The following is a 115,343-nucleotide window of genomic DNA, read 5'->3' on the forward strand; positions in this document are numbered from 1 at the left end:
CAATAACAAGGGAAGACTCACTCGTGGCTGCAACCCTGCTTACTCAAAATCTATTCACACATGGTTACGTTTTGGGGAAATTATGAGGGGATCTCTCAGAGCTTTGTATTTCCTCTATCGATTAGCATAAGAGTGCCAACATGTATTTTAACAGAAAAAATATAGGTTATATTATCTCACTCATTATGTGTGGTGGATATACGAACGCTGAAACTTTTAATATCAACGCCCTTAATTTATCTGTAGACGATAATATTGACCTAAGCTATTTTGAAAAAAATAGTTTAAGTGAAGGTTTATATGAGTCGGATATCATTTTAAATGATAAAAAAATCATCCGCGGCGAAAAAATTAAATTTATTAATAATGGTGGAATAATTGAGCCGTGTATTACGGCGCAGTTAATAAAACGTTTCCCATTAAATGAAGAGGCGAAAGAAATATTACTTTCCTCTCAAGAAAACGATTGTATTAATTTACTCTCTCTCGATCAAAACGTGGCTATCGATTTTAATGATAGCGAACAAGTTCTGAGTATTTCGATACCTCAGAAATATATGGAATCGACTTATTCTTCGTGGGTAACCCCTGAAATGCGCGATTACGGTATTGCTGGGTTAATTTTAGATTATACGATTAGCGATAATCATTTAACCCGTAAAAACGAAGAAACACGTAACCAGTTATATGCCTTCGGAAATGTGGGCGCTAACTTCGCGCAATGGCGTTTACGGGCAAATTACCAATATGAAAATAAATTGGTTGGCGAAGATGGACAGAGTAGCAAGAAACGCAACTTAGATTGGGACCAAGTCTACGCTTTTAGGGATATTACCAGCTTATCGGCGAAGTTGTTTGCCGGGGAAATTTTTATTAAATCAGATTTGTTTGATAGCGTGCGTTTCAAAGGCGTGAGCATGTTCACCGATGAAAGCATGATGCCACCGAATCTCAGGGGGTATGCGCCTCAAATTACCGGGGTTGCAGCCTCAAATGCAACGGTGACCTTATCACAAAATGGCCGTATCATCAGCCAAGTGAAAGTGCCGGCGGGTCCTTTTGTGATTAAGGACTTAAGTCAATCCATCATGGGAACCATCGATGTAACCGTAGCAGAGGATAACGGTAAAGAAACGAAATTTCAGTTTACCACAACCAATATTCCGTTTTTAACCCGTAAAGGACAAGCGCGCTACACCTTGAATTTAGGTCAACTATCCCCGAAAAATGGTACCCATGCTAACGACAATTTTATGACTGTCGAAAGCTCTGTTGGGGTGTTTAACAATACCTCTGTTTTTGGGGGAATAGTGGCGACAGCGGGAAATAAATATAAAGCTATTAACCTCGGTATTGGTCAAAATATCGGCTTTTTAGGGGCTTTTTCGGTGGATATCACCCAATCTTACGCCGATACCTTACTGGGGCATGAGAAAGGCAAAAGCTACCGTATCAACTATGCCAAAGATTTACCGAGTTTTAATGGGCAGTTGACATTAACCGGGTACCGTTTTGCCGACAGAACCTTTAACTCTTTATCTAATTTTGTTGAGCAAAACTTTGTCGACAGACAAAATATCGATACCAATAAAGATAAACATGTTTTTTCATTGTCTTACGCTCAGCAATTACCTGGGATTAATGCGAGTGCGAATATCACCGCATCCCGTAAAACCTATTGGAATGGTAAGCAAAATAACTATTTCAGTGTGGGGCTAAATAAATTCTTCGATGAAGGTATCATGAAAGGTGGGAACATATCCCTGTCTTTAAACCAAGTTCGTGGAGCTAATAATAAAACAGATAACCAGGTTTATTTATCAGTCAGCAAACCGTTAAACTCTGAAAACCATAATGCATCCATATCGTATTTCGCCTCTTATAGTGACAACAACAAGCGCTATGCGAATAATGTGAATTACAGTCGTCATATTGATAGCAATACGAACTATAATTTAACTGCATCAACCCAAGATGGGTTATCGGAAGGGATGGTGAGCACATATGTATCACACAGTGCGGATGCTGGCCAAGTGCAAGTCACAGGGTCATTATCGGACTCAATGACGTCGCTGGGTATGACAGTGAGTGGCTCGGTCACCGCGACACAACACGGTATTTCAGCGCACCGTTTAACGTATCGTGACCAATCTCGCTTAGTGGTTGATGTGCCAAATGCGAAAGGCGTGATTATTGAAAATGGCAATGCGACGACGAATAGTCGTGGGTTAGCTACTATCAGTAACGTTCCGACCTACTATAATATGGAGTATAAGGTGGATGTGAACAACTTACCAGACACCGTAAACATTGATGATAATGTTTTAGCGTCTACACTCACTGATGGTGCAATCGGTTATGCTAAAATGGATGCGGATATTGGTAAATCGCTGATAACACGAATTAAGCTAGCTAATGGTCAATACCCACCATTAGGCTCAGTGGTGAAAAATAACGTAACGGGTAAAGTTTCAGGCATTATTGCTGAATCTGGCATCGTCTACTTAACCGGGTTGAACATGGGCGATCAGCTTAGCGTCAACTGGGGAGATGCACAAGCATGCACGTTCTTAGCTGACAGCCTCCTGGCTAAAAGTAGCGATTCAATTACTTGTCGTCACTAATGTGATTTCAATGGGTGAAAAAATGACATTATTTAAAAAAGTATTTTCCGTTGTTTTACTATCAAGCGTCATGAGCCAAGCGTATGCCGTCCTTGGGTTAGATAGAACCCGTATTATTTTTAATGAAGCCGATGGCGGAACCAGTGTCGTTGTTGAAAACCAAGATACCGCTTCTTCATTTTTAGCGCAGACATGGATAGAAAACCAGAAAGGTGAAAAGCTGACTAACTCACTAGTGGCGTTACCTTTTTTACAAAAAATCGGCCCTAAACAGAAAAAACAGATCAAAATTGCCTATATGGATGGACAAAATACCTTACCAACGGACAGGGAGAGTCTTTTGTATTTCAATGTATTAGGTATTCCACCGCAAGGTAAAGAAGCGAATGCGGTTCAGTTTACTATTCAATCACGCTTAAAACTGTTTTATCGCCCAAAAGGTATTGACTACAAAGTCTCTGCCGAGAAAGATTTTCAGCGCGATTTAAAAGTCACAAAACAAGGTGGACAGATTACGTTATCGAATCCAACCCCGTTTAATATTGTGATCACCAATATCAATGTTGACCAAAGTAAGGATAAAGATTTTCCTGAAGTGCTTGTCGCCCCGTTTAGTGATTCGACCGTGACATTGAAAAACCCAGCATGGAATAGTTTTGAAGTCGCTTATATTGATGACTTTGGTGGCCTGAAATTTAATAAATACCAGTGTGCCACAGCACAGCCGTGCCAATTACTACCACAGCCGAAAAACAAATGAAAGTAACAGAAAACAATCAATAAAAGCACTACAAGTTATATTAGGGATAATGCTTCTAGCCGTTGGTCAAGATCCAATTGAGCAGCTTCAAGCTTGAATCCAGCACTGAACAGTCGTCTTATACGCTTTGCCATAATGGGTGACCAAATTAACTATGCCACTACAGTCAAAGTAACAAATAGATTAGCTTGAACGAAGAGAAAGCAGCGTCATTTAGGCGCGGTCGGTAATAAGCCCTTATAGGGCTAGAGCAAACCACCCGCATAGCGGGTGGTTATAATTTGTGGAGATTTTTTATTGAGCACAGACTTGCCATTGAATTATCTCACTCATTAAATACACCTGTTGATAAATAACGGTCTCCTCGGTCGCAAATGACTGCCACAATGACCGCTCCTGGGTTAGCCTTCGCCACTTTTAATGCACCGGCAACCGCCCCACCCGAGCTCACCCCACAAAAGATACCTTCAACTTTAGCTAAAGCTCTCATGGTCTCTTCCGCTTCTTGCTGGTTTATATCCAGCACGCTGTCGACTAACGAGTCATCGAAGATACCGGGCAAATAGCCAGGAGACCAACGACGAATACCGGGGATCTGGCTCTTTTCCGCAGGCTGTAAACCAACAACATGTACATCTGAAGATTGTGATTTTAAATAATGGCTTACCCCTGTGATTGTCCCTGTCGTCCCCATACTGGACACAAAGTGGGTAATGCTACCGTTAGTTTGCTGCCATATTTCAGGACCTGTGGTTTTAAAATGGGCCAACGGGTTATCAGGGTTATTAAATTGGTCTAAAACTTTCCCCTCGCCTCTTTGTTCCATTTCCTTAGCCAAATCGCGGGCACCTTCCATACCAACAGCCGTACTCACTAAGATGAGTTCTGCACCATAGGCTTGCATTGAAGCTTGTCGCTCTTTACTCATGTTATCAGGCATGAGTAATTTCAGTTTGTAGCCTTTTACCGCAGCAATCATCGCGAGTGCGATACCTGTATTTCCACTAGTTGCTTCAATTAGCGTATCACCTGGTTTAATTTCACCCCGTAATTGCGCTTCATTAATCATTGAAAATGCCGCGCGATCTTTCACTGAACCTGCGGGGTTATTACCTTCAAGTTTCACCCAAATTTCAGTTTCAATCCCTTGTGTTAAACGCTGAAGTTTTACTAATGGGGTATTACCGATAAATTGTTCCAGAGCCGACACGTTACCATCCTTATAATTTTTATATATAAATAAGAAACAATAGAGATAAGATATTACCCCAATATTGGTACGTGAAAGTTGAAATCTCTTCACATTAATATTAGAAAAATAGATTATCTTAATGACCATTTCTGATATAGCTAATTGATATATTATATTACAATAAGCTTATAGAATTACCAGTTATATTTCACATAAAAATACAATAATTAACCCTATTTTATCAATGAGTTAGATGGATTTTGAACATAAAAGGAATTAGGCTGCATATTTTTATATACAAAGCCTAAATATCGCTAATATATGAAGAAAATAATAGAAAATATAACACCAATAATATATTTATCAGTGTTATAAATTATTGAATTTTATATTCATGCACTTTTAGCTAACTGTGGGAAAATTAATTCCTGATCCCCTTGATAAATCTTCGCCTGTTGGCTGCCTAAAAAGTAACGCTCACCTCGAGTTGGTATCGTTTTAGCAGATTGCCAAATCACTGACAACGGTTCTTTACCCCAACCTAAAGGCTGAACGGTTAATTGCCAAAAATGCCCTCTTGGCCCCGATTCGGTGACCCTAACGGGTAAACGGTGCTGCTCATCCACTTCCGCTTGTAATGAAATATCCCAAGGCCGTAAGAATACATCGACTTCACCTTGCTGAGCACCAGTATGCTTTAGTGGGAACGCATATCCATCGATATTCAATGTGGAACCTTTGATATGGGCAGAGATTTGGTTGATTTCCCCCATAAATTCAAGGACAAAACGTGTCTCTGGACGTTGCCAAATATCGCTCGGTGTACCCACTTGTTCAATATGACCTTGGCTCATCACCACCACTCTGTCCGCCACTTCCATGGCTTCTTCTTGGTCGTGGGTGACAAAAACACTGGTAAATTTTAATTCATCATGTAATTGGCGTAGCCAACGGCGTAACTCAATACGCACTTGTGCGTCGAGCGCACCAAAAGGCTCGTCCAATAATAAAATTTGCGGGTCAACCGCGAGAGCCCTTGCTAATGCCACACGCTGTTTTTGCCCCCCTGAAAGTTGTGCGGGGTAACGTGAAGCCAAATGGCCAAGTTGAACCATTTCTAGCAATTTGGTTACTTTATCTTTAATAACTTGAGCTGATGGCCGCTGTTTTCTGGGTAAAACAGTTAAACCAAATGCCACATTATCAAATACTGTCATGTGCCGAAATAGCGCATAGTGTTGAAATACAAAGCCAACATGCCTATCTTTGGCGTGAATTTTACTGACATCATGGCCATGAAAACGTAATAACCCCTGACTTTGCTGTTCAAGCCCTGCAATGATACGCAATAAGGTTGTTTTTCCTGAACCAGAAGGCCCTAATAGGGCAACCATTTCACCCGATGCGATATCCAGTGAAATATCGTTGAGTACTTGGGTTTTACCAAATAACTTACCGATTTTTTCAATTTCAATACTCATGATTAATGGACTCCTGATTCAGATTGCTGTCGACTTAAATGCCACTGCAATGCACTTTTAAGAATTAAGGTGATAATCGCCATGACTGCGAGGATCCCTGCGGCCGTAAACGCCCCTACCGTATTATAATCTTGATGCAATAATTCAACCTGCAACGGTAAGGTGTATGTTTCCCCACGAATAGCCCCTGAAACTACCGAAACCGCACCAAATTCACCGATTGCCCGGGCGTTAGTTAAAACGACCCCATACAGTAGTGCCCAGCGGATATTGGGTAATGTCACACGCCAAAACATCTTCCATCCTGACGCTCCCAGTAACACCGCAGCTTCATCTTCTTGGCTACCTTGGCTTAACATCAAGGGCACGAGCTCACGCACGACAAATGGACACGTCACAAAAATGGTCACTAACGCCATACCTGGCCATGAAAACATGAGCTGGATATCAAAACCTTCAAGCCACCCACCAAACCAGCTGTTCGAGCCATAAAAAAGTAAGTACAGCAAACCCGCAACAACAGGTGAAACCGCAAATGGGATATCCACCAAGGTGAGTAATAATTGGCGGCCGGGAAACTGAAATCGCGTTACTAACCAGGCCATCATAGTGCCAAAGACTAAATTTACCGGAACAGTAATTAAAGCGATTAATACTGTTAAACCAATGGCATGTAACATGTCTGGGTCTGCCAGATTTAATAAAACGGTATCTAACCCTTTTTGAAAAGCCGTAATAAATATCCAAACAATTGGAATGACTAACAGTAAAAATGAAAACAATAAACCTATTGCAATTAGTAGCCATTTTCCCCAGTTAATTTGAGTACGGCTAGCGGTGTGAATTGGTGTAATTTGCGCCATTACTTGCCCCCTAACCGTTTACCAAAGCGGCTTTGTACTAAATTGACACTAAATAGAAGTAACAATGAAACCGCTAAAATAACCGAGGCCACAGCACTGGCTGCCGGGTAGTCAAATTGCTGTAGCTGACTAAAAATCATTAATGAAACAACTTCGGTTTGCCACGCAATATTACCCGCAATAAATATAATGGCACCAAACTCGCCTAAACTCCGTGTAAAGGACAAAACCGTTCCGGCTAATAAGGCCGGTGAAAGCTCTGGCAGTACCACTCGACGAAAGGTTTGCCAACGGCTCGCACCTAGGGTTTGAGCAGCTTCTTCGTACTCAGGGCCGAGCTCTTCCAATACAGGTTGAACTGTACGCACAACAAACGGAATACTAGTAAAAGCCATCGCAACCGCAATTCCCAGCCAAGTATTCACGACTTTAATATCAAACTGCTGCAGATATTGCCCATACCAGCCCGAGGTTGCAAACAGGGTTGCCAATGTCAGCCCCGCTACCGCAGTAGGTAAGGCAAAAGGTAAATCCACTAAACCATCTAAGAACAAACGCCCAGGAAAACGATAACGCGTTAGGATCCACGCTAATAGCATGCCAAACACCGCATTAAACAAGCTTGCCACTAGCGCTGACAATAACGTCACTTTATACGCGGCAACCACTTGCGGGTAACTAATGACCGCCCAATATTGCTGCCATGTCATTTCTGATAATTGAATTACCAATGCGCTCATGGGTAATAGCAATATCAAACAGGTATAAAATAGACTGCTACCTAGCGTTAGCCCGAAACCCGGCAAGAAACGCTTTCCTGAACGCTCCATTAACGGCGCCCTTCTGCCATTAATTGGTCAAATTCTCCACCTGTAGCAAAATGAACCTCCATCACTTTTGGCCAGCTCTCAAATTGTGACTCAACGGTAAAGAGCTGAGTTTCAGGAAATTTAGCCTTATTTGCATTCATCACCGCTTTGTCATTCACTCGATAATTATACTGAGTGATGATTTCTTGAGCCTGTGGGCTATAGAGATAATTTAAGTAAGCTTTAGCGACGTCTTCCGTGCCATTTTTCTGTACATTTTTGTCGACCCAAGCGACAGGAAACTCCGCTAAGATATCCACTGGCGGTACAATGACTTCGTAGTCTGACTCGCCATACTGAGAGCGAATATTATTCACCTCTGATTCAAAGCTAATGAGGACGTCACCGAGCCCTCGCTCAATAAATGACGTCGTCGCGCCACGCCCACCGGTATCGAATACCTCTACATTTTTCAAAAACTGTTTCATTTGTTCACGGGTTTTTGCTTTATCATCTTTATTTTCCTGATTAAAAGCGCCCCATGCCGCAAGGTAGGTATAACGGCCATTTCCTGATGTTTTTGGATTTGGGAAGATTAGTTTGACATCTTCGCGGACTAAATCATCCCACGTTTTAATTCCTTTAGGGTTTCCTTTACGAACTAAAAATGCCATCGTTGAATAATAAGGCGAGCTATTATTTGGTAAGCGCGCTTGCCAGTCTGCTGGGATCAAATTCCCTTTCTCATGCAAAATTTGCACGTCAGTGACTTGGTTGTAGGTCACGACATCCGCTTTCAAACCTTGTAAAATAGCTAAGGCCTGCTTAGATGAACCTGCGTGTGATTGCTTAATCGTGAGTTTGTCGTCAGGGTGAGCCTCATTCCATTGCTTTTCAAATGATGGATTCAATGCCACAAATAATTCACGGGCAATATCATAAGAGCTATTAAGTAGTTCAGCGGCAACTAATGGCGAGCTCCCAAGTAATGATACCGTTGCCAAACTCGCTAGTGCTGTTTTTTTCAAAAATGATTTTTTCATTCCACACCTGTTCGTAACTAAACCCAAATGGCTAAGATTAAAACCACTGTATCTGTTTTGGTTATAACTGTGTAGCTATCAATCACCTTTTTATATACCAAATTGGAATAACAAAGAAATGAACGTCATAAGCAGGAAAATTAACTGATTTTTTAATTAGTTAGTGATATGAATGCGTTTCATTTTTAAGTTTAGCGAAGCAAAGACACCTTAAACATTTTCCCCCTCTCTCTTTTTTATACACATAATACACACTTTAAATATTGTAAGCACTCTTCAGAGTGTGTATTATGTGTATATCAGTTAACGAAATGGAGGGATCGTGCAAAGTTCGGAACTGATAAACATACTGCAAAAAAACGGTTGGAAACTTGAAAGAATAAAAGGAAGTCACCATCAGTTTTCCCACCCACATTTTTCAATTGTAATTACTGTTCCGCATCCACAAAAAGATTTAAAGATAGGCACACTAAATCACATTTTGAAGGCTGCGAAACTAAAACATTAAATAAGAAAAGCGTTCACGCATGAGCGCTATCTTTAATGGAGATAACCTAATGCTTTATACCGCCTTTATTGAAATTGATAATGATGGCAGCGCAAGTGGCTGGTTTCCTGATATTGAAGGATGTACATTCGCGGGCAGCAATATAGAAGAGGCTTACGCAGAAGCAAAATCAGCAATTGATGCTCATTTTGAATTATTGAGTGAAAAAGGCTTTGAGATCCCATTATCGAAATCTCAGCAAACGCTATTGAACCCAATACAACCTGAATATGCGCATGGGATATGGTTATTTGTGGATGTCGATATGGATAAATACGATGGCCGTACTGAGCGTATTAATATCACCTTGCCGCATCGTTTATTACATCGTATTGATGCTTTAGTGAAGGTTAATCCTGAATATGGTAGCCGTAGTGGTTTTATTGCTGCTGCAGCTCGTAAAGAATTAAAAAAAACCGATTAATACATGGAAAATAATAGATTATATAAATAATTATCAATCGCCGCATCCCTGCGGCAACTTATTGATCAAAGAGACGTCAATGTCTCAATCGACGGAGCATAGTAATAACTCCCCGAAACGGCTTTCGTCATACGTAGCAAATCATCGTATTTGCCGTCTTTTTCGCCGAACATGCTTAATAATTGCTGTTCAATATTGTGTAACCTTGCACAATAAGCGATAAAAAATAAGCCATGTTTGCCGCTTGCTGTACCATATGGCAAGCTGTGACGCATAACTGAAAGCTCTTCGCCCTCTTCTTCTATCACCACGCGTGAGACATGAGAGGTGACATTGCGTGCATCTTCATCTAATTCAACGCTATCTTTTTTCGTACGACCAATCATTTTTTCTTGTTCATGTTCCGAAAAACGATCCCATTTTCTCAAATCGTGTTCATAGCGTTGGACTAAAACATAACTTCCGCCTGTATCTTCACCATCTTCGATTAATGTGACTTCTGCAATTTCTTCCCCTTGCGGGTTCTCTGTTCCATCAATAAAACCGCTTAAATCTCTGTCATCTACCCAACGGAAGCCATGAATTTCTTCCACTACAGAGATAGATTTACCAAATGCTTTTAAAGCTGCCTGCGCTAATGAAAAATTAATATCATGGCGCAGTGATTGAATATGAATAAACATATCCCGTTGAGTGGCAGGAGCAAGCCCTTTACCTAGAGTGCGAAATGGTTTCAATTCAGGGGCAGTATTTGCCTTACCGAGCTGTTTCCAGATGTCAGAACCAAACGCGATAACGGCACCAAGGCGATCATCTGGATATTGCGCTTGTAATTTGGTTAAAGCCTCGACAAAGCTTTTACATCCAGACTTAACTTCATCCAGAGCTCCCTCTTGCACTTGCGCTTCAATAAAAATACCAAAACGGCTATGTTCTTTCAAAATACCACTTTGAGAATGAGACATACGGTAAACCTCGTAAAATGAATATGTTATATAACCTATTTTTTATATAAGCGATTTTAATATTCTATCTTATCGCTATGATGTTCGCCTTGTTTTAACGCAAGGGAATATAGGTTTCCGGTCTATTATAAGAAAGAAAATTTAAGAAAGGGGAAATTTCTTTGAAAACAAGGAAAAAGAAATTTTAGTGGGAAGATATCGCCAGTATGAATAGACCTGGCGATATCATTAACGAAATGAGGTTATTTATGCCAAATAATTTGTGAGACTTGCCATGTTTTCAGGTCATTATCTGAAGGCATTAAATCTTCTGGTCCTTGCCATTTACCTGTAAAACGGTAAACCACTTTACTTGATTGCGGTGAATTACATTCAATGGTAGGAACGTCATTGACTCGCTCACCTAAGCCGCAAATACCAAATGCTTTTTGATAAATTTCGCTAAATTCAGTACCAATCGTAGGCCCCCATTCGGTTGCGATATCAGGGTCATTCACCGTAATTCGCGATACATAGCCGTGCTCTGGACCAACTATTTCTAATTTTACTTCATCATCATCCATTCCTTGGAAAATTGTGACCACATCCCCATTTTCCATTTGCATACCGCTGCGTAATGCATAGTGGTCATCCAGTTGTTTCTTAATGATATCCGCTTGCATTGGTGTAAAACTAGTCACTTGACCAAGGCCTGAGTCAGAAACCGTCAGTGGACCACTAAACCAAGTCGACGGTGAAAAAACCTTCACACCCGCACACCCTGATAACAGGGCTGCTCCACAGAGTAGAGAAGCCTTAAACAACGGCGATAATCCATTATTACTATTCAACTTTGCATGTTGGGACATATCATCCTCTTTTATGAGTCGCATAATGCATATTGTGACAATCTATTTATTAAAACATTCCCATGAATAGTTAAATAAATAGTCAATTAACTTAAAAATCCGTTTCGTGAGTTAATTTTTTCGAATAAATTAAACGTTCAGGTTGTTCTTCTTCATACAACATTTTTTCAAACATACAGATAGCCGCATCAGACTCTTCACTCACTAACAGCTCTATTCTTCCGCAGCCTCTGGCGATCAGTTTTTTTTCTAGTCGGCTCACTAGTGCATTAGCGATACCACGGCCACGGTATTCAGGGTGAACGGCAAGGTAAACAGCAGTACCACGAATGCCATCATATCCTCCCATAATAGTGCCAACGACTTCCCCGGCAACTTCAGCCACTAAAAATAAGTCTGCCCCACACTGTAATTTGCGTTCGATATCGAGCTCAGGATCCCCTGAAAATTCATTGAGAGAACAGCGCTCCCATAGTGTCAGGACATCTTCATAATCACTTTGCCGAAAGACTCGTATTTCCATCTTATTTGCCTGCTTAACCTAATCTTTCTGCCATTATCTCTGCTTTTACGACACAATCAATATTCAATATGCCTTTCTTCGAGCAAAAGGGTATACTTTAACCATTATTTTTTACCTATGGTTCTATTATAAAACAATGAATTACCCAGATATTGATCGTGTAAAAACCTATTTGCAAAGCTTGCAAGAGACCATTTGCAAAAAAATCACTGAGCTAGATGGTAAAGAAACTTTTCTAGAACAAACATGGGAACGCTCTGAAGGTGGTGGAGGTCGCAGCCGGGTACTAACTAAAGGGGCACTATTTGAACAAGCAGGGGTGAATTTCTCTCATATTAAAGGAGAAAAATTACCTGCATCTGCTTCAGCCCATCGCCCTGAACTTGCAGGTCGCAGCTACCAAGCAATGGGCGTCTCTCTCGTTATTCACCCTCTGAATCCTTATATTCCAACAACCCACGCTAATGTCCGTTTCTTTATTGCTGAAAAAGAAGGTTGTGAGCCTGTTTGGTGGTTTGGTGGTGGTTTTGATTTAACCCCTTTCTATGGTTTTCATGAAGATGTTATCCACTGGCACACCATTGCTCGTGATTTATGTCGTCCTTATGGGCATGATGTTTATCCTAAATATAAAAATTGGTGTGATGAATATTTCTTCCTGAAACATAGAAATGAGCCTCGTGGTGTTGGCGGGCTATTTTATGACGACCTTAACCAAGGCGGGTTTGAGTCTTGTTTTAACTTCACTCAAGCCATTGGCAATGGCTTTTTAGATGCCTATGTGCCTATTGTTGAAAAACGTCGAGAGTATTCATGGGGTGAACGAGAACGTCAATTCCAATTATATCGTCGTGGCCGTTACGTAGAATTCAATTTAGTATGGGATAGAGGTACATTATTTGGCTTACAAAGTGGAGGCCGAACAGAATCAATTTTAATGTCAATGCCTCCACTTGTTCGCTGGGAATACGACTATCACCCAGAACCGAATAGCCAAGAGGCCGCTCTCTATACTGAATTTTTAATCTTAAATAAAGAGTGGGTTTTGCCATAATTAATAACATTGGTTTACAAATTAAGGTAGAAAGATAACTGTTCTACCTTCCTAACATAAAATAACAATAATTAACTTTAAAGCTTAGATATCAGGTAGTTACAAAATCATCACGACGAATTATGATTCCATTTCACCCAACTGAATGGAGTTATAATATGAATCAATCTTTAGGCCGTTCGTTACTCTCACCTTGTTTATTGGCCAATTTAGTGACTAAAGCAGGTCATAGTGACTTAAAACCAACGCTCACACATATCAATGATATTATGAGCCGAACCTATTCACATGAAGATGCCTTACTTCATCGCAATAATCTTTCATCTTGCCCTATAGATACAGCTGGAAAGCGTTATAACCGCTTTATTCGTGACGCTCAACTCCCCGTTCCATATAAGCACCACTGGCACTCCGACCTACCAATCTGTGAACGTTCAGGACTTTCTCCAGATAGTCATATGCCACATGATGACTATGCTGTCATTATGTGCGAAGACGACACTCAAGCTCCCTCAAGGCCAGCTGGGCAAGTATTTAATTCAATTGGTGTTATTCGTACCTTTTTTAAGGAAAAATTAAATATTGACCAAATTTTTGGCTGTTCTGCTGATATTAATGCGGTTATTCATTATGGAACAAACTACGCTAACGCATTTTGGAATTCTCAAGCTATTTTCTTTGGTGACGGGGATGGAATCGTTTTTGGTCCATTCTATAACGACATTGATATAATCGCTCACGAACTTGCTCATGGTTTCATTAGTTCAAAAGCTAATTTTAGATACTCTTTCCAGTCAGGAGCACTGAATGAGTCCGTCGCAGACGTACTTGGTATTATGGTGAAACAATATTTGAACAATGAAACAGCGGATACATCTAGTTGGTTGCTCGGGGAAAATTTATTTATCGACCAAATAAATGCGCCAGCACTACGTTCTATGATGGATCCAGGCGACGCTTATTATCTTTCTGACGATATTAGAGATCCACAAGTTGGCCATATGGCGCAATATCAGGATTTACCTATTTTTATTGATAATGGCGGCGTACATATTAATTCAGGCATTCCAAATAAAGCCTTTTACCTATTAGCCAAGAGCCTTGGTGGTTATACATGGGATATTGCAGGTAAAATTTGGCTTGAAGCCGTATCTGACAAACGCGTGACCTCGAAGGCAACCTTCATCGAATTTGCTGATGCAACGATCCGCGCAGCTAAGAAACTGTTTGATAATAATATCGCACAAAAAACACAACAGAGTTGGTTAGATGTTGGGTTAGAAGTCAATCTGTAATCATTAATATCGCTAGATAGCATTAAACTATTTAAGAACCATTTACTGAAAAACTAAAGGCCGATATTAAAGAGCATTCGCTAACTCTTTCATTCAGCCTTATTAATCAAACCTGCACGTTAGCGTTTTTTCTTTTTTCTACCTGGTTGTGTAAATTTTTTACGTGTCGGGTTTTCTGTTTTTGCTTTTGGTTTACTTGGCGACGCTTGCTTTGTATTACCTTTACTCGCAGAAGTGGATTTCTGTGGCTTTTTCAATTTTACGTCTGACTCAGATTTTTCCATCATATCAAATAATTCAATTAGTTCATCATCCGTTAAGTCTCGCCACTCACCGACAGGAATGCCGGTCAACTTAACATTCATAATGCGAACGCGTTCAAGTTTTGTGACTTCAAAACCAAAATGCTCACACATACGACGAATTTGACGGTTTAGCCCTTGCACAAGCGTAATTCTAAAAACAAAAGGCGCTTCCTTCTTAACCTTACATTTTTTAGTCATTGTACCGAGGATCGGGACTCCAGCGCCCATTCCACGAATAAAATCATCTGTAACGGGCTTATTGACAGTAACTAAATACTCTTTCTCATGAGAATTTCCAGCTCGCAAAATTTTATTCACCAAATCCCCATGGTTTGTTAGAAAAATTAACCCTTGAGAGTCTTTATCTAAGCGGCCAATTGGAAAAATTCGGGTGCTGTGATTAACATAATCAACAATATTATCTTTTTCACCACTCTCCGTCGTACTAACAATACCGACTGGCTTATTGAGTGCGATTAACACTAAATCTTCTTCATTACGCGGCTCAATTAATTGCCCATTAACTTTTACCACGTCACCAGAAAAAACTTGGTCGCCAATTCCTGCACGCTTACCATTAATAAATACATTACCCTGCTCAATATAACGGTCAGCTTCACGCCTTGAGCAAATACCACTTTCACTAATATATTTGTTTAAACGTGTAGAAGAACGAGTGTCCATAATTTCCCTCAATCTTTAATTCTTACCCTTCGTCCATCATGATGTATTCTGGTCACGTAAGGGCGATATTCTTTCTTAAAGTATCAATCTAGATAATATTAAAAAGCCGTAACAGAATAATTTTGTTACGGCTTTGTCTGTTCAATAGGGTTAATTAAACCTTCATTAACGCCTTACTGACTAACGCTTTTTCAAATGCTGCATTAAACGCTTACGCTTACGTAGCTGGGTTGCCGTTAACTTATTTTTCTTATCTGCATAAGGGTTTTCACCCTCTTTAAACAGAATTCGAATTGGCGTTCCCATCACTTGTAATGAACGACGGAAGTAATTCATCAAATAACGTTTATAGCTATCTGGTAAATCGGAAACTTGGTTACCGTGGATCACCACAATCGGTGGGTTGTGTCCTCCGGCATGGGCATATTTCATTTTAACACGACGACCACGGATAAGCGGTGGTTGGTGCTCATCTTCTGCCATCTTCATAATGCGTGTTAATAATGCCGTTCCGACTCGACGAGTTGCTGATTCGTAAGCTTCTTGCACTGATTCAAATAGATTCCCCACTCCACTACCATGCAGTGCAGAAATAAAGTGAATACGTGCGAAATCAACAAAGCCAAGACGCAGTTCAAGCATGTCTTTTACGTGTTCGCGGTCTTCTGGCTTCATACCGTCCCATTTATTGACCGCAATCACCAATGAGCGCCCCGCATTGAGGATAAAACCAAGTAAAGATAAATCTTGGTCTGAGATACCTTCACGTGCATCAATGACTAATAATACGACGTTCGCATCTTCAATCGCTTGTAACGTTTTAATTACAGAGAACTTTTCGACTGTTTCAGTGACTTTGCCACGTTTACGAACACCTGCGGTGTCAATCAGGATATATTCACGCTCATCGCGTTCCATTGGAATGTAAATGCTGTCACGGGTTGTCCCGGGCATATCAAACACAATAACCCTATCTTCACCTAATATACGGTTGGTTAATGTGGATTTACCCACATTCGGGCGACCAACAATGGCTAATTTAATCGGTAGTGTTGTTGGGTCAAAGTCATCTTCTTCGTCTTCATCAAGCTCACCTTGAGCTTCTAACTCAGCCCAATAAGCCGCATTTTCTTCTTCTTCAGTCAGCTCAACCTCTTCTTCGTCTTCACCAATAAAAGGTTTTAACGATTGTTCGATTAACTGAGTGACACCACGGCCGTGCGATGCTGCGATAGGATGAATTTCCCCTAAGCCAAGAGAGTAAAAATCCCCGATTGCCGTTGTAACATCGATGCCATCTGTTTTGTTCGCGACTAAATATGTTTTTTTCTTGCGACTACGAAGATGTTTGGCAATACCTTCATCTGCAGGCATTAACCCAGATCTTGCATCAACCATAAACAGAACAATATCGGCCTCTTCAATGGCTTGCAAGGACTGTGCGGCCATGTGCGTTTCTACGCCTTCCTCAGTCCCATCGATACCACCCGTGTCGATAATAATGAATTCATGCCCTTCAACTTCAGCACGACCATATTTGCGATCACGAGTCAGACCGGGAAAGTCCGCTACTAATGCGTCACGGGTACGGGTTAAACGGTTAAATAACGTGGATTTTCCTACGTTTGGACGCCCTACCAGCGCTACGACGGGTATCATTCTTAGATGCCTCACAACTTTTATTAACTTAAGGAATTCTGAGGCTTTAACTCAGAAAACAAAAAAACGAAACGGCTCCTGTCTTCAGGAACCGTTGATTTTATCGATAAATTGGCGGTTTGTCAGAAAATTAACGTGTTAACAGGTAAACTGTTCCGTTTTTTGTCTGAACCATTAGCTTATCACTCGCAACAACTGGGCGACTGTGAATACCTGAGCTGTTTAATTTGTTTTGTGCAACAAACCCACCCGTATTCATGTCTAACCAATGCAGATAACCTTCTTTATCACCGACAACAAGATAGCCATTATACATTTCTGGCGCAGATAACCCACGATTTAACAGGTCTTCCTGCGTCCATAGCGTCACACCATCGCTTTTACGAACAGATAATACGCGGTCACTTTGGTCAACGAGATACAGGTTTTCACCTGACATCACCATGTCATTGATTGAGCCCAGCTCACGTTTCCACAGAATTTGACCTGAGCGCATATCCAGTGCTGCCAATGTGCCATTATAAGCAATCGCATACACTTTACCGTCATCAATAATTGGTGTCATGTCGACATCATTTAAGCGGCCGATTTCTGTCGAACTCGTCACTTGCGAAATACGTTGTTGCCAAATTAATTGACCTTGAGACAACAGCACCGCACTGACACGGCCGTTGTCCCCACCGACAATCGCAGCACCAAAAGCAACCGCAGGCGCAGATTCACCGCGTAATGACAACGATGGGGTATCCATGTTAACGGTCCATTTGATTTCACCGCTATTGACGTCTAAAGCTTGCAGTTGGCCATTACTGGTATGAATAATAACAAAATCATTACTCACTACCGGTTTAGAAAGGGCTTCACCGGCAACTTCGACATCCCAAACGACTTGGCCATCTTCTTTGTTCAGCGCAATAACGGTTCCGCGCTCTGTACCCACAAAGATTTTGTCGCCATCGACGGTTAAACCGCCTGACAATAACGCAGACAAGTTAGCAGAAAGAAAACCTGTTCGTTTAGATAAATCGACTGACCAGAGCTCTTTACCGCTATCGAGTTCAAAAGCTTTAACTAAACCTTTACGGTCTGCTGCATAAACCGCTGAACCATCCCAAACAGGTGATAATTCAGAATAAAATTGTTCAACACCATTTCCGACAGATTTATCCCAAACAATTGATGGGCTGAATTGATTTTCAACCTGTGGAAGTGGCGCCATGATAATAGAATCAGTTTCGCTGGAACAACCGGCAAGTAAAGCTGAAGCGACTAGGCCAACTAAAAGTGTTTTGCGCAACTGCATGTTTGTCGTTTCCTTTCTTCTTATGAATTAGATACGTTGTTCAACTTCAGAGTCAAAATACCTCTAATAGATTGAGAGCCTTCACTTTCTAACCCCTGAGCGTAAGCCGCTTTTGCACCTGCTTTATCGCCCTTGTGGAGTAAAGCATCACCACGGACATCCTGTGCCGTTGCTTGCCATGACTTACTTTTAATATTTGCAACTGATGCTATCGCACCGTCCGCATTACCTTGAGCCAATTGAACTCGCGCTAAACGCAGGTTAATTAAATCTTGCATATCCGCGGTTTTTGCCTTTGCTAGTGCATTGGTCAAAGCAGTTTGTGCGTTAGCCAAATCACCTTTATCCACAGCGATTTGCGCAAGCTCTAAGCCCATCATCGCACTGTATACATCGTCAGTTTCAGCTGCGAATTTTTGCGCTGCAACAATACTTTGTTCTGAACCTGAACGTAACTGAGTGTTTACTGCTTCAAACTTTTGAGCGCTTTCTTGCAGTACATTGGTTTTATGTGATTGCCAGTAGTTCCAACCAAATACACCACCCACACCAATTACGAGGCCAACAACTAATGCCACGCCATTATTCGCAAAGAAGCGTTTAATCGCATCGACTTGATCATTTTCGTTTGTATAGACTTCCACTTGTCTCTCCTTAACCTAATAACTCGGCTATGCGTGACGCCATAAGTTGCTGCGAAATGGTTTCTTGTACGCCTGTGCGTAAATCTTTCAATGTGGCTTGGTTATTTTGAATTTCATCTTCCCCCAAGATCAGGGCAATTTTAGCGCCTTGTTTATCCGCTCTTGCTAACTGTTTCTTGAAGTTACCACCACCGTGGTTAGTCATTAACCGCAGTGTCGGTAGTGCATCACGCACTTTTTCGGCCACTAATATCGCTGCTTGCTGGCTATTTTCGCCAAATGAAGCAAGATAAACATCAGCCACTGAAGCATCCGCTGTAAATTCAGGATTCACTTCTTGGACTAATAACACCATGCGTTCCATACCCATGGCAAAACCCACCGCAGGTGTTGCACGACCGCCTAATTGTTCAACTAAGCCATCATAACGGCCACCCGCGCAAACTGTACCCTGTGAGCCCAACGCCGTTGTTACCCATTCAAAAACAGTGCGGTTATAGTAGTCAAGACCACGAACTAAACGCTGATTAACACGGTATTGAACGCCAGCGGCTTCTAACAGCTTGCATAAGCCATCAAAGTGCTCACGTGATTCGACATCAAGGTAATCAAACAGTTCAGGCGCATCATTCAATAAAGTCTGAACGTCTTGATTTTTGGAGTCCAAAACACGCAGAGGATTTGTGTACATCCGGCGTTTGCAATCTTCATCCAGCTTGTCTTTATGCTGTTCTAAGAAAGCAACTAAGGACTCACGGTAATTAGCACGCGCTTCTAGTGAGCCAATCGAATTCAGCTCTAATGTCACATGCTCACTAATACCTAATGCTTTCCACCAGCGCGCTGTCATTAAGATGACTTCTGCATCAATGTCAGGACCCGCAAGACCAAACACTTCGGCACCTAATTGGTGAAATTGACGGTAACGGCCTTTTTGTGGGCGCTCATAACGGAACATTGGCCCTAAATACCACAAACGCTGTTCCTGATTGTACAGCAAACCATGCTCAATACCGGCACGGACACAACCTGCGGTATTTTCAGGGCGTAATGTCAGACTTTCATCATTACGGTCATTGAAAGTGTACATTTCTTTTTCAACGACATCCGTCACTTCACCTATCGCTCTGCGAAATAGCGGGGTCTGCTCTACAATCGGGGTACGAATTTCACTAAAACCATAACCCTGTAAAATATTTTTTAATGTTGCTTCGATTTTCTGCCATACACGCGTGTCAGCTGGTAAGTAATCATTCATGCCGCGAATGGCTTGGATATTTTTTCCCACTTTATTTCTCTATTTTCAGAATTACATAAGTTTGATTATAAGAGCGAAATATCATCTGGTTCAATCAACAAACACCAATTACTGATACTAATCGGGATTTATCTGTCAATTTGTACGGTGAGCGACCGATTTTAGAAAAAAATGCGGATAATTGATATAGCGTTTGTTCTAAATATGCCAAACGACACTATGAATCGTTTGGCACTAGATTAGACAAAATTAATCTTTTAAATTGACTTCAATCCGCTTGCTTTCATCCATCATCGCTGCTTTGGCTCGAATTTTAGCTTCTAGCTGGTCGATAATGTTGTCATTATCAAAGCGCTCTTTTTGACGTTTACCGTCTTCATAGAAACCACTCTTGGTTTTTGCGCCTGCAACACCTAGCGTGGACACTTCCGCTTCACCGGGACCATTGACCACACAACCAATAATCGACACATCCATTGGTGTAATGATATCTTCTAAGCGCTGTTCTAACTCATTCACCGTGCCTATCACATCAAACTCTTGCCGTGAACAAGTTGGACAAGCAATAAAATTAATGCCACGTGAACGAATACGCAGTGATTTTAAGATATCAAAACCGACTTTAACTTCTTCAACCGGGTCTGCGGCTAAAGAAATACGCAAGGTATCACCAATACCCTCGGACAGTAGCATTCCTAAGCCAATTGCCGATTTTACTGAACCTGCACGTGCACCACCGGCCTCGGTGATCCCTAAATGCAGTGGTTGATCGATTTTATTCGCTAATAAACGGTAGGAGCCGACAGCGAGAAACACATCTGATGCTTTTACACTGACTTTAAACTGGTTGAAATTCAGTCTATCTAAGATATCCACATGGCGCATTGCTGACTCAACTAAGGCTTCAGGTGTCGGTTCGCCATACTTCTCTTGAATATCTTTTTCAAGGGAACCACCATTGACCCCAATGCGAATAGGAATATTGTAATGGCGTGCACAATCAACCACTTGGCGAATTCTTTCTTCGCTACCAATATTACCTGGGTTAATACGCAAGCAATCAACACCGTATTCGGCCACTTTTAATGCAATACGATAGTCAAAATGGATATCAGCCACCAGAGGAACACTAACTTGCTGTTTAATCAACTTAAACGCTTCTGCCGCATCCATCGTAGGAACAGAAACGCGAACAATATCCACACCAACACGCTCAAGTGATTTAATTTGGCGGACAGTAGCTTCGACATCAGTTGTGCGGGTATTGGTCATTGATTGGACAGCGATAGGTGCGCCATCGCCTACTGGTACGCTGCCTACATTAATACGAGTGGATTTACGTCTTTTTATCGGTGATTCATTATGCATTTTTGTTTAATTCTCCGAACGTCCATGTGCTCTTTGTTACCGTGGTACTCTTTGCTACCGAGGTATAGTTTTAACGATTATTTTTATACGCTCAACTATACACAAGAAAGCAAACCATAGCCTATCAAAAAAGATGTTTTCGGATATAGTTTGCTTCTTTTTGTCTTTCTAATTTAGGCTTCAGGTAACTTCAATTTTGCCGGACGTTTCGCTTTGATGAAGCGGCTTAAATCAACGGCATTACCTTGGAACTGTACAGTGACATTTGCTGGTGCACCGATGTTCAGACGATAAGGCTGCGGGCCATCAAGCTCCAGCTTATCGCCATTATTTTTGGTGCCACTGAATAAGATTTTATTATTCGCGTCACGAATTTCTAACCAGCACTGGCCAGTAAAGTTTAAGACCAAAGCTTGGCTGCTAACTGCAACAGGGTCAGTCGTTTCTGTGTTTTGTGTTCTATCTAATGCAACAGAAGATTGCGGTGCATTAGGTAATGGAATGGTTCTGACAGGCTCGGTAATCGGGTCTGTGGTTAATACAGGCTCTTGAACTTGTAATTCAAGCGCATTTTCCTGTGCGGCAGGGGCAGTGTCAGTTGAGACAATTTCTGTTGAAGTCGACAATTCAACCGGCGTTGTGCTGTTATTTTGCTGAGACAAAATCAAATCATTTTGATTTGCAATTGAAACTAGCTCATTTTTCTGTGCGTTATGATCTTGCCACCACCACACACCAACCATTGCAATCAGCACAATCACAATCAACCACGTCAGTTTCATTAGCCAACCTTCACGCTTTTTACGTTTTTTCCCTAAAGAATAGCTTTGCATAGGAGAAACTTTGGCTAATGTGACAGGTTCTTCCGTTTTCAAATACGTTTTTAATTCGTTTTCTGATATGCCGACCATTCGAGCATAAAGGCGAATATAACCACGTAAAAATGTCGGTTCTACACCAGCGGGAGCAATATCTTGTTCTATCTCTTTTACCGTACTGATTTTAAGGCATAATCGTTCTGCAACAATATCTTGGGTTAGCCCCATGCGCTCACGTGCTTGCGTCAATAATTGTCCGACTGTCGTCGTAGTCTGTTCGGTATTATTTTCGATAGTCATTTGCTGGCAACACTATTTCCAAGTTTAAAATATATAAAGCAAACATTGAGCAGCTTTATTCGTCAATAATTTATCATCATGTTGAAACAACAATTAAATTTTTCTTATTGCTTCTACTATTGTAGGTTAACAAGGGCGTTTTGCCTAACTCTAAAACGCCCTAAATCATAACCTAATTCACTAATTCAAACATATTTATAAATCAGACTGTTTTTACCTTAATAGGTTCCCCTGCTAAGCGTTTTTTCAACGTTCGCTTCGTTCTGTCAATCACGTCACCAGCAAGTTGCCCACAGGCAGCGTCAATATCATCACCGCGTGTTTTGCGCACTATCGTGGTAAAACCATAGCCCATCAACACTTTACAGAAGCGGTCGATACGACTATTCGAACTTCTACCGTAAGGGGCCCCTGGGAACGGGTTCCACGGGATTAAGTTAATTTTGCTCGGTGTGTTTTTTAAACATTCTGCTAATTGATGAGCTTGCTCAACACTGTCGTTCACGTGATCTAACATCACATACTCTACAGTTACTCTTCCTGCATTCGCATTCGATTTGGTTAAATAACGATTCACGCTGTTGAGGAAAGTTTCAATATTGTATTTTTTATTAATTGGAACAATATCGTCGCGAATATCGTCTGTTGGTGCATGTAGTGAAATCGCTAATGCAACGTCAATCATATCCCCTAGTTTATCTAATGCAGGTACAACCCCCGAAGTGGAAATCGTGACACGGCGCTTAGATAAACCAAAACCGAAGTCATCTAACATAATCTCCATTGCCGGGACGACATTATTCAAATTCAGTAATGGTTCGCCCATTCCCATCATTACGACGTTAGTAATTGGACGACGTCCGCTGGATTTCAGTGAACCAATAATTTTTGCAGCTCGCCAAACCTGGCCAATGATTTCGGAAACACGTAAGTTACGGTTGAAACCTTGCTGTGCCGTAGAGCAGAATTTACATTCCAGTGCACAACCGACCTGTGAAGAGACACACAGTGTTGCCCGATCTGCTTCTGGGATATAGACGGTTTCAACCAGTTGGTCACCCACTTTGATGGCCCACTTGATGGTGCCATCTGATGAACGTTGTTCATCAGCGACTTCCGGTGCACGGATTTCTGCAACTTCTTTCAGTTTTGCTCTAAGGACTTTATTAATATCGGTCATTTGGTCAAAATCATCATAGCAATAATGATAAATCCATTTCATGACCTGATCAGCGCGGAACGGTTTTTCACCCATTTGAGCAAAAAATTCGCGCATTTGTTTGCGGTTTAAATCGAGTAAATTGGTTTTTTGGTTCGTTTTTTCTGGTGTGACAGAAATAGCGGAAGAAGTTGCACATTGTGCATCTGTCGTCATATCAGACATGGTGTATTGCCTCGTTGTTACACTTTCGGCAGTGCTATTGATGAGTATAGCACGACGTAATTTTTGCAGTCTTAAAAATATAATCGCCCCGCTAATCATAGCAGGGCGTCGCATTGTACAAACTTTATAACAATAATGCTAATGCATTAGTTAAAGAAGTCTTAGCGTGGGCAGATTTCATCCGCAGTGAAGAAATATGCGATTTCACGTGCCGCAGATTCTTCAGAGTCTGAACCGTGAGTTGCGTTTTCAGTGAAGCTGTCCGCGTAGTCTGCGCGTAAAGTACCCGCTAATGCGTTATCTGGGTTAGTTGCGCCCATCAGGTCACGGTGACGTTGGATTGCATTTTCACCTTCTAACACTTGCAGCATGATAGGGCCTGAAGTCATAAATTCAACCAGACCTTCAAAGAAAGGACGGCCTTTGTGTTCAGCGTAGAAGCCTTCAGCTTGCTCACGAGTCAAATGCATCATTTTAGCAGCGATAATAGTGAAACCCGCGCTTTCAAAACGGTTGTAGATTGCACCAATAACGTTTTTCTTCACAGCGTTTGGTTTAATAATAGAAAATGTACGTTGAACAGTCATAAATAACCTCTTAGCGATTCATTAGGCCTTTATTCTTTATTCTTCCCTGTAACTTAGGATGTAAGAACTTAAAATAGGCATGTTGTAGTTTTTTATATTATTTCTAATTCTATTGTTAGACCTTTAGACTTCAAAGGCAACCCTATCTAGGAAAAAGAAAAATAAGGCGATGATTATAGGGGCTCTGATTACAATTTCCTACAGTCACAACAACATTTTGTTAAACTTTTTATAGCAAAAAACACTATTTTTTCGGGTAAGTCACGTTTTTCATCTATTACTTCACTCTAAAGCTTATTGCCGTTACTTGGCCGCTTAAATCTAATACTGAAATTTGGTAGCTTCCACTTTTATCGAGTGTTAGCAAAATAGAACCGTTTTGCTCGGTTGTATTCACTTGTTCTCCGTTTAAAAACCACCATTTCTGCCCTTGCCCACCCTGTGTGACTAAACGCAAGTCTAAGCTAGTTTTACCAGGTAAACGCTGTAATACTTCACCATCACGTATACCAGAAATCAATAATGGCGGCATTTCTAACTTCATAGGAGGACAAACTGAATCCGCTTTAGGTAACCGATTTTCCCGTTTTTCACTGTTTGGTAACCATGACTCCACCGTAATTGGCCATAAATGCACTTCTTTTTCTTGGGCATTCGGGCAATCAGCCGCAACTTGGAGCCCTTTCTCATTGACCCAAATTTTTTGCCTTAATCCTAATAACGACTCTTGGTCTCGCGCCATTAAAGTCGGTGGGATCGTATTATCCAAGATCCAGCTAAGACGCCTTTGGCGGCAATTATTGTCATCTTTCAGCAATGCTGTGCCACCCGGCCAGCAAATCACCGCTTGGCTTACACTGGCAGGTTTCACATCTTTTGGTAACGGCTCATGTGATTGGTAAATTTTGCTCAGTAACATGCCATTTATTTGATTCATAATAGGGATCGCTGTGGCGAAACCTAACTGCCCTGCAACAGGCGTGGCATCAGGCCGCCCAACCCAAACACCGATGGTATAACGTGGATTAACACCAATCGCCCACGCATCACGATAACCATAGCTGGTCCCTGTTTTCCATGCCAAATTTATTTGCCCTGATAAATTAGGATCCGGTACAGGACGAGCTTCCCCACCCATAATTCGGCGCACTATCCATGCTGCGCCCGGTGACATCAGCGCTCTATCACGAATTTCATCGGTGGGTTTAAAGCGCAGCGGTGACACATTACCTTTTCGCGCAAATGCGCTGTAAGCGGAAACCAAATCTTCCATCCGTGTAGCTGTCCCGCCTAAAATTAGCGACAAATTTGGCTCGCTGCCTAACGGAAAGCGCAGTTCAGTCCCAACATTGCGGAGTTGAGCCGTAAATCGTTTACTGCCATACACATCTAACAACTGCACTACGGGTAAATTCAATGAGCGAACTAATGCATCGCTGACACTCACAGGGCCATTAAAACCACTGTCAAAGTTACCGGGACGATAATCATTAAAGCGCCGCGGAACATCTTGTAATAACGATTCCGCGTGGATAAGCCCATCATCCATCGCTAATGCATATAAAAATGGTTTTAACGTTGAGCCGGGGGAGCGCCAAGCGCTTACCATATCGACATGCCCAAAACGGCTATCATCTTGGAAATCAATGGAGCCAATATACGCTTTCACGGCCATATCCGTATGATCGACCACCAAAATCCCCAGTGACGTTTGTTTTGGCAGTTGGTTTTTCCAATTCATTGCCATATCTTCCAGCTGCCTTTGTAAGCTGGCATCGATAGTGGTTTCAATGATGGACTCTTGCGTCCCCTTGGTCACCCGCCTTGCCAGCAAGGGGGCTGAATGTGGATTCTTTCGCGGTGCTAACCAAATCTGTTCTTGTTTAATATCAGTAACTTTTTCAGGGCTCCAGACCTGGTATTCCTCTAACCGGTCTAACACCTTATCACGAGCGGCTTGTGCTCTTTCTGGATAACGGTCTGGCCTTAAGCGGCTAGGGGCTTGGGGTAAAACAGCAAAGAGAGCCGCTTCACTCGCTGTCAATTTTGCCGGTGACTTATTCAAATATACCCAGCTAGCGGCGCCAATCCCTTCAATCGTTCCGCCATACGGAGCGCGGTTTAAATACATCTCTAAAATTTCATCTTTTGAATAGTGGTACTCAAGCTGAGCCGTACGCCAAAGTTGTTTTAGCTTACCACCCAATGTTCTTTCATGGGGGTCAATTAACCGCGCAACTTGCATCGAAATGGTACTACCGCCTGACACAATGCGCCCAGAACTCACAAACTGCCCCGCAGCCCTAACTAGCGAAAACGGGTTTACCCCCGGATGGCGATAAAAATGGCGATCTTCATAGGTTAATAACGCTTCGATAAAATCAGGAGAAACCTCCTCGAGTGTAACCGGAAAGCGCCAAATACCCTCTTTGTCTGCAAAGCGCCACAATGGTGTGCCATCCGCTGCAACCACGGTTCGTGCCATTTCAATTTGCTTAATCGGCAACGGCCAGATTTTATCAGCCGCTAGAAAAGCCAGTGGCAAAATAATGACCAACAGAACCAGTGTAATGCCTGTGCGGCGTAACCATTTTTTCATTGATGGGAGTACCGAAAATAAATTAAAAGAGCCCTTATATCTTGAGTATTAATATAAGGGCTTTAAGAGGAGATTAACGAACGATTTCTAATTGGCCATCAGAATAGCCAGTCGCACGCCAGTCAGGGACATACATTGATTCAACTTGTGGTACTGGAATGCTATACACACCCGGTGTCACTGCCCGCGCTAAGTAGACTAATGTCGTTGGTCGATATTGCTGTACTTCAACGGCAGCCACAAAACGGTCATCACGGTATTCCATATGGCGAATTTGTGATTGTTGCATATCATCAATCAGTTCTTGCAGGTTCGGTGCAGATTCACTCAAATTAGCGCTACTGTTCGCTAAATTTTGGTTTTCTAGTTCTAAGCCCGCAGGCAGCAAGTCAACCACTAGCGCATCTGGCACACTTTGGGATGCCTGAACTTCCAGCTTAACCACCACCATTTCACCGCTTCTTAGTCTATCTAATGAAATGCGATTGCCTTTCATATCATAGTAACTACGAGTGATACCTAATACGTTCGAACTTGGTTTCGGTGAATGTTGCGGATACCCCACTACGTTTAAGCGTGTATACAGGGTATTGGTTCCACTGTTTTCGATGCTATAGCCTGTTTCTAATTGACCTTTGCTCAGGAACTCACTCACAGGTTTATCTGAAACCATCGGAGGTTCTTGGCCATTAATCGTTGCTTTCCATGGAGCTTCACTTTCATTTAAGTAGAAACGGCCCGCTAAGTACAACGCGTTGCTCTCTTGTGTCGAGAAATAACGTTGAGAAGTCAAATTATTAGACAAAGTTTGCAGTTTTTGGTCGCGCGATTTTGGCATTAAATTATATTCATTTAACAGCGCAACAATCATCGCATCGTCACGGATCACTGAGCCGTAATCCCCGACATAACTGTAGCGATTACGCTGTTTTTTCAGCCCGTCAATCACCGCGCTCTCACCACGTGATTTATCCCCCATCAAGTTCAACGCAACGCCTAACTGAACAAGTGGTAAGCCACTCGCGGCATGATCTCTTTGGTTATAAAGTTGACGTAATGCACCTAGAGGTGCTTTTTGCTGTGACGCCAATACTAAGCCTGCATAAGCTTGGGTTGCGAAACGCGCGCCTGCCTGATTTTCCGTATAAGGATAATTGATTTGGTTGCCATCTTGTAAATAGCTCAATAAGCGCGTGTTTGCGTTACTGATAGCTTCTTGGGGAACCGTAAACCCACGTTGATTCGCTTTATTCAAGAAATCCGCTGCATATGCGGTTAACCAATACTCTTCGCGGCCGTTTCTATCCCATAACGAGAAACCGCCATCATTACGTTGCATACTTAACAAATGCGGAATACCAATTTCAATCGCTTTATGGCGGTCTGCATCCGTCTGCGTTTTAATCCCTATCTTATTCAGCTCAGCTTGAGTTGAGAATAATGATGGATATAACCCGCTGATAGTTTGCTCCAAGCAACCATATGGGTAAGCAAATAACTCTCTAATATAACGAGAAACATCTAACGGTGGACGGCTCGTTAATAGCACTTGCCCTTCAATGGTATCTGGTTGTAGGCCCGCAATCTGGTTAATTGGCAGTGCCCATGAGGTACCTGGCTCAATAGCGGTTGCAAACGAAACGGTTTCTGCCGGTTGTGCCGGACGAACGCCAACTTTCCAACTGTTGCTGTAATCTTTATTGGCTTCGCCTTGAATGTTAATGCCATTAATGGTCATCGACACTTCGCCTTCACCAAAGCCGTAGTCTGCTTTGACCGGTAAGTTAATCGTGGTGCGTTTGCCTTTCGGTAACGCTAACTCACGGCTACTGACACCATCAAGTTTTACCATTCCTGATGCCTTGAAGTTGACGGTCACATTCTGCGTGTTATCCGTCATATTGGTCAAATCAAGTGCAAAGTAAGACTTATCACCGCCAGCCATAAATCGTGGCATCGACATTTGTGTCACTAATGGTGCCGCGACAATCACTTTGCTATCTGCATGGCCGAACTCTTTTTCATTCCATGCTTGCGCCATCACGCGGAGTTCGCCATTAAAATCAGGGATAGCAAGGCTAATTTCACCCTCACCGTCTTTATTTAATGTGACAGGCTTAGCCTGCTCAGCAATAATTTGCACTTCAGTGAGTGGCTTCATACCACCACGCTCTAATGCCGCCTCTTCGCTGTCACCACCAAAGCGCAGGTTAGCAACCTTACCTTGGCCTTCAATTAAGTGACCATAAACGTCATATTGGTCAACACTATAGCGCTTACGGCCAAAGAAAGCGTCATACGGGTCTGGGGTTTTGAAATCCGTGATATTCAATACACCAGTATCTACCGCTGATAACAACACATTCACTTTTTCAGGTAATGGTTTTCCGTCTTGTGCGGTCGCTTTAATTTTTACCGTCAAGTCTTGATTAGGACGCATTTTGTCTGGCGTCGTTAGAGCCAACGCTATTTTACGGTTCTCATCTGCAATCGGTAAATGCAAGACACCCACCGCACGTTTCACCGTGGCTTCTTTAGAGTCATCTCCTGGGCGAACCACAACTGCTGAGACGTAGAGGTCATGACGAGCCCACTCTTTATTGACTGGAATTTCAACGTCTAAGCCCTTTTCTGGCACGTCGATTTCTTCCCACCACAGTGGGCCATTACTCGACTCGAGCAATATATATCCTTTACCTGCTTTAGGGGATTCAATGCGAACTTTGGCTTTTTCACCCGGTAAGTACGCAGGTTTATTTAGGCTAAGTTTCACTTGGTCAGGGCGAACTGAACCACTTCCCCCCGTATTATCTTGCCATGAATACCCTGCCCAGAACTGGACACTCGACACGAGCTGATTTTCTGGGTTGACGACTTCTAGGCGGAATGCGCCCCAATCCACAGGGAAAGACACTTTCGCAGTCCCGTCTTTGGCGATGACAATATTTTCATTCGCCATAACGAGGTCTTTTTGGTCATAATTTGAAGACCAGCCACCACTTTCAGACCAACTCCAGTAATAATCACGGCGTTCGTACACTAAGCGCGCTGTTAAGTTTTCTGCCGCCAGTTTATTACCCGCCGCATCTGCCATGACTAATTCAAACTCAGCAAGCGAGTTTTCATCTACATTATGGCGTTTGACATAACGGTCTGTGCGGTAATCATAAATTTCTTTCTTAGCAAATAATGGGCGAATACCGACCAATTTTTCCGCCGGCCAAATGGCTTGCTCAGCACGACGCGTCACTGGACGTCCACCTGCTTCAAGCAAACTTGCTTGTAAAACAGCTGAAATTGGTGAACGTGTTGAACTCCAATTACTGTTTGGAATTGAAATCACCGTTTCACCGTTGCTGTCCAGCGTTAAGTCAAACTCATCCAACTTACGTGGTAAGCCCTCTTCGTTGACAGCACCAAATTCAAAGCCCGGTAATTTTGCTACCGCTTCGCGATTGGCCTTTAACACAATTTGGCCTTGTAACTGGTTATCTGCCGCTGGCGCACCATATAAATAACGCCCTTGAATATCAAAATCCACGGATTGATCAGTTAAACGCGGCACATCGCTACCAACGATTTCTAGCGCCATACGTTCAGGCATGAAATCTTCAACATTAAATTTGTAATAACGCAGTGGCGAGCCATCACCTAAATCAAAGCGCAGTGACCAACCGCCTGTCTCTGCATTTTTAGGGATTTCAAATTGATATTGATATAGCCCATTTTGGTTTTCTTCCGGCTGCCAAACAAAGCTACGAACCACTTGCCCATCCGTTTTTAATACATCAACTTTAACTGGTTGAGTTTTAACCGGATTACCATCACCATCACGCAATAAACCATTGACCAGTAGCAATTCACCCGGACGATATAAATCACGAGGCCCAAAGGTGAAAAATTGTTTTGCGTAGCCTTCCGGCCCTGAAATGTCGAATTCAGATAAATCAAGTGCAGGCTGAGTTAAATCAATCATACTGGTTTGCCCTTCGTGGGTTGCCAGTAATAATTTTCCACCCGCTAATTTATCTAACTGGGCATGACCATCGCCATCTGTCGTGCCTTTTGTCACTAACTGGCCTTTTTCATCCAAAATACGCAGCTCAACACCTTTAATTGCGGAGCCTTTCGCTAAGGATTGAGTGAAAATGTCGACACGGTCTTGGTAACTGTGTAGTGACACACCAATATCACTCAATGTGAAGACGGTCGCAGGGAATTGATAACTATAGCTGCCTGCTTTTTGCATGATGGCCAAATATACGCCATCTTGCTGCAACTCTTTGACATCTTTGAGTGGCAGCAAAATGGTTTGGCGGGTATTTTTATCTGGGTTTAAATCAAAGCGGCCGGTATAAGCCAGCTCCACTTTGTCGAGAAACTCTTCTGAATACCAATACTCATAATTACTGCGATATTGCCACTGCGCTAAAAATTGTGGCAATTGCTTTTCATCTACACGGAAGAAATTGACGTCGACTTTATCAACGTTCAAGGCTATCACAGGTAAGCCTTGGGCGACCTTGCTCGGTAATAAGGAGCCTTTACTTGCAAAGCCAACGGTTGGGATAATTTGCGCTGTGGTCAGTTTTTTCTCAAAACTGTCGGTCGTTGTACGCTCATTAACCGCTTTAATACCTGGGTTAATGGCTAGATTTAACTCTTTAGAGGGTGGAAGGTGACGGAAGCGTAGTTCCATCTGGTTATCAGACAGCTCCCAAGCTCCATCCAATTTTCCTGATTTAACATCAATAAGGTTAATAAACTGGCCGAAGTCTTGGTTGGCTTGCAATGGCACGGAGAATGTCACCACCATGGCACTTGCACCATCAAGTTGTAATTCAGATGCATCCAAAATGGTTAAATCTTTCCCTGCATATTTTTTTACCATTTCTTCAGTGGAAAGTTTCGGTGCTACTTTTTTCTGTTCTGCAACTGGCGCTGTTTTGGTTTGGTTTTCTGGCGCTGTTGTTGAAACATTTGGCTCATTTTTGGTTGTTTCATCTGCATTATCACAACCGGCCAATGCCACGACCGATGCTAACGCAAGTGCTAAATAACGTTTTTTGGTTTTTAGACCCGCCAATGAAGCCCAACTTGATTGTTGTTTCATTACCGCCCGCCCTTTAATTAGTTAAAATGTATTCTATTTTTACGGTTTTAACAGAAGGTTAAAACCACACTATATACGTTTAAATCGTTTAAAATACACACAGATAAATGCTGCTGATAGTGTTTTAATTATCAATATAATTTAACAGAATGTAATAAGAACACCTATCAGACAAAACGGAAAAATGATGGGAGAGAAAAACAGAGAAATGAAATAATATTTTTTAAATAGTAAGCAGAATATATATTTAATTAATGACCAATATGCATTTTATGAGTGAGAAAAGTATTTTCCTCACTCTATACATGAAATTATTAGGTATTTTTTACTGGGATTGTATCTCGTAAGAAGCTACCAAGACGACGCTGATAAAAAGGTTGAACGTGTTGAGTAATAAAGTGGCTAACACCTTGCTCATTTTCATTCACCACACAAAAATCAATAGATTCGTCATCAGCTAAGAACTCACAAGCAAGTGTTCCCGCCTCATGAATAATGGTATCAATATTTTCCGCTCCTGCGGTAAATTCCAATGCTATCATTAAGATAGGCGTTTCTTGCGCGTCATCGTTCTCTATTGCGGAAACCATAAAACCGCGTCTAACCACTTTGTATTGTTTAAAAAATTCAGTCAGCGCCTCAACAATGGCTTGTGGCTGTTCTTCTAACACACTTAATTTAAGTGATGAACCTTTTGGCACGGTTAATTCAGTAAATTGGATCTCAGTTTCTTGGTTGGAACTGTTATTATTCGATTGCTGCGACATTGTCAATCCCCTGCTATTAAAAAGAATCGCTTACTATACTCGCAAATACGTCAAGATAAAAAAATAGGCACGAAAAGTCACCTTTCCGTGCCTGTTATCAATCAAACATTCGCTACTTTGATTTACTGATTAATAAGTTAGCCAATGTTCTTACACCTGTACCGGTTGCGCCCTCAGCCCATAAGCTAACTGCGGATTTACGGTAAGTTGCTGAGCAGTCAATATGTACCCAGTTTTGACGATAATTTTCAACAAAGTGCGATAAAAAGGCAGCCGCTGTACTTGCACCCGCGGTATGAGATGGCGCTGCAATGTTGTTTAAATCGGCAAAGCCTGACGGTAATTGTTGGCGATGGAATTCAGCTAATGGTAAGCGCCAAAATAATTCGAACTCTGCATCTGACGCATTCATTAAGTCAGCGACTAACTTATCATCAAAGCTCAATACTGAATGGTAGTCATTACCCACAGCCATTTTCGCTGCGCCTGTCAAGGTTGCTGCATCGATGATCAACGTTGGTTTTTCTTTGCTCGCATCAATCAGGCCATCGGCTAGTACTAAACGACCTTCCGCATCTGTATTCATAATTTCAACAGACTTACCATTACGGTAACGAATAATATCACCCAGCTTGAATGCATTGCCGCTAACCATATTGTCAGCAATACACAGGAACATTTTCACGCGTTTTTGTAAGCCACGCGAAATCGCCAATGCCAACGAACCCGCTAATGTTGCAGCACCACCCATATCCGCTTTCATTGAATTCATTGAAGAGGAAGGTTTGATGCTATAGCCACCTGAGTCAAAGGTAATACCTTTACCCACTAACGCAGCAAAAACAGGGGCATTTGGGTTCGCACCTGGGTTGTAATCTAACGCTAAAAAGACCGGTGGACGACTTGAACCGCGACCAACCGTATGAATACCGGTATAACCTTGTTCTAATAAATCATCACCTTTAATAATACGGTAACTAATATCTTGTGCGCCCACCGTGCAGAGTAAATCAATGGCGCGTTGTGCGAGTTGCTCTGGCCCTAACTCTTCTGCCGGTGCATTAATGACATCACGTACCCAATCAATGGTACGAATACGGTTTTCTAACTCTTTACGATCCGCTTCTGGCAATACAGGCCATTCAATCGTTCTAGCCCCTTTTGGTGCACGAAAACCTTGCCAAAATGCCCAGCTTTTTTCTAAATCCCAGCCTTCGCCAGCCAAAGCAACATTGCGGATCCCTTGGCCATCTAATTTACGGCCAGCGCTTTGTACTGCACATAATTTACCTGCATGTTTCAGGTGGATTGTCATCCCTTTATCGCTAGAGCTTAACAATGCGCCTTCGCCCCAACAAGGTGCAGCTGGCTCACAAGAAATCATTACTGGCATAATTTGTTTTGTCATCGTTTTTCTCACTTTGTCTATTTTTGCAGACAGCAAAAGCCCATTTATTCTGTCAGCAGATGGCATTACCTTAACTGATAAATGCCAATAGGGATATCATTATAGTGCTGATATAAAATAAAAAACCGAGCACTATTTCTAATAGTCGCTCGGTCTTTAGAATAAATCCCTCGTTATTCGAATTCATCCAGCCAAACTAACAAAATCGCTTCTAGGATTTTTTCATTCGATTTTTGCGGATCATCATCAAATTCGTCTAAATCGCAAATCCACTGGTGCATATCGGTAAAGCGCACCGTTTTTGGATCAACATCGGGAAATGCGTCATACAGTGCCTCTCCGATTTCACGGCTATTTGACCATTTTAAACTCACGACACCCTCTCTTATCTATATCTGTCAGAGACATTTATGTACTTCATACAAGTCATTCAGTGCTCTAATTTTAGTCATGCTCTAAATAGTTTGTGTGTAGCTAGGCGGCAAATTGAGCTAATCCCTAGGAGCATACAAAAGTATGTGACTAGGGCTAGTGAAAGAAGCCAACAACGCTACAGCGTGAAGTATGACAATGCATAACAAGCACTTCGATTTTTTAAATAATTCACGTTGTAGCTAGGCAGCAAATGAGCTAATCCCTAGGAGCATACAAAAGTATGTGACTAGGGTTAGTGAAAGAAGCCAACAACGCTACAGCGTGAAGTATGACAATGCATAACAAGCACTTCGATTTTTTAAATAATTCACGTTGTAGCTAGGCGGCAAATTGAGCTAATCCCTAGGAGCATACACAAGTATGTGACTAGGGTTAGTGAAAGAAGCCAACAACACTACAGCGTGAAGTATGACAATGCATAACAAGCACTTCGATTTTTTAAATAATTCACGTTGTAGCTAGGCGGCAAATTGAGCTAATCCCTAGGAGCATACACAAGTATGTGACTAGGGTTAGTGAAAGAAGCCAACAACACTACAGCGTGAAGTATGACAATGCATAACAAGCACTTCGATTTTTTAAATAATTCACGTTGTAGCTAGGCGGCAAATTGAGCTAATCCCTAGGAGCATACACAAGTATGTGACTAGGGTTAGTGAAAGAAGCCAACAACGCTACAGCGTGAAGTATGACAAAAATCAGTGTTCGCGGGCGTGATTGATAGTATATTTTGGTATCTCTACCACTAAATCCTCATCCGTCACCAGCGCCTGACAACTTAGACGACTTTCTGGCTCTAGTCCCCATGCTTTGTCTAACATGTCATCTTCGAGTTCACTACTTTCTTCCAGTGAGTCAAAACCTTCACGAACGATACAATGACAAGTTGTACAAGCACAGGATTTTTCACAGGCGTGCTCAAGCTCAATACCGCTGCGTAGTGCAACATTTAAAATAGATTCGCCTTCTTGTGCTTCGACAACCGCACCGTCTGGACATAAATCACTATGAGGTAAAAAAACTATTTTAGGCATAATTATATCTCATCCACAGAATGGCCTGACAACGCTTGGCGAATGGAGGTATCCATACGACGCGCGGCAAACTCCTGCGATTGCTTATCCAGTTGTTTAATGGCATTTTCAATTGCGATTGGGTCTGTACCCTCAACCGCTTTAATTAACTCATTGACCGCATTATCAATTCCTGACTCTTCTTCTGGCGTCAGTAAATTGCCATCTTGGGCTAATGCGCTCGTTAAACTTTCAAGCACTCTTGCTGCTTCAACTTTTTGCTCCGCTAGGCGGCGCGCATTTAAGTCATCTTGCGCGTTAGTCATTGAATCTTTAATCATGTTTGAAATTTCATTATCCGTTAACCCATATGATGGCTTAACTTGAATAGAGGCTTCTACACCCGTGGATTTCTCCATAGCGCTAACACTTAATAGCCCATCCGCATCCACTTGGAAAGTCACACGAATATGCGCACCACCAGCTGCCATTGCAGGAATATCACGCAAGGTAAAGCGAGCTAATGAACGACAATCTGCTACCATTTCACGTTCACCTTGCACCACATGAACGCTCATCGCCGTTTGCCCATCTTTAAATGTGGTAAATTCTTGAGCACGAGCAACTGGGATCGTCGTATTACGCGGGATCACTTTTTCAACCAATCCCCCCATGGTCTCTAGACCAAGGGATAACGGGATCACGTCCAATAACAACATTTCGCTGTCGGGTTTGTTCCCTACTAAGATATCCGCTTGAATGGCGGCGCCAATCGCTACGACTTTATCTGGGTCGATGGATGTCAGAGGTGATTTACCGAAAAACTCCCCGACTTTTTGGCGTACTAATGGCACGCGAGTCGAGCCACCGACCATAACAACGTTCAGTACCTCTTGCGCTTCAACACCTGCATCTTTCAATGCACGACGACAAGCCATTAAAGTGCGTTTAACATGAGTTTCAATAAGTGCTTCAAACTGTTCACGTTGAATTTCACCTTGCCAATCACCAAGGGTGATCGTCGCAACTTCAGATGCACTTAAGGCAATTTTCGTTTCTGTCGCCACATTTAATAACTGACGATTTAAATGGTGATCGCCTTGTAATGAAACGCCTGCCTGTTCAGCAATCCACTGTGCCAATACTTGGTCGAAATCATCACCACCAAGTGCTGCGTCGCCCCCCGTCGCCAACACCTCGAAGACTCCACGGCTCAGGCGCAAAATGGACACATCAAAAGTCCCACCGCCTAAATCATATACCGCGATCACCCCTTCTTGCCCTGAATCTAATCCGTAAGCAATCGCGGCGGCAGTCGGTTCATTCAGCAAACGTAATACATGTAAGCCTGCAAGACGAGCCGCATCTTTCGTACCTTGACGCTGAGCATCATCGAAATAAGCAGGAACCGTGATCACTACGCCATCCATTTCCCCCGCTAAGGTTTCTTCTGCACGTTTTGCTAATGTTCTTAGAATGTCAGAAGACACTTGGATTGGATCGACTTGGCCAGCCGCGGTTTGAATAAATGGCAAACCGTTTTCGCTCGCGCTCAGTTGATATGGCAAGTCAGGATAACGTTTTTGAATATCGGTTAGAGAGCGCCCCATCATACGTTTCACAGAAATGATGGTATTAACGGGGTCTTGCTCAGCACGTTGCTTCGCATCCCATCCCACTAATTTGCTTTCGGATTGATAATTAACAATCGATGGTAATAAAAAGCGACCTTGGTTGTCAGGTAAAACCGCGGCTTCACCACTTCTGACGGTGGCAATTAAAGAATGCGTAGTTCCGAGGTCAATCCCTGCTGCTAATTTACGTTGATGCGGAGCTGCGGTCATGCCGGGTTCGCTGATTTGTAGTAACGCCATAATCGTTTTCTCTTAAAATTCATCTAGTAATCGTTCTTCGAGTTGCTCCGCTTGCTGCTGAAGCTTATCGAGAAAACGTAGTTTACGTACTGTATCAGCGGCTTTTTCCCACTCCATGGCATCCAGTTCTGTCACCATCATGGCACTTCGTGCTTGCTGCATTTGTTTAACGTTTTGCATAAATTTAGCCAACAGATCAAGTGCATCATCACTGTTCTCAATATTGTCTAACTCTTCACGTAGCTCAAGCTGCTCCATCAAAAATGCCGTGTCATGCATAGTATGTTGTTCGTTATTAATATCAAAACCATGCAATGAAAGCATATATTCCGCGCGTTTTAGCGGATGACGGAGGGCTTGGTAGGCAGCATTAATATTTGCTGCTTTTTGCAGTGCTTGCATTTTTTCCTGTTCAGAACAGGTAGCAAAACGGTCAGGATGGTATTGACGCTGTAAGTCTTGAAAACGTAACGTCAGTTGTTCGCTATCGATGGCATAAGTGGGGGTCACCCCAAAAAGAGTAAAGTAATCCATAAGTGCTCAGTTTCTCGAACCGGTTACCAATACCACTAATAAGCTAATACTAGTGAGATTGGCCGAAAATTAGGCTTAATTGAACGCATTATACGTGAAAACTTTCACCGCATCCGCATTCACTATTGACGTTAGGGTTATTAAATTTAAACCCTTCGTTTAAGCCTTCTTTAACGAAATCCAGCTCAGTACCATCAAGATAAACAATGCTCTTGCCATCGACGATGACCTTCACGCCTTTATCTTCAAAAACTGTGTCTTCTTCATTGATTATATCGGCGAATTCAAGAACATAAGCCATTCCTGAACAACCTGAAGTTCTTACACCTAAACGCAAGCCTTCGCCTTTTCCACGATTTTGCAGAAAGGATTGAATACGCTGCGCAGCACTTTCTGTAAGAGAAATAGACATTGCAAACCTCACTTTAGAAACAAACAAGGCAGATGCTACTCATGAGTCGCATCCGCCTTCAAATTATTTTATACCCACCCGATTTCTAAACTAAGAAACTCAGCGATGTTTAGCCTAGATGGCATGAGTATTGTTCCAGTTATAGGACGATAACTTGTTGTTATTTATTAATATGGGTTGCCCTATAGACTGATTAAAAACTTATTTGCTTTGGCGTTTGCTTTTGTAATCAGCAATAGCAGCTTTAATTGCGTCTTCCGCTAGAATTGAACAGTGAATTTTCACTGGTGGTAATTCTAACTCTTCTGCAATTGCTGTATTTTTGATTGACTCCGCTTCATCCAAACTTTTGCCTTTCATCCACTCAGTCACCAGTGAACTTGATGCAATTGCTGAACCGCAACCATAAGTTTTAAAACGTGCATCTTCAATAATGCCGTCATCATTTACTTTAATCTGTAATTTCATGACGTCACCACAGGCAGGTGCACCTACCATACCGCTACCGACGCTTGGGTCGCTGTTGTCAAACGAACCAACGTTACGTGGGTTTTCATAATGATCGATAACTTTTTCACTGTAAGCCATTTTTAAACTCCTGAAACCGTCTGATTAATGGTGAGACCATTCGATGCTGTTAAGATCTACGCCGTCTTTGAACATTTCCCATAAAGGAGACAGCTCGCGTAAGTGGCCAATTGCGCCATGAATCATTTTGATTGCATAGTCAATTTCTTCTTCTGTCGTGAAACGACCTAAAGAGAAACGGATTGAGCTATGTGCCAGCTCATCATTCATCCCTAAAGCGCGCAGTACATAAGAAGGTTCTAGGCTTGCAGAAGTACATGCAGAACCTGAAGATACAGCCAAATCTTTTAATGACATCATCAGTGATTCACCTTCAACATAGTTGAAGCTGACGTTCAGAATGTGCGGCGCACCGTGTTCTAAATCACCATTGAGGTAAACTTCTTCGATATCTTTAATGCCGTTCCACAAACGTAACCGTAAACCGCGTAAGCGTTCAGATTCCGCAGCCATTTCTTCTTTGGCAATACGGTAAGCTTCGCCCATACCAACGATTTGGTGTACAGGTAATGTCCCAGAACGCATACCGCGCTCATGACCACCACCGTGCTGTTGTGCTTCAAGGCGAACACGTGGTTTACGGCGGACATACAGTGCCCCAATACCCATTGGGCCATAGAGTTTGTGCGCAGAAAATGACATTAAATCAACTTTTAACGCATTCAGGTCGATGGGCAATTTGCCCACGCTTTGAGTTGCGTCAACGTGGAAAATAATCCCTTTACTACGGCATAATTCACCAATAGCTTCGATATCCTGCACCACACCAATTTCATTATTAACATGCATAATAGAAATTAAAATGGTGTCTTCACGGATAGCGTCTTGTAGGTCTTGCATAGCAATTAAACCGTTGCTTTGCGGTGACAAGTAAGTCACTTCAAAACCTTCACGCTCTAATTGGCGGCAGGTATCTAAAACGGCTTTATGTTCCGTTTTACAGGTAATAATGTGGTTGCCTTTCTTTTTATAGAAATTAGCAGCGCCTTTAATCGCTAAGTTATCAGACTCAGTTGCGCCTGAAGTAAACACGATTTCACGTGGGTCAGCGCCCACTAATTCGGCGATTTGATTGCGAGCAATATCTACCGCTTCTTCCGCTTGCCAGCCGAAACGATGAGAACGGGACGCTGGGTTACCAAAGTTCCCATCCATTGTTAAACATTGCATCATTTTTTCAGCCACACGCGGGTCAACCGGTGTTGTTGCTGAATAATCAAGATAAATTGGTAATTTCATTGCTCACTTACTCCAAAGGACAAGGTAACTTGCCTTTAATTTTTAAAGATACAAATGGCGGAAATTAGCTCTTCGTCTAACAACTCACCGAGGTGTACCGACTGCAATTTTTTTAATATTTTTAAGCACGTACATTGATAATCGATTCAGGTGTAATCCCATTAGGCATGGTTTTACGCTGTTCGTTATCTTGTCTATCAGCAACAACCATGACTTCTTGGTTTTTAACCAGTTCATCAAGGCTAATGCTGCTAAGGAAACTTGTAATTCTATCGCTTAAATCACGCCATAATGCGTGAGTTAAGCAGCGGTCGCCATTTTGGCAACCTTCTTTATTACCCTGACAGCGGGTGGCGTCAACAGATTCATCTACCGCAGCGATTACTTCAGCAACAAAGATTTGGTCTGCGTCTCTACCAAGCAAATAACCACCGCCTGGACCGCGCACACTCGAAACCAACTCGTTTTTACGTAAACGAGAAAAAAGTTGCTCAAGATAAGAGAGGGAAATCCCCTGACGTTCAGAAATATCAGCTAAAGGCACTGGACCTGACTGAGAGTGTAATGCGACATCTAACATCGCAGTTACTGCGTAACGCCCTTTGGAAGTGAGTCTCATAACATATTACTCCATGGTAAATTATGGTCAGATTGTGACATTCCTGAGTAATTTAGTCAACTATTTACCTGACTAATTTACTCAAGTATTATTTGCCTGTTTTTACCGTGGATTTCGCCTCACTTTTTCGCCCATTTTTCCATTGACGTTAAAATACCCCGCAGGATATGTAACTCTTGGGTTTCAATATGTGCACGTGTGAATAACCGACGTAACTTATTCATAATTAAGCCAGGGTGTGCTTTACGAATAAAACCCGATTCATTCAACACGCTTTCAAGGTGAACATAAAAACGCTCAACGTCTTCTGATGGCGGGTATTCTACCTCATCATCTGTTGAAATTACCGTATTTTTTTCATCCATTGAAAGATACGCCATGCGTATCTCATAACTCACCAGTTGAACCGCCATCGCTAAATTCAAAGAGCCGTATTCTGGGTTCGTGGGGATATATAAATGATACTGACATTTTTGTAGTTCTTCGTTGGTCAAACCCACTCGCTCGCGACCAAAAACGATAGCAACGGGAGATTCCTTCGATTGCTCTACAGATTTAACGCCACATTCACGCGGCTCAACCATTGGCCAAGATAAGGTGCGAGAACGAGCACTGGTGCCGATCACTAGCTTACAACCTTCTAAGGCTTCATCGAGGGTTTTAACGATTGTTGCATTACCAATAACATCACTCGCCCCCGCAGATAGCGCAATAGAGTGTGAGTCTGGTTCAACAAGAGGGTTAACAAGATAGAGATTAGAAAGCCCCATGGTTTTCATTGCACGGGCCGTTGAGCCCATATTACCAGTGTGTGAGGTCTCAACAAGAACAATACGGATATTATCTAACATGGTTTATACGTTTCATGAAAAAATTATCGCAATAGCTTAACACAAAATTGCTTATTGTGACGAACATCTATATACTTCGGCACTCAAGTTTTTCGTTCTTTAACATTCCAGTGGAAAAAGCCCATGCATCCGATGCTTAACATCGCCATACGTGCAGCACGTAAGGCCGGTAATCACATAGCTAAAAACTATGAAATGCCTAGCAATATCAAAGTCACTCAGAAAGGCACTAACGATTTCGTTACTAACGTTGACCATGAATCTGAGCAGCTAATTATTGAAATCATCCGCAAGTCATATCCAGACCACACGATTATCACTGAAGAAAGTGGTGAGTTAATTGGTAAAGATGATGATATTCAATGGGTAATCGATCCACTGGATGGCACTACCAACTTCACAAAACGCCTCCCTCATTTTTCTGTCTCTATCGCTGTACGCGTTAAAGGCCGTACAGAGGTTGCTGTTGTTTACGACCCAATGCGTAATGAATTATTTAGCGCAGTACGTGGACAAGGCGCTCAGCTTAACGGTTATCGTATTCGTATCGATGAAAAACGCGACCTTGATGGCGCTATCGTTGCGACAGGTTTCCCTTTCAAACAAAAACAACACGCTGCGGTATATATGAATATCATGACTGCAATGTTCGACAAATGTGCTGATTTCCGTCGTACGGGTTCTGCCGCATTAGACCTATGCTATGTTGCTTCCGGTCGTGTTGATGCATTCTTTGAAATTGGCTTAAAACCTTGGGACTTCTTAGGTGGTGAGCTGATCATGCGTGAAGCTGGCGGTATTATGACTGACTTTATTGGCGGCCATAATTACATCGCATCAGGTAACTTAGTCGCAGGTAGCCCACGCGTTGTTAGAGACATACTGTCTGTCATGAAAAATGAATTATCGGAATCATTAAAACGTTAATCCGGTAACTTATTGAATTTTCACACCCACACAATTCGACTGTTTTGTGTGGGTGTTTTTTACTGATTAAATGGCTTGATGTGTATTAAAATAAGATAACACCTTTAATTAGCTCACGGTTATTAATCACGTCTTGCTCATAACTATCACCAATAGAATTAAAATCAAATTGATGAGTTAGCATCATTTCACTCGCGAGTTTCCCTTCCGCCATCAACCTTGCAACTTTATTAAAATCTTCAAGCGTTGCATTACGACTTCCCATCATTGTTGTTTCTTTCTTATGAAAATCAGGGTCTGGAAACGATAAATTACCTTTAAATAACCCAACAAACACGATCAAACCGCCATGACGAATTAAATTCACTGCAGTGTTCATTGCGTGTTGGTTCCCCGTTGCATCAATGACTTTCTCTGCAAGCATGCCTGAAAAATGGCTTTCAATACTTGATAAGTAGTTTTCAGCCGCTGGGTCACACGTTTTTAAACCTAATACCTTTTCAACATGTTGGCGACGTGCCTCACTGGTATCAGCAACTAATACGTTAGCACCGTCCGCTTTGGCAATCGCAGCGACACCAAGCCCTATCGGACCCGCCCCTACGACTAAAACAGTATCTTGAGGCTTAACTTGTGCACGCCTCACGGCATGAGCACTAATCGAAAAAGGTTCAATTAACGCCCCGTCAATATCAGTAACGGTATCCGCAATGGCTAACACATTGTTTTGTGGGACGTTTAAGAACTCACAAAAACCACCATCCTCATGAACACCAATCACCGAAATTTTTTCACAGCAATTTGTTTTACCACTTTTGCAAGCCCCACACTCATAGCAAGCAACATAAGGCATCACGGCAACACGCTGCCCTACTCTCCATTGAGTGACATCAGAACCAACCTCACAAATAGTTCCAGAAATTTCATGGCCTAATACACGTGGATACTGGAAAAATGGCTGATTTCCTCCCCATGCGTGAATATCAGTTCCACATATTCCAACTGCATGTATTTTTATTTTTACGTGCCCAACTTGAGCTGTAGGTTCAGCGACTTCTTGGTAGACTAATTTTTTAGGTTCCTGGCAAATCAATTGTTTCATGTTTTCCTCCATCAATTTATCTGTCTTTTTTAATTTAAAAAACATAGACTAGATACTTAGCAACCAAATTTTGTGATTAAATGTTTTTAAATCGGTTTTAAATCGGTCTTTAAAGAATAAAAAACAGCTTAAGGGGCATTTAAATGGTAAGGAGTAAAAATATACGTTATGGGTCAATTAACGAATTTTTAGATGCGATTCATAAAAATTTATTAACGTCTCCCTTCCCATCACAATCTTCTTTAGCGGAAATGTTTAATATCAGTCGAACCACCGTTAGACATACCCTTGAATATTTACTAGAAAAGAAAATCATTGAAAAACAAGGGAATGAATACCATGTCATTCGCTATCCCAATAAAACTGATTTTTTCCCAGTTGAGTCAAGCCTTCCAGATCAACAAATCGTCTTATTCGAAAAAGCGTTTTACCAAATGATAAAACGCAAAGAGTTGATGCCTGGAGATACTTTTACTGAGTTACAATTGGCGAAAAAAAGCCATGTGAGCTCTAGCGTTGTCCGAGAGTTTTTAGTGGAGTTTTCTCGTTATGGGTTAATTAAAAACACCCACCGAGGAAATTGGCATATGATGAAGTTTTCACGTGAATATGCAGAAAAACTTTTTGAGTTCAGAGAATTACTGGAAACCAACGCCCTTACTCACTTTTTAAATTTACCCGCAGATGACCATCGTTGGATTTTAGCGAAAGAGCTATTACTCAAGCATAGAACACTGCGCGAAACGGTGACTATCAATTACCGCGACTTTTCCCAACTCGATTATGAGCTACATAGTCTTATTTTATCGGGTGCGAACAACCCATTTTTTAATCAGTCTCTTGAAATCATCACTGTGATATTTCACTTTCAATACCAGTGGGATGAATCTGACTTAAAAGAAAGAAATGTACTGGCAATTGAAGAACATATGACCATTTTAAGTGCTTTAATTAGCCGTAATGACATTGTTGCGATGAATGAACTTCGTCACCATTTAGATACCGCTAAACGAACGATGATCAATTCCATACAGCAAACGTATGAATAAATAGCACCAACATGCTAGGCCAATGGATGGCCAACAACAGCCTTTCATTTTCTCGATAATTATACACATCAAATAAAACCTGAATTTTTTAGTAAAAAAAACAACTTAATTATAAAATTATTATTATTCAAAATTATAACAACAAAAAATATTTGTTATTTTTCAATTAATTAAAATAAATATTTATTAAATACATTTAATCCATCAATAATTCATCTGTTTTTAACTGATAAAAAACACATTAAAAACATCAAAAAGCCATTCATTCCACAAAATTGATTCAATTAATAGCCCATAGAAAAAAATACTTCTAGTCTGAGTCAACACCAGATGATTAATACACATAATAACTAGAGGAATGGTCATGGATTACTTAAATCGACAGTCAATGGCTAACAAGCAATACCCAGAAAGAATTCTACAATTCGGAGAAGGTAATTTTCTACGTGCTTTTATCGACTGGATGGTTGACCAACTGAATGAAAAAACAGACTTCAATAGTGGTATTACTATTGTTAGGCCAATTGACTCATCACATCCCTCAATTAATCAACAAAATGGACTTTATACCGCCATCACCAGGGGAATTAATGAACAAAAACAAAGCGTTTCTAATATAAGAATAATTAATTCCGTTAATCGTGAAATACTTATTTACTCTGAATATGATAAATTTTTAAAGTGTGCAGAAAATCCTGACTTACAATGGGTATTCTCTAACACAACTGAAGCAGGGATCGTATATAAGCACGACGTACGCCTAGAAGATACACCGGCAAGTAGTTTCCCGGCTAAACTTACGCAATTTTTATTTCACCGCTTTCAATATTTTAATGGTGATAACAGTAAAGGGTTAATCATCATCCCATGTGAGTTAATTGACTATAATGGCGACAAGTTACAAGAATTTGTGAATAAACATGCGCAAGACTGGAAACTTCCCGCAGATTTTATTGCTTGGCTAAATGACAGTAATACGTTTTGTTCTACGTTAGTCGATAGAATTGTTACTGGCTATCCAAAAAATGAAATTGAAAAACTAGAAAAAGAATTAGGTTATAAAGACGATTTTCTCGTCACAGCTGAATATTTCTATTTGTTTGTCATTCAAGGACCAAAAGTATTAGAGCAAAAACTAAAACTAAATGAATTACCATTAAATATCAAAGTTGTCGACGATATAAAACCCTATAAAGAGCGTAAAGTGGCAATTTTGAATGGTGCACACACTGCGATGGTCCCCGTTGCTTACTTAGCAGGCATTAGAACTGTTCGTGATGTCACTACCAACCCCATTTTCTTATCTTTCATTAAAGATTTAATTGATAATGAAGTTATTCCTGTTTTATCTCAAAGCCCTTCGGAGCTCGCAGCTTTTGCTTCCGCAGTGATTGACCGTTTTAATAACCCATATATAGAACATGAATTAATCTCAATTTCGCTTAACTCACTAACTAAATTTAAAACTCGCTTATTACCCCAATTAATCTCTTACGTTAATCAATACAATAAAATCCCTTATTGCATTTCATTTTCACTTGCTGCGTTGATTGTTTTCTACCGAGGAGAGCAGGCTGGGAAAATCATTCCTTTAAATGATGATGATTATTTACTGGAACGCTTTAAAGCTTGGAATGAACTCTATGACTCAAATGTAAAACAACTTACTGAAAATGTGCTAGCGATGTCTGATTTATGGGGATTAGACCTCAACGAAATACCGAAATTACAGGATGATGTGAGCCAGAAAGTTACTGAAATTCTGAGTAATGGTACAGAATCAATGCTACGCAAAAAATACGTTTGTTAGAAAGAAATAATAAATACTTAAAACAATAAATCCCCCTACAGGAGATACATTTATGAAACTGAGCACATTAAACGGAAAAACACTTCTTAGCTTAACACTCAGCACAATGCTATTAATGGGCAGCATGACAGGAGCAGCATTTGCAGATGCTAAATATAAGCTAAAAGTTGCTTATGAAAATAACCCCGGAGAGCCATTTGACTTAGCTATCCACGAATGGGCAAAAAAATTCAATGAAAAAACCAATGGTGAAGGTGAATTAATCCCTTATCCAAGTTCGCAATTAGGTTCTAAAAAAGATGTCATCGAACAAATGAAGTTAGGTAGCCCATTAATTACTTTAGCGGATGGTGCCTTCTTCTCTGATTATGTACCTGATTACGGCATTATGTTTGGACCATATTTAGGGCTATCTTATAAAGATATTTTTAAATTGAACGCCTCGCCTTGGTATGGTTCTTTAGAACAACAATTAGATAAAAAAGGCCTTCATGTCGTTTCTAAAGATTGGCTATATGGTTCACGCCATATTTTAGCCAATAAAATGATCCAAACCCCAGATGACCTAAAAGGTTTAAAAATTCGCGTTCCCAATAATAAAATTCAAATTAAAGGTTTAGAGGCAATGGGTGCCACACCCACACCATTACCTTTAGCTGAAGTTTATACTGCACTTAATCTTAAAATTATTGATGGCGCAGAAAACCCAATCCCAGTGCTATATGGGCAAAAACACCATGAAGCAGCTAAGTTCTTGATCCTAACGGGCCATGTAGAGAACGTGACCAACTTAGTCATGGGCAGTAAAACTTATGATAAATTACCCGAAAATATTCAACAGGCTTTAGTTGAATCAGGCAATGAAGCTGGGCAATTCTTAACAGATCTAGTCCTACAACAAGAAAAAGAAATTATTGAAAAAATGAAAAGTGAAGGCGTCACGGTTGTTGAAGTAGATAGAGCGCTCTTCAAAGAAAAATCTAAACCTTTCTATAATGAGTTCCCTGAATGGTCTGCGAACTTATATCAACAAACTCAAGATATTATTAATAATTAACCCTATGACTTGGCGGTACTCACCGCCAATATTTTAACAACACAAACGGTTAACTATTGTTCTCGCAAGGATCTTTTATGTTTAAATTTCTGGGGAAATTAAGTGATATAGTGGCATCACTTGCCGTTGCCGCTATTGTCATTATTACTATTCTTGCTGTATTCATGCGCTGGCTTCTTAATGACCCTTTAATGTGGAGTGAGGAAGTTTTAATCATTTGCTACATTTGGTTGGTGATGATTGGTGCAGCATCCGCTGCGGGTAAAAGAATGCATGTCAGTATTGATGCAATTACCTCTTTATTTCCTGAAAAAGTACAATTAGCTATCGCGGTTATCACTCATATTATGGCCATTATTGCTTTATCAATTTTTGGCTATCTTGGATATGAACTCTCGATTATCGCAGAAGATAAAATAACACCAATTATTGGTGTTTCTTATTACTATATCGACCTTTCTGTTCCTATTGGTGCATCCATCATGGTGTTATTTTCTATTCAACATTTACTGGAAGACATGAGTAAATTAATAAAAGGAGATAAACCATGTCAGTAGTTATCGCCTGTATCGTATTAATATTTTGCTTTTTAATTAATGTTCCTATTTTTTTAAGTGTGCTTATTGCATTGCTCACTTATTTCTTTTCTGTCGGTGATATCTCTCCTCTTATTGCCGTGCAGCGCATTATTGGGGCAGGAGAAAATGTCACATTACTCGCAATCCCTTTTTTCATTCTGTTAGGTAACCTTTTGAATTACACCGGTATCACTAGCCGAATGTTAAAATTTACTGGCACACTGTCTGGTCACTATCCAGGGGGACTTGCCCAATCTAACGTATTATTAAGTACAATGATGGGTGGGCTTTCTGCATCTAACCTTGCTGACTGTGCAATGTTATCTAAAATGCTAGTGCCCGAGATGACCAAATTAGGTTATGGGAAAAGCTTCTCTGCCGCTGTTACCGCTGCAGGGTCATTAATAACACCTATTATTCCACCCGGTATTGCATTAATCATCTATGGATTTGTTGCTGATGTTTCTATTGGCAAAATGTTCATGGCCGCGATCATTCCAGGTTTAATGTGCTGCGTTGCTTTAATGTTTGCCATTTATCTTATTGCAAAAAAACGTGGATACAAACCTGCTAGAGATAAAGCTCCTACATTTGCTGAAGTTTACCAAACAGGTAAAGGGGCGATGTCTGCTTTCCTTTTAGTGCTTGTTATTATTGGTGGAATTCGCTTTGGGATCTTTACACCGACCGAAGCGGGTGCGATAGCTGTACTTTACGTTATTATAATTGGTACTTTCTTTTATCGCGAAATGAAGTTAAAAGACATTGCCGCCTCATTTTTAGAAACAGCGCGTTCTACAGCAAGTATTATGTTGATTATCATGACTTGTTCTGCACTAGCTTGGGTATTGACGAATGAGCAAGTGGCACAAGATGTCGCCAAAATGATGACCAATTTCTCTGACAATCCATATGTTTTCTTAATGATTGTCAATGCTGTGCTCTTAATTTTAGGTATGTTTATTGAAGGTAATGCCGCAATTATTGTTCTTGTTCCATTATTAATGCCTACGGTAAAACTTTTAGGAATTGACCCTATCCATTTTGGTATTGTCATGATCCTTAATTTAGCTATCGGCTGTTTAACACCGCCAATGGGAACAGTCATGTTTGTTGCCACATCGATTACTGGTGTACGTATTTCTGATTTTATTCGTGAAGTTATGCCATTATTCTTAACATTAATTATCGTATTACTCTTAGTTACTTTTATGCCTGTATTTACGACCTTCCTGCCAAGCTTATAAGATAAGATTATATCTCAATGGCAAGTCATTAACTATGACTTGCCATTTTATTATCAATTAATTTTTTATAAATTAAATTTTATTTGATTCCACAAATTAATGTAACTTTTGTTTATTGTTAAGTTAATTTACCTTTATCCTTGTCACAATAACATGCACAACAAAAAATACTCAAAAAGATAAACTACTGATCACTAAAAAACTACACTTATTACGAGTCACATTGAAATAATTAGAAAAACAATATCACATTAAATTCATATATATAAAAAAGACATTAATCTCATTAAATATTTTTTTGACTTTTAATTTGAAAAAAATATATTTTATATCTAGCATAAAATAACACAGCTAATTTACATTTGGCTGTTAATCAAAGTTATATCACTTTATTTTACTTTGACCTTATGGGGTTAATTATGTCTAGATATATACTACCTCTGTCTTTACTTTCGTTATCTGTTATATCAGGTTCAGCACTTGCAATAACTAATAGTGCTGGAGGAATTATTTCAATTTCTGGAGCAATAAGCGATACAACTTGTACTATTAATGGCGGAAATAGTGCCGATATGACTGTTGTTCTTGACCCAATAACCGTAACAGATGCAGGGACCACTGCTGCGACGGTTATTTCTAAAAATCAAAAACAATTTTCTTTAACTTTCTCTGATTGCGCACCTGCGAGCACTCCTGTAAGTAATCTGAAATTACACTTTTATTCATCAAGTAATATTTCCCCTTCCGGTTTGTATTTAGTGAATACTTCCGTCAATGAAAATGATGCTTCCGTTGCTAAAAATGTTGGATTTAGTTTATCTAAAACCAGCACTCCAACAACCGCAATTCCACTCAATGTGGCCTTTGATACTAACCTTACAGGGGCTGACACTGGTGGTGCAACAGGAGCTACACTCAATTTAATTGCCAGTTATTATAAAACTAATGCAACTGCTGCCAAAGTCGGTCTTTTGCAATCAAATGTAATATATACAGTTTCCTATTTATAATTATGACTTAGCCAGGCTTTTATTAGCCTGGCTTTAAATGGATACTATTATGAAAACTCTAGTTTTATTACTCACTATTTTATTTTCGAGCTCAACATTTTCTAATATTATTATTACAGGCACTCGAATTATATATCCTGATGACGCTGATAGTATTACTGTACAATTAACCAATAATAGCAAAACATCGTCTCTTGTTCAGTCATGGATTGATAACGGTGATGAAAATTCCACACCTGAGAATTCTGAAGCGCCTTTTTATTTATCCCCTCCTATTGTTAAAATTGAAGGTTTACAAGGTCAGCAATTAAAAATAAAAAAAATACCCGGAAAACTTCCTGACAATGTTGAAAGTGTATTTTTCTTAAATGTTTTAGATATTCCTAAAACTCCAGAATCTGCTAAAGGCAAGAATGCAATTCAGCTAGCCACACGCTCACGAATTAAAATTTTTTATCGTCCTATTGGGCTAACCGAATCCTCCGATGAAATAATTAATCATGCGAGCTACCAGATTAAAAATAATAACATATTAGTTAAAAATAACTCGCAATACCATTTAACTATTGCAGCTATCACACCATCGGACGATAAAAATAATTCATTAATTGATTCTGCGATGATTGCCCCTATGTCTGAAAAAGAATTACCTATTAAAGGAACAATGAAAAGCCACGATCTTATTTTAATGTATGTGGATGACTATGGTGTTTTCAAATCTAAAAACATTAAACTTTAATAGAAGAAATCATCGTGAAAAAAGAAAACTATCTCTACCTCCTAATCTTAATAGGACTACAAAGTTATCAAAAGAACTCAATAGCGGACGAGTTTGAGACTTCCCTATTGGTAGGTAAATCTGCACAAGGAGATATTTCACGATTCTATACCGACAGTAAAATTCCATCAGGTAAACAATTAGCCGAGCTTTATGTAAATAATAGTTGGAAAGGCCAATTTGAAATTGATATCAATAATGATGGTAAACTGATTAGCCTTGCTGCTGATGATGTGCAGAAATTAAACCTGAATTTATCTTCTGAGGTGATTGAACAAACCAAACAACAGCCATTTATTCCTATTGATGATTTAGTGGCCAATATAAAATATAAATTCAATATCAACGACCTACGACTCGATATTACCGTCCCTCAAGTCGCTCTGAAACAACTCGAAGCTAACTATATTGACCCCAGTCTCTGGAATTATGGCGAACCTGCAATTATTTTTTCTTATAATACAAATTATTATAGTTACAAAGAGAAAAAAAACTCTAAAACCAGCAGTGACAATTTTTTTGCTACCTTAAATTCAGGCGTTAATTTAGGCGCTTGGCAATTTAGAGATGAATCCAGCTATCGACATAGCTCTCATAGTAGCCAAAAATGGAAAAACAATACCCGTTATATTTATCGTCCTCTTAGTGCAATCAAATCCGGGTTGAAATTAGGTGATTTTTATACACCCGCAGCCCTATTTAATAGTATTCGAGTTCGAGGGATTGCATTGGCAACAGAAGCTAGTATGTTGCCAAATTCAAGTCAAAATTTTGTACCTATTATACGCGGTGTCGCTCAAACAAATGCCTTAGTCAGCGTGTACCAAAATAATAATCTGGTTTATCAAGAAAGCGTTCCCCCTGGTGAGTTTGCATTTAATGACCTTCAGCCTAGTGCTGGTGGAGGTGACTTATTCGTCGTTGTCCAAGAAGCTGATGGAAGGCAAGAAACCTTTACTGTGCCCTATTCTGCTGTACCTGACATGCTCAAACAGGGCGTTTATAATTACAGCCTCATTGCTGGGCAAACTAAAATTGACAATACCCATTATCAACCCAAATTTACTCAAGGTGAGTTTCACTATGGGTTAAATAATTTAGTGACGCTTTATGCAGGAATGCTATTTAGCGAAAAATACTATTCTGGCGTTATAGGGAGTGGTTGGAATTTTAGTTTTGGAGCCATTTCAGCTGACATTACGCAAGCAAATACTAAATTGGATTCAGGAAATCACAGTGGGCAAAGCTACCGCCTGACTTATAACAAATATATTAATGCAACATCGACCAATTTAACCTTGGCGTCATATCGTTATTCCACAAGTGGTTACTATAGCTTTATTGATGCCATTTATTCCCAAGATAATTATCGCGCTTGGAAAGCTTATCAAGACCAGTTATCAGAAAAACTCGGCAATAATATTCCACCTGAGCTTTCACTCACTAATTATGACGCTTTACGTGGTTCACGTGCTAAAAATACATTTACGTTGAATTTAAACCAACAATTAGCTGATGGTTATGGTTCGGTATTCATATCGGGTACACACCGTGATTATTGGAATGCAAACGGTAATAGCCGTGAATATCAAGCCGGTTACGCAAACAATTATAACGATATTTCCTATAGTGTGTCTGTTTCACGTGTTCGCAATTACGACAGCGAAGAAGAAACTCGTATTTATGCCAACTTTAGTATTCCTTTTTCTTTATTTGAAAAACGCGCCAATATTAGTATGGGAAGCTATTTCACCGACTCTCGTTATCAACAAACTACGCTGAGTGTCAGTGGTATTGCAGGTAAAAATGACCAAGTCAATTATACGTTAACTGCAACGAACCAAAGCGGTGGTAATAACTTAGTTGGTGGGAACGTCAGCTATCAGCTTCCCTCTAGCACACTTTCAGGATCTTACACAGAGGCCAATAATTACCGCCAAACGGGTTTAGGCGCCAAAGGAACTCTGGTTGCTATTCCTGGACATATTGTTTTTTCAGGAGAAACAGGACAGACCTACACCATCATTGATGCACCAATGGCCAGTGACATGATGGTCAATGCCGATAAAACTACCTTAACTAATCAACAAGGTGTTGTTTTAGTCGCTAACTCCACCCCCTATAGAACCAATACCTATACCTTGACAGATACAGAGAAAACCGCAGGCGCTGAGGTGCTCGGTAATATGGCTAATGTAAGTCCATATCAAGGGGCGGTAAGTTACATCAAACTCGAAACTGATACTCGACAAACTTATATCATCCGTGGCGCTCTTGCTAATGGCGATAGCTTACCTTTTGGAACAGAAATCACAGATGCTAAACAACAGAGTATTGGTTATGTCGGTCAATCTGGCGTGATGTATATCAAAAGTGAGCAATTACCGGTGGCATTGCACATAAAGCTTAAAGGGAAACAGACATGTGTTATCGAGCCGCTACTCAACACGATGGATAAGAACAAAAACCTCTGTCGATAAAGGAAAATATGATGAAAAAAATCACTTTAGCACTGATGCTTTCCAGTATATTGGCTTACAGCCAGTATTCCTCAGCGCATTGTAGACAAACTTCTACCGTGACGGCTCCCGCTCTTACTTTTGATTTATCGACAGAGCTCACTAGTACATCGACTCAAGTTAGTAAAAATAGTAGAACCATCTACCCTGGAACTTTTACCTGTACTGCAAGAGGGATACTTTTTCCTAACTCTATTGGTATCGCATCTCCTTTCCAAGGTAGAACCGCCACTATTGGTTTTAATGGTGGAAAGCAGTTTGTCTCAATTACAGTCACTGCATTAGAAAAAGATAGGGTTATCGGCCTTACGGAAGGTGTACATCAAGGTAGTGAACTCGATACAAATTTTACCGTTCAATTTAATTTGCTTGCGACTAAACCCGGAACCAACTATGTCGAAGTATCAGGAAGCACCGCCACAGTTACCCCTATTGTACTCGCCTCTGATGCATCCAGCTTGGGAATTCTACAGTGGTTATTAGATATTGTAGTCAAATTAGTCACTTTTCTGTTAACGCTACAATGGCCAACCAGTGCCGATGATATCTACTTACAAACAATTACCTTAACTTATAATCCAATCCTCACTACCTGTAATTTTGTTAACCAAGGTTTAGTCGTTTCGCTACCCCCAGTAAGCATCAATGCAGTGAAAACTGCAACCAGAGCGGGCTACACGCCATTCACACTTAATTTTACTTGCCAAGACTTTTTAGCAGGCGGTAATGCTTCTCGTGATGTATCTATTTTTTTATCCAGTAGCAATTTGCTCTCAAATGATAAAGCAACATTGAATAATACCATTAGCCAAGGCGCTAAAGGCGTTGGCTTCCGATTAGTTAGCGCAAGTAATCTCAATACACCGTTAGTGCTTTCAGATAGTGTGGCAGCTAAAAATGGAGCGACAAATATTTTTTCTGTCCTCAAGGGAAATCCAATCTCCCCTTCTTTTTCAGTAAATTTAGGGGCTTATTACCATGCATACAACACAAATAGTGTCACTCAAGGGCAAGTCTCAAGTACGGCAACAATTGTGATGTCATATAATTAACAAGGAAAATACCATGGTGGGATTCATTAAAATTACAGGGTTCGCTACATTACTATTTTTTAGCTTCGAAACAAGTGCAAGTCTTGTTTTACAAGGAACACGAATTATTTTTCCTAGTGATAAAAAGTCCGTCGGAATTCAACTTACTAATTACAGTGAACAAGCCACATTAACTCAAAGCTGGGTGGATGAAGGTAATCCGGACTCGACACCAGAAACGACGAACGCACTATTTATTGTAACGCCCCCCGTCACTAAAATCGCAGCAAATGACGGAGTTCAATTACAAATACGTTTTATTGGTGACAAACTCCCTACGAATAAAGAGTCTGTATTTTATTTAAATGTATTAGACATTGCGCCAAAGCCAAAACAAATAAATAGTGCCAATATGCTACAGTTTGCCATTCAAACACGAATTAAAGTTTTTTATCGCCCTACAAACCTCACAGAAAAGCCAAACAATGTCATCAAAAACATCCAATTTCATTTAGCTAAAGACGGTATTGTCGTCAACAACCCGACCCCTTATTTTTTAAATATTGCCAATATCTATCTGGCTAATAATAAAAGTCGTTCTATTGCAAAAAGCTCGATGGTAGAGCCATTTTCATCACAAACTTACTTTTCAACCGCTGATATTAATCACGGAGAAAATATAACAATGATTTATATTGATGACACTGGAAAACAAATTCAATACCAAACCAAGCTATAAAATAGGTTTAACACCTTTCATAGCTTGATTGGTGATTTTAGGATTGAGCGGTAACTTTAGGCCGAATAAATAATGCAGGAACAGCAAGAAGCGCCATTAAATAAAAAACTACGCCATGATGAGCAGGTACTCGTTCATAAATGTATCCGACAATAATAGTCAGTACAGCTAACCCACCACCAGTTGCAAGTGCAGAGTAAACACCTTGTAATGGGATAATTTCATTTTCTTTTCTTGCACTTATAAAACGCATTGCCGCTAAGTGGCAAACCGTAAAAGTACCACTGTGCAGGATTTGCACCACAATTAACACCGGTAATGCCGTAAACGCGCCCATCAAGCCCCAGCGAATAATTCCACAAAAGGCTGATAACAGCAGTAAATTGCGAGCACTCCAACGCCTAAATAAACGGTGGCTTAACATAAATACAATGACTTCAGCAACGACACCGAGCGACCATAAATTACCAATCACTAAGTCTGAATAGCCAGCTTCTTTCCAAAATAGGGAAGCAAAGCCATAATAAGCCGCGTGAGCCCCTTGCAGTAACGTGACACAGATGAGAAACCTAACGACGTTTTTGTCTGCTATCAATTGTTTAAATGTAACCTTATTACCGCCATCCGCTTTCGCCGCCCCCATTGGCATAATTGCTGGCTTCAGCATTGCGCCTAGTAATAATGCTAAACAGCTTACTATCAAGGCCATCATGATGGCTTTATTACCCCAAACACCAGCTAAATACCCCATCAATGAGGAGCCAATAATGAAGGCTATCGACCCCCAGACGCGAATTTTGCCGTAGTCAAAGGTAAATTGTTTTTGCCATGCCCCCGCCAGAGAGTCTCCCAGTGGAACCATCGGCGCAAAGAATAGGTTAAACCCAATCATCACAAATAATAGCCATGCCCAGTGAGACCCCAGAGCAAAGCCAACAGAGAAAATGAGCGAAAGCCCAGCAAGTAAGCGTAGAGCCGTGATCAACTTCGAGGGCTCTTTAACTAAAGGAGTAATAAACATCGCGCCAAGGAAACGGGCTGCTAGCCCAACCCCTAACAAAACGCCAATCATTTCTGCATCAATTCCCTCACCTTGTAGCCAAACTGACCAAAATGGTAAGAAAATACTGTAGGCAAAAAAGTAGGTAAAATAATCAATAGCTAGCCAACGCGTTGATGGAATGACCATCACTCCTCCGTTTTTTCAATGCAAAAAACCCGCTCATACATGCATGTAGAAGCGGGTTTAGGTAATTAATATTACGTTATGTTATGCGTAAACTGGGTGTTTTTTGCAAATTGCTAATACTTTTTGCTTCACGCTCTCAATGGTCGCTTCGTCATTGAGGTTGTCTAGAATATCACACATCCAGCCAGCTAGCTCACCCGCTTCTGCTTCTTTGAAGCCACGGCGCGTAATCGCAGGAGAACCAATTCGTACACCAGACGTTACAAATGGGCTCTTAGGGTCGTTCGGTACACTGTTTTTGTTAACAGTGATATTCGCACGGCCAAGTGCTGCATCTGCATCTTTACCAGTGATGTCTTTATCAACTAAATCAACTAAGAATAAGTGGTTTTCAGTACCGCCAGATACCACTTTATAGCCACGTTTTTGGAAAACATCGACCATCGCCTTCGCATTCTTAGCAACTTGCTGTTGATAAACTTTAAACTCAGGTTCCATCGCTTCTTTCAGAGCAACCGCTTTACCTGCAATAACATGCATTAAAGGGCCACCTTGAGAACCAGGGAACACTGCTGAATTGATTTTTTTGTATAATTCTTCGTCACCACCTTTAGCTAAAATTAATCCACCACGTGGACCCGCTAAAGTTTTATGTGTCGTTGTCGTCACAACATGTGCGTGAGGCACTGGGTTTGGATAAACACCCGCAGCAATCAAACCTGCAACGTGAGCCATATCAACAAACAGGTAAGCACCAATGCTGTCTGCGATTTCACGCATTTTTGCCCAATCAACCACACCTGAGTACGCAGAGAAACCACCGATAATCATTTTTGGTTTGTGTTTTTCCGCTTGCGCTTTGATATCGTCGTAGTCAATTTTACCGCTTTCATCGATACCATAAGGTACGATGTTATACAGTTTACCAGAGAAGTTAACTGGTGAACCGTGGGTTAAGTGGCCACCATGTGCAAGGTTCATCCCCAGAACGGTGTCGCCTGGTTGTAATAACGCCATATAAACTGCAGCGTTAGCTTGTGAACCTGAGTGTGGTTGTACGTTTGCGTAGTCAGCACCAAATAGCTCTTTTGCACGGTCAATCGCTAATTGCTCGACCACATCAACATGCTCACAACCGCCATAGTAGCGTTTGCCTGGGTAACCTTCTGCATATTTATTGGTTAGCTGAGAACCTTGAGCCTGCATGACTCGTGGACTGGTATAGTTTTCAGAAGCAATTAATTCAATATGTTCTTCTTGACGTTGTACTTCTTGCTCCATTGCTTCCCATAATTTTGGATCGTAGTCAGCAATATTCATTTCACGCTTTAACATTCGCTTCTCCTGCCTCAGCAATTCAATAGGTTGAAAATCGATTCATCGCAATGACACACAGTGTAAACTCTTTTTCACTCTTGAGATAGCCCTAAAGAAAAAATATACGCAAACGATTGCATTAATTTTTTTCACTTCATTTGCTTCTGAAGGCTTCATTATAAAATAGCCCAAATTTTAATTTTTGACGGACAAACCTCCAGATTTGTAATCCCCTTCTCATTATGTGCCTAAATTCACCCTATTTTCCCGGTTTGAGTCTTTACATAAACCCTTAAATATTATAAGTTGTATTTAAAATGCATCTTTATAAATCGCCTTCATGGATCTCAAAAAATAGAGGTTAACTGAGATGAAATAATATTATCTCACTGATGTACAAAGAGATATTTTTGATATTACAAAAAATAGCTTTTTACCTTAACGATAACGAGAACATGAAAATAATTCAGGAGCACCTGTATGCTAGATAGCCAAACCATCGCCATTGTTAAATCCACCATTCCTGCCATTGCTGAAACAGGGCCAAAACTGACCGCACATTTTTATGATAGGATGTTTAAACAGCATCCTGAGTTAAAAGATATTTTTAACATGACTCACCAAATGAATGGGGACCAACGTGAAGCCCTTTTCAATGCTATCTGCGCATATGCTGTGCATATTGAAACTCCTGAAGCTCTCATTTCAGCTGTCGAAAAAATCGCCCAAAAGCATGTAAGCTTAAATATTAAACCTGAGCACTATCCTATTGTCGGGGAAAACTTACTCGCGGCTATTGATGAACTCCTTAACCCAGGCCAAGAGGTGCTTGATGCATGGGGAAGAGCTTACGGTGTTTTAGCCGATATTTTTATTGGTAGAGAAGCTGCGATTTACCAAGAAAATGCAGATAAAAATGGGGGTTGGGAAGGCTTACGTGAATTTAAATTAGCGCAAAAACAGTCACAAAGTGATGTGATCACAAGTTTTGAATTTGTTCCTGTCGATGGGCAACCTGTCGCTGATTACCGCCCAGGCCAATATATCACGATTTATGTCAACAACCCGGGATTTGAAAACCAAGAAATCCGCCAATACTCACTGACTACTGCCCCTAATGGTCGTAGCTACCGTATCGCGGTAAAACGTGAAGACCAAGGCGCCGTTTCTAATTTCTTACATCAACAGTTAAATGAAGGTGACAGCGTGCATCTCGCACCTCCATGTGGGGATTTCTTTATCGATGTTGATAATACAACGCCTGTTACGCTAATTTCGGCAGGGGTTGGCTTAACCCCAATGTTAAGTATGTTAAATCATCTAACAGAACAAGCTCACAGCGCACAAGTAAATTGGTTCCATGCCGCTGAGAATGGTGCAGTTCATGCCTTCAGGCACGAGATTCAACAACTACTAGCAAAACAGCAAATTAGCCAATCTGCGATTTGGTTTAATCAACCAAGAGAGGAAGATCGCCTCGGGTTTGATTACCAATATGAAGGTTTAATGAATTTAGAATTGGTACGTGAATGGATTGAGCAACCGAATATGCAGTTCTATTTCTGTGGCCCTGTTGGTTTTATGCAGCACGTAGGTAAGCAGTTAATTGCAATGGGTGTCGATGCCGATGCGATTCACTATGAATGTTTTGGACCACACAAGGTATTGCCCCTCAATTAATGCACAAAAAAATGCTCTTCTGTTTAGGAGAGCATTCTATGAAACATATTAACTGAAGAAAATTGGTTAAATAGTTAAATGTTCGTAGTTTTCTAATTTAGCGGTAACGGGCTCGCATAATAAATACGCAATTCTAATCCCATTCCTGTGTATTTTCCGTTACCGCATTTTCATATCAACTTAAATTGACTAAATCGCTTCTTCGTCTTGCTCACCAGTACGAATACGGATCACGCGGGCGACATCATAAACAAAGATCTTCCCATCACCGATTTTACCTGTTTGTGCCGTTTGCATAATGGTTTCGACACAGTTTTCAACAATGTCATCAGGGACAACAATTTCAATTTTTACCTTAGGTAAAAAATCGACCATATACTCTGCACCGCGGTAAAGTTCAGTATGCCCTTTTTGACGACCAAAACCTTTCACTTCAGTTACGGTCATTCCTGTAATACCGACTTCTGCCAACGCTTCACGGACATCATCAAGTTTGAATGGCTTTATAATTGCATCAATTTTTTTCATAAATAATTCCTGTTATGACCAGTTTTTACGGCCAAAACCTGAGGTGATCGGATAGCGGCGATCTTTGCCAAAATTACGCATCGTAATACGTGGCCCAACAGGAGCCTGACGACGTTTATATTCATTAATATCGACAAGACGCACAACTTTGCGTACTACGTCTTTATCGAAACCAAGTTTGATTAGGTCATTCACTGACAAGTCTTTTTCCACATAACCTTCTAATAAGGCGTCTAGCACATCATAAGGTGGTAAACTGTCTTGATCTAATTGGCCTGGCGCAAGTTCTGCTGATGGCGGCCTATCAATCACACGTTGTGGGATTGCAGGAGATAATGTATTACGGTATTTAGCCAACTCAAAGACAAGGGTTTTAGGCACATCTTTTAACACATCAAACCCACCCGCCATATCACCATAAAGCGTTGAGTAACCGACTGCTGACTCACTCTTATTACTGGTAGTCAGCACTAAGCGACGGCGTTTATTCGACATCGCCATTAAAATAACCGCTCGGCACCGTGCTTGTAAGTTTTCTTCAGTTGTATCAACCGCAGTCCCTTCAAACATAGGCGTTAACTGCGCCATAAATGCATCAAACATCGGCTCGATAGATACGATATCAAACTCAACACCAAGCAAATCAGCTTGTTCTTTAGCGTCGTGAATACTCATTTCAGAGGTATAACGGAATGGCATCATCACTGCTTGCACATGCTCTTTCCCTATTGCATCAACAGCAATAGCCACTGTCAGCCCTGAGTCAATACCCCCTGATAGCCCTAAAATAGCCCCATTAAAACCATTTTTATTGATGTAGTCACGAGTTGACATGACTAAGGCTTGGTATACCTGTGCAACAGGGTCATTTTCAATAAATACACTACCTTCGCTCACCAGTGCAAGTTCATCAAATTGCACTGTAATAACCTGCTCTTTAAACTCTTCCAATTTAAAGGTTTGCTTGCCTTTGTTTGCAATGATTTTTGAGCCGCCATCAAACACCAATTCATCTTGCCCACCCACTTGGTTGAGATACACAATTGGCATATGAGTGCGTTTACAATGTTCGACTAATAAATCGGTTCGAATATGTTCTTTATTAATGTCATAAGGAGATGCATTGATTGTCAATAATATTTCAGCGCCAGCCCCTTTGGCTGCATCTACCGGCTCGTCATACCAAATATCTTCACAAATCAATAAGCCAAGCTGATAGCCTTTAAATTCAACGACACAGGTTTTTTCATCTGCGGTAAAATAACGAGGCTCATCAAACACACCATAATTGGGTAGCTCTTGTTTAAAATAACGTGCGTGCAGTTTACCTTGGTAGAAAAATGATAATGCATTATAGATATCATCCCCTTCATACCATGGGTGACCAACGATAATCGCTGTCTCTGAGCTTGCTTTTTGTAACCGTTCTAATTGTGCGACGCAACGATCTTCAAAATCGCCACGAAAAATCAAATCTTCTGGTGGGTAGCCTGTCAAAGACAGTTCTGAAAACATGACAATATCTGTGTTTGGTGCTTGTTCACTCACAACTTGCAACATGCGTTCGCAGTTGCCTTCGATGTCACCGACTAACCAATTAAGTTGTGCTAGTGAAATATTAAGCTTACGGCTCATAAGGTGTTTTTTCTCCCGGAGCGTGAATATGAATTGCCTTATTCCACATAATGTAATCGATAACAACCATGTGGTAAATAATTCTTATTTATTCTTTGAAATCATTGGCTTCTAAATCATGGCGGCCAAGTAATTTATAAAATTCTGTACGGTTTCGTCCTGCCATTCGAGCTGCTTGGGTGACATTTCCCTTCGTCATTTGTAATAACTTACGTAAATAATTCAATTCAAATTGATTACGTGCTTCAACGAATGTCGGCAAGGCCGTATTTTCACCTTGCAGGGCTTGGCTAACCAACGCTTCACTGATAACTGGGGACGTAGTTAATGCAACACACTGTTCAATAACATTCACTAATTGGCGGACATTACCCGGCCAGCTCGCTGTTATTAAGCATTTCATTGCATCACTGGAAAAACTGCGTACGAAAGGTTTATGTCGTGATGCAGATTCACGTAATAAGTGATTAGCTAATAAAGGAATATCTTCTGAACGCTCATTTAACGCAGGAATACGTAAATTAACCACATTCAGGCGATAGTAGAGGTCTTCACGAAACTCATTTTTTTCCATCGCTTTAGGAAGATTACGGTGAGTTGCAGACAAAATACGCACGTCAATGTCTAAATCGCGGTTACTGCCTAAAGGACGAACTTTGCGCTCTTGCAATACCCGCAATAATTTAACCTGCAATGGCATTGGCATATCGCCAATTTCATCTAAAAATAACGTACCACCACTGGCTGCAAAGAATAACCCTTCGCGGTTACTGACTGCACCGGTAAAAGCCCCTTTCGCATGGCCAAATAATTCAGACTCTAATAATTGTTCAGGCAGTGCACCGCAGTTAATGGCAATAAATGGCTTACGAGCCCTAGGACTAGCTTTATGAATAGCCTGAGCTAATACCTCTTTACCTGTACCACTTTGCCCATTAATTAATACGCTAACATCAGATTGCGCCACCATATGTGCTTGTTCTAATAGCCGTATCATTAAGGGGCTACGTGTGACAATGCCAGAGCTCCACTCTTCATCGCTAATCGGTGTCGAGGAGAGCGCGAGTGCCTCATCAATCGCTTTATACAACGCGTCTTTATCGACAGGTTTAGTTAAAAAACTAAATACGCCCCGCTGCGTTGCTGCTACTGCATCAGGGATAGAGCCATGTGCCGTTAATATAATGACAGGCATATTTGGATGCGCTTTTTGAATTTCATCAAATAGCGCCATGCCGTCCATTTCGTCCATGCGTAAATCGCTGATCACTAAATCTAACTTTTCTTTTTGTAAGATTTTTAGTGCTTCTGGACCACTTTCTGCTGTAGTGACTTTAAAACCTTCACTACTCAAGCGCATACCTAACAGTTTAAGAAGGCTTGGGTCATCGTCAACTAACAATAAACTTGCTGACTTGCGATTCGTCATTTTTGTTCATTCTCCGATGAATTTTGTTCTACTGGAGAAGATACGCTGTTACCCGGCTTTGGCTCTTCTGAGGAAATAGGTTTATCTCCTTCCCCCCCATTTTCCACGTCTTTTTCGGTTTCGTTCGTGCTTTTTTTGCGAGAAGAAAGCTGACGTTCAATATCCGTTAAATTTTCAAGCTTACGGGAGGTCGTATTCAGCTCGAAAGCCAATTTAGCATTATCTTCCTTTAAACGGTCGAGTTTGCTATCCATTTCTTGCTGTAAGCGTTTATAGCGAGCCCCTGAGTCTGACAAGTTGATAATTTGCACTTGTTGCTCACGCCATAATTGTAATAATGGCCTTACGGCTGTTGGAAAATTCAAACTATACGTATTTATGCTATCAAGCATTTTACGGCGCTCTGCAATGGACGGATCCGCAGAATTCAACAAAATATTATGTTGAAATGCGCTCGACCAGTTTGTTACTTCTATTTTGCTTGCGTCTTCACGTGCTTGACTGGTTTCAGTGCGATCAGCACAGTCCATCATTCGCAACCAAAATAGTGCATTTTCCCGTGCAGTTGGCTGGTCATTATTCCAAATCGTTTCACATGATGTATAACGGTAGTCTGTAACTTTAACTTCTGGCACAACGACTTGGGCCAGAGTTTCGAGTGGTGACTGACCATTCTTGACTACACAACCACTTAAAATTAGGGAAAATAAAACCGCCCCAAAATTGAGCCCCGTACGTCTCATCACATAAGGTACTCTTTGATTATGTTTATTTAACGATGCGTTACGGTAAAGTACCGCCCAAACACCTGTAGACCGATTTACCATTATTCATTCTCTGCGGTTAGAGGCAGTTCAATTCTAAAACAGACATCTGCTGATTTATTGGGAACGAGAGAAAGTTCTCCTCCCATTTGTTTAATACAATCTTGCGCAATACTTAGCCCTAGCCCACTTCCTTTAACAGCACCTTTTCTTTGTAATGAGCCTTGATAGAACGGCTCAAAAATCATGCTTTGCTCAGATTCAGGAATTGGCGTTCCTGTATTCGCAACTTCAATCAGAAGTTTATTACCTATTTGGCGACTAGAGATCCAAATATTACCTGATTCGCCACCATAGTGCACCGCATTGGAATAGATATTATCAATAACTCGCCCAAGAAGTGAGGGTTCAGCTAAACAGCTATCCACTTTTAAACGCACTTCTGTTTTGATGTTCTTAGCCCGTGCAGGTAAGTTATGTGCTTTGACGATATCTTCAATGAGTTTTTGTAAATCAACGATTTGTGCTTCTGGTGGGTCATCTACAAGCTTACGATTATAATCAAGTAATTGCTCAATAAGTTGCTGAAGATGCTTACTGCTGTGATCAAGAATTTCTACAACCTCTTTTTGAGACACGGTTAATGGCCCAGCAACCTCGTCCGCGAGTAACTCCGTCCCTTCACGCATGCTTGCAAGAGGCGTTTTTAATTCATGTGAAATATGGCGGAGAAATTCGTGGCGCTGTGATTCAAGCCATGCTAATCGTTCACTTAACCAAATAATGCGCTGTGCGATTGTCCGTAGCTCCCTAGGGCCTTTAAAGCGCTCAATATTATTGGCTATCGTACGCCCAGTACCGAGACGGTTAATCATTCGCTCGATAGCTTTAACGGGGCCAATAATCATCCGAGTGAATAGTGCCACTAGCAATGCGCTTAATAAGAATAAAATTAAACTTTGCCAACCAAATAGTTGGCCTTTATTCGCAATCGCTTTTTGCAACTGTTCCCCACGGCTAAAAATCACATCTCGAGTTTCTTGCACTAATAAGGCATTCTCAGTAGAAAATTGTTCTAAAGCCCGTGTGATTTTTTCTGTTGGTTCATTGTTTTCACATGTGACCGTCTTAAGCGCATCCAATGTTTTAGTCAACGCGGAAGTATCTGACGAGGCGGGTAAGATAGTACTCTGGCGTTCAAACATTTGCTGGTAGTCAGCAAACTGTTTCTGATATTGGGTTTTCAATGTGGCATCTTGCAAAACACAATATTGACGATAGCTCCGCTCCATTTCTAATGCGAGGCTACTCATCACTTCACTACGCCGTGCGTCAAGTAACGTGGTTTTATTGATATTGGCTGCTTGGTTACTCAGTTGCTCAAGGCTTTGATATGCTTGATAGGCTAATACTAATAAAGGAAGCAGTACAAGCCAAAATGCCATCACAACTAGTTGACGCAAGGAGCGAGGGAAAAAACGCCATTTACTCAATACATTCATCTCATACCCATTAAACGTATTGCAATGGTAGCAGAACTCCCTGTAATGCGAAAAGCACAATCCAAATTCTGTGTCCCATAGCGTTAAAATCAGACTAAGTATAAGAGTGAAATAGCAATGAACGTGCCAAGTTAATTGGTAAAAGACAATAGTTTTCAGGTAGGTATATTCTATAAAGCGAATTGTTTAATATCTGACTCGTCTAAAATATCTTCAGCTATGCCCTAAATAATTCGGATTGCAGCTAGGCGACAAGAGAAGATATCTCTATGAAGCATACAAAAGTATGTGACTAGAGTAGCTGAACGCAGGTAACAACGCTGCGGTTCGAAGTATGACAAGCATTATGATGGGCATAAAACAGGAAGGCGGGATAAAGGACTCACCTTTACCCCGCCAGCGATAACAACTACTCTGATGGTTACTGCTTTATATAATTATGTCTTTACATTAAAGATAATTATATAGGTGGTGCCTCACTCCACGTGTCGCCCTGTGTTTGATAAGGCCCTAAGGCGAATATCTGTGCTGTTGGACGGTAGGCACCTTACTTTGGCGTCATTCTTGGTTTATGTGGTATGTACCCAACTAATTTTGGACCTACATAAGAAGTTGAATGAGCAACTGAATATTATTATGCACAAGCCGTGCCAACTTTTCAATTTATTTTTTAAAACATTAAAAAATAAGACAATTTATTTTTCACAGTCTATTCAGTGATTCTGGATACACTGAAACGGTTTATCTCTTTCTCAATATTGTCGCTAATTTAAGACACCCTAAACACCAATCTTATAAGTCTATATTTATCAATAAGATAAATGTCTCCTTTTGGAGACACCCCTATGGGGGGTTTGTCGCTATTTTTATACATCTTGTTTTTTGGTTATTTATTATTCAATATAAATAAGTTTGCGTGAAAATTTTACCCCAATAAAAAAATTGCTCGTCATTATAGATGAACAGCAGAATTTTACATTCTGCTTCTAGCTTATCTTTTCCTATATTGATATAAGATTTCCCAATACCCTACTCATCAAATTGATAAAAAATATGATAAAAATCGCGTTAGTTGATGACCACATCGTTGTGCGTTCTGGTTTCGCACAACTTTTGACACTTGAACCTGATATTTCGGTTGTCGGGCAATATGCCAATGCTCAAGAGGCTTGGCCTAATTTGCTTAATTTAGATATTGATGTTGCCATCATGGATATTTCGATGCCAGATGAAAACGGTTTACAACTTTTATCACGGTTACGCCAAAAAAAGCCTGATTTTCGCACTATTATCTTGAGCATTTATGATACCCCAGCCTTTGTACAAAGCGCATTGGATGCAGGCGCCAGTGCTTACTTAACAAAACGTTGTGGCCCTGAAGAGCTAGTCCAAGCGGTTCGCTCTGTACACCAAGGCGGTTGCTACCTATGCTCTGATGCTATGCGAGCGCTACGCCATTCACCACAACAGCAAAAAAGCCTACAAGAACTGACGCCCCGAGAACGGGAAGTGTTTGATTTATTAGTGGCTGGCTTGAGTGTCAAAGTGATCGCAGAGCAACTTGAACTAAGCCATAAAACTGTGCATGTGCACCGCGCAAATATTTTAGGCAAACTACAATGTGAAAATACCATCGACCTTGTTCATTACGCGTTAGAACATAACCTAATTTCAAGGTAATTCAGGCATGAATAAAAGCTTACGGTTAACGCTGCAATCCATCTTTTTATTTTTTACCTATTCCCTGTTATGGATTGGGTTGTGGATCATCGGCTTTTATTTAAGTCAAAACAGTTTTCAGGCAACGTTGTTTCTTCCACAAGGCTTGCGCCTAGCATTGATGATTATCCTTTGGCGGCGCTACTGGCCAACACTGCTGCTTAGCGAAGGAATATTGAATTTTTGGTTATCATCGGAGCAACTTCTCTTTCAACCTGTTTTGCTGTTGTCTCCATTATTAAGTCTAGGTGTTGCTTTTGTCATTCAAAACATCTGGTGGCGCTATACGTTATATTGGCAACGATTATTATTATTGCTCGCAGGTGTTGCCGCAAATAGTGTATTACATGCCTTATTATTCAGTGGGTTATCACCCTATTCCATTAGCCAGTTATTTCTAACAACATTCACAGGGGGAATACTCCTTTCTCCTTTTGTTTACCTTATTTATGAGTATCTCCACGAACAGCACTACCAGATGTTACTGGATTATGGAACGCCAGATAAACAATTGCGCACATCCTTAATTGTTTGGTGTTTTCTATTTTGTGTTGTCGGGCTCAGTGTCCAAGTTTTTTTCGCCCCCGAAATCGAACGGTTAATTGTCCTTCTGGTATTTATTCCTAACGTTTTTATGGCCTACCGCTATGGCTGGCAAGGTGGCGTACTTTCTGCATTATTAGGCAGTTTAATTATTACTTTTGCACGGCAATTTCACGGGGCATTTGCCGATTTAGAAGAGTTAGAAATGTTTCTCAGCACCCAGGCCTTAATTGGCATTGGGCTTGGGATAGCAATTAGCCGGCAGAAACAATTAGCCAGTAATTTACAGCGTTATCGCCAACGCCTAGAAGAGGAGTTAAAAGCACGCCGCGACTTAATGCGGCAGCTCGTGCACACAGAGGAGGATATCAAAAAAGCGATTGCCCGTGAGCTGCATGATGAGATTGGGCAAAATATTACTGCCATCCAAATTCAGTCGATGCTAGTGAAAAAAACGGCGCCAGATGATATCAGCCACCAAGCCGCAAGCCAAATAAATGAATTAGCCCAGCAAATTCACCAATCTACGCGGCAAATGTTACGCCAATTACGCCCTCCCGTATTGGATGAAATGTCCCTTGAAAATGCACTTAAGCACTTAATTGCTGAATTTTCTTTCCCACAAAATAATATCCAGTGCCAATTTCATTATGACTTACAAGAAACACCGATCAATGAAACGGTTTTGTTTACACTTTATCGTCTCGTCCAAGAGTTACTAAACAATATCAGTAAACATGCAAAAGCCACACAAATCCACATATCTCTTAAGCAAATAGGTGACTCGATCCAGCTAGTTGTTGATGATAATGGCGTTGGTATTCCATTTAGCAAACGCACGAGTGGCTTTGGTTTGCGCGGTATTGAGGAGAGAGTTCGAGCCTTAGGCGGTGACTGGACACTGACCACCCAAAATGGAACACAAATAAGTGTTAACTTGCCCACATTTTGAGATAAAACCTCACAAAACTAGGAATAATTCCTAGTCCTCTAATACCTTCTCTCATCCTTTTTGTTAAAAACTTGATTACATTCTGCCTAACAAGAGAAACCGCCCTATGACAGGTAAAGACACCTTGAGTCTGGATAACACGTATCGTTTTTGGCGTCGCCGCTTAATGCTATCAATGATTATTGGTTATGCCACTTTTTACCTTACGCGAAAGAGTTTTAACTTCGTGATGCCTGTCATGCAAAACGAGCTGTTTCTCGATAAAAGCGATATTGGCTGGATAGCGACTGCCTTTTATTTAACCTACGGTATTTCTAAGTTTTTATCGGGAATTTTCCACGATATTACCGGATACCGTTGGTTTATGGGCGTCGGTTTAGTGATGACTGGGCTACTGAATATTATTTTTGCCTATTGTTTATCGTTTCCCGCGTTATTAATTGTCTGGACACTAAATGGCTTTTTTCAAGGTTGGGGCTGGCCACCTTGCGCACGTATTCTAACGCACTGGTATTCACGCAGTGAGCGTGGGTTTTGGTGGGGGCTGTGGAATATTTCCATCAACCTAGGTGGAATGTTACTGCCTTTGCTTACAGCACTATTGGCAACCCAGTACAGCTGGCAAATGGCGTTAATTGTCCCCGGGATTATTGGTGTCATCATTGGGTTATGGCTGTGCCGCCAATTACGTGGCACACCACAAGAAGAACAGCTACCAAGCGTGGGGCAATGGCGACAAGATGTTTTGGAGTTACGCCAAGAGCGTTTGTCCCCTCCCATGCCGATGTTAACGATTTTAAAAGATGCCATTATTTTTAACCGAATGATTTGGTTACTAGGCTTCTCCTATATTTTGGTTTATCTGATTCGCATGGCGATAAACGATTGGGGAAATTTATGGTTAACAGAAAAGCATGGCACTAACTTACTCAGTGCAAATGCCACACTGTCGTTATTTGAATTGGGAGGATTATTAGGTGCGCTCTGCTCGGGCTGGGGCTCTGATATCCTATTTCGTGGCCAACGTGCACCTATGATCCTACTGTTTTCATTGGGGCTTTGTGTCTCCGTGAGCGCCTTATGGTTAACACCAATTCATCACTACGCTTTATTGGCTGTATGTTTTTTTGCTATCGGATTTTTTGTTTTTGGGCCCCAAATGTTAATCGGTCTAGCTGCAACAGAATATTGTCATAAAAAAGCAGCTGGAGCGGTAACGGGCTATCTGGGTTTGTATGCCTATTTAGGGGCTGCAATCGCTGGATGGCCACTCTCTCAAGTCATTGCACGCTATGGTTGGTCAGGGATGTTTTCTTTACTAGCCAGTGCCGCGGCTTTGATGGGATTACTGCTAATGCCTCTTTTGATTGCCAATGTCAGCAAACGAGAGCATTTAGCAGGCACTGTTTCACCCTCTGATAATAAAACCTGAATAAAGGACTGAAAATGAAACTGAAAACTCTCTCTACGCTTATCGCTGCTGGTTTATCACTAGCGGCTATTTCTACCACTGTGAATGCGGCAGGCCGTTTAGTTGTTTACTGTAGCGCCACTAACGCCATGTGTGAAACTGAAACGCAAGCTTTTGCTAAGAAATACGATGTCAAAACCACCTTTGTACGTAATGGTTCTGGCAGTACTTTAGCCAAAATTGAAGCAGAAAAACGTAACCCACAAGCTGACGTGTGGTATGGCGGTACATTAGACCCACATTCACAAGCTGGGGAAATGGATTTACTTGAGCCATACAAATCGCCGAATCTGTCTGAAATCATGCCGCAGTTCCAAGACCCAGCAAAACGTAAAGGCAACTACTCTTCCGCTGTTTACATCGGTATTTTAGGTTTCGGTGTCAATAAAGACCGCTTAAAAGAGAAAGGTTTACCAATCCCAACTTGCTGGAAAGATTTAACTAAACCTGAATATAAAGGCGAAATTCAAATTGCAGATCCACAAAGCTCAGGAACTGCTTATACCGCATTAGCCACTTTCGACCAATTATGGGGAAATGAGCAAGCCTTTGATTACCTGAAAAAACTAAACTCAAATATCTCTCAATATACTAAGTCTGGTATTGCCCCGGCACGTAATGCCGCTCGTGGTGAGTCGGCAATTGGTATTGGCTTCTTACATGATTATTCATTAGAAGTGGAAAACGGTGCGCCATTAGAACTTATCGCCCCTTGTGAAGGAACAGGCTATGAAATCGGTGGGATCAGTATCCTGAAAAACGCGCGTAATATGGACAACGCGAAACTGTTTGTCGATTTCGTCTTATCGAAAGAAGCTCAAGAGCTGAGCTGGAAAGAAGGGAAATCTTATCAAATTTTGACCAATACGACGGCTGAATCCTCACCTATCTCATTGAAACTCAATGAGTTGAACCTAATTAATTACGATATGGATAAATACGGCGATGCTGACGTCCGTAAAAACCTTATCAACAAATGGGTTACTGAAGTCAAAATGAGCAAATAGTATTAAGTGCGGCGTTAACTCGCCGCACTGAGCACTTACTTAACTAAAATAAAAAATTAATTTAATTAAGCTTCGAGTTATGAGCGTTGCCACTAGGCGGTAAGTGACGTTATCTCTAAGAACATGCAAAAATATGTGACTAGGGTTAGCGAAATAAGCCAACACCGTGACAATGCAAAATATGACGAGCTTAGGGGGAACTATGTCTCAAACCCTAACCTTATCGACCCCAACCAAAAAAGATAGTATCTTTTTTTGGCTGCTGATTGCTTGGCTAGGTTTCGCATTACTACCTTCTTGGAGCCTAGATTACGGCGTTCTTGACTCAACACAAGACGAAATCATAGCGGCTTACGGTTGGAGTAGCCTAAACATTAGCTGGCTTTGGTATTTATTACCTTCCATTTTATTTATTCGCCCGTTAACACCAGCGGACCGTTATCACAAAACACGCCATTATTTCGATATTGGCGTGGCTGTTGTCACCGCTGCGGTGGTGATCTTAACCTCCTACTTTGAAGGGAAAGGGTTAGGTTACTCCGCTATTGTGCTATTTATCGCCTTGGGAATGGTGATGACATTGGCGTTAACCCGCCTTGAATGGCTCGGTGGAGACCAGTTTGTTATTGGCTCGCTGATCACCGTTGTTGCGTTGATAACACTATTTATTGTGTTCCCAAGTGTTGCCATTTTTATCCCAATGTTTACGGATGGAAATGGCGACTTTGCGCCATTCGCCTTTGTGGCAATTTTGACACAATCTCATATTGTCCAAGTTATTATTAACTCAGTATTTTTATCGTTAGCGGTAGGGGCCGGTTGTACTTTCTTTGGCTTAATTTTAGCCATTTATACCACGCGTATTGCTAAACGCTCTGCCATCATTGGCCGTGTTTTTTCTATTTTGCCTATCGTCACTCCGCCATTTGTCGTCGGACTCGGAGTCACCTTGATGATGGGGCGCTCAGGGTATATTACTGAATTCCTTGCGACCTATATGGGCCTTGAAAATACCAACTGGCTGTATGGCTTTACAGGGATTTGGTTAGCGCAAGTTCTCGCCTTCACACCAATGTCATTCATGATTTTAGATGGTGCAATTAAAACCATTCACCCATCTTTAGAAGAAGCGTCTTATACTTTACGAGCCAACCGTTACCAAACTTTCTTTAATGTATTTATGCCATTACTGAAACCTGCTTTGGCAAACGCATTTTTAATCGTTATTGTGCAATCATTGGCTGACTTTAGTAACCCATTAGTTTTAGGCGGAAATTTCGACGTACTCGCAACACAAATTTACTTCTATATCACCGGGTCACAGCTGGACTATCAAGCCGCCAGTACCTTGGGTGCGTCACTATTAGTGTTCTCACTATTAGTATTCTGCGTTCAGTATATGTGGATAGGCAAGCGCTCCTATGTCACTGTGTCAGGAAAATCTTACCGTGGTGATGTTCAACCATTACCGACATCGTTAATTGCCACCGTAACAACTTTCTTAGCCATTTGGGTTGCATTTAACGTCTTGTTATACGGCAGTATTTTCTACGGCAGTTTCACTGTCAACTGGGGAGTTGATTACACCTTAACTTTTGATAACTTTATTAAATTATTTGGTCAAGGCATGGGCGATGGGGCATGGCCGTCATTGTTGGATACCCTTCTGTACGCAGGTATTGCCGCACCTATTACCGCGATCCTTGGTTTACTGATTGCCTATATCGTGGTTCGCCAAGACTTCCGTGGTAAAAAGACCATCGAATTCACGACGATGTTGTGCTTTGCGGTACCAGGTACCGTGGCAGGTGTGTCATACATTTTAGCCTTTAACGACTCACCGTTTTATTTAACGGGAACGGCTGCCATCGTAATTATTTCAATGACCATGCGTAACGTCCCTGTGGGTATCCGTGCTGGTATTGCAGGTTTAGGGCAAATTGATAAATCATTGGATGAAGCGTCACTCAGCTTACGAGCGGGTTCAATGCGTACCATCTTCTTTATCCTGTTGCCACTGTTGCGCCCTGCCATTCTCTCCGCGTTGATTTATAGCTTTGTCCGCGCGATAACCACTGTCAGTGCGATTGTGTTCTTGGTTACTCCAGATACTCGCGTCGCAACGGCTTATATTTTGAACCGTGTTGAAGACGGTGAATATGGCGTTGCCATTGCCTATGGCTCAATCCTGATTGTCGTAATGTTGGCAATTATTTTCTTATTTGACTATTTGATTGGCGAAGCCCGTGTTTCACGTTCCAAAGCCAAAAATGCACAGTAATCATGGAGTAACTGACATGACACAACATCATTTTGTTGAACTAAAAAATGTGACTAAACGCTTTGGCAACAATACCGTCATCGATGATTTAAGTCTTTCAATCCCTCAAGGTAGCATGGTGACCCTACTCGGCCCATCAGGCTGCGGTAAAACCACCGTATTGCGTTTAGTGGCTGGCTTAGAAAAACCGACTGAAGGCCGTATGTTTATTGACGGTGAAGATGTGACAGACCGTTCCATTCAACAACGCGATATCTGTATGGTTTTCCAATCCTACGCCCTGTTTCCGCATATGTCCTTGGGTGACAACGTCGGTTACGGCTTGAAAATGTTAGGATTATCCAAAGCTGAAATTAAAAAACGGGTTGAGGAAGCATTAGAATTAGTGGATTTAGCCGGTTTTGCTGACCGTTTCGTTGACCAAATATCAGGTGGCCAACAACAGCGCGTGGCCTTGGCTCGTGCATTGATCCTTAAACCAAAAGTCCTGTTATTCGATGAGCCATTAAGTAACTTGGATGCAAATTTACGTCGAAGCATGCGTGAAAAAATTCGTGAGTTACAGCAGCAGTTTAATATCACCTCTTTATATGTCACTCATGACCAAAGCGAGGCCTTTGCGGTATCAGATATGGTTTTAGTGATGAATAAAGGAAAAATCATGCAGCTAGGCTCACCGCAAGAACTCTACCGCCAGCCAGCCTCAAAATTTATGGCGAGCTTTATGGGTGATGCGAATATTTTCCCTGCAACACTCAGTGCGGATTCTGTGGATATTTTCAATTATCGCTTACCACGCCCAGAACAGTTTGTGACTGATAAAACTGCGGTGACTGTGGGGGTTCGTCCTGAAGCCATCACACTGAGTTTACAAGGCGACGATAGCCAACGCTGTACGGTGACTCACGTTGCTTATATGGGGCCTCAATATGAGGTTACTGTTGATTGGCATAGTCAATCAATGTTGCTGCAAATCAATGCCACTCAATTACAACCTTCTGTTGGGGAAAATCTCTATTTGCAGATCCACCCATACGGCATGTTTATCTTAAACGAAAAAGAATAATCTCAAATGTAATAGCTTAAACCGTCACTTCATCGTGGCGGTTTCTTCGTTATTAAGCCCAAATAAAAAACAGAAGAGTTTCCCCTTCTGCTTTTCTTAACAAACCAATTAATTACAAAAATGCTTTATATGGCAATTCAGGTTCATTTTTAAATATATCGTTAAAACCGCGGAAATGTTGATAATGCATACGGTCTTTATCCGTTGGATAAGTGTATTTTCCACCTACTTGCCAGAAGAACGGCGCAAATTTATATTGCAGACGCTCTTTTTTCATATTCCATAAAACTTCAATTTCACGTGGGTCGTTTTGGAAGTTCGCCCAAATATCATGGTGGAATGGAATAACACGTTCGCAATCCAATGACTCTGCTGCACGTAAAATATCTGATGAAGTCATTTTATCGGTCACACCACGCGGGTTCTCGCCATAGGAAAGCAATGCCACATCAATTTGATAACGGTTACCGTGAGCCGCATAATAGTTTGAATAATGTGAATCGCCTGAATGGTAAATCGAGCCACCTGTCGTTTCAATCAGGTAATTCACTGCACGTGAATCCATACCATCTAAAATTTGCTTATCATAGGAAGAAACGCCCTGTGGCAATGTCACTAACGCAGTACGGTCGAATGAATCTAATACACGGATTTTCATATCACCGATATCAATCACATCCCCCACTTTGGCGACCACACAGCGCTCTACGGGTACGCCCCACTTCGTCCATAAATCCACACAGGCTTGAGGGCCAATAAATTTAACGTGGTCACCGCAGTTTTGCATTACCGCAGCAGCAACATTGACATCTATATGGTCAGCATGGTCATGAGACGCTAAAATCGCATCAACCTCTTTAATAGCAAACGGGTCGAGAGGAAAAATTGCAGTACGTAAATTAGGTTGCAGCGCTTCTACCCCCCCCATACGCATCATTTGATGCTGTTTATTCATCAGTGGATTTTTTTGCGTTTTTTTCCCAGTTCCACACCAAAAATCGATACAAATATTGGTATTTCCCTCACTTTTTAACCAAATTCCTGTGCACCCAAGCCACCACATTGAAAAGGTATTGGGTTCAATAACCGTTTTTTCAATTTCTTCATTTAGCCACGTTCCCCACTCAGGAAACGTACTTAAAATCCAAGATTCACGTGTGATTTCATTTACTTTGCTCATAGTAACAATACCTTTTCTAGAATTTTAGATGTAGGGAGCCTGATGCCTTAATCGAGAAATTAAGGCATGGCGGCTGAATTTGTCTATATTAAAAAATCAGGTATTCGACGGAATTAAACCAGTATCACTCGCGTGCCCTGTGCAGCAATCGCTTTGATAACTTCAGAGTTGGCATTCCTCCCAGTGATAAGAACATCTATCTTCTTAGCTGGGCAAAATAACATTCCGGTTCGATGACCCACCTTGGAACTGTCTACAACAACGACTAATTTATCAATTTGGTCAAGCATTTGCTGCTCAGCTACCGCGGTTAGCATGTCAGCTTTGTATAAGCCAGCTTCGGTTAATCCTTTACCTGAAGTGAACATCCAGTTACCTGCGTAACCCATTAACGTGTTCAATGCGGGGTTTAGAAAGATATTCTGAGCCTTATTATACTGCCCACCGATTAAAATAACGTCATCATGGTCTTGGTCAATCAAATAGCTCGCTAATGGAAAATAATTAGTCACAATTTGTACGTTTTTTCCGCACAATTGCTGTCCTAACATAAAAGCTGTTGAACCACAGTTAATGACAGCACTTTCCCCAGGAAGACACAGCTCCGCGGCTTTAATCGCGATTTCTGATTTTTCTTCATAGTGCTCAGTGCTATTGATGTTTAACGGTGACCACTTACGCTTTTTATTTTCAATGCGTTCAGCACCATTACGGACTTTTCGTAATTTACCTTGCCCATCTAACTTTGAAATATCACGACGAGCAGTTGCAGGAGACACACTAAATTGTTCTGTTATATGAGAAACATTGATCACTCGATGTGATTCCAATAACGACAATATTTCATTGTGTCTTTGCACTTCATTCATAATCATCGCCTTATTTGTTAATAATCACCACCATGATGACAAATGATTCAAAATGATTATCTGTGATTAGTTTTGATTCTATTTATCTCATCTAATGTTGTCAACCTTTGCTCATGCAAAAATACAACATTTGACATAAGTAAAAATTAACATATTGATATATATTGATAATTTAAATTTTACGTGATCAAGTCGCCATTTATTCATTTTTTTACTGGTAAAAAAACAGACAAATGCAAACAATCATAAAAGAGCAATTCGTGATTACATATGATCACCTTTGATTTTTGCGAGACTGTTTGACCGCTTTAAATGATTATATCGCAATAACACCAGATACGATCAATATGAATCATCTCTGACCCAGATAAATTACAAATACAATTTGATTAGAGGTAAAAATATGGATTTTTTATACGACGCTTTCTATATTTTTTACAGCCAAGTAATGACAAAAGCGCCTCTATTATTAGGCTTAGTCACATTTATTGGTTATTGGCTATTAAAGCGCGATGGTACGACGATCCTCAAGGGTACAATCAAAACAATTGTTGGGTTTATGCTAGTTGGCGTGGGTGCTAGTACCTTAGTTTCCAGCTTTAAACCCGTCATAGAAAAAATGTCTGAATACCACGGACTGACAGGCTCAGTTATTGACCCTTACACTTCCATGATGGCCACGATGGAAGCGATGGGGGATAACTACTCTTGGGTGGGCTATACCGTCTTATTAGCCCTCGCCCTTAACATTCTTTTAGTCCTTTTTCGCCGCGTGACGGGTATTCGTACCATTATGTTGACGGGGCATATTATGTTTCAACAAGCTGGCTTAATCGCAGTTTTCTATTTTGTTCTCGGCTCAAGCATGTGGGAAACCATTTTATACTCCTCGGTTTTAATGGCGCTGTATTGGGGTATTTCCTCCAATATTATGTTCAAGCCAACACAAGAAGTTACGGGTGGTGCGGGTTTTTCTATCGGCCACCAACAACAGTTTGCTTCATGGATAGCAACCAAAGTTTCCCCGAAATTGGGCGATAAAAATGACAGTGTTGATAATTTAAAACTGCCCAAATGGCTGCATATCTTCCACGACAGTATCTCCGCCACTGCCATTGTAATGACCTTATTCTTTGGTGTGATCTTAATTTCCTTTGGTATCCCCAACCTACAAACCATGGCAGGAACCACCCACTGGACCATTTATATTATTGAAACCGGCCTAAAATTTGCCGTCGCTATCCAAATCATTGTCACTGGCGTGCGAATGTTTGTTGCCGAGCTTTCTGAGGCCTTTAAAGGGATTTCCGAGCGTGTCATTCCTAATGCAGTGCTCGCCATCGATTGTGCGGCAATCTATGCATTCTCCCCTAATGCTATGGTATTTGGTTTTATGTGGGGTGCTATCGGGCAATTTGTTGCCGTTCTGGGTATGTTGGCATTTAATTCGCCAATTATGATTATCCCTGGTTTTATCCCAATGTTTTTCTCCAATGCCACTATTGGTATCTTTGCAAACCATTTTGGCGGCTGGAAAGCGGTCATGAAAGTGTGTTTCGTGATGGGCATCATCGAAGTATTGGGTTCAGCTTGGGCAATCAGCTTAATTAACAACCATGGAACTGAATTCAGTGGTTGGATGGGCATGGCCGACTGGGCACTCGCCTTCCCTGTCATTATGCAAGGTTTGTCGTTCACTAAAATGTTCTTCTTTGTCATTGTCGCCTTAGCCGTTGTCTATATGTATTTTGCGGCAAAGAAATTACGTGCCGAAGAAGATGCACAGAGTACAAGCGAACCCGTCGTTAGTATTAGTGAAGAAGCCGAATCCGCGCCTATTGAACATAGTGGAGCTAAACCTGTACGTATCTTAGCCGTTTGTGGTAATGGGCAAGGCTCGTCCATGATGATGAAAATGAAAATTGGCCAGTATCTTGAGAAAAAGGGGATCCCACACATCATGGATTCCTGCGCAGTATCTGACTATAAATCGAAATTAACAGCGACAGACATTATTGTCTCTTCTAAGCATTTAAGCTCAGAGATGGATCCCGGTGATGGAAAATTTGTGCTTGGCGTACAAAATATGCTCAACCCCAACTCATTCGGTGATGAACTACTCGATATCATACATACCAATTTTATCGTAAATAAATAGCCTAAGTCATAGGAATAGATATCGCTCATGGCGGTATCGATTTCCTTAACATTAAAAAATAGGAACGCAATGATGGGATTTAAACAATCACTAATCGACAATAATTCGATACAGCTTCAAGCATCCGCTGATAACTGGCGTGATGCCATTAAGATAGGTACAGACCTGCTCATCGCTTCAGGTGCAATAAAACCCAGTTATCATGAGGCAATCATCAGCAGCGTCGAAAAACTCGGACCTTATATTTGCATCGCGCCTAGCTTGGCCCTGCCCCATGCTAGACCTGAAGATGGTGTGCTAAAAACTGCCTTTGCTTTAGTCACACTGAAAAAACCGATTATTTTTGAGGGTGAAGATGAACCGGTTGATGTGCTGATCACTTTAGCAGGCAGTTCATCCGATGAACATATGGAGGGCTTGATGGAGGTGACTCGCGTCCTCGATGATGAAGACAGCGAAACCGGTGTCGACCTTGATAAATTACGTCGCTGCCGCACCATTGATGATGTTTATCAGGTTATTGATCAAGCATTATGCTAATTTAATGATAATAAAAGAATCATTAATTAGCGATAGAGGTAATCAACTATGTATAACGTATTAGCGCTTGACTTAGATGGCACAGTTTTAACCCAAGAACACACTATCCATCCCGCTGTCAAACAAGCCATTAACAATGCAGCAAAGCAATGCCATGTCATGATAGTCACAGGGCGCCACCACACCGCAGCCCGTCCCTATTATGATGAACTTGGTTTAACCACGCCAATTATTTGTTGCAATGGTACTTATATCTATGATTACCAAAATGAAAAAGTTCTCACACACAATGCTCTCACCAAAGAGAATGCGCTTACTTTTATTGAATTAGCGCAACAGGACAAACTAAAAATGGTGATGTATATCACCGACGCCATGGTGTATTCAAAAATCGACCCTATCGATTACATGAGCGCGATGGAGCAATGGGCTAACAACCCAACCATGGCACATCCGCCAAAAATTTATCGCATTGATTCATTTGAAGAACAAGTCCAGCACGCTGACTATATTTGGAAATTTGTCGTCGAAGGTGAACCCGCTACGTTAGCGCGTTTCTTAAACTTGCCTTGGATAAAACAAACTTTTAATGCAGAAAAATCATGGTCAAACCGTTTCGATTTTGCTGCTAAAGGCAATAACAAAGGAACGCGTTTAGCTGAGTATCTTAACTCTCTAGGTTATGACTCAAACCAAGTTATTGCTGTTGGTGATAATCACAACGATATCTCCATGATTGAGCTAGCAGGCTTAGGAGTTGCAATGAAAAATGCCGATGACACCGTGAAGTCCCACGCGGATTTTGTTTGTGCGACAGATAACAATGGTGATGGCCTTGCGCGTCTAATACATGAAAATATTTTAGGACAATCACAATGACAAAGCCTTTGATCCAAATTGCTTTAGACCAAACCAACTTACCCTCTGCTCTCGAAGTGGCTGAAAATGTACACACTTTTGTTGATATTATTGAAGTGGGTACCATTTTGGCTTTCGCTGATGGCATGAATGCGGTCTCGACTTTACGTCAAAAGTACCCCAACCACATTCTGGTTTGCGATATGAAAACCACCGACGGGGGAGCCATTTTATCGAGAATGGCATTTGAAGCGGGAGCAGACTGGATCACGGTTTCAGCCGCAGCGCATATTGCCACTATTGCTGCCTGTAAAAAAGTTGCCGATGAGTTTAATCGTGAGATCCAAATTGAAATCTATGGTAATTGGACATTTGAAGATGCCAAAAATTGGGTCGAACTTGGTATTACGCAAGCAATTTACCATCGTTCCCGCGATGCCGAACTTGCTGGTATTGGCTGGACAAATGAAGATATCGAAAAAATGCGTAAACTGTCTGATTTAGGGTTAGAACTCTCGATTACAGGCGGAATAGTCCCTGAAGACCTTCATCTATTTAACGGTATCAAAGCAAAAGCCTTTATTGCTGGCCGTGCATTAGTTGGCGAAAAAGGCAAAAAAACGGCGGAAGCGTTAAGGGAACAAATTGACCGTTTTTGGAAATAATGAGCTTTAATTAAACTGCTATATTCGCTCGAATACAGTCTGTTATAATACAGCTAGCCCTAATACTATCAATAGGTTAGGGCTTCATATTTTATTCGCTCTATAACGTTAAAAATAAATCGCTCATGTACTTAATATTTTTTTGTACTTACCTTTTTGACAAAAAATTATTAACAAGTTGAGCTGGTTGCCAATGGTTATTTATTCTTTCAAAATCATTAATTCCACCGCTATTATATTCATCTTGCAACCGCATTTCTGCTAAAGTATTCACTAAATACTCAAGTTTTTGGGCTGTTGTATACTTTCGAGCCCCTGATAATGAATTATGATGAATAACGATTGGCTCTTGACTATTTTTGTGTTGGATAATCGTGACTTTATAACCAGACTCAGAGCTATAAATATAGTGAACTATTTCATTTTGGTTATCAGGCTCTATTAGTTCAGGTATTCGATTAAAGCTAATTAGGTGTATTTTGTCTTTATCATTATAGTGGTGAATAATACTCTCCCCTCTGAACTCCCCATTAACAATAAATATATTTTCTCCTTCTTGGTCACTTAACAACCCACTATGGCCATTAGCAATTAGTACGTCATTTCCTGCACCACCGTATAAATCAATATTTCCTTCTTCTGCATACAAGACATTATGGCCAGTATTATTGTGTGCCATAGATATACTTCCAGTACCCATATTGGCTTTAAATACTCGTCCGTGTTTACTTTCATCTATTACTTTATGTTGATTACCAGTAAATTGCATAACTAACTGAGAAGGTTTGGAATCCTTTGTAATATGGATCTCCGGTAAAGATAAATCGATTATTGCGTGATTCGAGTTTTCGAAAAAACCTTTAAAAGCAAACATCGGCTGCCATGGTAATAATGGAGATTCTCTTTTCCAATATTGTTTATGTTCTGCCAAGTACCTTACCATATGACTCATACTTTCTTTTACATCATTTGGGATATTATCAGGAAGCCTATCATAATGGTGAATATGATTTTTATTTATTTCATCAGAGGATATTCTTTTTATTTTCACCTCGCGTAACTTTGAATTTGACGTAAAAACTTGATACGTCACCCCATTTTCTTCTATATCTTTATATTTATTATTAAAATGCATTAAATGGATGTTGTTAATTCCATTATTATCATTGATAACTGTTATTCCGCGGCCTATAGAACCATCAACAATATAGTGATCATTACCATCATTGCCATTTAAGGTATCATTACCTAAATCTGATAATAATAAATCCCCTTGCATACTGCCCTCTAAAAAATCATTCCCAGCACCACCATATAAAACATTCATTCCTTCATGTGCAGCGATTCTGTCGTTACCCTTTCCACCATTAACAACCATGCCAAAATAACTATAATTATAAATTTTATCATCTCCATCTAATGCATCAATAATCGCATTTTGATAAATCTCTCCTCTTCTATGGTAAAATTCATCAGATTGATGAGTAAATAAATCGGGTCTTTTTTCAGTAACTATTTCATGTCCATCTACCTTTAGGTTAATCTTAAATAGATTATCATTCGCATCCTTTATATATATATGTTGGAATTCTTTATTTTCATAACCTACGAATTTGATATTCAGTTTTTTATCATTAAACATATTGGAAAAATATATTGACTGACCCTCTGCACGTAACTGCTTTCCATATTCATCAAACAGCTTTATAATAATGCTATTATCGCGACCATCCCTTCCTTTCATATTACTAAGATCAACGGTCAATTCTGACTGTGCAAGATCACCTACTTTTAATTGATAAATATCATTCCCTTTTGTTGCTATAATATAGCTATCTCTATTTACCATAGTTAAGTTATCATCATTATGACTACCTGTGTACGTTAGGTTTTTAACATTCCCATTAGGATTAAAATCCCCCCATGACGGAGATGAATACCCCTGATTATTGATAATAATATTTTTCTTTTCTTGATTGATGATAACTTTGTCATTCTCGGCACGCCTCTTAAGATAATCTTTATCTTGAAAATAGCTAATCTCATAAATCTTATCAAAACTTTCCTTATTTCTATAATTTTTTAGAATAGGTGTTAAACAGAAACCATCATGGGTATAAAGTTGATAATGATGTTTTAATACTTTTCCATCTACTGAATTTTGATACGCATTTTTTAATGTTAAGTTCAACTCTAAAGTATCCGTCGTTTTATAAGGCGACTTTGTCTTAATTGTTAACATCAGGTCATTATCAATGAGTTTTACATTAGTTATCTCATTTAGCGTGTAACCTAAGTTAACTTCACTCTGGCTTTCAGTTTTTTCAACAATTCTCGCATTTAATTTAATTGTTTTTTTATTTTTAACATTCTCCCATTGATAACGGCGTAAATAATAATTATCATCGCCATCTCCACCTCGTGCAACACCCGACCGAAAAATAAGATGATCGTTTCCATCATACCCATTAATCGAAGCTTTCATTTTACCTGCATCTAATACATTGTTTTCTTTATTCCCTTTTATAAATAAATTTGATTTTACCTCCCCTGAAAAAACAACATTTCTAGTATTTTTCAGTTTAACTTCATGCCCTTCCTCCTCATTTAAATTAAGGCCATCTCTCATTAAATTAATGTATATTGATTTCTTATCAATATAATCCAAACCTTCAATTTCCTTATCATAAGACATCATCATTTTTAATTTATTTATAGCATCCATATTAACTCTCTAGAATTTTACCGTGAATATAAATAACTAAGTCATTCACTGCCTTAGCACTATTTAACATTCAACAATTTAGCACTTAATTTATTTTTTAATTAAAAAGTTAATCTGATATATCAATAAATTTATTCATGAAATAAATTAGAAATTAATTAATATTTAAATAATAAAAAAGCACTCTATCACGTTGGCTTTATACCTAGTGATAGAGTGCTTGTATTCAAAATTTGCTTAGAGACTAATTTGCTTAAATGCTAATTAACCTAATTGCTTACGTGCGTTACGGAAAATACGCATCCATGGGCTATCTTCTCCCCAATTTTCAGGGTGCCATGAATTGCTCACGGTACGGAAAACACGCTCTGGGTGCGGCATCATGATCGTTGCTCGGCCATCTTTCGAGGTCACCGAAGTAATACCATTAACTGACCCATTCGGATTAGCTGGATATTGTTCTGTCACTTGGCCGTAGTTATTTACGAAGCGCATTGCCACCAGCCCATTATCTTCTAACTGCTGTAAATGTGCAGCTGCACGGGTTTCCACTTGCCCTTCCCCATGAGAAACCGCTATTGGCATACGAGAGCCCGCCATGTCTTGCAGCAACAACGATGGGCTTTTTGCTATTTCAACTAAGCTAAAACGCGCTTCAAAGCGTTCAGAACGGTTACGCACAAAACGCGGCCAGAACTCTGCACCTGGAATAAGCGTATGTAAATTCGACATCATCTGGCAGCCATTACATACCCCCAGTGATAAGGTGTCTGCACGGTTAAAGAACGCAGCAAATTCATCGCGGACTTTATTGTTGAACAGAATAGATTTTGCCCAACCCTCGCCTGCACCTAATACGTCCCCATAAGAGAAACCGCCGCAAGCCACTAATGTTTGGAACTGTTCCAAAGACAAGTTACCTGCAAGTAAATCACTCATATGCACATCAACTGCGTCGAAACCAGCACGGTCGAAAGCGGCAGCCATTTCCACATGGGAGTTCACGCCTTGTTCACGTAAAACGGCCACTTTAGGACGCACACCAGACAAAATAAACGGGGCTGCAATGTCTTCTTCAATGTCATAAGTCAGTTTCACATTCAAACCAGGGTCTTGGTTATCCTGTTTTAATGCGTGTTCTTCATCTGCGCACACTTCGTTATCGCGCAAACGCTGCATTTGCCAAGTCGTTTCAGCCCACCATTGACGCAGTAAGCTGCGAGACTCACGATAAACAACGGTATCTCGGCTATTGATGATCACGGCATCATCCTTTATTGCAGAACCTAGATGATGAACACAACCTGCAAGCCCTGCTTGCTCAAAGCATTCTGCCACATACGCTCTATCAGCTTCATGAATTTGAATGACCGCACCTAACTCTTCGTTAAATAACGCTGCCAGCGTGTCTTCATCAAAAGAGCTGATATCAACATTAATGCCGCAATGACCCGCAAAGGCCATTTCCACTAACGTGACGAATAAACCACCATCTGAGCGGTCATGGTAGGCTAATAGTTTTTGCTCTGATAATAACTTCTGAATGGTATTAAAGAAGCCGAGCAAGACTTCCGGGCTGCGTACATCAGGGGCTTTATTACCTAATTGACGATATACCTGTGCAAGTGCAGAACCGCCCAGTGCGTTATTGCCTTGTCCAAGGTCAATCAATAACAAGGCGTTATCATGGCCTGTTTTTAGCTCAGGTGTCACTGTTAAGCGGACATCTTCAACACGGCCAAATGCGCTGATCACCAAGGACAGTGGCGATGTCATTTCACGCTCTTCGCCATCTTGCTGCCAACGGGTTTTCATTGACATGGAGTCTTTACCAACTGGGATCGTTAACCCTAACGCAGGGCAAAGTTCTTCCCCAACCGCTTTAACCGCTTCATATAAACCTGCGTCTTCCCCCGGGTGCCCAGCTGCTGCCATCCAGTTTGCAGAAAGTTTTACACGTTTAAGATCTTGCACATAAGAACACGCTAAGTTAGTTAATGCTTCACCTACCGCCATACGCGCTGACGCAGCGAAATCCACTAAAGCCACTGGCGTTCTTTCGCCAATTGACATGGATTCCCCATAGTAGCTATCTAAGCTAGCAGTGGTTACCGCGCAGTCAGCGACAGGAATTTGCCATGGGCCAACCATCTGGTCACGAGCAACCATACCTGTAACTGTGCGGTCGCCAATGGTAATTAAGAATGTTTTTTCAGCTACAGCGGGTAAATGCAGGACACGTTTTACCGCTTCATTTAAATTAATCGCCGTTCTGTCTAATGAATCCGGCTCTGCCTTTAATGTTTTCACGTCACGCAACATTTTTGGCGTTTTGCCTAATAAAACATCCAGTGGCATGTCTATTGGTTGGTTAGCAAAGTGTTCATCATTCAGCGTTAAATGACGCTCTTCAGTGGCTTCCCCAATCACTGCGAACGGAGCACGTTCACGTTCACAAATCGCGGTGAACACAGGAAGTTGCTCGGGTGAAACGGCCATTACATAACGTTCTTGAGATTCATTACACCAAACCTCCAGTGGGCTCATTCCTGGTTCATCATTGAGAATTTTACGTAGCTCAAAGCGCCCACCACGGCCACCATCACTGACCAGTTCAGGCATTGCGTTCGACAAACCACCTGCGCCTACGTCATGGATAAATAAAATTGGGTTATCATCACCCAGTTGCCAGCAGCTATCGATGACTTCTTGGCAACGGCGTTCCATCTCTGCGTTATCACGCTGTACCGAAGCAAAATCGAGGTCTGCATCTGATTGGCCGGATGCCATGGATGAAGCAGCTCCACCACCTAACCCAATATTCATCGAAGGGCCACCCAGTACAATGAGTTTGGCACCAACCGTAATTTCACCTTTTTGTACGTGATCAGCACGGATATTGCCGATGCCACCCGCTAACATGATAGGTTTATGATAACCACGTAACTCTTCACCATTGTGGCTATTGACCTTTTCTTCATAAGTACGGAAATAACCTAATAACGCAGGACGGCCAAATTCATTATTAAATGCCGCGCCGCCTAATGGCCCTTCCATCATAATATCTAAAGCGGTCACAATGCGCTCTGGCTTACCGAAATCCTCTTCCCAAGGCTGTTCAAAGCCGGGAATGCGTAAATTAGAAACAGAAAAACCCACTAAACCGGCTTTTGGCTTAGCACCACGGCCCGTTGCGCCTTCGTCACGAATTTCACCGCCAGAGCCTGTTGCTGCGCCTGGCCAAGGGGAAATCGCTGTTGGGTGGTTATGAGTTTCGACCTTCATTAAGATATGAGCATCTTCTTGATGATAACGATATGTACGCCCTTCAGGCTCAGGGAAGAAACGCCCAACAGATGAACCTTCCATCACCGCAGCATTATCTTTATAAGCAGATAAAACATGGTCAGGTGTTTTTTCAAAGGTGTTTTTAATCATTTTAAACAGCGACTTAGGCTGTTCTTCACCATCAATAACCCAATCTGCATTAAAGATTTTGTGGCGGCAATGTTCTGAGTTTGCTTGAGCAAACATGTAAAGCTCAACATCCGTTGGGTTACGTTCTAACCCAATAAATGCATCTAGCAAGTAATCAATTTCGTCATCAGCTAACGCTAGACCCATTTCCCTATTTGCTGTTTCCAATGCAAGGCGACCGCCCGTAATCACATCTATGGATTTCATTGGTGCCGGCTGCTGCTGCACAAATAATGCGCTCGCTTGTTCAAAAGAAGAGAAAATGCTTTCCATCATGCGATCGTGTAAAGCCGCGATCACTTCATGCCACTGTTCTTGGGTCAGTTCATCACCTTGAATATAATAAGCAATCCCACGCTCAATACGCTTTACTTGGCTAAGGCCACAGTTATGGGCAATATCCGTTGCTTTTGAAGACCATGGAGAGATAGTACCCGGACGAGGGGTGACTAAAATAAGCTTACCGAATGGGTCGTGCTCTGCCAGAGAAGGACCATACTTTAACAAACTGCTTAGTTTGCCTTGCTCGCTATCACTCAACGGCGCTGATAATTCAGCAAAGTGCATATATTCAGCATAGATATCCGTGACAGGAAGCTGTTTTTCTGCAAACAGCGCCAAAAGGCGGGTAATACGAAATGCTGATAGAGCAGGTGAACCACGCAAAATTTCCATCGTCTTAATTTCTCTCTTTTAAACGCCAGCCCTGAACATGAAAGCAGGGAAACCGGAACACATTATAGAGCAATGTTCATCAATACGAAACCGTTTGCGTGATTAAAAATAAAGCGATTAGTTAAATATTATTCTGTGCTAAATACGATAATATAGGTTGCACCGTTCCTAAATGTTGAGCAAAATAGCCGACCACTGGAATTATAACCATTACTTAGCCATACTCTTTTATGGACATACAACACCAGTCAATGCACGAGAAACTATTATTTGAATAACTTAAAAGTTAACTATTTAATTGTCGTGGTCATCGCGCTACTGGCTACTATGGTCATCGGTTTTAACGTCCGTTGGCCCAATACGCAAGATTCACAAATTAATAAAATTATTTCTCAAGGTGAATTACGTATTAGTGCCGTTAGCTCACCACTTATCTATATTGATGAGCAAAAACAGCTGCGTGGGTTTGACTACGAGCTGGCTCAAGGCTTTGCTTCATACCTAGGAGTTAAGCTTAAAATAACCATCCGCCCAACATTCGAGCAAATATTCGATGACCTTGAAAATGGTGATGCTGATATCGCAGTCGCGGGCTTGCTGTATAACAAAGATCGTTTAGCCAAAACGAAAACAGGTCCAAGTTATCTTAATGTCACTCAACAGCTTGTCTATCGCAAAGGGACCAATCGACCTAAAAATTTCAATGAAATTAATGGTAAATTGTTAGTTACAGCGGGTACGGCTCATGCAAGTACACTGAAAGAACTGGCCAAAGAATACCCAAACCTAAAATGGGAAGAAACCTCAAAATACAATACCAATCAAATCCTTGAAATGGTTGCCGATGGTGAGGTTGACTACACATTAGAAGACTCTATCGCTGTTGCGCTACAGCAACGCATTCACCCTCAAATTGCCGTTGCTTTTGATCTCTTGGATGAACATGCTGTCACTTGGTACATGCGTCGTAGCAAAGAAAACAGTTTAGACGCTGCATTGCTTGATTTCTTCAATCTCAGCCATGAAACCGAATTACTCGCACGTCTTAATGAAAAATATTTTAGCCATGTAGAGTCTTTCGATTATTTCGACACAATGGCATTTATAAAAGCAATTGATAGCAAACTCCCTGAATATCAACCACTTTTTGAAAAATACGCTCAAGTCATTGACTGGAAACTGTTAGCGGCTATCGCATGGCAAGAGTCCCATTGGGATCCTTTAGCAACTTCGCCTACAGGGGTACGCGGTTTGATGATGCTAACCAAGCCAACAGCAACAACAATGGGTATTGTGGACAGGTTAGACCCAGAAGAAAGTATCAAGGGTGGGGCCGCGTATATTGCTTATATTATGGAACGTTTACCTGAAACCATCGAAGAGGATGACCGTATCTGGTTCGCCCTCTCTGCCTATAATATGGGATATGGGCATATGCAGGATGTGCGTAAATTAACTGAAATGTTAGGTGGAGACCCTAACAGGTGGTTAGACGTAAAAGCCCGTTTACCCTTATTAACGCAGAAAAAATATTACTCACAACTCACTTATGGCTATGCTCGTGGCCATGAAGCTTATCGTTACGTTGAAAACATTCGTCGTTATCATCAAAGCCTAGTTGGTTACCTACAAAGCCAAGAAAGAAAGCAACATGCGCTTGATATTGCGCAAAAATCACTTATTTATTTAATTTCTCCAGAAGATCTTACCCCAGCAGGGGCTCAAACGATTCAAAACCAGTCCCCTGTTCCTGAAAAAGTGAGTATTTCGCACTTAGAGAAAATGCGCTCTACGACGCAACCTCCTAAAACTCTTGAAGAAAAAAGACTGCCATTAGGAAAATATTTGCTTTCACTGCACCCATCGCAAAATACCGATGTGGCCGATGGTGATACCGCTGTCTCTCCACCAAAAGCACCTGAAAACCCACTATAAGTTGTGTTGAAATAAAAAATAAAAGCGCTAAATTTTATTGTGTTAGCGCTTTTGTTCTTTTTTTTGGGCTCTACGCAGTTTAAAAAAAGCACTCAGCATTGAAGAACACTCTTTTTCTAGAACACCACCAGTAACATCAACATAATGATTTAGCCCAGCTTGCCCCATGATATTTAGGTAAGAACCACAAGCTCCTGTTTTAAAGTCCTTCGCGCCATAAACTACACGGCTAATGCGGCTGTGGATCATTGCACCTGCACACATAATACAAGGCTCTAACGTGACATATAGCGTGGTATCTAATAGCCGATAATTTGATAGCGCTTGCCCTGCATGTTGCAAAGCTATGATCTCAGCATGTGCTGTCGGATTGTGATCAATAATAGAGCGGTTCCAACCCGAAGCAATTAAGTGGTTATCTTTAACTAAAACCGCACCAACAGGAATTTCTCCGAGATCTTGTGCTTTTAGCGCAAGTTCAATGGCTTGTTGCATCCAATATTCATCAATTTCTATTTGCGTCACTCTTACCTCTGGCCAATGCGTTTACACGTAATTATCCTTAAATGTTAGAGTGACCGCAATTAAAATGCTTTTGCCTCTATAATAACAGCCTAATTTTAATTACTAAAAATCGCTAATTTAGCGGCAAAACCCATAAAGAAAGCACCTACCGTACAATTTCCAAGCTTTGCAAGGAGTTGTTTTTCACGTAAAAAACGCGCTATCAAGTAACCACTAAAAATCAATAAGCTTAAGTATAAAAAACTAACTAATTCTAAGATCGTCGCGAGTACAAGGTAGGGCACCCATGCATGAGAGTAATTAAAATCAACAAATTGAATGAAGAAAGAGATATAAAATAAAATAGCTTTCGGGTTTGTTAAGCTAAGTACAAGGGCACGAGTAAAATGTTTTTCTGTTTTAATTGAGATAACGTCAATGCCGTCTTGACTCGATTTTTTACGCATAAAGGTGCTATATAAAATCTTACCGCCTAAATATAGCAGATAAGCCGCACCTAAATAGCGCACTATCATAAATAGCGTTGGAGATGCTTTTATCACTGACGCGACACCGATAAATGATAGGAAAATTAATATCGCATCCCCAGTAAATACCCCTAGAGCAGCCCGATAACCAAACCGTGTGCCGCTCGATGTACTTGTTTTTAATACATATAATGAATTAGGCCCTGGTACGATAATGATTAGTACAAGCCCTGCCAAATAAGTCCAGAAGTTAAGAACGCCAAGATTTTCGAACATATTTTTAACCCTTTATCTTTTTTATTATTTCTATCATAACTTTCAATCTTTGTGAATGTTTATTCTATTAATTAGATATATGAAATGAACTAATAATAAAGATTATTTTAAATCTAACTTATTTATTTATGATAACTAGGCAATCACATTATTATTCATTATTAACATTAGAAGGAATAAATATATGGCTATCATTAGACGATTAGTACAAGATGGTTCATTTGAAGAGTTTTACCCAACAACAATGACGTTCAGTGCTGCAAAGCGTAATTATTTTTTAGGTCACTCAAAAGATAAAACTTACGTTGTATATTCTATGGCTGAAAATGGTAAAATTGACCCAAATGCTCCAGCACAAAAAGGAAAATTAAGATCCTACCTTGGTAACATTCAAGCATTCTATGATACGGTAGAGAATAAACAATATTTATATGGATATAATTTAAGCGAAAAAATTGTCGAGTTATATGAAATCGACGATAAAGCAGGTATAAAACTACTCTATGTTGATGAATTTACTGTTGGAAGTACGATTCAATCAGCAACTCTGTTTATCGCTAATGGGCTTATTCATATATTTAGTCAAGCTGAAAAAGATAAAAGCTGGAGAACTCATAGCTATAGTATCATATAATATCAGCCTTATATTTTATGAAAATTTAAATTAGTTTCCAAGGGGCACTATGCCCCTTATTTAAAATAACTAATTTTAAATTATGTTTTTATAAAAAATAAATAAAAATATTAATCATAACAATATAAATTTATCAGCGTAAAAAACTCTATCATGAGTAATTAATTTAAAATAATAAATTTTATTTCACACATCTAAATTCAATTTTTTAGTACAAGTCTAGTTATATCCTCATCTAAGCTTACATTATTATTATATTCTAATTTACTGATTATTGTAAAATCAGAAGGTAACTATCCAGGTATCACTCAAATAACAGAAAAGACTGCCAACATCTTGATGTAACAAAAATTGAACGCAAAAAACATAAATTTATCGTTTAAATGATATAAAGCATCTACATTATGATTTGTTGTTACTTTTTTCGAACTTTAAAGGTAAAATACACGACATAAAAATATAAAAACCAAACGAAAGTAACGAATAGGTGCAAGGTATAAGTTACTAGTTTTTAACTTAATACAATGTAAATCACTGATATGTCTTTATTAATTACAAAACGCTGTATCAATTGCGATATGTGCGAACCTGAGTGCCCAAATGATGCAATTTTTATGGGCGATGAAATTTATGAAATTGACTCAACTCTATGTACTGAATGTGTAGGCCATTACGACAAACCTACTTGCCAGTCCGTATGCCCAATTACTAATACGATCATCACTGATCCGCAACATATCGAAACTGAAGAACAGCTTTGGGATAAGTTTGTCGCCATTCACCATGCGGATAAAATTTAGGCTTAACTTCACTTTGTTTTCAATTATTCGCCTAGTTACCCCTAAATGCTGCCAGTAACTCTTACTGGCAGCTCAATATGACATCGGTTTAAGAATTACTTTCTATGATAACTGTCGCAGATGCATAGTGCCGCTCATCGGTAATAGAAACATGGCAATGCGTGACTCTTAACCGATTTGCTAGTGCCAATGCTTCTCCTGTTAGGCTTAGTAATGGTTTCCCCAATTTATCATTGCTGACTTCAAATTGGTTAAATGCTAAGCCATTACGGATCCCAGTGCCTAATGCTTTAGCTGCTGCTTCTTTCACTGCAAACCGTTTGGCTAAAAAGCGAGCTGGCTTTGACTGTTGTTGATATTGAACTAACTCAGTCTCCGTTAAGATCCTTTTTGCTAAGCTATCACCCGTTCGTTCAAGAACAGACTCAATACGTGCAATTTCAACAATATCCGTTCCCAATCCAACAATTGCCATTATTTGCGTGCTTCTAATAAGATTTTTTTCATGTCAGCAACGGCTTGAGCCAACCCACTAAATAAAGCTCGACCAATAATTGCATGGCCAATATTAAGCTCATAAATTTCAGGCAACTGCGCAATGCGTTGAACGTTATGGTATGTTAAGCCGTGACCTGCATTGACTTTAATGCCTTTACTTGCTGCGTACACGACGCCATCACGAATACGACGAAATTCTAACTCTTGCTCTTGTTCTGACTTCGCATCAGCATAAGCTCCAGTGTGAATTTCAATAAATGGTGCGCCACACGCTTGAGCAGCATCAATTTGTTGATGATCCGCATCAATGAATAATGAAACAAGAATACCCGCATCAGTTAGACGTTTTACAGCATCAGCCACTTTTTGCTTTTGGCCCGCAACATCTAAACCACCTTCAGTGGTGACTTCTTCACGTTTTTCTGGCACTAAACAGCAAAAAGTCGGTTTGATACGGCATGCAATTTCAACCATTTCCTCAGTTACTGCCATTTCAAGATTCATACGCGTTTGAATAGTTTCATTCAACAAAGCGATGTCTCTATCTGTAATATGGCGACGATCCTCGCGTAAGTGCACTGTAATACCGTCAGCTCCGGCTTGCTCCGCAACAAATGCAGCTTGTACAGGGTCTGGATATTGAGTTCCTCTTGCATTTCTAACCGTTGCAATATGGTCGATATTTACGCCTAACAAAAGCTCTGCCATTTTTTATTCCCCATTAATAAACGCTAATAAACTTATCTACCCACTATCCTACTGTAATTTTCTCTGTTGAGGGAATAAATCTCTCACCATTCGAAGCAAATTCCAATCCGCACGCTCTGTTTCAGTATTTGAACTTTATTTTTGCGAAGCGCTTCGTAAGATTTTATATCGGCAAAAAATTTGCGTTGTCTGATTACGCTAATTCAGCTAAAAAGACACATGAGAAAAGGATGTATGGTAGTAATAACGGCGTGACAAATTAGATAAAAATAAAATTAAAAACAGTTTTAACTCTGTTTGTTATGTTCAACGGGTGAATAAGTAAACTGACGAAATAATTCTCGGCTTTTTAATGGCTTACCACCAAGATAGGGTTTTAATGCCAACCGGGTAAAACGTTTTGCTGCTTTAAGCGTATCTGTGTCAGGGAATTCTCGACTCGCCAATGCTTTCAGTTGTTTCCCCGTAAAACTAAGTTGGTCAACAACTAGACTGCCAATAAACCCCTTTTCTTCTCTATACCGGTAAGTCATTGTGTCAGAAACAGGTTCCCCGCTACCAGCACAATGTAAAAAATCAACACCATAACCAAGGTAAGAAAGCAAAGCTAGTTCAAATCGACGCAATGCAAACTCGGGAGTGTGCTCACTTGCAGCCAGAATTTGTAAGCAGGAGAGGTAATCAAAAAATAGTGCGGAATATGGTGTACCAAACTCTAATACACGCGCGGTTAATTCATTAAGGTATAAACCGCTATATAGAACGGTACCTGTTAAAGGGAGGGCTAAAGATACGGGATCAGCATTAATTAAGGTTTTGATTTCACCTTTGCCACCCCAACGGATAAGCAAAGGTGTAAAGGGCTGTAAACAGCCCCTCAATGGTGAGCGATTACGGCGAGCGCCTTTTGCAAGTAAACGTATTTTTCCTTCACCTTCAGTAAAAAAATCGAGCAGTAAACTCGTTTCACTGTAAGGCCTTGAATGGAGTACAAACGCACGCTGCCAACCACTCACTTTGCCACCTACTATTTTAGGTCGTCAACATAACCTAGGCTGCGTAATGCTCTTTCGTCATCAGCCCAACCAGATTTAACTTTAACCCAAAGCTCAAGGTGAACCTTGTTATCAAACATTCTTTCCATATCGATACGCGCTTCGGTACCAATAGTTTTCAGTTTGCTACCTTTGTTACCAATAACCATTTTCTTTTGGCCTTCACGCTCAACAAGAATTAAGCCATTGATATGGTAAATACCCGCATCTGTTACTTTAAATTGTTCAATTTCAACTGTAACTGAGTATGGCAGTTCGTCACCTAAGAAACGCATGAGCTTTTCTCGGATAATTTCTGATGCCATAAAACGCTGCGAACGGTCAGTAATATAGTCTTCTGGAAAATGGTGCACTGCTTCAGGGATATGCTGTTTTACAATCTTAGCAATGGTATCAACACCTACACCTTTTTCTGCACTGATAGGAACAACATCCAAGAAATTCATTTTCTGGCTGATCATACCAATATGAGGAAGTAAAACCGTTTTATCAGTGACGTTGTCAATCTTATTAATCGCTAAGATCACAGGGCAGCGTAAGCTAGATAGCTTGGTCAGTACCATCTCATCATCAGCGGTCCAATTAGTCCCTTCAACAACAAAAATAACTAACTCAACATCGCCGATTGAACTGGATGCAGCGCGGTTCATTAAACGGTTAATTGCACGTTTTTCTTCAATATGAAGTCCTGGGGTATCAACATAAATAATTTGGTAATTATCTTCTGTATGGATCCCCATAATACGATGGCGAGTCGTCTGTGGCTTTCTCGATGTAATCGAAACTTTTTGCCCCAGTAATTGATTCAATAATGTCGATTTACCGACATTTGGCCGTCCAACTATGGCGACGAAGCCACAGTGGGATTGTAATTCACTCATTCAAGCTCCAAAATTTTCAATGCTTGTTCTGCTGCTGCTTGCTCCGCTTTACGACGGCTTGAGCCAACGCCATTAATCGGTTGGTCAATACCACTGACTTGACAGTGGATCGTAAATTCTTGATCGTGAGCTTCACCCTTAACCTGAACAACCAAATAATTAGGTAGTGGTAAATGGCGCCCTTGCAGATATTCTTGTAACCTTGTTTTCGGGTCTTTTTGTTTATCACCCGGACTGATCTCAACCAGTCTACTTTGATACCAATCTAAAATAATTCTTTCGATCGTTTGGATATCACTATCTAAAAAAATACCACCGATCAGTGCTTCAACAGTATCAGCAAGGATAGATTCGCGACGAAAACCACCGCTTTTTAATTCCCCCGGCCCTAAACGTAAACATTCACCGAGTTCAAATTCACGTGCGATTTCTGCTAATGTATTTCCGCGTACAAGCGTTGCTCGCATGCGACTCATATCCCCCTCGTCTACCTTTGGAAAACGATGGTATAAGTCATTTGCAATCACAAAACTTAAAATCGAGTCACCTAAAAATTCTAGACGCTCATTATGTTTGCTGCTTGCACTTCTATGTGTCAATGCTTGGATTAATAATTCGTTCTGTTTGAATTGATAACCAAGCTTACGCTGTAATCTTTCTAATAAAGAGGGGTTCATGTGCGCCCAACCATTTTTATTTGATAAAAAAGCACACGCAACAGACCTGTAAAATGTCCCATTTTACAAAACTGTTGCGTTTGCACTGACACCTTATTTTCCCACATTTTTTGCAGCTCAGTGGAACTAATTATAAAAAACCATTAGTTACAATAAGTTAAAATAGGTGAGTTAATAATTGAGGAGCCAATAATATTAATTAATTTATATTGTACACTGGGTAAAACAATAATGCTTCGGATAATGCGGATTTTCAAACGAAAACCCGCATTTTCAATATTTAGCTAAACCGACTAATCAAATTATAGTGGACCAATTCGACTAAAGCGTACACCCGTCGGCCATTCGTTTTCTTGCTTATCTAAACTTAACCAAATAAATACCGCACGACCAACTAAATTTTCTTCCGGTACAAAGCCCCACATGCGGCTGTCAGAGCTATTATCTCTGTTATCACCCATCATAAAGTAGTGCTTTTCAGGAACAATCCATTCATTCTTCGGCATGCCTGGTTGCAAATATTTTGCTTCAGTAATCGCTTGGCGAATAATAAGAATTTGATGCTCTACAGTATCTAATTTTTCGCTGCGCTCATACTGACGTAGTGCATTTCTTGGCAATGCTTGATCTAACGGAACTTCATAATTCCCTTTTTGGTTATCAACAACAGAACCGATATCAAGGAACATTGTCCACTCACTCGGGGCTAGAGGGCCATAAACAATTGGCAGTTTCTCTGTGCACTTGTTGTCAGCACAATTAGGGTAAATTGTTAGCTCTTTAGCATCCGGGTTATAAACAATTTTATCTCCCGGTAGACCAATAACACGCTTCACGAAATCCACGTTAGTATCTTTCGGATATTTAAATACCGCGATATCACCACGCTTTGGCTTACCCGTTTCGACTAGTGTCGTTTGGGTAATTGGATCTTTTAGCCCATAAGCAAATTTCTCAACCAACATAAAGTCACCAACTAGCAATGTTGGCATCATTGACCCTGAAGGTATTTGAAATGGCTCATAAATAAATGAGCGCACAATCAATACAATCGCTAACACAGGGAAAATAGACGACCCTGTTTCAAGCCAAGATGGACGGCGGACAGCATTTGCCACATCCGCTTCACTCACTGCGCCATTCGCTGCATCCTGTAACTGCTTGAGTTTTGCTTTACGCGCAGGTGCAAATTTAAACTTGTCTAAACACCATATAATCCCTGTGATTAATGTTGCCAGTGTTAGGATCAAGGCAAAGGTGTTCGCCATTGAGGCTCCTTGTAAACTTAGTCTTTACCAACGTGCAATATAGCAAGGAACGCTTCTTGTGGTAGCTCAACGTTACCAACTTGCTTCATACGTTTCTTACCATCCTTTTGCTTCTGCAACAGTTTTTTCTTACGGCTAACGTCACCACCATAACACTTGGCGAGTACGTTTTTACGCAATTGTTTAACTGTAGAACGAGCAATAATGTGGTTACCAATCGCTGCTTGGATCGCAATATCGAACTGCTGACGCGGGATCAACTCTTTCATTTTTTCAACCAGTTCACGGCCGCGATATTGAGAATTCGCACGGTGAGTGATCAAGGCCAAAGCATCTACACGCTCATTGTTAATAAGAACATCAACACGCACCATGTCTGATGTCTGGAAGCGTTTAAATGCATAATCTAAAGATGCATACCCACGAGATGTTGATTTTAAGCGATCAAAGAAATCCAATACCACTTCTGCCATTGGGATTTCGTAAGTCAGCGATACTTGATTACCATGATAGACCATATTGGTCTGAACGCCACGTTTCTCAATACAAAGTGTAATAACGTTACCTAAATATTCTTTAGGCATCAGCATGTGGCATTCTGCGATTGGTTCGCGTAATTCTTCAATATTGTTCAATGCTGGTAGCTTAGATGGGCTATCAACATACACAATATCACCGTTGGTCTGCTGCACTTCATATACTACAGTCGGTGCAGTGGTAATCAAATCAAGGTCATATTCACGTTCTAAACGCTCTTGAATGATTTCCATGTGCAGTAAGCCAAGGAAACCACAACGGAAACCGAAGCCTAGCGCTGTCGAGGTTTCCGGTTCATAGAATAAAGAGGCGTCATTTAGACTTAACTTACCTAATGCATCACGAAATGATTCATAATCATCAGAACTTACGGGGAATAAACCCGCATAAACCTGTGGTTTAACCTTTTTAAAACCAGGTAATGCTTTATCTGCTGGATTACGAGCGCCAGTTAACGTATCCCCAACTGGGGCGCCGGTGATATCTTTAATCGCACAAACTAACCAGCCCACTTCTCCGCAACTCAAAGCATCACGGTCAATTTGCTTCGGTGTGAAAATACCAAGGCGGTCTGCGTTATACACTTGCCCTGTGCTCATGACTTTAATTTTATCGCCTTTTCTCAATGTTCCGTTCTTAATACGGATCAATGAAACAACGCCTAAATAGTTATCAAACCATGAGTCAATAATCAGTGCTTGTAAAGGTGCATCCACATCCCCAACAGGCGGTGGGATCTCTTTAACGAGGCGCTCAATCACATCTTGAACACCAATACCTGTTTTTGCAGAGCAGCGAACTGCATCATGTGCGTCAAGACCAACAATATCTTCTATCTCATCGGCAACACGCTCAGGATCGGCAGCGGGTAAATCAATTTTATTTAAAACCGGAACAACTTCTAAGTCCATTTCGATAGCGGTATAGCAGTTTGCCAAGGTTTGAGCTTCAACACCTTGCCCTGCATCAACCACCAGCAAAGCACCTTCACAGGCTGCTAATGAACGAGATACTTCATAAGAGAAGTCAACGTGACCCGGTGTATCAATGAAGTTTAATTGGTAAGTTTCACCATCTGAAGCTTTATAATCAAGCGTCACGCTCTGTGCTTTAATGGTGATCCCACGCTCACGCTCTAAGTCCATCGAGTCTAAAACTTGTGCCGCCATTTCGCGGTCGGTTAAACCACCACAAATTTGAATAATGCGGTCTGACAAGGTCGACTTACCGTGGTCGATATGAGCAATGATGGAAAAGTTTCTTATATTATTGATTTTCAAGGTAATATCTTCTTTTAAATTGCCTTACAAAATCAGTTTTGTGCAAATATCGCAACAAAACTAAAATGCTATGATTATCACAAGATTGTTAATTAGCTGCATTTTACATATAAGAACCCGCTAACACAAAGATTCAATGTAAAACAACTGTAAACCTGCATCAGGTTAATAGGTTAGTTGCCGTAATTCATCATTAATACGACCCACATCAACCACTTTTATAGCCATAATCAATCTATTGTAATTTCTAACTCAAAACTGACAAAATATGTTAATGACTTGATTTGTCATAATACTATATCTGTCATAATACTATTTGCCTGCTAACTAACTCTCATCCACAAAAAAGGGAAACATATGTTCCCCTTCTATTGATAATATCAAATTAACCTTCTAACTCAACATATTGAAATTTAGCAATTAATTTGCACTGAAAGCTCGTTTGGAGGTAACCCAATCTGTAAAACGACGGGTTGAAAAGCTTCATCATCACGCCAATTTGATGCAAGTCTACGCGCGACATAAAAACCAATAATACCACCAATTACACCTGAAATCGCTATCCAGAACTGTTCAAAATCAAACGCCTGCGCTAAGCCAGCAAAAATAAATAACCCCAAAATAGGCGTTAGATAAACTAATAGCGCTGAACGAATCAAACTTCCTTCAGGAATACCGACTTCAATTTTTTGTCCTTCAACTAGCGGTTGTTCAATCGCAATTTCTAATTCATGTTCCGTATTTGGCCCTATTTTGCTTAAAGCATAAGAACCGCAGGTTTTACGAGCACCACAACTGCCACACCCGGACGAAGAACCATAGCGCAATAAAGCCCTACCGTTTTGCCAACGGACTACTGTTGCCCACTCTTTTACCATAATTTACTCCCGAAACTGAATACTACCTGCTACCACTTGTGCTGTTGCTAACGGTAATTCACCGATGATAGTGATGACATTTTGCTTTTGCGTCATGGTGTAAATAGTTCGACGCCCATTTTGAAGCGGTTGGTCAAGTAACGGGCCTTTAGTCGATTTTGTCACATTTACAGAAAAGGTAAATAAACCATCACTAAACATTGCGGTTTCTACCACGTCATCTTCAGCTAATTTTCGCGAAGAGCGGGATATTTCTTCAAAACCAGGTGGTAACATGCCAACTTGCCATTTAAAGGAAGGATTTCCATTTTTAGGGGAAATCAATAATGGCGGCATATTTACCTTACTTAACGCAAGTAATGAATCCTTAACTGTTTGGCTATCTAGCACCGTCGAAATCACACGAAATTGTTCTAATGTTTGGCTATTATTATCGAGAAGGTCGATACGTAATGGCAATTTCGTTTCTTCATCGATCAATACTACATAGTTAAACCGAGAATTGTCTTTCGATATTATGCGAATTACTAATGCTGGCCTATCGACAATGTGGGTACGCCCAGCATCAATAAAATTATAATAAGGTTTAATCTGTTGATAATTGGCAAAAACTACTGATGGTAAATTATCAACTATATATTTACCATTTAAGCTAAATGCATCAAAACCAGGTTCAAAGTAACTGATACTATTGCCTTTTTGAACAATTTCACGGCGCGATGAGTCCATTTGGATCATCTGTGAAACAGGCTCACCATTAATGATTGCGTGGCGGTAACGTACTGGTGTTATTGATTGCGGGCTGAATGTCATATAAGACATTTCGTAAGAGAGGTTCTGGGCAGCATTTCCCATTTCTTTAAAAAGAACATCGGCATCTAGTTCAGATGCCGAAGCTTGATTAGAAATAATCAGGCTGCCCGTCAGGCAGATGACGGATAACCATTTGTTCATTATTGCAATTTAACTCCTGCTGAAGACGCAGGTTGTGCAGACTCTTGGTATTGCTGGTTAAGCATCGAGCGTCTTTCAATTTCATATTGTTGAAGCATCGCATTAATGCGTTGATTTTGCTGTTCAACTTGTTGAATTTGCTGCTCATTACCAAACAATTGGTTATCTGAGATATTCAAGCTAACTGGCGCCCCACTACCAACAGGGATCGTGTTAAACATTGGCTCGTCAACAGGAGAGTCAACAGCACTACTTTGGTTATATTGTTGAACACCAACAATCACGGCCAAAGATACACAAGCGGCAACACCAATTTGAGTTAACTGGCTCGCCCAAGGACGAATTTTGCCCCAGAATGGGAAAGCCCCCCAAGTCGCAGGTTCTGGCTGCGATTCGACAACTACCTGAGGATTAATACGCACAGCTTCATTCTCTAATGCTGCCGCAACTTTACTTGCAATATCAAAGTGCATGACTTCACTAGTATCGTTACGCAGAGTATCACGAATAAGATGATAGCTCTCCCAACGTTGTTTTAACGTTGAATCACGTGAAATAGCGTTGACCAGTTCTAAGTCTAGTACTTCGCCATCCATCATTGCGGAAAGTTTCTCTCTTTGCATGCCCAATTACCTTCAGTTAATTGTATCACAATTATATTTAATTGACTGATTTAACATATCAATATTGTTGAATCAGTGGCTGAACTTTATTGTCAATTGCTTCCCTTGCCCTAAAAATTCGAGAACGTACGGTGCCAACTGGGCAATCCATTATTTCTGCGATTTCTTCGTAGCTCAATCCATCTAACTCGCGAAGCGTAATTGCCATTCTAAGATCTTCAGGCAGCGATTCGATGGTTCGGAAAACAACGTTCTTTAATTCATCAGACAACATTAAGTTCTCTGGGTTCGAAATTTCTTTTAAGGCACCTGCGGTTTCAAAGTTTTCTGCATCACTCGCTTCCAAGTCCGACGCAGGTGGGCGTCTATCTTGGGCAACTAAATAATTTTTAGCTGTATTTACCGCAATCCGATAAAGCCAAGTATAAAACGCGCTGTCACCACGAAACGAACCAATGGCACGATAGGCTTTTATAAATGACTCCTGCGCAACGTCAGGCACATCTGCTTGCGGTACATAGCGGGATACTAGGCTCGCGACTTTATGCTGATATTTTATCACCAATAAGTTGAAAGCTTGTTGATCGCCTTTCTGTACCTTTTCAACCAAAATCTGGTCGGTCAGTTGCTCGCTCATTCCAGGAAATATCTCCCGAATTCAGGCCGATAATATGTTAACTTGATCATGTTCTCCCTTCCTAAAGCAAGCACTACTTTGAGTAGTAGAATTCGTTGAAGTTCAATTTAATCTAAAAAAATAGTCAAAAATTTACAAAACTGATAAAAAAATTACTTAGATGATCTTAAAGATCCTTATTAAAACAACTGCCTATAATAATCTTGCAGACTCATATGACAGCATACAGATTTTAAATACGAATGCGATAGCTATCACAGTAAAACCATTTGAATACGTAAATAGCGCTAGGTCAATATACTGTGTCTTAACAGCCATCCACTAATAGCAATAGGGCACTCGATAGGCTAACATAAAAAACTCAATACATACTATTATATACATGCAAACACTTATGAACGGATCCACACAGCATTACACTGATATTTTAATCATTGGGAGTGGTGTCGCAGGACTTTCAGCTGCCTTACGGCTCGCCCCTTTTCATCAAGTGACCATTCTCAGTAAAAGTAGCCTCAGTGAAGGGGCATCTTATTACGCACAAGGCGGTATTGCCGCTGTTTTTGATGACACTGACAGCATCGAATCTCATGTAGAAGACACGCTAATTGCGGGTGCTGGTATCTGCCAGAAAGAAGCGGTTGAGTTTATTGCCTCCAATGCGAAACATTGTGTTCAATGGCTTATAGACCAAGGTGTTTTATTCGATACTGAAATTACCGAGAACGGTGAAACACAGTATCATTTAACACGTGAAGGTGGTCACAGCCATCGTCGGATCCTACATCATGCAGATGCGACAGGAAAAGAAGTTGAAACCACCTTAGTCGACCTCGCTTTTGCCCATCCAAATATTCATATTAAAGAACGTTATAATGCCGTCGACCTTATCCTTTCTAATGAGGTTGAATCACCACGAATTCTAGGCGCTTACGTATGGAACCGCCAAAAAGAACAAGTTGAAACCATTCGAGCGAAAACGATTGTTCTCGCCACAGGTGGAGCGGCTAAAGTTTATCAATATACTACAAACCCAGATATTTCTTCTGGTGATGGCATCGCAATGGCATGGCGAGCTGGCTGCCGTGTTGCTAACCTTGAATTTAATCAATTCCATCCGACTTGTTTGTTTCACCCACAAGCACGTAATTTTTTATTAACTGAAGCATTACGTGGTGAAGGGGCTTACCTCAAGCGCCCTGATGGAAGCCGGTTTATGCCTGATCACGACGATCGTGGTGAACTTGCCCCTCGTGATGTTGTTGCGCGTGCTATTGACCATGAAATGAAGCGTCTTGGGGCTGATTGCATGTATTTAGACATCAGCCATAAGCCTAACGTTTTTGTTAAAAATCATTTTCCAACTATTTATGCGAAATTGATGACTTTAGGGCTAGACCTGACCAAAGAGCCTATCCCTATCGTTCCTGCAGCCCATTATACCTGCGGTGGTGTTATTGTAGATGAAGCCGGTATGACTGATATCACGAATCTCTATGCTATTGGCGAAGTTAGCTACACAGGCTTGCACGGTGCAAACCGTATGGCTTCCAATTCGCTATTAGAATGCTTGGTATACGGCTGGGCTGCGGCAGAAAACATTAATAAAACGATCAAACAGATCGATGAAATCCCCTATTTATCTGAATGGGATGAAAGCAGAGTACATAATTCAGATGAACAGGTTGTTATTCAACATAACTGGCATGAATTACGTCTATTCATGTGGGATTATATGGGGATTGTAAGAACCACAAAGCGCCTTGAACGCGCACTGCGTCGCATCCATCTATTGCAGCAAGAAATTCATGACTACTATGCAAATTTCCGTATTTCAAATAACTTACTTGAATTACGTAACTTAGTTCAAGTCGCTGAATTAATGGTTCGTTGTGCATTAGAACGCAAAGAGAGCCGTGGGTTACATTACACCTTAGATTACCCAGAGCCACGTCCTAATTCAGGCCCCACTATTTTACAGCCTGAATAACCAAAACTTTAGCCGGCCCTTAGTGCCGGCTTTAGTATTTACCTAATTTAGTATTTCACATAAAATGGTTGGATTAGTTTACGAAATTCATCGGTATATTCCCCATTTTCTTCCTTGAGCGCTAATGATGTCACCTTAGTTTCAATATTCTGTAATCGTAAACCTAACAACATCCGATGATAAGGTGTTACCCTTTTATCACTCACATTGATGCGAAAAGCAGTAAACCAGCCAGAATCTTCGGCCATCTTCTGTAATTTCTCCCCTGCGTCATGTGGTAGCACTAAGCAAAATAGTCCATGAGCAGCAAGGCAAGCTTTCGCACTTTCAAGTAAAACATCATGTGTTAACGTTGATGTATATCTTGCTTGGTCTCGTTTTTCATCTCGACATGCAACCGCAGGCTCGAAGTAAGGTGGGTTACTGACAATTAAATCATATTGCGCGGGAGACGACTGGCTGTAACTTACAATGTCCTGGTTGATAACCTGTAAACGCTCAGCCCATGGTGACCCAATAAAGTTTTCTTGCGCTTGCGCTGCTGCATCACTATCTAACTCAACGGCATCAACACGTAATATTGTATTTCTCTGTGCTAGCATCAACGCGATTAACCCGCTACCGCTCCCAATATCTAAAGCAGACTGGATACCCTCTACAGGGGCCCAAGCACCCAATAGCACACCATCCGTTCCCACTTTCATCGCACATCGGTCATGAGCCACAAAAAACTGTTTAAACGTAAAACCGCCTTTGCGGTAATTCTTTTCTTGCTTACACATTCAGGCACTCTAATTGGTTAATACTTATTCGATCATTCTCATTTTAAGCAAATAAAAGTGATAATTTAACCTATTTGCTACAATATAATTCTCATATTACGGGAATTATATTTGAGACGGAAAAAATTTACTGATAAGTTCGAAAAAAAGGAGATGCCATGAACAGTATAAATAGAACCTTAGACATCTTGTCTTACATTACAACTTGCGCCTCTCCGGTGACACCACAGTCTATTTCGTCAGCGCTAGATATCCCATTATCAACCGTTTATCGGTTACTGACAATTCTCATAGATTGGGAATTTGTATCTCACGCAAAACAATACGGTACATATTGCGTCGGTTCGCAGAGTATCAAAAATCAAGAAAAATACTATCACCACAGTTTATTGATGAGCGCCTCTAAACAAGAGCTACAAACTTTAGCGAAAAAAACCCAAGAAACCGTGGCGATTATCACCTCAAATCTACGAGAAACCATTTGTGTCGACATGATAGAGAGTGAACAAGCACTGCGCTGTTCCTTTATTATTGGTCGTGGTAATACCTTAATTAAAGGCGCCAGTGCGAAAACATTGTTAGCTTTTCGCCATGAACTCTATCAAAAACAAGTGGTTGAAGCTCATACAAAGCAATTAACCACTGAACAACAAAAAATAAAGCTACAACAAGATTTACAACAAATACGCCAACAAGGTTACGGCATGTCTGTAAGTGAAATCGATGAAGGCGTACTGGGTGTCTCTGCCCCCATTTTCAAAGGGAATGATGTATTAGCCGTCGTTTCAGTTATGGCACCTGAATTTCGTTCTACGCATCGTGTGGATGAATTTATCACGCACACCTGCCAAGCCGCGCATAACATCACTAAACTAATTAACTTGGAGTAACTATGACACAACCTTTCCAATGGCAAGGGCGCACAGATGGTGAAACACAAGAACACTTGCGCATCCACCAAGTCATGAACAAACACGCACCCGCCAAATTTGCATTAATTGGTTTTGCCTCTGATGAAGGCGTCCGACGCAATAAAGGCCGCCAAGGCGCTAAAGCAGGCCCTGATGCAATTCGTCACCAGCTGGCAGGGTTGCCTATTCATCAACCACTTGCGATCAAAGACGTTGGTACAATCCGCTGTGATGATGGCAATTTAGAAGCAGCACAGCGCTGTTTATCTGACCAACTTATTGCTCTCCTCGCTGATAACCAAAAGCCGATTGTCCTTGGCGGTGGTCATGAAGTTGCATTTGCAAGCTTCCAAGGTTTGTTTGACTATGTTGAACAGTATCAAACAGGTAAAACGATTGGCATTATCAACTTTGATGCACATTTTGATTTACGCGAAGCCCCTGTCGCCACATCTGGCACCCCATTTTTACAGTCCGCCATGCTGTGTCAGCAACACCAACGTCCTTTCCAGTATTTATGTTTAGGCATCGCTGATCATGGCAATACAAAAGTCCTATTCGATACCGCAGATAAATTGGGTTGCCAATATATCCGCGATAAAGAGTTAGCTTATTCCAAGCTACCTCAAGCTATTGAAAAAATTAAAAACTTCATTGGCGCTGTAGACTATTTATATGTCACCGTTGATTTAGATGTATTTTCTGCAGCTATCGCACCGGGTGTGAGTGCGCCTGCACCGAAAGGCATTTCCACTGAAATTTTTGATGAACTATTTGCCATTATTAAGCACAGCCAAAAAATTGCTGTTTTTGATATCGCAGAATGCAACCCTGAATTTGATATTGACAACCATACTGCCAAACTCGCGGCTTATTTGATTTACCAATACTTATTCTAATAAAACAACACAACAACTCGACTGATAAATACACTGTTTCTCACGCTGTTAAGATAATTAATTTTCAAACACCACAATAAAAATAGCTTTGAAGTTGATTATCAAACTAGCCGTAGCGCAATGACTTAATAGTTTTTAACTATTGAATTTCGCGTTACAGCTAGGCGGCAAGTGACGTTATCCCTAGGAGCATACAAAAGTATGTGACTAGGGTAACGGAGCGCGGCCAACAACGCTGTAGCGTGAAAGACAACAGTTAAAAAGGGAAAAATATGATTCTACACCTCGACACACTCTCCACCCTCTTCCTAACGGTGATCTGCCTACTCATGGGGATCCACTTAAAAAAACGCATCGAATGGCTACAACGCTTCTGTATCCCTTCTCCCGTCATTGGTGGTTTTCTCGTTAGTTTGATCATTTGGGGGCTTAAATCATTTAACCTAGCCGAAATCAACTTTGATACCAGTTTACAAACCTTCTTAATGGTCGCCTTCTTTACAACTATTGGTATTGATGGCAGCTTCCGCATCTTAAAAAGTGGCGGCCGGTTACTCTTTATCTACCTGTTTATCTGCTGGTTTGTGGTTATCTTCCAAGACACCTTTGGTGCAGGCCTTGCGCATTTACTCGGTGTTGACCCTGTTATTGGTATCATGGCTGGTGGTGTTTCACTTACTGGGGGCCATGGCGGTGCGGCTGCCTTTGGTGGAATGGCTGAAGGCCTTGGTGTGCAATCTGCAACAGTTGCAGCAATTGCCGCGGCAACTTTTGGCCTAATTACAGGAAGTTTACTCGGTGGCCCTATTGCAACATTCTTAATTAAGAAATTTAATGTGCAGATTAAAGCAGATGAAAACGTTGAGCGAGTTCAAGTTCCTGAAACTATCGCAGGGAAAATTGAATCTATCGATGCTCATGCTTTTCTAAAAATGCTGGCGCTCGTCCTAGGGATTATGGTCATCGGCCAATTCGCTTCAGCGCAATTTACTAAAGCAACCGGGTTTTCATTACCCAGCTATGTTGGGGCGATGATCATTGCAATCGTAATTCGCAATGTTAATGACCAAGTAGAATTATTCCGTATTAACCAAAAATCGGTTGACCTTATCTCTGAAGTTTCACTTGGCCTATTTTTAACTATGGCTATGATGTCACTGAAAATATGGGAACTAAAAGCTGTTGCTTTGCCACTATTCACCATATTATTGGCACAAGTCATTATTTTAATTCTATTGGTTGTCTTTGTCATTTTCCGCTTATTAGGCAAAAACTACGATGCCGCGGTAATGTGTGCTGGCTTAATGGGGCATGGTTTAGGCGCAACGCCAAATGCAATGGCAAATATGTCCTCTGTATGTGAACGTTACAAACAAGTATCAATGAAAGCTTTCATGATTGTGCCACTCAGTGGCGCGGTGCTCATTGACTTAGTTGGTATTCCTTATCATACATGGTTAATTAATATACTTAGCTAAGCATGATGAAGGAGGAGCTTTCTCCTCCTTCAATTATTTATCTTCCCTGTATTTCATTCATATGTATCGATATATCGCTCCCTGTCCGTAATGAAAACAGTTACACTTGAGCAAAGCTGATTTTTTCAGGTGAACAATTTTGCTAACCTGTTTATAATCAGCGCCCCAAATAGAGGTATATCATGACTGCATCCACTTTTACTGAACTTGAACTTGATGAAAGCCTAATAGATGCGCTTTCAGACAAAGGCTATCAACGTCCGACTGCTATTCAAGCGGCAGCCATTCCTGCTGCAATGGATGGCCGCGATGTATTAGGTTCAGCCCCGACAGGAACAGGTAAAACCGCCGCGTTTTTACTGCCTGCGATCCAACATTTACTTGATTTCCCTAGAAAGAAATCAGGTCCGCCTCGCGTTCTAGTTGTCACGCCAACGCGTGAATTAGCCATGCAGGTTGCTGACCAAGCAAAAGAATTATGCGCCCATAATCACTTAGATATCGCTACAATCACGGGTGGTGTTGCTTATATGAATCACGCTGAAGTTTTCAGCGAAAATCAAGACATTGTCGTCGCAACAACAGGCCGTCTACTCCAATATATTAAGGAAGAAAACTTTGACTGCCGTGCCGTTGAAATTTTGATCCTTGATGAAGCTGACCGCATGCTCGACATGGGGTTTGCAAATGACATAGAAACAATCGCAGGTGAAACACGCTGGCGTAAGCAAACCATGCTGTTTTCTGCCACTCTTGAAGGCGAAGCGATTCGTGATTTTGCTGAGCGCTTATTAGAAGACCCAATTGAAATTGATGCAGACCCTTCTCGTCGTGAACGTAAAAAAATTCAGCAATTTCATTACCGAGCTGACACGCTAGAGCATAAAACAGCCTTACTGTGCCATTTATTAAAACAAGACGAAGTCACCAAAGCCATCGTTTTCGTTCGTAAGCGTGAGCGTTTACGCGAATTAGTTCAATGGTTACGTGAGGCCGGTATCGAACCTTGCTATCTCGAAGGTGAAATGCCACAAGCTAAACGCAATGAAGCTGTACGCCGCCTAGTTGATGGCCAAGTTAAGGTACTCGTTGCAACAGATGTGGCTTCTCGTGGTTTAGATATCGAAAACGTTAGCCATGTATTTAACTTTGACTTACCGAGAACTGCTGATGTGTACTTGCACCGTATTGGTCGTACTGGTCGAGCGGGCCGTAAAGGAACGGCAATTTCCTTAGTCGAAGCGCATGATTTCCCTTTATTTGGTAAAATTACTCGTTATATTGAAGAGCCTATCAAGATCCGTGTTGTGGATTCTTTACGTCCAACAACTAAAGCCCCTTCAGAAGCGATGTTAAATAAACCAAAACCATCGAAGAAAGTACTTGCTAAGCGTAAAGAAAAGAAAAAAGAAGAACAAGCCAAGAAAAAAGAAAAAGTACGCCATCGCGACAAGAAAAATATTGGGAAACGTCGTACTCCTGCTAGCCCTTCCGTATCAACAGATAACGACAAAAGCTAGTCACTAAAAACGGGTTTAGGCCCGTTTTTTATTTAGCTCATCATTTGAAAAGCTTTATCTCGCATTTGTTTACCTTCAGGCGTTAATAAATCATATTTAATAATGTGGTTACCAAGTATATCCTTACAGTCTAACCCTTTATTATTTTTGATTCGCCAATCAGCCCCATTCTCTAATAATAATGCAGCAACATCGAGAGCATGGCTATTTAAGGCATCGTGTAAAGGAGTATTCCCAAAATTATCTCTAATATTAACTGCTAACCCATTTTTTAATAAAAGTTGTGATTGTACAAAACAGCCATTTTGCGCCGCTAAATGTAGAATACTTTTTTGTTCTCTTGATTGAAACATTTTAATTGTTTGACCATATCGGGATTCAATTAAAATTTTCATAAATTGCCCATTAGCCGTTCTAACTGAGTGTTGAGCCAGAAAATTAATGTCACAAGGTTTATGGCCTAATGATAAAAGTGCTGAAAACTCAGTTATATTCCCTTTTCTTATTGCACTTTCACAACACTCTTGCCAACTCATTTCCTGTTTTTCTTCTTTAATTGGAAACGTTTCTAATGGTATTTCTTTTACCTTATTATATTCACCTGTAATTGCATTCCAATTATTCCATGGTTTATACTTGCACATAACCCTAATAATTTTAAGCATTGAATGAGCAATAAAACTTCTTGTCAATAAACGGGTCGGTAACCAATCTTTCCAAGAACTATGTTCGCTATAAGCCATTTTAATACAATTTCCCAATGCAGAAGGGATCGGTAAAGAGTTTTGTAATCTATCGAGCCAGTCATATTGCACCGTGTAATAGCGTATCAACCCTTCTTGTGCCATTTTTTCAGCAATGTGATAATCAATCCCAATATTATTAATAGTGTTTTTTGCCAACCCTGCAGGACTGAATGCAATACAGGGGGATTGACTCGCTAACGCCGCAATTGAAGCTAGTCCTCCTCCTAATGAATGTCCCGTGCAAATCGTATTTCCATTTACTGCATTGAATAAAATATTCATCAAGTTAACAGCTTGATAATATTGAAACTCATAAAAACCAAGACCTTGACGAATATTACTGTAAAAATCGATAATATCATTAGTACCAGCAAAACAAAGAATATATAAATCATTAAATCGACAGATATTAGCTTGAAATCCTGTTTGATCGTCATTTAATAATTCAGCGTTAATTCCAAGATCATAAATCTCTTTATTATTTAATCTTTCAACTCCTTGTATATTCCGCCAATCTTTATGATAGGCCCCCTGCGATAGTAAAGCTAAAATATAATCGTTTTGTTGAGCATTCCCTCCTAAAAAATCCTCTCTTAATATATTTTTAGGCCATTGTTCTGTTATGCAAGGTTTAATCTCTTGGTGTTCTTGCCGTAAATAAATATTTAAATTTTCTCTAACAAAAACATATTCATCTTTTTTTGATAGTGTTTGTTGTGTAGATAATAACATGAATTCTCCCTAACAAGTGTATTTGTTGGAAGAATATTGAAATACAAATAACCAAGGAGGGAAATAATCAACTTTATTAGTAACAAATAAAAAGCCATTGATAACAATGGCTTTAGAATTTAATATACATTACTAGATGTAATTATATTTAATATTTATTACAAGCTTTCAGTGAAAGTACGAGTAATAACATCACGCTGTTGTTCTGGTGTTAATGAATTAAAACGCACAGCATAACCAGAAACACGAATTGTTAATTGTGGATATTTTTCTGGATTTTTGACTGCATCTTCTAATGTTTCACGGCTCAATACGTTAACATTTAAGTGCTGACCACCTTCAACGCGTACAGTTGGTTTCATTTCTAAAGGAACTTCACGATACTCAAAAGCACCTAATTCGTCTTTAGCAACGATTTGCCCTTCGTTATAATCGGCTTTCGCACAAACACAACGAGCTTCATTTTTTTCGTCATCGAGTAACCAGAACGAATTCAACAATGCTGCATTATCAGTTTTTGTAATTTGAATACCTGTAATCATGTCGACCTCCACGTTCGAGCTAGATTGCATTCGATTTGCTTAATAAATCGAAGCTACATTAACCATTAATCTTATGAAAACTTGCAATTGGATATTTGGTCTAACCAATGTATATAGGTATTTTATACCAGCTAGAACCCCTTTTTTCTTTGATATTTATCAATTATTCCACTTAGCAACTAATTTACTCAGCTCAACTTTATGATTTAAATCAAAATTCATAATTTGTTTTTTTAACTATTTTTATAAAATTTCAATTTTTTTTAAATTAATCGTCAATATCAGGGCTTTATCTCTCCCTCATGAACCAGTAAGCTTATAGCTATCAACTGGTTCATATAATTGTTCCTTCATAAATTCATTGTTATGGAATATTTCATGTCAAACTCCATTACGTGGCACGATGTTATTGGCCCTGAAAAATCAAAATCTTATTTCAAAGAAACATTGGCGTATGTCGCAGAGCAACGTAAAAATGGTAAGGTTATCTACCCTGCTCAAGACGACGTTTTTAATGCATTTAAGTATACCGAGCTTTCCGATATTAAAGTGGTTATCCTAGGACAAGACCCATATCATGGACCAGGGCAAGCCCATGGTCTCTCTTTTTCCGTACTTCCTGGAATTAAGCCACCCCCATCATTAGTGAATATGTATAAAGAGCTCGAAAAGGATATTGATGGATTTCAAAGGCCGGCTCATGGTTACTTGCTCAGTTGGGCTCAACAAGGCGTTTTACTCCTTAATACCGTCCTCACCGTAGAACAAGGCAATGCCCATTCCCATGCGCATTTAGGTTGGGAAACATTTACAGATAAAGTCATTGAAGCAATTAATGAAAATACTGAGGGTGTGATTTTTTTACTCTGGGGCTCGCATGCCCAGAAAAAAGGTAAAATTATTGATACCAAACGCCATCATGTTCTGAAAGCACCTCACCCTTCTCCGCTTTCTGCTCACCGTGGTTTTCTAGGATGTGGACATTTTTCACAAACAAATGAAATTTTAGCTCAGCAGGGCAAAACCCCCATTGATTGGGCGCCAGTGATTAATGAATAATTTCAGATTGTAGACATAGAAAAAATGGGATACTTATGCATCCCATTTTATCAATTACTTAGACACAATAACCATTGCAGGTCTGAGTAAACGGTTATTTAGCGTGTACCCTTTTTGCATCACATTAATCACATGATTAGCTTGGTGATCTGGTGACTCAATCATCGTTATCGCTTGATGAACTTCAGGATTGAATGGCACATTCACTTCACTTACAGGCTCAATACCGAACTTAGCCACGGCATCTAAGAAGGTTTTCAGTGTTAAATTTAGCCCTTCTAACATCGCTTTAGACTCTTCACTTTCATGGTCTGCAGCATCTATTGCGCGTTCTAAGTTATCAATCACTGGTAATAATTCATTTGAGAATTTTTCCAATGCAAATTTATGTGCTTTCTCGATATCTTGCTCAGTCCTGCGACGAATATTTTCAATTTCGGCGTGTGCACGCAACATTGCTTCACGTTCAGTTTTTTGTGAAGCCTCTAATTGTTGCTCAAGCTCAGCAATACGCGCGGCTAACGCTTGTTCGTCTGCTTGTAATTCATCAGCTTGTTGAACGTCTACTTCTTGCTCTACTTGAACTTTTTGTGATTCATTTTGCTCAGAAGCTTGCTCATCATGCATGTTTTGGTCTTTACTACTCATGAATATCTCCGCGTATTTAGCATTAATCCCATATATGAGAGTATTATGGGGATCTAATACAGGGATTCAAGGGAAGTCATACAATCAGAGGCCAAAAAAGTATGCGAAAGGACAATAATACACCACCAACACATTTTAAAACGATAGGCATTGTCGGGCACCCTAGGCACCCTGAGGCATTGGCAACTCATGAATTAATATACCATTGGTTAATTTCAAAAAATTATCATGCCATTATCGATAAACAAGTTGCTAAAGATTTAAAATTAACTAATGCCAACACTGGGACATTAACTGAAATAGGCCAACAGGCTGATTTAGTTGTCGTCGTTGGCGGTGATGGCAACATGCTTGGTGCTGCTCGTATTTTATCTCGGTATAATAATAAAGTTATTGGTGTAAATCGTGGTAATCTCGGTTTCCTTACTGATTTAGACCCTGATAACGCATTACAACAACTTTCGAGTGTTCTTGACGGTAAATATCGTGAAGAAAGACGTTTTTTGCTCGAAGCACAAGTTATTAAAGCTAACCAAAAAGCACGTAAAAGCACCGCAATTAATGAGATTGTTCTCCACCCTGGCAAAGTTGCGCATATGATCGAATTCGAGGTCTACATTGATGAAAAATTTGCCTTTTCTCAACGTTCTGATGGCTTGATTATCGCCACACCAACAGGCTCTACAGCTTATTCTCTTTCCGCAGGTGGCCCTATTTTAACCCCAAACTTGGACGCGATTGTATTGGTGCCCATGTTTCCACATACCTTATCCTCAAGACCACTGGTCATTAGCAGTGACAGCAGTATTCGGCTGAAATTTTTACGAACAAATATTGATTATGAAGTCAGCTGTGATAGCCAAATCATGCTTCCTATTCAGGATGGCGAGGAAGTCATTGTTAAACGTAGTAATAAAAATCTTAATTTAGTTCACCCACAAGATTATAATTATTTCAATACGTTAAGTTCAAAATTAGGCTGGGCTAAAAAAACTTTCTAATTTTTTCATTCTGCCTCTTTACTGTATAAAAAAACAGTCATACACTGTATTAAAACACAGGTGTGTATTTTTACAGGAGAGCGCAGATGCTTACCCAACTAACAATTAATAATTTTGCAATCGTACGTGAATTAG

99 protein-coding genes (1 of these 99 running past the window's edge) are annotated in these 115,343 nt (G+C 40.6%); 40 read left to right on the forward strand and 59 right to left on the reverse strand.

Annotation, left to right across the window (positions count from 1 at the left end):
- The 3 genes from G6Q48_RS22275 to G6Q48_RS15875 form a co-directional block, all read left to right on the forward strand.
- Positions 1 to 86: hypothetical protein (locus G6Q48_RS22275; protein WP_039139885.1), on the forward strand; the 86-nt coding region annotated here is incomplete at its 5' end.
- A 54-nt stretch (positions 87 to 140) separates the two neighbouring features.
- Positions 141 to 2,624, forward strand: coding sequence for a fimbria/pilus outer membrane usher protein (locus G6Q48_RS15870; RefSeq protein WP_102137567.1), 2,484 nt, complete (start codon positions 141 to 143; stop codon positions 2,622 to 2,624).
- Positions 2,625 to 2,646: 22 nt separating this feature from the next.
- Positions 2,647 to 3,384 (forward strand): fimbrial biogenesis chaperone, encoded by a 738-nt coding sequence (locus G6Q48_RS15875; RefSeq protein WP_166267511.1) that lies wholly within the window; start codon positions 2,647 to 2,649, stop codon positions 3,382 to 3,384.
- A gap of 325 nt (positions 3,385 to 3,709) precedes the next feature.
- Here the strand turns inward: G6Q48_RS15875 and cysM are convergent, their stop codons facing one another.
- From cysM to G6Q48_RS15900, 5 genes are all read right to left on the reverse strand, one after another.
- Positions 3,710 to 4,594 carry a cysteine synthase CysM gene (gene cysM, locus G6Q48_RS15880; protein ID WP_166267513.1) on the reverse strand — a complete coding sequence of 295 codons (885 nt, stop codon included), beginning with the start codon at positions 4,592 to 4,594 and terminating at the stop codon, positions 3,710 to 3,712.
- Between the two features lie 374 nt (positions 4,595 to 4,968).
- Positions 4,969 to 6,057, reverse strand: a complete 1,089-nt coding sequence (gene cysA / locus G6Q48_RS15885) for a sulfate/thiosulfate ABC transporter ATP-binding protein CysA (protein ID WP_102137564.1) — start codon at positions 6,055 to 6,057, stop codon at positions 4,969 to 4,971.
- 2 nt (positions 6,058 to 6,059) lie between these two features.
- On the reverse strand, positions 6,060 to 6,920 hold the full coding sequence (gene cysW, locus G6Q48_RS15890) for a sulfate/thiosulfate ABC transporter permease CysW (protein ID WP_102137563.1): 861 nt from the start codon (positions 6,918 to 6,920) through the stop codon (positions 6,060 to 6,062).
- Positions 6,920 to 7,750, reverse strand: a complete 831-nt coding sequence (cysT, locus tag G6Q48_RS15895; RefSeq protein ID WP_102137562.1) for a sulfate/thiosulfate ABC transporter permease CysT — start codon at positions 7,748 to 7,750, stop codon at positions 6,920 to 6,922. The genes cysW and cysT overlap by 1 nt, the downstream gene beginning before the upstream one ends.
- Positions 7,750 to 8,772 carry a sulfate ABC transporter substrate-binding protein gene (locus G6Q48_RS15900; protein ID WP_102137561.1) on the reverse strand — a complete coding sequence of 341 codons (1,023 nt, stop codon included), beginning with the start codon at positions 8,770 to 8,772 and terminating at the stop codon, positions 7,750 to 7,752. Before G6Q48_RS15900 ends, cysT begins: the two co-directional genes overlap by 1 nt.
- A gap of 322 nt (positions 8,773 to 9,094) precedes the next feature.
- Here G6Q48_RS15900 and G6Q48_RS15905 point away from each other — a divergent pair, with 322 nt between their 5' ends.
- On the forward strand, positions 9,095 to 9,280 hold the full coding sequence (locus G6Q48_RS15905; RefSeq protein ID WP_094961724.1) for a type II toxin-antitoxin system HicA family toxin: 186 nt from the start codon (positions 9,095 to 9,097) through the stop codon (positions 9,278 to 9,280).
- 49 nt (positions 9,281 to 9,329) lie between these two features.
- Positions 9,330 to 9,743, forward strand: a complete 414-nt coding sequence (locus G6Q48_RS15910) for a type II toxin-antitoxin system HicB family antitoxin (protein ID WP_094961723.1) — start codon at positions 9,330 to 9,332, stop codon at positions 9,741 to 9,743.
- 65 nt (positions 9,744 to 9,808) lie between these two features.
- Here G6Q48_RS15910 and G6Q48_RS15915 read toward each other — a convergent pair whose 3' ends face one another.
- From G6Q48_RS15915 to G6Q48_RS15925, 3 genes are all read right to left on the reverse strand, one after another.
- Positions 9,809 to 10,708, reverse strand: coding sequence for a Dyp-type peroxidase (locus G6Q48_RS15915; protein WP_166267514.1), 900 nt, complete (start codon positions 10,706 to 10,708; stop codon positions 9,809 to 9,811).
- Positions 10,709 to 10,950: 242 nt separating this feature from the next.
- Positions 10,951 to 11,556, reverse strand: a complete 606-nt coding sequence (locus tag G6Q48_RS15920; RefSeq protein ID WP_166267516.1) for an RpoE-regulated lipoprotein — start codon at positions 11,554 to 11,556, stop codon at positions 10,951 to 10,953.
- A 91-nt stretch (positions 11,557 to 11,647) separates the two neighbouring features.
- The gene (locus G6Q48_RS15925; protein ID WP_004264887.1) at positions 11,648 to 12,079 is read right to left on the reverse strand and encodes a GNAT family acetyltransferase; all 432 of its coding nucleotides are present in this window, start codon (positions 12,077 to 12,079) and stop codon (positions 11,648 to 11,650) included.
- Positions 12,080 to 12,215: 136 nt separating this feature from the next.
- Between G6Q48_RS15925 and hemF the strand changes: the two genes are divergently transcribed.
- The gene (hemF, locus tag G6Q48_RS15930) at positions 12,216 to 13,133 is read left to right on the forward strand and encodes an oxygen-dependent coproporphyrinogen oxidase (RefSeq protein WP_166267518.1); all 918 of its coding nucleotides are present in this window, start codon (positions 12,216 to 12,218) and stop codon (positions 13,131 to 13,133) included.
- A gap of 158 nt (positions 13,134 to 13,291) precedes the next feature.
- A complete protein-coding gene (locus G6Q48_RS15935) occupies positions 13,292 to 14,428 on the forward strand; it encodes a M4 family metallopeptidase (protein ID WP_166267520.1) in 1,137 nt (378 codons plus the stop codon).
- Positions 14,429 to 14,547: 119 nt separating this feature from the next.
- On the opposite strand, the gene rluF is transcribed toward G6Q48_RS15935, so the two are convergent.
- From rluF to trmJ, 22 genes are all read right to left on the reverse strand, one after another.
- Positions 14,548 to 15,417: a 23S rRNA pseudouridine(2604) synthase RluF gene (gene rluF / locus G6Q48_RS15940; RefSeq protein ID WP_102137557.1), complete on the reverse strand. Its 870-nt coding sequence runs from the start codon at positions 15,415 to 15,417 to the stop codon at positions 14,548 to 14,550.
- Positions 15,418 to 15,597: 180 nt separating this feature from the next.
- On the reverse strand, positions 15,598 to 17,076 hold the full coding sequence (gene der, locus G6Q48_RS15945) for a ribosome biogenesis GTPase Der (protein ID WP_102137556.1): 1,479 nt from the start codon (positions 17,074 to 17,076) through the stop codon (positions 15,598 to 15,600).
- 130 nt (positions 17,077 to 17,206) lie between these two features.
- Positions 17,207 to 18,379 carry an outer membrane protein assembly factor BamB gene (gene bamB, locus G6Q48_RS15950; RefSeq protein ID WP_166267522.1) on the reverse strand — a complete coding sequence of 391 codons (1,173 nt, stop codon included), beginning with the start codon at positions 18,377 to 18,379 and terminating at the stop codon, positions 17,207 to 17,209.
- Between the two features lie 20 nt (positions 18,380 to 18,399).
- Positions 18,400 to 19,023, reverse strand: a complete 624-nt coding sequence (locus G6Q48_RS15955; protein ID WP_102137554.1) for a YfgM family protein — start codon at positions 19,021 to 19,023, stop codon at positions 18,400 to 18,402.
- Between the two features lie 10 nt (positions 19,024 to 19,033).
- Entirely contained in the window at positions 19,034 to 20,311 is a 1,278-nt protein-coding gene (gene hisS / locus G6Q48_RS15960) for a histidine--tRNA ligase (protein WP_166267524.1), read from the reverse strand.
- 219 nt (positions 20,312 to 20,530) lie between these two features.
- Positions 20,531 to 21,649 carry a flavodoxin-dependent (E)-4-hydroxy-3-methylbut-2-enyl-diphosphate synthase gene (gene ispG / locus G6Q48_RS15965; protein WP_166267526.1) on the reverse strand — a complete coding sequence of 373 codons (1,119 nt, stop codon included), beginning with the start codon at positions 21,647 to 21,649 and terminating at the stop codon, positions 20,531 to 20,533.
- 173 nt (positions 21,650 to 21,822) lie between these two features.
- Complete coding sequence (gene rodZ / locus G6Q48_RS15970) at positions 21,823 to 22,767, reverse strand: cytoskeleton protein RodZ (protein ID WP_102137552.1); 945 nt, start codon at positions 22,765 to 22,767, stop codon at positions 21,823 to 21,825.
- 202 nt (positions 22,768 to 22,969) lie between these two features.
- Positions 22,970 to 24,151, reverse strand: a complete 1,182-nt coding sequence (locus G6Q48_RS15975; protein ID WP_004912645.1) for a bifunctional tRNA (adenosine(37)-C2)-methyltransferase TrmG/ribosomal RNA large subunit methyltransferase RlmN — start codon at positions 24,149 to 24,151, stop codon at positions 22,970 to 22,972.
- Between the two features lie 161 nt (positions 24,152 to 24,312).
- The gene (gene ndk / locus G6Q48_RS15980; protein ID WP_004264899.1) at positions 24,313 to 24,738 is read right to left on the reverse strand and encodes a nucleoside-diphosphate kinase; all 426 of its coding nucleotides are present in this window, start codon (positions 24,736 to 24,738) and stop codon (positions 24,313 to 24,315) included.
- A 277-nt stretch (positions 24,739 to 25,015) separates the two neighbouring features.
- A complete protein-coding gene (pbpC, locus tag G6Q48_RS15985) occupies positions 25,016 to 27,337 on the reverse strand; it encodes a peptidoglycan glycosyltransferase PbpC (protein WP_166267528.1) in 2,322 nt (773 codons plus the stop codon).
- Positions 27,338 to 27,410: 73 nt separating this feature from the next.
- Complete coding sequence (locus tag G6Q48_RS15990; RefSeq protein ID WP_166267530.1) at positions 27,411 to 32,450, reverse strand: alpha-2-macroglobulin family protein; 5,040 nt, start codon at positions 32,448 to 32,450, stop codon at positions 27,411 to 27,413.
- 314 nt (positions 32,451 to 32,764) lie between these two features.
- Positions 32,765 to 33,217 carry an enhanced serine sensitivity protein SseB C-terminal domain-containing protein gene (locus tag G6Q48_RS15995; protein WP_102137549.1) on the reverse strand — a complete coding sequence of 151 codons (453 nt, stop codon included), beginning with the start codon at positions 33,215 to 33,217 and terminating at the stop codon, positions 32,765 to 32,767.
- 112 nt (positions 33,218 to 33,329) lie between these two features.
- Positions 33,330 to 34,625, reverse strand: coding sequence for an aminopeptidase PepB (pepB, locus tag G6Q48_RS16000; protein ID WP_166267532.1), 1,296 nt, complete (start codon positions 34,623 to 34,625; stop codon positions 33,330 to 33,332).
- Positions 34,626 to 34,798: 173 nt separating this feature from the next.
- Positions 34,799 to 34,999: a Fe-S cluster assembly protein IscX gene (iscX, locus tag G6Q48_RS16005; protein WP_166267534.1), complete on the reverse strand. Its 201-nt coding sequence runs from the start codon at positions 34,997 to 34,999 to the stop codon at positions 34,799 to 34,801.
- A 759-nt stretch (positions 35,000 to 35,758) separates the two neighbouring features.
- Entirely contained in the window at positions 35,759 to 36,094 is a 336-nt protein-coding gene (gene fdx, locus G6Q48_RS16010; protein ID WP_042844637.1) for an ISC system 2Fe-2S type ferredoxin, read from the reverse strand.
- Between the two features lie 2 nt (positions 36,095 to 36,096).
- On the reverse strand, positions 36,097 to 37,947 hold the full coding sequence (gene hscA, locus G6Q48_RS16015) for a Fe-S protein assembly chaperone HscA (RefSeq protein WP_166267536.1): 1,851 nt from the start codon (positions 37,945 to 37,947) through the stop codon (positions 36,097 to 36,099).
- A 12-nt stretch (positions 37,948 to 37,959) separates the two neighbouring features.
- Complete coding sequence (hscB, locus tag G6Q48_RS16020) at positions 37,960 to 38,481, reverse strand: co-chaperone HscB (protein ID WP_166267538.1); 522 nt, start codon at positions 38,479 to 38,481, stop codon at positions 37,960 to 37,962.
- A gap of 88 nt (positions 38,482 to 38,569) precedes the next feature.
- The gene (gene iscA, locus G6Q48_RS16025; RefSeq protein ID WP_004264913.1) at positions 38,570 to 38,893 is read right to left on the reverse strand and encodes an iron-sulfur cluster assembly protein IscA; all 324 of its coding nucleotides are present in this window, start codon (positions 38,891 to 38,893) and stop codon (positions 38,570 to 38,572) included.
- Between the two features lie 201 nt (positions 38,894 to 39,094).
- Positions 39,095 to 39,481, reverse strand: a complete 387-nt coding sequence (gene iscU, locus G6Q48_RS16030) for a Fe-S cluster assembly scaffold IscU (protein WP_004264914.1) — start codon at positions 39,479 to 39,481, stop codon at positions 39,095 to 39,097.
- Positions 39,482 to 39,505: 24 nt separating this feature from the next.
- A complete protein-coding gene (locus G6Q48_RS16035) occupies positions 39,506 to 40,720 on the reverse strand; it encodes an IscS subfamily cysteine desulfurase (protein WP_004264915.1) in 1,215 nt (404 codons plus the stop codon).
- Between the two features lie 121 nt (positions 40,721 to 40,841).
- Entirely contained in the window at positions 40,842 to 41,339 is a 498-nt protein-coding gene (gene iscR, locus G6Q48_RS16040) for a Fe-S cluster assembly transcriptional regulator IscR (RefSeq protein ID WP_004264917.1), read from the reverse strand.
- 119 nt (positions 41,340 to 41,458) lie between these two features.
- Complete coding sequence (gene trmJ / locus G6Q48_RS16045; RefSeq protein WP_102137546.1) at positions 41,459 to 42,190, reverse strand: tRNA (cytosine(32)/uridine(32)-2'-O)-methyltransferase TrmJ; 732 nt, start codon at positions 42,188 to 42,190, stop codon at positions 41,459 to 41,461.
- 123 nt (positions 42,191 to 42,313) lie between these two features.
- Between trmJ and suhB the strand changes: the two genes are divergently transcribed.
- Positions 42,314 to 43,117, forward strand: a complete 804-nt coding sequence (gene suhB / locus G6Q48_RS16050) for an inositol-1-monophosphatase (RefSeq protein WP_102137545.1) — start codon at positions 42,314 to 42,316, stop codon at positions 43,115 to 43,117.
- 85 nt (positions 43,118 to 43,202) lie between these two features.
- Here the strand turns inward: suhB and G6Q48_RS16055 are convergent, their stop codons facing one another.
- Complete coding sequence (locus G6Q48_RS16055) at positions 43,203 to 44,219, reverse strand: zinc-binding alcohol dehydrogenase family protein (protein WP_166267540.1); 1,017 nt, start codon at positions 44,217 to 44,219, stop codon at positions 43,203 to 43,205.
- Between the two features lie 143 nt (positions 44,220 to 44,362).
- Here G6Q48_RS16055 and G6Q48_RS16060 point away from each other — a divergent pair, with 143 nt between their 5' ends.
- From G6Q48_RS16060 to G6Q48_RS16105, 10 genes are all read left to right on the forward strand, one after another.
- Positions 44,363 to 45,268 carry a GntR family transcriptional regulator gene (locus tag G6Q48_RS16060; protein WP_102137543.1) on the forward strand — a complete coding sequence of 302 codons (906 nt, stop codon included), beginning with the start codon at positions 44,363 to 44,365 and terminating at the stop codon, positions 45,266 to 45,268.
- Positions 45,269 to 45,632: 364 nt separating this feature from the next.
- Positions 45,633 to 47,078: a tagaturonate reductase gene (locus tag G6Q48_RS16065; protein WP_206276254.1), complete on the forward strand. Its 1,446-nt coding sequence runs from the start codon at positions 45,633 to 45,635 to the stop codon at positions 47,076 to 47,078.
- A 52-nt stretch (positions 47,079 to 47,130) separates the two neighbouring features.
- Positions 47,131 to 48,135 (forward strand): C4-dicarboxylate TRAP transporter substrate-binding protein, encoded by a 1,005-nt coding sequence (locus tag G6Q48_RS16070; RefSeq protein WP_102137541.1) that lies wholly within the window; start codon positions 47,131 to 47,133, stop codon positions 48,133 to 48,135.
- Between the two features lie 77 nt (positions 48,136 to 48,212).
- Entirely contained in the window at positions 48,213 to 48,692 is a 480-nt protein-coding gene (locus tag G6Q48_RS16075; RefSeq protein ID WP_004264924.1) for a TRAP transporter small permease, read from the forward strand.
- Positions 48,683 to 49,960: a TRAP transporter large permease gene (locus tag G6Q48_RS16080; RefSeq protein ID WP_102137540.1), complete on the forward strand. Its 1,278-nt coding sequence runs from the start codon at positions 48,683 to 48,685 to the stop codon at positions 49,958 to 49,960. Before G6Q48_RS16075 ends, G6Q48_RS16080 begins: the two co-directional genes overlap by 10 nt.
- Before the next feature lie 419 nt (positions 49,961 to 50,379).
- Positions 50,380 to 50,970, forward strand: a complete 591-nt coding sequence (locus G6Q48_RS16085) for a fimbrial protein (RefSeq protein WP_036958998.1) — start codon at positions 50,380 to 50,382, stop codon at positions 50,968 to 50,970.
- A 49-nt stretch (positions 50,971 to 51,019) separates the two neighbouring features.
- On the forward strand, positions 51,020 to 51,709 hold the full coding sequence (locus tag G6Q48_RS16090) for a fimbrial biogenesis chaperone (RefSeq protein WP_166267544.1): 690 nt from the start codon (positions 51,020 to 51,022) through the stop codon (positions 51,707 to 51,709).
- A 14-nt stretch (positions 51,710 to 51,723) separates the two neighbouring features.
- The gene (locus G6Q48_RS16095) at positions 51,724 to 54,228 is read left to right on the forward strand and encodes a fimbria/pilus outer membrane usher protein (protein ID WP_166267546.1); all 2,505 of its coding nucleotides are present in this window, start codon (positions 51,724 to 51,726) and stop codon (positions 54,226 to 54,228) included.
- Between the two features lie 8 nt (positions 54,229 to 54,236).
- Positions 54,237 to 55,319 carry a fimbrial protein gene (locus G6Q48_RS16100; RefSeq protein WP_207393049.1) on the forward strand — a complete coding sequence of 361 codons (1,083 nt, stop codon included), beginning with the start codon at positions 54,237 to 54,239 and terminating at the stop codon, positions 55,317 to 55,319.
- Between the two features lie 13 nt (positions 55,320 to 55,332).
- A complete protein-coding gene (locus tag G6Q48_RS16105; RefSeq protein ID WP_166267548.1) occupies positions 55,333 to 56,037 on the forward strand; it encodes a fimbrial biogenesis chaperone in 705 nt (234 codons plus the stop codon).
- 37 nt (positions 56,038 to 56,074) lie between these two features.
- Here G6Q48_RS16105 and G6Q48_RS16110 read toward each other — a convergent pair whose 3' ends face one another.
- On the reverse strand, positions 56,075 to 57,226 hold the full coding sequence (locus tag G6Q48_RS16110) for a 3-phenylpropionate MFS transporter (protein ID WP_102137536.1): 1,152 nt from the start codon (positions 57,224 to 57,226) through the stop codon (positions 56,075 to 56,077).
- Between the two features lie 81 nt (positions 57,227 to 57,307).
- Complete coding sequence (glyA, locus tag G6Q48_RS16115) at positions 57,308 to 58,561, reverse strand: serine hydroxymethyltransferase (RefSeq protein ID WP_102137535.1); 1,254 nt, start codon at positions 58,559 to 58,561, stop codon at positions 57,308 to 57,310.
- 462 nt (positions 58,562 to 59,023) lie between these two features.
- Between glyA and hmpA the strand changes: the two genes are divergently transcribed.
- On the forward strand, positions 59,024 to 60,223 hold the full coding sequence (hmpA, locus tag G6Q48_RS16120; protein ID WP_102137534.1) for an NO-inducible flavohemoprotein: 1,200 nt from the start codon (positions 59,024 to 59,026) through the stop codon (positions 60,221 to 60,223).
- 189 nt (positions 60,224 to 60,412) lie between these two features.
- Here the strand turns inward: hmpA and glnB are convergent, their stop codons facing one another.
- The 5 genes from glnB to G6Q48_RS16145 form a co-directional block, all read right to left on the reverse strand.
- Entirely contained in the window at positions 60,413 to 60,751 is a 339-nt protein-coding gene (glnB, locus tag G6Q48_RS16125) for a nitrogen regulatory protein P-II (RefSeq protein WP_004912721.1), read from the reverse strand.
- Between the two features lie 12 nt (positions 60,752 to 60,763).
- Entirely contained in the window at positions 60,764 to 62,386 is a 1,623-nt protein-coding gene (locus G6Q48_RS16130; protein WP_166267550.1) for an NAD+ synthase, read from the reverse strand.
- 88 nt (positions 62,387 to 62,474) lie between these two features.
- A complete protein-coding gene (glrR, locus tag G6Q48_RS16135; RefSeq protein WP_102137532.1) occupies positions 62,475 to 63,815 on the reverse strand; it encodes a two-component system response regulator GlrR in 1,341 nt (446 codons plus the stop codon).
- A complete protein-coding gene (gene qseG, locus G6Q48_RS16140) occupies positions 63,812 to 64,642 on the reverse strand; it encodes a two-component system QseEF-associated lipoprotein QseG (protein ID WP_102137531.1) in 831 nt (276 codons plus the stop codon). Before qseG ends, glrR begins: the two co-directional genes overlap by 4 nt.
- Entirely contained in the window at positions 64,642 to 66,081 is a 1,440-nt protein-coding gene (locus G6Q48_RS16145) for a sensor histidine kinase (protein WP_102137530.1), read from the reverse strand. The genes qseG and G6Q48_RS16145 overlap by 1 nt, the downstream gene beginning before the upstream one ends.
- A gap of 1,053 nt (positions 66,082 to 67,134) precedes the next feature.
- Here G6Q48_RS16145 and G6Q48_RS16150 point away from each other — a divergent pair.
- The 6 genes from G6Q48_RS16150 to fbpC all read left to right on the forward strand — a co-directional run bounded on the left by G6Q48_RS16150 (position 67,135) and on the right by fbpC (position 75,120).
- A complete protein-coding gene (locus tag G6Q48_RS16150; RefSeq protein WP_102137529.1) occupies positions 67,135 to 67,761 on the forward strand; it encodes a response regulator transcription factor in 627 nt (208 codons plus the stop codon).
- Between the two features lie 7 nt (positions 67,762 to 67,768).
- A complete protein-coding gene (locus tag G6Q48_RS16155) occupies positions 67,769 to 69,295 on the forward strand; it encodes an MASE1 domain-containing protein (protein WP_166267552.1) in 1,527 nt (508 codons plus the stop codon).
- A 106-nt stretch (positions 69,296 to 69,401) separates the two neighbouring features.
- On the forward strand, positions 69,402 to 70,727 hold the full coding sequence (uhpC, locus tag G6Q48_RS16160; protein WP_166267554.1) for an MFS transporter family glucose-6-phosphate receptor UhpC: 1,326 nt from the start codon (positions 69,402 to 69,404) through the stop codon (positions 70,725 to 70,727).
- 14 nt (positions 70,728 to 70,741) lie between these two features.
- Positions 70,742 to 71,773 carry an ABC transporter substrate-binding protein gene (locus G6Q48_RS16165; RefSeq protein ID WP_102137526.1) on the forward strand — a complete coding sequence of 344 codons (1,032 nt, stop codon included), beginning with the start codon at positions 70,742 to 70,744 and terminating at the stop codon, positions 71,771 to 71,773.
- Positions 71,774 to 71,975: 202 nt separating this feature from the next.
- Entirely contained in the window at positions 71,976 to 74,054 is a 2,079-nt protein-coding gene (locus G6Q48_RS16170) for an ABC transporter permease (RefSeq protein ID WP_166267556.1), read from the forward strand.
- Positions 74,055 to 74,070: 16 nt separating this feature from the next.
- Positions 74,071 to 75,120 (forward strand): ferric ABC transporter ATP-binding protein, encoded by a 1,050-nt coding sequence (fbpC, locus tag G6Q48_RS16175; protein WP_166267558.1) that lies wholly within the window; start codon positions 74,071 to 74,073, stop codon positions 75,118 to 75,120.
- Between the two features lie 112 nt (positions 75,121 to 75,232).
- Here fbpC and ulaG read toward each other — a convergent pair whose 3' ends face one another.
- Together ulaG and ulaR are read right to left on the reverse strand one after the other, a co-directional pair.
- Positions 75,233 to 76,300 carry an L-ascorbate 6-phosphate lactonase gene (gene ulaG / locus G6Q48_RS16180; protein ID WP_102137524.1) on the reverse strand — a complete coding sequence of 356 codons (1,068 nt, stop codon included), beginning with the start codon at positions 76,298 to 76,300 and terminating at the stop codon, positions 75,233 to 75,235.
- 113 nt (positions 76,301 to 76,413) lie between these two features.
- Positions 76,414 to 77,169, reverse strand: a complete 756-nt coding sequence (ulaR, locus tag G6Q48_RS16185) for an HTH-type transcriptional regulator UlaR (protein ID WP_102137523.1) — start codon at positions 77,167 to 77,169, stop codon at positions 76,414 to 76,416.
- 403 nt (positions 77,170 to 77,572) lie between these two features.
- Here ulaR and G6Q48_RS16190 point away from each other — a divergent pair, with 403 nt between their 5' ends.
- The 4 genes from G6Q48_RS16190 to G6Q48_RS16205 all read left to right on the forward strand — a co-directional run bounded on the left by G6Q48_RS16190 (position 77,573) and on the right by G6Q48_RS16205 (position 81,390).
- Entirely contained in the window at positions 77,573 to 79,327 is a 1,755-nt protein-coding gene (locus tag G6Q48_RS16190; RefSeq protein ID WP_102137522.1) for a PTS ascorbate-specific subunit IIBC, read from the forward strand.
- A gap of 72 nt (positions 79,328 to 79,399) precedes the next feature.
- On the forward strand, positions 79,400 to 79,867 hold the full coding sequence (locus tag G6Q48_RS16195; RefSeq protein ID WP_166267610.1) for a PTS sugar transporter subunit IIA: 468 nt from the start codon (positions 79,400 to 79,402) through the stop codon (positions 79,865 to 79,867).
- Between the two features lie 48 nt (positions 79,868 to 79,915).
- The gene (locus G6Q48_RS16200) at positions 79,916 to 80,746 is read left to right on the forward strand and encodes a Cof-type HAD-IIB family hydrolase (RefSeq protein ID WP_102137520.1); all 831 of its coding nucleotides are present in this window, start codon (positions 79,916 to 79,918) and stop codon (positions 80,744 to 80,746) included.
- Positions 80,743 to 81,390: a 3-keto-L-gulonate-6-phosphate decarboxylase UlaD gene (locus G6Q48_RS16205; RefSeq protein WP_166267560.1), complete on the forward strand. Its 648-nt coding sequence runs from the start codon at positions 80,743 to 80,745 to the stop codon at positions 81,388 to 81,390. Before G6Q48_RS16200 ends, G6Q48_RS16205 begins: the two co-directional genes overlap by 4 nt.
- Positions 81,391 to 81,538: 148 nt before the next feature.
- Here the strand turns inward: G6Q48_RS16205 and G6Q48_RS16210 are convergent, their stop codons facing one another.
- Complete coding sequence (locus G6Q48_RS16210) at positions 81,539 to 84,115, reverse strand: calcium-binding protein (RefSeq protein WP_166267562.1); 2,577 nt, start codon at positions 84,113 to 84,115, stop codon at positions 81,539 to 81,541.
- Positions 84,116 to 84,379: 264 nt separating this feature from the next.
- On the reverse strand, positions 84,380 to 88,267 hold the full coding sequence (purL, locus tag G6Q48_RS16215; RefSeq protein ID WP_166267564.1) for a phosphoribosylformylglycinamidine synthase: 3,888 nt from the start codon (positions 88,265 to 88,267) through the stop codon (positions 84,380 to 84,382).
- 270 nt (positions 88,268 to 88,537) lie between these two features.
- On the opposite strand from purL, the gene mltF reads away from it, so the two are divergent.
- Entirely contained in the window at positions 88,538 to 90,202 is a 1,665-nt protein-coding gene (gene mltF / locus G6Q48_RS16220) for a membrane-bound lytic murein transglycosylase MltF (RefSeq protein ID WP_166267566.1), read from the forward strand.
- 42 nt (positions 90,203 to 90,244) lie between these two features.
- On the opposite strand, the gene tadA is transcribed toward mltF, so the two are convergent.
- The gene (gene tadA / locus G6Q48_RS16225) at positions 90,245 to 90,727 is read right to left on the reverse strand and encodes a tRNA adenosine(34) deaminase TadA (protein ID WP_166267568.1); all 483 of its coding nucleotides are present in this window, start codon (positions 90,725 to 90,727) and stop codon (positions 90,245 to 90,247) included.
- A 95-nt stretch (positions 90,728 to 90,822) separates the two neighbouring features.
- A complete protein-coding gene (gene leuE / locus G6Q48_RS16230) occupies positions 90,823 to 91,470 on the reverse strand; it encodes a leucine efflux protein LeuE (protein WP_166267570.1) in 648 nt (215 codons plus the stop codon).
- Positions 91,471 to 91,654: 184 nt separating this feature from the next.
- On the opposite strand from leuE, the gene G6Q48_RS16235 reads away from it, so the two are divergent.
- Positions 91,655 to 92,104 (forward strand): XRE family transcriptional regulator, encoded by a 450-nt coding sequence (locus G6Q48_RS16235; protein ID WP_102137513.1) that lies wholly within the window; start codon positions 91,655 to 91,657, stop codon positions 92,102 to 92,104.
- Between the two features lie 539 nt (positions 92,105 to 92,643).
- Positions 92,644 to 92,904 (forward strand): YfhL family 4Fe-4S dicluster ferredoxin, encoded by a 261-nt coding sequence (locus G6Q48_RS16240; RefSeq protein WP_036959019.1) that lies wholly within the window; start codon positions 92,644 to 92,646, stop codon positions 92,902 to 92,904.
- A gap of 88 nt (positions 92,905 to 92,992) precedes the next feature.
- Here the strand turns inward: G6Q48_RS16240 and acpS are convergent, their stop codons facing one another.
- The 11 genes from acpS to rpoE all read right to left on the reverse strand — a co-directional run bounded on the left by acpS (position 92,993) and on the right by rpoE (position 102,900).
- Positions 92,993 to 93,379, reverse strand: coding sequence for a holo-ACP synthase (acpS, locus tag G6Q48_RS16245; protein ID WP_102137512.1), 387 nt, complete (start codon positions 93,377 to 93,379; stop codon positions 92,993 to 92,995).
- Complete coding sequence (gene pdxJ / locus G6Q48_RS16250; RefSeq protein WP_102137511.1) at positions 93,379 to 94,110, reverse strand: pyridoxine 5'-phosphate synthase; 732 nt, start codon at positions 94,108 to 94,110, stop codon at positions 93,379 to 93,381. The genes acpS and pdxJ overlap by 1 nt, the downstream gene beginning before the upstream one ends.
- Before the next feature lie 287 nt (positions 94,111 to 94,397).
- Complete coding sequence (gene recO, locus G6Q48_RS16255; RefSeq protein ID WP_102137510.1) at positions 94,398 to 95,126, reverse strand: DNA repair protein RecO; 729 nt, start codon at positions 95,124 to 95,126, stop codon at positions 94,398 to 94,400.
- 11 nt (positions 95,127 to 95,137) lie between these two features.
- Positions 95,138 to 96,046, reverse strand: coding sequence for a GTPase Era (gene era, locus G6Q48_RS16260; protein WP_166267572.1), 909 nt, complete (start codon positions 96,044 to 96,046; stop codon positions 95,138 to 95,140).
- A complete protein-coding gene (gene rnc / locus G6Q48_RS16265; RefSeq protein ID WP_102137508.1) occupies positions 96,043 to 96,723 on the reverse strand; it encodes a ribonuclease III in 681 nt (226 codons plus the stop codon). The genes era and rnc overlap by 4 nt, the downstream gene beginning before the upstream one ends.
- A gap of 302 nt (positions 96,724 to 97,025) precedes the next feature.
- Positions 97,026 to 97,991 (reverse strand): signal peptidase I, encoded by a 966-nt coding sequence (lepB, locus tag G6Q48_RS16270; RefSeq protein WP_102137507.1) that lies wholly within the window; start codon positions 97,989 to 97,991, stop codon positions 97,026 to 97,028.
- A gap of 17 nt (positions 97,992 to 98,008) precedes the next feature.
- Positions 98,009 to 99,802: a translation elongation factor 4 gene (gene lepA, locus G6Q48_RS16275; RefSeq protein WP_166267612.1), complete on the reverse strand. Its 1,794-nt coding sequence runs from the start codon at positions 99,800 to 99,802 to the stop codon at positions 98,009 to 98,011.
- Between the two features lie 419 nt (positions 99,803 to 100,221).
- Entirely contained in the window at positions 100,222 to 100,686 is a 465-nt protein-coding gene (gene rseC / locus G6Q48_RS16280) for a SoxR-reducing system protein RseC (protein WP_102137506.1), read from the reverse strand.
- A 3-nt stretch (positions 100,687 to 100,689) separates the two neighbouring features.
- Positions 100,690 to 101,640: a sigma-E factor regulatory protein RseB gene (gene rseB / locus G6Q48_RS16285; RefSeq protein WP_166267574.1), complete on the reverse strand. Its 951-nt coding sequence runs from the start codon at positions 101,638 to 101,640 to the stop codon at positions 100,690 to 100,692.
- Positions 101,640 to 102,263 (reverse strand): anti-sigma-E factor RseA, encoded by a 624-nt coding sequence (gene rseA / locus G6Q48_RS16290; protein WP_102137504.1) that lies wholly within the window; start codon positions 102,261 to 102,263, stop codon positions 101,640 to 101,642. Before rseA ends, rseB begins: the two co-directional genes overlap by 1 nt.
- A gap of 58 nt (positions 102,264 to 102,321) precedes the next feature.
- The gene (gene rpoE, locus G6Q48_RS16295) at positions 102,322 to 102,900 is read right to left on the reverse strand and encodes an RNA polymerase sigma factor RpoE (RefSeq protein WP_166267576.1); all 579 of its coding nucleotides are present in this window, start codon (positions 102,898 to 102,900) and stop codon (positions 102,322 to 102,324) included.
- Between the two features lie 394 nt (positions 102,901 to 103,294).
- Here rpoE and nadB point away from each other — a divergent pair, with 394 nt between their 5' ends.
- Positions 103,295 to 104,890 (forward strand): L-aspartate oxidase, encoded by a 1,596-nt coding sequence (gene nadB / locus G6Q48_RS16300; protein WP_166267578.1) that lies wholly within the window; start codon positions 103,295 to 103,297, stop codon positions 104,888 to 104,890.
- Positions 104,891 to 104,937: 47 nt separating this feature from the next.
- Here the strand turns inward: nadB and trmN are convergent, their stop codons facing one another.
- Positions 104,938 to 105,672 (reverse strand): tRNA(1)(Val) (adenine(37)-N(6))-methyltransferase TrmN, encoded by a 735-nt coding sequence (gene trmN, locus G6Q48_RS16305; RefSeq protein WP_166267580.1) that lies wholly within the window; start codon positions 105,670 to 105,672, stop codon positions 104,938 to 104,940.
- 158 nt (positions 105,673 to 105,830) lie between these two features.
- On the opposite strand from trmN, the gene G6Q48_RS16310 reads away from it, so the two are divergent.
- From G6Q48_RS16310 to srmB, 4 genes are all read left to right on the forward strand, one after another.
- Positions 105,831 to 106,562 carry an IclR family transcriptional regulator gene (locus G6Q48_RS16310; RefSeq protein ID WP_102137501.1) on the forward strand — a complete coding sequence of 244 codons (732 nt, stop codon included), beginning with the start codon at positions 105,831 to 105,833 and terminating at the stop codon, positions 106,560 to 106,562.
- 2 nt (positions 106,563 to 106,564) lie between these two features.
- On the forward strand, positions 106,565 to 107,482 hold the full coding sequence (hutG, locus tag G6Q48_RS16315; protein WP_166267582.1) for a formimidoylglutamase: 918 nt from the start codon (positions 106,565 to 106,567) through the stop codon (positions 107,480 to 107,482).
- A gap of 272 nt (positions 107,483 to 107,754) precedes the next feature.
- Positions 107,755 to 108,960 (forward strand): sodium/glutamate symporter, encoded by a 1,206-nt coding sequence (gene gltS / locus G6Q48_RS16320; protein WP_166267584.1) that lies wholly within the window; start codon positions 107,755 to 107,757, stop codon positions 108,958 to 108,960.
- 182 nt (positions 108,961 to 109,142) lie between these two features.
- A complete protein-coding gene (gene srmB, locus G6Q48_RS16325) occupies positions 109,143 to 110,480 on the forward strand; it encodes an ATP-dependent RNA helicase SrmB (RefSeq protein ID WP_102137498.1) in 1,338 nt (445 codons plus the stop codon).
- A gap of 32 nt (positions 110,481 to 110,512) precedes the next feature.
- Here the strand turns inward: srmB and G6Q48_RS16330 are convergent, their stop codons facing one another.
- Together G6Q48_RS16330 and grcA are read right to left on the reverse strand one after the other, a co-directional pair.
- Complete coding sequence (locus G6Q48_RS16330) at positions 110,513 to 111,958, reverse strand: ankyrin repeat domain-containing protein (RefSeq protein ID WP_102137497.1); 1,446 nt, start codon at positions 111,956 to 111,958, stop codon at positions 110,513 to 110,515.
- A 158-nt stretch (positions 111,959 to 112,116) separates the two neighbouring features.
- The gene (grcA, locus tag G6Q48_RS16335; RefSeq protein ID WP_004912835.1) at positions 112,117 to 112,500 is read right to left on the reverse strand and encodes an autonomous glycyl radical cofactor GrcA; all 384 of its coding nucleotides are present in this window, start codon (positions 112,498 to 112,500) and stop codon (positions 112,117 to 112,119) included.
- Between the two features lie 378 nt (positions 112,501 to 112,878).
- Between grcA and ung the strand changes: the two genes are divergently transcribed.
- The gene (ung, locus tag G6Q48_RS16340) at positions 112,879 to 113,559 is read left to right on the forward strand and encodes a uracil-DNA glycosylase (protein WP_102137496.1); all 681 of its coding nucleotides are present in this window, start codon (positions 112,879 to 112,881) and stop codon (positions 113,557 to 113,559) included.
- Between the two features lie 54 nt (positions 113,560 to 113,613).
- Here the strand turns inward: ung and grpE are convergent, their stop codons facing one another.
- Positions 113,614 to 114,207, reverse strand: coding sequence for a nucleotide exchange factor GrpE (grpE, locus tag G6Q48_RS16345; RefSeq protein WP_166267586.1), 594 nt, complete (start codon positions 114,205 to 114,207; stop codon positions 113,614 to 113,616).
- A 101-nt stretch (positions 114,208 to 114,308) separates the two neighbouring features.
- Here grpE and nadK point away from each other — a divergent pair, with 101 nt between their 5' ends.
- Together nadK and recN are read left to right on the forward strand one after the other, a co-directional pair.
- Positions 114,309 to 115,208, forward strand: coding sequence for an NAD(+) kinase (gene nadK / locus G6Q48_RS16350; protein WP_102137494.1), 900 nt, complete (start codon positions 114,309 to 114,311; stop codon positions 115,206 to 115,208).
- Positions 115,209 to 115,294: 86 nt separating this feature from the next.
- On the forward strand, positions 115,295 to 115,343 hold the 5' end (the start) of the coding sequence (gene recN / locus G6Q48_RS16355; RefSeq protein WP_166267588.1) for a DNA repair protein RecN. The gene runs 1,613 nt beyond the window's last position; the window shows 49 of its 1,662 coding nt (coding positions 1-49); the start codon lies at positions 115,295 to 115,297; its stop codon lies beyond the right edge, outside the window.

This window comes from Providencia sp. M-27 (assembly GCF_011077905.1).
In the GTDB taxonomy this organism is placed as follows: Bacteria; Pseudomonadota; Gammaproteobacteria; order Enterobacterales; family Enterobacteriaceae; genus Providencia; species Providencia huaxiensis.

What these genes read in the sequence shown, in the direction of transcription:
- G6Q48_RS16330 (WP_102137497.1), bottom strand. Translation starts at nt 111,958, where the DNA reads ATGTTATTATCTACACAACAAACACTATCAAAAAAAGATGAATATGTT.
- G6Q48_RS16065 (WP_206276254.1), top strand. Translation starts at nt 45,633, where the DNA reads ATGGATTACTTAAATCGACAGTCAATGGCTAACAAGCAATACCCAGAA.
- rluF (WP_102137557.1), bottom strand. Translation starts at nt 15,417, where the DNA reads ATGGACACTCGTTCTTCTACACGTTTAAACAAATATATTAGTGAAAGT.
- G6Q48_RS16070 (WP_102137541.1), top strand. Translation starts at nt 47,131, where the DNA reads ATGAAACTGAGCACATTAAACGGAAAAACACTTCTTAGCTTAACACTC.
- trmJ (WP_102137546.1), bottom strand. Translation starts at nt 42,190, where the DNA reads ATGTTAGATAATATCCGTATTGTTCTTGTTGAGACCTCACACACTGGT.
- G6Q48_RS16080 (WP_102137540.1), top strand. Translation starts at nt 48,683, where the DNA reads ATGTCAGTAGTTATCGCCTGTATCGTATTAATATTTTGCTTTTTAATT.
- hutG (WP_166267582.1), top strand. Translation starts at nt 106,565, where the DNA reads ATGACACAACCTTTCCAATGGCAAGGGCGCACAGATGGTGAAACACAA.
- G6Q48_RS16210 (WP_166267562.1), bottom strand. Translation starts at nt 84,115, where the DNA reads ATGGATGCTATAAATAAATTAAAAATGATGATGTCTTATGATAAGGAA.
- G6Q48_RS16205 (WP_166267560.1), top strand. Translation starts at nt 80,743, where the DNA reads ATGACAAAGCCTTTGATCCAAATTGCTTTAGACCAAACCAACTTACCC.
- G6Q48_RS16105 (WP_166267548.1), top strand. Translation starts at nt 55,333, where the DNA reads ATGGTGGGATTCATTAAAATTACAGGGTTCGCTACATTACTATTTTTT.
- G6Q48_RS15875 (WP_166267511.1), top strand. Translation starts at nt 2,647, where the DNA reads ATGACATTATTTAAAAAAGTATTTTCCGTTGTTTTACTATCAAGCGTC.
- G6Q48_RS15915 (WP_166267514.1), bottom strand. Translation starts at nt 10,708, where the DNA reads ATGTCTCATTCTCAAAGTGGTATTTTGAAAGAACATAGCCGTTTTGGT.
- rseB (WP_166267574.1), bottom strand. Translation starts at nt 101,640, where the DNA reads ATGAACAAATGGTTATCCGTCATCTGCCTGACGGGCAGCCTGATTATT.
- G6Q48_RS16055 (WP_166267540.1), bottom strand. Translation starts at nt 44,219, where the DNA reads ATGAAACAATTGATTTGCCAGGAACCTAAAAAATTAGTCTACCAAGAA.
- ung (WP_102137496.1), top strand. Translation starts at nt 112,879, where the DNA reads ATGTCAAACTCCATTACGTGGCACGATGTTATTGGCCCTGAAAAATCA.
- grcA (WP_004912835.1), bottom strand. Translation starts at nt 112,500, where the DNA reads ATGATTACAGGTATTCAAATTACAAAAACTGATAATGCAGCATTGTTG.
- G6Q48_RS16090 (WP_166267544.1), top strand. Translation starts at nt 51,020, where the DNA reads ATGAAAACTCTAGTTTTATTACTCACTATTTTATTTTCGAGCTCAACA.
- G6Q48_RS16165 (WP_102137526.1), top strand. Translation starts at nt 70,742, where the DNA reads ATGAAACTGAAAACTCTCTCTACGCTTATCGCTGCTGGTTTATCACTA.
- G6Q48_RS15925 (WP_004264887.1), bottom strand. Translation starts at nt 12,079, where the DNA reads ATGGAAATACGAGTCTTTCGGCAAAGTGATTATGAAGATGTCCTGACA.
- G6Q48_RS16075 (WP_004264924.1), top strand. Translation starts at nt 48,213, where the DNA reads ATGTTTAAATTTCTGGGGAAATTAAGTGATATAGTGGCATCACTTGCC.
- rseC (WP_102137506.1), bottom strand. Translation starts at nt 100,686, where the DNA reads ATGGTAAAAGAGTGGGCAACAGTAGTCCGTTGGCAAAACGGTAGGGCT.
- ulaG (WP_102137524.1), bottom strand. Translation starts at nt 76,300, where the DNA reads ATGAGCAAAGTAAATGAAATCACACGTGAATCTTGGATTTTAAGTACG.
- bamB (WP_166267522.1), bottom strand. Translation starts at nt 18,379, where the DNA reads ATGCAGTTGCGCAAAACACTTTTAGTTGGCCTAGTCGCTTCAGCTTTA.
- purL (WP_166267564.1), bottom strand. Translation starts at nt 88,267, where the DNA reads ATGGAAATTTTGCGTGGTTCACCTGCTCTATCAGCATTTCGTATTACC.
- trmN (WP_166267580.1), bottom strand. Translation starts at nt 105,672, where the DNA reads ATGTGTAAGCAAGAAAAGAATTACCGCAAAGGCGGTTTTACGTTTAAA.
- pdxJ (WP_102137511.1), bottom strand. Translation starts at nt 94,110, where the DNA reads ATGGCAGAGCTTTTGTTAGGCGTAAATATCGACCATATTGCAACGGTT.
- G6Q48_RS15920 (WP_166267516.1), bottom strand. Translation starts at nt 11,556, where the DNA reads ATGTCCCAACATGCAAAGTTGAATAGTAATAATGGATTATCGCCGTTG.
- G6Q48_RS16310 (WP_102137501.1), top strand. Translation starts at nt 105,831, where the DNA reads ATGAACAGTATAAATAGAACCTTAGACATCTTGTCTTACATTACAACT.
- gltS (WP_166267584.1), top strand. Translation starts at nt 107,755, where the DNA reads ATGATTCTACACCTCGACACACTCTCCACCCTCTTCCTAACGGTGATC.
- G6Q48_RS16035 (WP_004264915.1), bottom strand. Translation starts at nt 40,720, where the DNA reads ATGAAATTACCAATTTATCTTGATTATTCAGCAACAACACCGGTTGAC.
- G6Q48_RS16145 (WP_102137530.1), bottom strand. Translation starts at nt 66,081, where the DNA reads ATGAATGTATTGAGTAAATGGCGTTTTTTCCCTCGCTCCTTGCGTCAA.
- qseG (WP_102137531.1), bottom strand. Translation starts at nt 64,642, where the DNA reads ATGGTAAATCGGTCTACAGGTGTTTGGGCGGTACTTTACCGTAACGCA.
- hscB (WP_166267538.1), bottom strand. Translation starts at nt 38,481, where the DNA reads ATGGATTACTTTACTCTTTTTGGGGTGACCCCCACTTATGCCATCGAT.
- rnc (WP_102137508.1), bottom strand. Translation starts at nt 96,723, where the DNA reads ATGAACCCCTCTTTATTAGAAAGATTACAGCGTAAGCTTGGTTATCAA.
- G6Q48_RS15910 (WP_094961723.1), top strand. Translation starts at nt 9,330, where the DNA reads ATGCTTTATACCGCCTTTATTGAAATTGATAATGATGGCAGCGCAAGT.
- ispG (WP_166267526.1), bottom strand. Translation starts at nt 21,649, where the DNA reads ATGCATAATGAATCACCGATAAAAAGACGTAAATCCACTCGTATTAAT.
- G6Q48_RS16110 (WP_102137536.1), bottom strand. Translation starts at nt 57,226, where the DNA reads ATGGTCATTCCATCAACGCGTTGGCTAGCTATTGATTATTTTACCTAC.
- G6Q48_RS16235 (WP_102137513.1), top strand. Translation starts at nt 91,655, where the DNA reads ATGGCTATCATTAGACGATTAGTACAAGATGGTTCATTTGAAGAGTTT.
- glyA (WP_102137535.1), bottom strand. Translation starts at nt 58,561, where the DNA reads ATGTTAAAGCGTGAAATGAATATTGCTGACTACGATCCAAAATTATGG.
- G6Q48_RS15995 (WP_102137549.1), bottom strand. Translation starts at nt 33,217, where the DNA reads ATGTCGCAGCAATCGAATAATAACAGTTCCAACCAAGAAACTGAGATC.
- pbpC (WP_166267528.1), bottom strand. Translation starts at nt 27,337, where the DNA reads ATGAAAAAATGGTTACGCCGCACAGGCATTACACTGGTTCTGTTGGTC.
- ndk (WP_004264899.1), bottom strand. Translation starts at nt 24,738, where the DNA reads ATGACTGTTCAACGTACATTTTCTATTATTAAACCAAACGCTGTGAAG.
- rodZ (WP_102137552.1), bottom strand. Translation starts at nt 22,767, where the DNA reads ATGACTATCGAAAATAATACCGAACAGACTACGACGACAGTCGGACAA.
- acpS (WP_102137512.1), bottom strand. Translation starts at nt 93,379, where the DNA reads ATGGCAATTGTTGGATTGGGAACGGATATTGTTGAAATTGCACGTATT.
- grpE (WP_166267586.1), bottom strand. Translation starts at nt 114,207, where the DNA reads ATGAGTAGTAAAGACCAAAACATGCATGATGAGCAAGCTTCTGAGCAA.
- hemF (WP_166267518.1), top strand. Translation starts at nt 12,216, where the DNA reads ATGAATTACCCAGATATTGATCGTGTAAAAACCTATTTGCAAAGCTTG.
- der (WP_102137556.1), bottom strand. Translation starts at nt 17,076, where the DNA reads ATGATACCCGTCGTAGCGCTGGTAGGGCGTCCAAACGTAGGAAAATCC.
- ulaR (WP_102137523.1), bottom strand. Translation starts at nt 77,169, where the DNA reads ATGAATGAAGTGCAAAGACACAATGAAATATTGTCGTTATTGGAATCA.
- G6Q48_RS16200 (WP_102137520.1), top strand. Translation starts at nt 79,916, where the DNA reads ATGTATAACGTATTAGCGCTTGACTTAGATGGCACAGTTTTAACCCAA.
- G6Q48_RS15935 (WP_166267520.1), top strand. Translation starts at nt 13,292, where the DNA reads ATGAATCAATCTTTAGGCCGTTCGTTACTCTCACCTTGTTTATTGGCC.
- hmpA (WP_102137534.1), top strand. Translation starts at nt 59,024, where the DNA reads ATGCTAGATAGCCAAACCATCGCCATTGTTAAATCCACCATTCCTGCC.
- iscU (WP_004264914.1), bottom strand. Translation starts at nt 39,481, where the DNA reads ATGGCTTACAGTGAAAAAGTTATCGATCATTATGAAAACCCACGTAAC.
- G6Q48_RS16195 (WP_166267610.1), top strand. Translation starts at nt 79,400, where the DNA reads ATGGGATTTAAACAATCACTAATCGACAATAATTCGATACAGCTTCAA.
- G6Q48_RS15870 (WP_102137567.1), top strand. Translation starts at nt 141, where the DNA reads ATGTATTTTAACAGAAAAAATATAGGTTATATTATCTCACTCATTATG.
- leuE (WP_166267570.1), bottom strand. Translation starts at nt 91,470, where the DNA reads ATGTTCGAAAATCTTGGCGTTCTTAACTTCTGGACTTATTTGGCAGGG.
- cysA (WP_102137564.1), bottom strand. Translation starts at nt 6,057, where the DNA reads ATGAGTATTGAAATTGAAAAAATCGGTAAGTTATTTGGTAAAACCCAA.
- suhB (WP_102137545.1), top strand. Translation starts at nt 42,314, where the DNA reads ATGCATCCGATGCTTAACATCGCCATACGTGCAGCACGTAAGGCCGGT.
- glrR (WP_102137532.1), bottom strand. Translation starts at nt 63,815, where the DNA reads ATGACGAATCGCAAGTCAGCAAGTTTATTGTTAGTTGACGATGACCCA.
- iscA (WP_004264913.1), bottom strand. Translation starts at nt 38,893, where the DNA reads ATGTCTATTTCTCTTACAGAAAGTGCTGCGCAGCGTATTCAATCCTTT.
- pepB (WP_166267532.1), bottom strand. Translation starts at nt 34,625, where the DNA reads ATGACAAAACAAATTATGCCAGTAATGATTTCTTGTGAGCCAGCTGCA.
- nadB (WP_166267578.1), top strand. Translation starts at nt 103,295, where the DNA reads ATGAACGGATCCACACAGCATTACACTGATATTTTAATCATTGGGAGT.
- G6Q48_RS16190 (WP_102137522.1), top strand. Translation starts at nt 77,573, where the DNA reads ATGGATTTTTTATACGACGCTTTCTATATTTTTTACAGCCAAGTAATG.
- srmB (WP_102137498.1), top strand. Translation starts at nt 109,143, where the DNA reads ATGACTGCATCCACTTTTACTGAACTTGAACTTGATGAAAGCCTAATA.
- nadK (WP_102137494.1), top strand. Translation starts at nt 114,309, where the DNA reads ATGCGAAAGGACAATAATACACCACCAACACATTTTAAAACGATAGGC.
- iscR (WP_004264917.1), bottom strand. Translation starts at nt 41,339, where the DNA reads ATGAGACTCACTTCCAAAGGGCGTTACGCAGTAACTGCGATGTTAGAT.
- G6Q48_RS16155 (WP_166267552.1), top strand. Translation starts at nt 67,769, where the DNA reads ATGAATAAAAGCTTACGGTTAACGCTGCAATCCATCTTTTTATTTTTT.
- hscA (WP_166267536.1), bottom strand. Translation starts at nt 37,947, where the DNA reads ATGGCGTTACTACAAATCAGCGAACCCGGCATGACCGCAGCTCCGCAT.
- fbpC (WP_166267558.1), top strand. Translation starts at nt 74,071, where the DNA reads ATGACACAACATCATTTTGTTGAACTAAAAAATGTGACTAAACGCTTT.
- G6Q48_RS16240 (WP_036959019.1), top strand. Translation starts at nt 92,644, where the DNA reads ATGTCTTTATTAATTACAAAACGCTGTATCAATTGCGATATGTGCGAA.
- cysT (WP_102137562.1), bottom strand. Translation starts at nt 7,750, where the DNA reads ATGGAGCGTTCAGGAAAGCGTTTCTTGCCGGGTTTCGGGCTAACGCTA.
- G6Q48_RS15900 (WP_102137561.1), bottom strand. Translation starts at nt 8,772, where the DNA reads ATGAAAAAATCATTTTTGAAAAAAACAGCACTAGCGAGTTTGGCAACG.
- era (WP_166267572.1), bottom strand. Translation starts at nt 96,046, where the DNA reads ATGAGTGAATTACAATCCCACTGTGGCTTCGTCGCCATAGTTGGACGG.
- G6Q48_RS15975 (WP_004912645.1), bottom strand. Translation starts at nt 24,151, where the DNA reads ATGTCTGATATGACGACAGATGCACAATGTGCAACTTCTTCCGCTATT.
- rseA (WP_102137504.1), bottom strand. Translation starts at nt 102,263, where the DNA reads ATGCAAAGAGAGAAACTTTCCGCAATGATGGATGGCGAAGTACTAGAC.
- G6Q48_RS15990 (WP_166267530.1), bottom strand. Translation starts at nt 32,450, where the DNA reads ATGAAACAACAATCAAGTTGGGCTTCATTGGCGGGTCTAAAAACCAAA.
- G6Q48_RS16100 (WP_207393049.1), top strand. Translation starts at nt 54,237, where the DNA reads ATGATGAAAAAAATCACTTTAGCACTGATGCTTTCCAGTATATTGGCT.
- G6Q48_RS16150 (WP_102137529.1), top strand. Translation starts at nt 67,135, where the DNA reads ATGATAAAAATCGCGTTAGTTGATGACCACATCGTTGTGCGTTCTGGT.
- rpoE (WP_166267576.1), bottom strand. Translation starts at nt 102,900, where the DNA reads ATGAGCGAGCAACTGACCGACCAGATTTTGGTTGAAAAGGTACAGAAA.
- fdx (WP_042844637.1), bottom strand. Translation starts at nt 36,094, where the DNA reads ATGCCTAAAATAGTTTTTTTACCTCATAGTGATTTATGTCCAGACGGT.
- cysW (WP_102137563.1), bottom strand. Translation starts at nt 6,920, where the DNA reads ATGGCGCAAATTACACCAATTCACACCGCTAGCCGTACTCAAATTAAC.
- lepB (WP_102137507.1), bottom strand. Translation starts at nt 97,991, where the DNA reads ATGGCGAACACCTTTGCCTTGATCCTAACACTGGCAACATTAATCACA.
- G6Q48_RS16085 (WP_036958998.1), top strand. Translation starts at nt 50,380, where the DNA reads ATGTCTAGATATATACTACCTCTGTCTTTACTTTCGTTATCTGTTATA.
- G6Q48_RS16130 (WP_166267550.1), bottom strand. Translation starts at nt 62,386, where the DNA reads ATGAGCCGTAAGCTTAATATTTCACTAGCACAACTTAATTGGTTAGTC.
- G6Q48_RS16060 (WP_102137543.1), top strand. Translation starts at nt 44,363, where the DNA reads ATGGTAAGGAGTAAAAATATACGTTATGGGTCAATTAACGAATTTTTA.
- glnB (WP_004912721.1), bottom strand. Translation starts at nt 60,751, where the DNA reads ATGAAAAAAATTGATGCAATTATAAAGCCATTCAAACTTGATGATGTC.
- G6Q48_RS16170 (WP_166267556.1), top strand. Translation starts at nt 71,976, where the DNA reads ATGTCTCAAACCCTAACCTTATCGACCCCAACCAAAAAAGATAGTATC.
- uhpC (WP_166267554.1), top strand. Translation starts at nt 69,402, where the DNA reads ATGACAGGTAAAGACACCTTGAGTCTGGATAACACGTATCGTTTTTGG.